107 protein-coding genes, 2 pseudogenes and 1 riboswitch (1 of these 110 only partly in view) are annotated in these 111,423 nt (G+C 67.5%); of the genes and pseudogenes, 62 read left to right on the top strand and 47 right to left on the bottom strand.

All coding sequences use genetic code 11. The features are described 5' to 3' along the window. Positions 1 to 42, bottom strand: partial view of an SPL family radical SAM protein gene (locus tag RI03_RS00550; RefSeq protein ID WP_026046336.1) — the 5' portion only. The gene continues 1,032 nt to the left of window position 1, outside the view; the window shows 42 of its 1,074 coding nt (coding positions 1–42); the start codon lies at positions 40 to 42; the stop codon falls past the left edge of the window. A gap of 115 nt (positions 43 to 157) precedes the next feature. Between RI03_RS00550 and RI03_RS00545 the strand changes: the two genes are divergently transcribed. From RI03_RS00545 to RI03_RS00535, 3 genes are read left to right on the top strand one after another with little or no spacing between them, the layout of a single operon-like run. Continuing rightward, the gene (locus RI03_RS00545; RefSeq protein WP_010214476.1) at positions 158 to 466 is read left to right on the top strand and encodes a hypothetical protein; all 309 of its coding nucleotides are present in this window, start codon (positions 158 to 160) and stop codon (positions 464 to 466) included. Positions 467 to 473: 7 nt separating this feature from the next. After that, entirely contained in the window at positions 474 to 968 is a 495-nt protein-coding gene (locus RI03_RS00540) for a DUF427 domain-containing protein (protein ID WP_010214475.1), read from the top strand. 33 nt (positions 969 to 1,001) lie between these two features. Next, positions 1,002 to 1,799: a DUF72 domain-containing protein gene (locus RI03_RS00535; protein ID WP_010214472.1), complete on the top strand. Its 798-nt coding sequence runs from the start codon at positions 1,002 to 1,004 to the stop codon at positions 1,797 to 1,799. A 34-nt stretch (positions 1,800 to 1,833) separates the two neighbouring features. On the opposite strand, the gene RI03_RS00530 is transcribed toward RI03_RS00535, so the two are convergent. From RI03_RS00530 to hemC, 3 genes are read right to left on the bottom strand one after another with little or no spacing between them, the layout of a single operon-like run. Continuing rightward, positions 1,834 to 2,862 carry a hypothetical protein gene (locus RI03_RS00530; protein ID WP_238542180.1) on the bottom strand — a complete coding sequence of 343 codons (1,029 nt, stop codon included), beginning with the start codon at positions 2,860 to 2,862 and terminating at the stop codon, positions 1,834 to 1,836. Between the two features lie 33 nt (positions 2,863 to 2,895). After that, entirely contained in the window at positions 2,896 to 3,576 is a 681-nt protein-coding gene (locus tag RI03_RS00525) for a uroporphyrinogen-III synthase (protein WP_010214470.1), read from the bottom strand. Further along, positions 3,573 to 4,502 carry a hydroxymethylbilane synthase gene (gene hemC / locus RI03_RS00520; protein ID WP_026046335.1) on the bottom strand — a complete coding sequence of 310 codons (930 nt, stop codon included), beginning with the start codon at positions 4,500 to 4,502 and terminating at the stop codon, positions 3,573 to 3,575. Before hemC ends, RI03_RS00525 begins: the two co-directional genes overlap by 4 nt. Positions 4,503 to 4,579: 77 nt before the next feature. On the opposite strand from hemC, the gene tsaD reads away from it, so the two are divergent. After that, complete coding sequence (tsaD, locus tag RI03_RS00515) at positions 4,580 to 5,611, top strand: tRNA (adenosine(37)-N6)-threonylcarbamoyltransferase complex transferase subunit TsaD (protein ID WP_010214466.1); 1,032 nt, start codon at positions 4,580 to 4,582, stop codon at positions 5,609 to 5,611. After that, a complete protein-coding gene (locus tag RI03_RS00510) occupies positions 5,608 to 6,585 on the top strand; it encodes an NAD(P)H-dependent glycerol-3-phosphate dehydrogenase (RefSeq protein WP_010161585.1) in 978 nt (325 codons plus the stop codon). Before tsaD ends, RI03_RS00510 begins: the two co-directional genes overlap by 4 nt. A 117-nt stretch (positions 6,586 to 6,702) precedes the next feature. Here the strand turns inward: RI03_RS00510 and RI03_RS22490 are convergent, their stop codons facing one another. Then, entirely contained in the window at positions 6,703 to 6,870 is a 168-nt protein-coding gene (locus RI03_RS22490; RefSeq protein ID WP_010161587.1) for a DUF1674 domain-containing protein, read from the bottom strand. 102 nt (positions 6,871 to 6,972) lie between these two features. On the opposite strand from RI03_RS22490, the gene RI03_RS00505 reads away from it, so the two are divergent. The 4 genes from RI03_RS00505 (at position 6,973) to purH (ending at position 12,358) form a co-directional block, all read left to right on the top strand. Further along, on the top strand, positions 6,973 to 8,247 hold the full coding sequence (locus RI03_RS00505; protein WP_026046334.1) for an RsmB/NOP family class I SAM-dependent RNA methyltransferase: 1,275 nt from the start codon (positions 6,973 to 6,975) through the stop codon (positions 8,245 to 8,247). 65 nt (positions 8,248 to 8,312) lie between these two features. Next, on the top strand, positions 8,313 to 8,975 hold the full coding sequence (rpe, locus tag RI03_RS00500; RefSeq protein ID WP_010214462.1) for a ribulose-phosphate 3-epimerase: 663 nt from the start codon (positions 8,313 to 8,315) through the stop codon (positions 8,973 to 8,975). Further along, positions 8,976 to 10,727, top strand: coding sequence for a heparinase II/III family protein (locus RI03_RS00495; protein ID WP_010214461.1), 1,752 nt, complete (start codon positions 8,976 to 8,978; stop codon positions 10,725 to 10,727). It abuts the gene before it with no gap. A gap of 65 nt (positions 10,728 to 10,792) precedes the next feature. Continuing rightward, entirely contained in the window at positions 10,793 to 12,358 is a 1,566-nt protein-coding gene (gene purH, locus RI03_RS00490; protein ID WP_010214459.1) for a bifunctional phosphoribosylaminoimidazolecarboxamide formyltransferase/IMP cyclohydrolase, read from the top strand. A 92-nt stretch (positions 12,359 to 12,450) separates the two neighbouring features. Here purH and RI03_RS00485 read toward each other — a convergent pair whose 3' ends face one another. From RI03_RS00485 to nadB, 4 genes are all read right to left on the bottom strand, one after another. Then, a complete protein-coding gene (locus RI03_RS00485; RefSeq protein WP_051007216.1) occupies positions 12,451 to 13,968 on the bottom strand; it encodes a lipopolysaccharide biosynthesis protein in 1,518 nt (505 codons plus the stop codon). Next, positions 13,965 to 16,721, bottom strand: a complete 2,757-nt coding sequence (gene polA / locus RI03_RS00480; RefSeq protein ID WP_010214457.1) for a DNA polymerase I — start codon at positions 16,719 to 16,721, stop codon at positions 13,965 to 13,967. The genes RI03_RS00485 and polA overlap by 4 nt, the downstream gene beginning before the upstream one ends. A 48-nt stretch (positions 16,722 to 16,769) precedes the next feature. After that, positions 16,770 to 17,903 (bottom strand): serine hydrolase, encoded by a 1,134-nt coding sequence (locus RI03_RS00475; protein WP_010161595.1) that lies wholly within the window; start codon positions 17,901 to 17,903, stop codon positions 16,770 to 16,772. Positions 17,904 to 18,091: 188 nt separating this feature from the next. Then, positions 18,092 to 19,678 (bottom strand): L-aspartate oxidase, encoded by a 1,587-nt coding sequence (nadB, locus tag RI03_RS00470; RefSeq protein ID WP_010214456.1) that lies wholly within the window; start codon positions 19,676 to 19,678, stop codon positions 18,092 to 18,094. 175 nt (positions 19,679 to 19,853) lie between these two features. Between nadB and RI03_RS00465 the strand changes: the two genes are divergently transcribed. Further along, entirely contained in the window at positions 19,854 to 20,483 is a 630-nt protein-coding gene (locus RI03_RS00465; protein WP_010214455.1) for a LysE family translocator, read from the top strand. 165 nt (positions 20,484 to 20,648) lie between these two features. Here the strand turns inward: RI03_RS00465 and RI03_RS00460 are convergent, their stop codons facing one another. Next, positions 20,649 to 21,572 (bottom strand): ABC transporter ATP-binding protein, encoded by a 924-nt coding sequence (locus RI03_RS00460; protein WP_010214452.1) that lies wholly within the window; start codon positions 21,570 to 21,572, stop codon positions 20,649 to 20,651. A 286-nt stretch (positions 21,573 to 21,858) separates the two neighbouring features. On the opposite strand from RI03_RS00460, the gene RI03_RS00455 reads away from it, so the two are divergent. From RI03_RS00455 to RI03_RS00425, 7 genes are all read left to right on the top strand, one after another. After that, complete coding sequence (locus RI03_RS00455) at positions 21,859 to 22,092, top strand: zinc-finger domain-containing protein (RefSeq protein WP_010214450.1); 234 nt, start codon at positions 21,859 to 21,861, stop codon at positions 22,090 to 22,092. 19 nt (positions 22,093 to 22,111) lie between these two features. Further along, on the top strand, positions 22,112 to 23,542 hold the full coding sequence (gene tldD / locus RI03_RS00450) for a metalloprotease TldD (RefSeq protein ID WP_010214447.1): 1,431 nt from the start codon (positions 22,112 to 22,114) through the stop codon (positions 23,540 to 23,542). A 133-nt stretch (positions 23,543 to 23,675) separates the two neighbouring features. Further along, the gene (locus tag RI03_RS00445) at positions 23,676 to 24,620 is read left to right on the top strand and encodes a DUF5996 family protein (protein ID WP_010214446.1); all 945 of its coding nucleotides are present in this window, start codon (positions 23,676 to 23,678) and stop codon (positions 24,618 to 24,620) included. Positions 24,621 to 24,678: 58 nt separating this feature from the next. Beyond that, on the top strand, positions 24,679 to 25,830 hold the full coding sequence (locus tag RI03_RS00440) for a M42 family metallopeptidase (protein WP_010214445.1): 1,152 nt from the start codon (positions 24,679 to 24,681) through the stop codon (positions 25,828 to 25,830). A gap of 4 nt (positions 25,831 to 25,834) precedes the next feature. Continuing rightward, positions 25,835 to 26,041, top strand: coding sequence for a putative signal transducing protein (locus RI03_RS00435; RefSeq protein WP_010214444.1), 207 nt, complete (start codon positions 25,835 to 25,837; stop codon positions 26,039 to 26,041). Positions 26,042 to 26,400: 359 nt separating this feature from the next. Then, the gene (locus RI03_RS00430; protein WP_010214443.1) at positions 26,401 to 26,739 is read left to right on the top strand and encodes a P-II family nitrogen regulator; all 339 of its coding nucleotides are present in this window, start codon (positions 26,401 to 26,403) and stop codon (positions 26,737 to 26,739) included. Between the two features lie 11 nt (positions 26,740 to 26,750). Next, positions 26,751 to 28,184 carry an ammonium transporter gene (locus RI03_RS00425; RefSeq protein WP_010214441.1) on the top strand — a complete coding sequence of 478 codons (1,434 nt, stop codon included), beginning with the start codon at positions 26,751 to 26,753 and terminating at the stop codon, positions 28,182 to 28,184. A 254-nt stretch (positions 28,185 to 28,438) separates the two neighbouring features. Here the strand turns inward: RI03_RS00425 and RI03_RS23975 are convergent, their stop codons facing one another. The 4 genes from RI03_RS23975 to RI03_RS00410 form a co-directional block, all read right to left on the bottom strand. Further along, positions 28,439 to 28,600 carry a hypothetical protein gene (locus tag RI03_RS23975; protein WP_170318326.1) on the bottom strand — a complete coding sequence of 54 codons (162 nt, stop codon included), beginning with the start codon at positions 28,598 to 28,600 and terminating at the stop codon, positions 28,439 to 28,441. 17 nt (positions 28,601 to 28,617) lie between these two features. Then, entirely contained in the window at positions 28,618 to 30,204 is a 1,587-nt protein-coding gene (locus RI03_RS00420; RefSeq protein ID WP_010214439.1) for a GMC family oxidoreductase, read from the bottom strand. Between the two features lie 115 nt (positions 30,205 to 30,319). Further along, complete coding sequence (locus RI03_RS00415; protein ID WP_010161607.1) at positions 30,320 to 30,709, bottom strand: hypothetical protein; 390 nt, start codon at positions 30,707 to 30,709, stop codon at positions 30,320 to 30,322. Positions 30,710 to 30,719: 10 nt separating this feature from the next. Continuing rightward, a complete protein-coding gene (locus RI03_RS00410) occupies positions 30,720 to 31,154 on the bottom strand; it encodes a TIGR01244 family sulfur transferase (RefSeq protein ID WP_010214437.1) in 435 nt (144 codons plus the stop codon). 128 nt (positions 31,155 to 31,282) lie between these two features. Here RI03_RS00410 and RI03_RS00405 point away from each other — a divergent pair, with 128 nt between their 5' ends. Next, complete coding sequence (locus tag RI03_RS00405) at positions 31,283 to 32,389, top strand: mechanosensitive ion channel family protein (protein WP_010214436.1); 1,107 nt, start codon at positions 31,283 to 31,285, stop codon at positions 32,387 to 32,389. Positions 32,390 to 32,558: 169 nt separating this feature from the next. Here RI03_RS00405 and recQ read toward each other — a convergent pair whose 3' ends face one another. The 3 genes from recQ to RI03_RS00390 are packed head-to-tail and all read right to left on the bottom strand — an operon-like array spanning position 32,559 to position 34,883. After that, on the bottom strand, positions 32,559 to 34,325 hold the full coding sequence (gene recQ, locus RI03_RS00400) for a DNA helicase RecQ (protein WP_010214435.1): 1,767 nt from the start codon (positions 34,323 to 34,325) through the stop codon (positions 32,559 to 32,561). Continuing rightward, on the bottom strand, positions 34,318 to 34,653 hold the full coding sequence (locus tag RI03_RS00395) for a type II toxin-antitoxin system PemK/MazF family toxin (RefSeq protein WP_010214434.1): 336 nt from the start codon (positions 34,651 to 34,653) through the stop codon (positions 34,318 to 34,320). Before RI03_RS00395 ends, recQ begins: the two co-directional genes overlap by 8 nt. Further along, on the bottom strand, positions 34,650 to 34,883 hold the full coding sequence (locus RI03_RS00390; protein ID WP_157136862.1) for an antitoxin MazE-like protein: 234 nt from the start codon (positions 34,881 to 34,883) through the stop codon (positions 34,650 to 34,652). The genes RI03_RS00395 and RI03_RS00390 overlap by 4 nt, the downstream gene beginning before the upstream one ends. Positions 34,884 to 35,011: 128 nt before the next feature. Between RI03_RS00390 and RI03_RS00385 the strand changes: the two genes are divergently transcribed. After that, on the top strand, positions 35,012 to 35,281 hold the full coding sequence (locus RI03_RS00385) for a GNAT family N-acetyltransferase (RefSeq protein ID WP_010214432.1): 270 nt from the start codon (positions 35,012 to 35,014) through the stop codon (positions 35,279 to 35,281). Between the two features lie 54 nt (positions 35,282 to 35,335). Here the strand turns inward: RI03_RS00385 and RI03_RS00380 are convergent, their stop codons facing one another. Beyond that, positions 35,336 to 37,165 carry an ABCB family ABC transporter ATP-binding protein/permease gene (locus RI03_RS00380; protein ID WP_026046332.1) on the bottom strand — a complete coding sequence of 610 codons (1,830 nt, stop codon included), beginning with the start codon at positions 37,163 to 37,165 and terminating at the stop codon, positions 35,336 to 35,338. A 94-nt stretch (positions 37,166 to 37,259) separates the two neighbouring features. Here RI03_RS00380 and RI03_RS00375 point away from each other — a divergent pair, with 94 nt between their 5' ends. Next, on the top strand, positions 37,260 to 37,490 hold the full coding sequence (locus RI03_RS00375; RefSeq protein ID WP_010214429.1) for a hypothetical protein: 231 nt from the start codon (positions 37,260 to 37,262) through the stop codon (positions 37,488 to 37,490). Positions 37,491 to 37,638: 148 nt separating this feature from the next. Here the strand turns inward: RI03_RS00375 and RI03_RS00370 are convergent, their stop codons facing one another. The 5 genes and pseudogenes from RI03_RS00370 to RI03_RS25220 all read right to left on the bottom strand — a co-directional run. Beyond that, on the bottom strand, positions 37,639 to 38,583 hold the full coding sequence (locus RI03_RS00370) for a phytoene/squalene synthase family protein (RefSeq protein ID WP_010214426.1): 945 nt from the start codon (positions 38,581 to 38,583) through the stop codon (positions 37,639 to 37,641). Further along, positions 38,580 to 39,161 carry a TIGR00730 family Rossman fold protein gene (locus RI03_RS00365; protein WP_010214424.1) on the bottom strand — a complete coding sequence of 194 codons (582 nt, stop codon included), beginning with the start codon at positions 39,159 to 39,161 and terminating at the stop codon, positions 38,580 to 38,582. Before RI03_RS00365 ends, RI03_RS00370 begins: the two co-directional genes overlap by 4 nt. A gap of 117 nt (positions 39,162 to 39,278) precedes the next feature. After that, the gene (locus tag RI03_RS00360; RefSeq protein ID WP_010161618.1) at positions 39,279 to 40,763 is read right to left on the bottom strand and encodes a phytoene desaturase; all 1,485 of its coding nucleotides are present in this window, start codon (positions 40,761 to 40,763) and stop codon (positions 39,279 to 39,281) included. Then, complete coding sequence (crtY, locus tag RI03_RS25225; protein WP_010214422.1) at positions 40,760 to 41,374, bottom strand: lycopene beta-cyclase CrtY; 615 nt, start codon at positions 41,372 to 41,374, stop codon at positions 40,760 to 40,762. Before crtY ends, RI03_RS00360 begins: the two co-directional genes overlap by 4 nt. A gap of 61 nt (positions 41,375 to 41,435) precedes the next feature. Then, positions 41,436 to 41,942, bottom strand: a pseudogene (locus RI03_RS25220) (lycopene cyclase family protein); the annotation flags it as partial. A gap of 155 nt (positions 41,943 to 42,097) precedes the next feature. Here RI03_RS25220 and RI03_RS00350 point away from each other — a divergent pair. The 6 genes from RI03_RS00350 to thiC all read left to right on the top strand — a co-directional run bounded on the left by RI03_RS00350 (position 42,098) and on the right by thiC (position 48,540). Continuing rightward, entirely contained in the window at positions 42,098 to 42,901 is an 804-nt protein-coding gene (locus RI03_RS00350; RefSeq protein ID WP_010214421.1) for a sterol desaturase family protein, read from the top strand. After that, entirely contained in the window at positions 42,858 to 43,262 is a 405-nt protein-coding gene (locus RI03_RS00345; RefSeq protein ID WP_010161621.1) for a DUF2141 domain-containing protein, read from the top strand. Before RI03_RS00350 ends, RI03_RS00345 begins: the two co-directional genes overlap by 44 nt. Before the next feature lie 74 nt (positions 43,263 to 43,336). Continuing rightward, entirely contained in the window at positions 43,337 to 44,212 is an 876-nt protein-coding gene (locus tag RI03_RS00340; RefSeq protein WP_010214419.1) for a MipA/OmpV family protein, read from the top strand. A 144-nt stretch (positions 44,213 to 44,356) separates the two neighbouring features. Then, positions 44,357 to 45,364, top strand: coding sequence for a ferritin-like domain-containing protein (locus RI03_RS00335; protein WP_026046331.1), 1,008 nt, complete (start codon positions 44,357 to 44,359; stop codon positions 45,362 to 45,364). 51 nt (positions 45,365 to 45,415) lie between these two features. Beyond that, positions 45,416 to 46,432 carry a ferritin-like domain-containing protein gene (locus tag RI03_RS00330; protein WP_010161624.1) on the top strand — a complete coding sequence of 339 codons (1,017 nt, stop codon included), beginning with the start codon at positions 45,416 to 45,418 and terminating at the stop codon, positions 46,430 to 46,432. Between the two features lie 37 nt (positions 46,433 to 46,469). After that, positions 46,470 to 46,578: riboswitch (TPP riboswitch) on the top strand. A gap of 42 nt (positions 46,579 to 46,620) precedes the next feature. Continuing rightward, entirely contained in the window at positions 46,621 to 48,540 is a 1,920-nt protein-coding gene (gene thiC / locus RI03_RS00325; protein ID WP_010214416.1) for a phosphomethylpyrimidine synthase ThiC, read from the top strand. A 108-nt stretch (positions 48,541 to 48,648) separates the two neighbouring features. Here the strand turns inward: thiC and RI03_RS00320 are convergent, their stop codons facing one another. The 3 genes from RI03_RS00320 to RI03_RS00310 are packed head-to-tail and all read right to left on the bottom strand — an operon-like array spanning position 48,649 to position 50,024. Then, positions 48,649 to 48,936, bottom strand: a complete 288-nt coding sequence (locus RI03_RS00320) for a type II toxin-antitoxin system RelE/ParE family toxin (RefSeq protein ID WP_010214415.1) — start codon at positions 48,934 to 48,936, stop codon at positions 48,649 to 48,651. Then, a complete protein-coding gene (locus RI03_RS00315; protein WP_026046330.1) occupies positions 48,926 to 49,177 on the bottom strand; it encodes a type II toxin-antitoxin system ParD family antitoxin in 252 nt (83 codons plus the stop codon). Before RI03_RS00315 ends, RI03_RS00320 begins: the two co-directional genes overlap by 11 nt. Positions 49,178 to 49,229: 52 nt before the next feature. After that, on the bottom strand, positions 49,230 to 50,024 hold the full coding sequence (locus tag RI03_RS00310; protein WP_010214412.1) for an SDR family oxidoreductase: 795 nt from the start codon (positions 50,022 to 50,024) through the stop codon (positions 49,230 to 49,232). Between the two features lie 239 nt (positions 50,025 to 50,263). On the opposite strand from RI03_RS00310, the gene RI03_RS00305 reads away from it, so the two are divergent. Both RI03_RS00305 and RI03_RS00300 read left to right on the top strand, forming a co-directional pair. After that, on the top strand, positions 50,264 to 51,052 hold the full coding sequence (locus RI03_RS00305) for an ATP-binding cassette domain-containing protein (RefSeq protein WP_010214411.1): 789 nt from the start codon (positions 50,264 to 50,266) through the stop codon (positions 51,050 to 51,052). Then, on the top strand, positions 51,049 to 52,593 hold the full coding sequence (locus RI03_RS00300) for an ABC transporter permease/substrate-binding protein (RefSeq protein WP_010214410.1): 1,545 nt from the start codon (positions 51,049 to 51,051) through the stop codon (positions 52,591 to 52,593). The genes RI03_RS00305 and RI03_RS00300 overlap by 4 nt, the downstream gene beginning before the upstream one ends. A gap of 163 nt (positions 52,594 to 52,756) precedes the next feature. On the opposite strand, the gene RI03_RS00295 is transcribed toward RI03_RS00300, so the two are convergent. The 6 genes from RI03_RS00295 to lgt form a co-directional block, all read right to left on the bottom strand. Continuing rightward, entirely contained in the window at positions 52,757 to 53,155 is a 399-nt protein-coding gene (locus tag RI03_RS00295) for a DUF2147 domain-containing protein (RefSeq protein WP_232283412.1), read from the bottom strand. Positions 53,156 to 53,224: 69 nt separating this feature from the next. Then, entirely contained in the window at positions 53,225 to 54,574 is a 1,350-nt protein-coding gene (locus tag RI03_RS00290; RefSeq protein ID WP_010214409.1) for a cystathionine gamma-synthase family protein, read from the bottom strand. 364 nt (positions 54,575 to 54,938) lie between these two features. Continuing rightward, entirely contained in the window at positions 54,939 to 55,715 is a 777-nt protein-coding gene (gene pgeF / locus RI03_RS00285; protein ID WP_010214408.1) for a peptidoglycan editing factor PgeF, read from the bottom strand. Beyond that, complete coding sequence (locus RI03_RS00280; RefSeq protein ID WP_010161634.1) at positions 55,712 to 56,221, bottom strand: GNAT family N-acetyltransferase; 510 nt, start codon at positions 56,219 to 56,221, stop codon at positions 55,712 to 55,714. The genes pgeF and RI03_RS00280 overlap by 4 nt, the downstream gene beginning before the upstream one ends. Then, positions 56,218 to 57,282, bottom strand: a complete 1,065-nt coding sequence (locus RI03_RS00275; protein ID WP_010214406.1) for a class I SAM-dependent methyltransferase — start codon at positions 57,280 to 57,282, stop codon at positions 56,218 to 56,220. Before RI03_RS00275 ends, RI03_RS00280 begins: the two co-directional genes overlap by 4 nt. A gap of 193 nt (positions 57,283 to 57,475) precedes the next feature. Further along, positions 57,476 to 58,384: a prolipoprotein diacylglyceryl transferase gene (gene lgt / locus RI03_RS00270; protein ID WP_010214405.1), complete on the bottom strand. Its 909-nt coding sequence runs from the start codon at positions 58,382 to 58,384 to the stop codon at positions 57,476 to 57,478. A gap of 102 nt (positions 58,385 to 58,486) precedes the next feature. On the opposite strand from lgt, the gene RI03_RS00265 reads away from it, so the two are divergent. The 6 genes from RI03_RS00265 to RI03_RS00240 all read left to right on the top strand — a co-directional run bounded on the left by RI03_RS00265 (position 58,487) and on the right by RI03_RS00240 (position 66,670). Beyond that, positions 58,487 to 60,169, top strand: a complete 1,683-nt coding sequence (locus RI03_RS00265; RefSeq protein WP_010214404.1) for a class I adenylate-forming enzyme family protein — start codon at positions 58,487 to 58,489, stop codon at positions 60,167 to 60,169. Positions 60,170 to 60,508: 339 nt separating this feature from the next. Further along, positions 60,509 to 62,089 (top strand): lysine--tRNA ligase, encoded by a 1,581-nt coding sequence (locus RI03_RS00260; protein WP_010214402.1) that lies wholly within the window; start codon positions 60,509 to 60,511, stop codon positions 62,087 to 62,089. A 12-nt stretch (positions 62,090 to 62,101) separates the two neighbouring features. Beyond that, positions 62,102 to 62,923 (top strand): shikimate 5-dehydrogenase, encoded by an 822-nt coding sequence (locus RI03_RS00255; protein ID WP_010214401.1) that lies wholly within the window; start codon positions 62,102 to 62,104, stop codon positions 62,921 to 62,923. Between the two features lie 294 nt (positions 62,924 to 63,217). Beyond that, positions 63,218 to 64,447: a Na+/H+ antiporter NhaA gene (nhaA, locus tag RI03_RS00250; RefSeq protein WP_010214400.1), complete on the top strand. Its 1,230-nt coding sequence runs from the start codon at positions 63,218 to 63,220 to the stop codon at positions 64,445 to 64,447. After that, a complete protein-coding gene (locus RI03_RS00245) occupies positions 64,440 to 65,444 on the top strand; it encodes a histone deacetylase family protein (protein ID WP_010214399.1) in 1,005 nt (334 codons plus the stop codon). The genes nhaA and RI03_RS00245 overlap by 8 nt, the downstream gene beginning before the upstream one ends. Further along, positions 65,444 to 66,670 (top strand): MFS transporter, encoded by a 1,227-nt coding sequence (locus tag RI03_RS00240; RefSeq protein ID WP_010214398.1) that lies wholly within the window; start codon positions 65,444 to 65,446, stop codon positions 66,668 to 66,670. The genes RI03_RS00245 and RI03_RS00240 overlap by 1 nt, the downstream gene beginning before the upstream one ends. 288 nt (positions 66,671 to 66,958) lie before the next feature. Here RI03_RS00240 and RI03_RS00235 read toward each other — a convergent pair whose 3' ends face one another. The 3 genes and pseudogenes from RI03_RS00235 to sucC all read right to left on the bottom strand — a co-directional run bounded on the left by RI03_RS00235 (position 66,959) and on the right by sucC (position 70,063). Then, the gene (locus RI03_RS00235; protein WP_010214397.1) at positions 66,959 to 67,888 is read right to left on the bottom strand and encodes an electron transfer flavoprotein subunit alpha/FixB family protein; all 930 of its coding nucleotides are present in this window, start codon (positions 67,886 to 67,888) and stop codon (positions 66,959 to 66,961) included. After that, positions 67,885 to 68,643, bottom strand: a complete 759-nt coding sequence (locus RI03_RS00230) for an electron transfer flavoprotein subunit beta/FixA family protein (RefSeq protein WP_010214396.1) — start codon at positions 68,641 to 68,643, stop codon at positions 67,885 to 67,887. Before RI03_RS00230 ends, RI03_RS00235 begins: the two co-directional genes overlap by 4 nt. 221 nt (positions 68,644 to 68,864) lie before the next feature. Continuing rightward, positions 68,865 to 70,063 (bottom strand): annotated as a pseudogene (gene sucC, locus RI03_RS00225) (ADP-forming succinate--CoA ligase subunit beta). A gap of 112 nt (positions 70,064 to 70,175) precedes the next feature. Here sucC and RI03_RS00220 point away from each other — a divergent pair. Beyond that, on the top strand, positions 70,176 to 70,691 hold the full coding sequence (locus tag RI03_RS00220; RefSeq protein ID WP_026046327.1) for a sterol desaturase family protein: 516 nt from the start codon (positions 70,176 to 70,178) through the stop codon (positions 70,689 to 70,691). 186 nt (positions 70,692 to 70,877) lie between these two features. On the opposite strand, the gene RI03_RS00215 is transcribed toward RI03_RS00220, so the two are convergent. Continuing rightward, complete coding sequence (locus tag RI03_RS00215) at positions 70,878 to 71,813, bottom strand: ribose-phosphate pyrophosphokinase (protein WP_010161649.1); 936 nt, start codon at positions 71,811 to 71,813, stop codon at positions 70,878 to 70,880. 128 nt (positions 71,814 to 71,941) lie between these two features. On the opposite strand from RI03_RS00215, the gene RI03_RS00210 reads away from it, so the two are divergent. From RI03_RS00210 to RI03_RS00150, 13 genes are all read left to right on the top strand, one after another. Further along, a complete protein-coding gene (locus tag RI03_RS00210; RefSeq protein WP_010214395.1) occupies positions 71,942 to 73,270 on the top strand; it encodes a glutamate--tRNA ligase in 1,329 nt (442 codons plus the stop codon). An 88-nt stretch (positions 73,271 to 73,358) separates the two neighbouring features. Continuing rightward, on the top strand, positions 73,359 to 74,036 hold the full coding sequence (locus tag RI03_RS00205) for a TonB family protein (protein ID WP_010214394.1): 678 nt from the start codon (positions 73,359 to 73,361) through the stop codon (positions 74,034 to 74,036). 156 nt (positions 74,037 to 74,192) lie between these two features. Then, positions 74,193 to 75,203 (top strand): glycosyltransferase, encoded by a 1,011-nt coding sequence (locus tag RI03_RS00200; RefSeq protein ID WP_051007218.1) that lies wholly within the window; start codon positions 74,193 to 74,195, stop codon positions 75,201 to 75,203. Further along, positions 75,200 to 75,835, top strand: coding sequence for a class I SAM-dependent methyltransferase (locus RI03_RS00195; protein ID WP_010214391.1), 636 nt, complete (start codon positions 75,200 to 75,202; stop codon positions 75,833 to 75,835). Before RI03_RS00200 ends, RI03_RS00195 begins: the two co-directional genes overlap by 4 nt. Further along, on the top strand, positions 75,832 to 77,352 hold the full coding sequence (locus tag RI03_RS00190; RefSeq protein ID WP_010214390.1) for a hypothetical protein: 1,521 nt from the start codon (positions 75,832 to 75,834) through the stop codon (positions 77,350 to 77,352). The genes RI03_RS00195 and RI03_RS00190 overlap by 4 nt, the downstream gene beginning before the upstream one ends. Positions 77,353 to 77,623: 271 nt before the next feature. Further along, complete coding sequence (locus tag RI03_RS24425) at positions 77,624 to 77,788, top strand: hypothetical protein (RefSeq protein WP_238542178.1); 165 nt, start codon at positions 77,624 to 77,626, stop codon at positions 77,786 to 77,788. Between the two features lie 4 nt (positions 77,789 to 77,792). Continuing rightward, on the top strand, positions 77,793 to 78,836 hold the full coding sequence (gene ribD / locus RI03_RS00180; protein WP_010214389.1) for a bifunctional diaminohydroxyphosphoribosylaminopyrimidine deaminase/5-amino-6-(5-phosphoribosylamino)uracil reductase RibD: 1,044 nt from the start codon (positions 77,793 to 77,795) through the stop codon (positions 78,834 to 78,836). 4 nt (positions 78,837 to 78,840) lie between these two features. Then, positions 78,841 to 79,470: a riboflavin synthase gene (locus tag RI03_RS00175; RefSeq protein ID WP_010214387.1), complete on the top strand. Its 630-nt coding sequence runs from the start codon at positions 78,841 to 78,843 to the stop codon at positions 79,468 to 79,470. After that, positions 79,460 to 80,623, top strand: a complete 1,164-nt coding sequence (ribB, locus tag RI03_RS00170; protein WP_010214386.1) for a 3,4-dihydroxy-2-butanone-4-phosphate synthase — start codon at positions 79,460 to 79,462, stop codon at positions 80,621 to 80,623. Before RI03_RS00175 ends, ribB begins: the two co-directional genes overlap by 11 nt. Then, complete coding sequence (gene ribH, locus RI03_RS00165) at positions 80,623 to 81,042, top strand: 6,7-dimethyl-8-ribityllumazine synthase (RefSeq protein ID WP_010161659.1); 420 nt, start codon at positions 80,623 to 80,625, stop codon at positions 81,040 to 81,042. The genes ribB and ribH overlap by 1 nt, the downstream gene beginning before the upstream one ends. A 284-nt stretch (positions 81,043 to 81,326) precedes the next feature. Then, entirely contained in the window at positions 81,327 to 82,721 is a 1,395-nt protein-coding gene (locus RI03_RS00160; protein WP_010214384.1) for a cytochrome P450, read from the top strand. A gap of 9 nt (positions 82,722 to 82,730) precedes the next feature. After that, positions 82,731 to 83,738, top strand: coding sequence for a sugar kinase (locus RI03_RS00155; RefSeq protein ID WP_010214383.1), 1,008 nt, complete (start codon positions 82,731 to 82,733; stop codon positions 83,736 to 83,738). After that, on the top strand, positions 83,735 to 84,784 hold the full coding sequence (locus RI03_RS00150) for an oxidoreductase (RefSeq protein WP_010214382.1): 1,050 nt from the start codon (positions 83,735 to 83,737) through the stop codon (positions 84,782 to 84,784). The genes RI03_RS00155 and RI03_RS00150 overlap by 4 nt, the downstream gene beginning before the upstream one ends. A 387-nt stretch (positions 84,785 to 85,171) precedes the next feature. Here the strand turns inward: RI03_RS00150 and RI03_RS00140 are convergent, their stop codons facing one another. Together RI03_RS00140 and RI03_RS00135 are read right to left on the bottom strand one after the other, a co-directional pair. Continuing rightward, on the bottom strand, positions 85,172 to 86,245 hold the full coding sequence (locus RI03_RS00140; RefSeq protein WP_010214380.1) for an LLM class flavin-dependent oxidoreductase: 1,074 nt from the start codon (positions 86,243 to 86,245) through the stop codon (positions 85,172 to 85,174). Further along, on the bottom strand, positions 86,242 to 87,150 hold the full coding sequence (locus RI03_RS00135) for an aldo/keto reductase (protein WP_081504178.1): 909 nt from the start codon (positions 87,148 to 87,150) through the stop codon (positions 86,242 to 86,244). The genes RI03_RS00140 and RI03_RS00135 overlap by 4 nt, the downstream gene beginning before the upstream one ends. Before the next feature lie 36 nt (positions 87,151 to 87,186). Here RI03_RS00135 and RI03_RS00130 point away from each other — a divergent pair, with 36 nt between their 5' ends. Both RI03_RS00130 and RI03_RS00125 read left to right on the top strand, forming a co-directional pair. Beyond that, on the top strand, positions 87,187 to 88,263 hold the full coding sequence (locus tag RI03_RS00130; protein WP_010214377.1) for a Gfo/Idh/MocA family protein: 1,077 nt from the start codon (positions 87,187 to 87,189) through the stop codon (positions 88,261 to 88,263). Positions 88,264 to 88,478: 215 nt separating this feature from the next. Beyond that, on the top strand, positions 88,479 to 90,875 hold the full coding sequence (locus RI03_RS00125) for a TonB-dependent receptor domain-containing protein (RefSeq protein WP_010214375.1): 2,397 nt from the start codon (positions 88,479 to 88,481) through the stop codon (positions 90,873 to 90,875). 435 nt (positions 90,876 to 91,310) lie between these two features. On the opposite strand, the gene RI03_RS00120 is transcribed toward RI03_RS00125, so the two are convergent. Beyond that, on the bottom strand, positions 91,311 to 92,552 hold the full coding sequence (locus RI03_RS00120) for an MFS transporter (RefSeq protein WP_010214372.1): 1,242 nt from the start codon (positions 92,550 to 92,552) through the stop codon (positions 91,311 to 91,313). Between the two features lie 224 nt (positions 92,553 to 92,776). Here RI03_RS00120 and RI03_RS00115 point away from each other — a divergent pair, with 224 nt between their 5' ends. Beyond that, a complete protein-coding gene (locus RI03_RS00115) occupies positions 92,777 to 93,820 on the top strand; it encodes a YeiH family protein (RefSeq protein ID WP_010214370.1) in 1,044 nt (347 codons plus the stop codon). A gap of 12 nt (positions 93,821 to 93,832) precedes the next feature. Here the strand turns inward: RI03_RS00115 and RI03_RS00110 are convergent, their stop codons facing one another. Both RI03_RS00110 and RI03_RS00105 read right to left on the bottom strand, forming a co-directional pair. Beyond that, on the bottom strand, positions 93,833 to 94,759 hold the full coding sequence (locus RI03_RS00110; RefSeq protein WP_010214369.1) for an isoaspartyl peptidase/L-asparaginase family protein: 927 nt from the start codon (positions 94,757 to 94,759) through the stop codon (positions 93,833 to 93,835). Further along, positions 94,756 to 95,898: an acyltransferase family protein gene (locus tag RI03_RS00105; RefSeq protein ID WP_010214367.1), complete on the bottom strand. Its 1,143-nt coding sequence runs from the start codon at positions 95,896 to 95,898 to the stop codon at positions 94,756 to 94,758. Before RI03_RS00105 ends, RI03_RS00110 begins: the two co-directional genes overlap by 4 nt. Positions 95,899 to 96,030: 132 nt before the next feature. On the opposite strand from RI03_RS00105, the gene ispG reads away from it, so the two are divergent. The 6 genes from ispG (at position 96,031) to RI03_RS00075 (ending at position 99,611) form a co-directional block, all read left to right on the top strand. After that, positions 96,031 to 97,173: a flavodoxin-dependent (E)-4-hydroxy-3-methylbut-2-enyl-diphosphate synthase gene (gene ispG, locus RI03_RS00100; protein ID WP_026046324.1), complete on the top strand. Its 1,143-nt coding sequence runs from the start codon at positions 96,031 to 96,033 to the stop codon at positions 97,171 to 97,173. Between the two features lie 36 nt (positions 97,174 to 97,209). After that, positions 97,210 to 97,500: an AbrB/MazE/SpoVT family DNA-binding domain-containing protein gene (locus RI03_RS00095; RefSeq protein WP_010214365.1), complete on the top strand. Its 291-nt coding sequence runs from the start codon at positions 97,210 to 97,212 to the stop codon at positions 97,498 to 97,500. Then, positions 97,497 to 97,877, top strand: a complete 381-nt coding sequence (locus RI03_RS00090) for a type II toxin-antitoxin system VapC family toxin (protein WP_010214364.1) — start codon at positions 97,497 to 97,499, stop codon at positions 97,875 to 97,877. Before RI03_RS00095 ends, RI03_RS00090 begins: the two co-directional genes overlap by 4 nt. Positions 97,878 to 97,939: 62 nt before the next feature. Then, entirely contained in the window at positions 97,940 to 98,767 is an 828-nt protein-coding gene (locus RI03_RS00085; protein WP_010161678.1) for an EamA family transporter, read from the top strand. Then, positions 98,764 to 99,243 carry a GNAT family N-acetyltransferase gene (locus RI03_RS00080; protein ID WP_010214362.1) on the top strand — a complete coding sequence of 160 codons (480 nt, stop codon included), beginning with the start codon at positions 98,764 to 98,766 and terminating at the stop codon, positions 99,241 to 99,243. Before RI03_RS00085 ends, RI03_RS00080 begins: the two co-directional genes overlap by 4 nt. Beyond that, on the top strand, positions 99,243 to 99,611 hold the full coding sequence (locus RI03_RS00075) for a TfoX/Sxy family protein (RefSeq protein WP_010214361.1): 369 nt from the start codon (positions 99,243 to 99,245) through the stop codon (positions 99,609 to 99,611). Before RI03_RS00080 ends, RI03_RS00075 begins: the two co-directional genes overlap by 1 nt. Before the next feature lie 64 nt (positions 99,612 to 99,675). On the opposite strand, the gene ppa is transcribed toward RI03_RS00075, so the two are convergent. The 4 genes from ppa to RI03_RS00055 all read right to left on the bottom strand — a co-directional run bounded on the left by ppa (position 99,676) and on the right by RI03_RS00055 (position 103,824). After that, positions 99,676 to 100,248, bottom strand: coding sequence for an inorganic diphosphatase (ppa, locus tag RI03_RS00070; RefSeq protein WP_010161681.1), 573 nt, complete (start codon positions 100,246 to 100,248; stop codon positions 99,676 to 99,678). 60 nt (positions 100,249 to 100,308) lie between these two features. After that, positions 100,309 to 102,216 (bottom strand): M61 family metallopeptidase, encoded by a 1,908-nt coding sequence (locus RI03_RS00065; protein WP_010214359.1) that lies wholly within the window; start codon positions 102,214 to 102,216, stop codon positions 100,309 to 100,311. Between the two features lie 82 nt (positions 102,217 to 102,298). Further along, complete coding sequence (locus tag RI03_RS00060) at positions 102,299 to 102,952, bottom strand: DUF1345 domain-containing protein (protein WP_010214358.1); 654 nt, start codon at positions 102,950 to 102,952, stop codon at positions 102,299 to 102,301. A 44-nt stretch (positions 102,953 to 102,996) separates the two neighbouring features. Next, on the bottom strand, positions 102,997 to 103,824 hold the full coding sequence (locus RI03_RS00055) for a sulfite exporter TauE/SafE family protein (RefSeq protein ID WP_010214356.1): 828 nt from the start codon (positions 103,822 to 103,824) through the stop codon (positions 102,997 to 102,999). A gap of 233 nt (positions 103,825 to 104,057) precedes the next feature. Between RI03_RS00055 and hisS the strand changes: the two genes are divergently transcribed. From hisS to RI03_RS00035, 4 genes are all read left to right on the top strand, one after another. Then, positions 104,058 to 105,302 carry a histidine--tRNA ligase gene (hisS, locus tag RI03_RS00050; RefSeq protein WP_010214354.1) on the top strand — a complete coding sequence of 415 codons (1,245 nt, stop codon included), beginning with the start codon at positions 104,058 to 104,060 and terminating at the stop codon, positions 105,300 to 105,302. A 166-nt stretch (positions 105,303 to 105,468) separates the two neighbouring features. Continuing rightward, positions 105,469 to 106,542: a peptide chain release factor 1 gene (gene prfA, locus RI03_RS00045; RefSeq protein WP_010214353.1), complete on the top strand. Its 1,074-nt coding sequence runs from the start codon at positions 105,469 to 105,471 to the stop codon at positions 106,540 to 106,542. 124 nt (positions 106,543 to 106,666) lie between these two features. Beyond that, a complete protein-coding gene (gene prmC, locus RI03_RS00040; protein WP_026046323.1) occupies positions 106,667 to 107,485 on the top strand; it encodes a peptide chain release factor N(5)-glutamine methyltransferase in 819 nt (272 codons plus the stop codon). 256 nt (positions 107,486 to 107,741) lie between these two features. After that, positions 107,742 to 108,842, top strand: a complete 1,101-nt coding sequence (locus RI03_RS00035; RefSeq protein WP_037514545.1) for a DUF4167 domain-containing protein — start codon at positions 107,742 to 107,744, stop codon at positions 108,840 to 108,842. A gap of 62 nt (positions 108,843 to 108,904) precedes the next feature. On the opposite strand, the gene RI03_RS00030 is transcribed toward RI03_RS00035, so the two are convergent. Next, positions 108,905 to 109,180 (bottom strand): hypothetical protein, encoded by a 276-nt coding sequence (locus tag RI03_RS00030; RefSeq protein ID WP_026046322.1) that lies wholly within the window; start codon positions 109,178 to 109,180, stop codon positions 108,905 to 108,907. A gap of 77 nt (positions 109,181 to 109,257) precedes the next feature. Between RI03_RS00030 and RI03_RS00025 the strand changes: the two genes are divergently transcribed. Continuing rightward, entirely contained in the window at positions 109,258 to 109,686 is a 429-nt protein-coding gene (locus RI03_RS00025; RefSeq protein ID WP_026046321.1) for a CBS domain-containing protein, read from the top strand. 61 nt (positions 109,687 to 109,747) lie between these two features. Here the strand turns inward: RI03_RS00025 and RI03_RS00020 are convergent, their stop codons facing one another. Further along, positions 109,748 to 111,256 (bottom strand): lipopolysaccharide biosynthesis protein, encoded by a 1,509-nt coding sequence (locus tag RI03_RS00020; RefSeq protein ID WP_026046320.1) that lies wholly within the window; start codon positions 111,254 to 111,256, stop codon positions 109,748 to 109,750. Positions 111,257 to 111,423 lie beyond the last annotated feature (167 nt).

Below are 111,423 nucleotides of genomic sequence, written 5' to 3'. Positions count from 1 at the left end.
CGGACGCCAGGTTCGGGGGGCGGGATCAATGAACGAAGTCACGAGCGCCAAACGCGCGGTCCGTCGCCTGCGTTCATTTTGCCGGGAGCGATCATTTGGCAAAGGCGTTTAAGCGGGGAGGGCGCGCACGAAGCGCGCCGAGAGAGGATTCATCGCCATGGCAACCACGCTCACCGCAACCTTCGCCACCCGTCGCGAAGCCGAGATGACGGTCGAACGGCTCGTCCAGGAACAGGGCATCGAGCGGACCGACATCTTCATTGCTGCCGCGGGCGACGAGAACACGGCAGGCGAGGAAACCGCCGGGTCGGACGCCGAAGCTGGCGAGCCCAGCCCCGAATCGCGCGACGATGCCGCGCTGAATGGCCGGGTGATCGTTTCGGTCGATGTCGCGGACGAGGCGCGCGCCGGTGAAATCCGCAGCGCGTTCGCCGAGTTCGACGCCGCCGACGTCGCGACCGACTGACCGGACCATGTGGCCCAAACCCGATCCCGTGCTGCCCGGGCAGGAAAGCGTCTGGGCGTTCCCGCGCCCCGCAATCGCTCAAGCGACCACCGCGCATGTCGTGATCGAGCATCTCGGGATCGTGGTCGCGGACAGTCGCGCGACGGTGCGGACGCTCGAGACGAGCCATCCGCCGAGCTACTACATCCCGCGCGCGGATATTCGCGACGGCGTGCTGCGGCGTGCGCCCGGCGCGTCGTTCTGCGAGTGGAAGGGGAATGCGGCCTATTGGGACGTGGTGGTGGAGGATGACGTGCTGCCGCGGGTCGGGTGGAGCTACGCCAACCCGACCCCCGGTTTCGCGATGCTGCGCGACCATGTCGCCTTCTACGCTGCGCCGTTCGACCGGTGCAGCGTGGACGGCGAGACGGTGACGCCGCAACCCGGCGACTTCTACGGCGGCTGGATCACCAGCGCCTTCGCCGGGCCGTTCAAGGGCATTCCCGGCAGCCGGTTGTGGTAGGCCGCGCCAACCGGGTCGGCTAGCATCGCCGGCATGACACACGGCGATATCCGAATCGGCATTGGCGGCTGGACCTACGAGCCCTGGCGGGGGACGTTCTTCCCCGAGAAATGGGCGCAGAAGCGCGAGCTCGACTATGCCGCGTCCAAGCTGACCGCGATCGAGGTCAACGGCACCTATTATTCGTCGCAGAAGCCCGCGACCTTCGCGTCCTGGGCAAAGGCGGTGCCCGACGGGTTCGTCTTCACCCTCAAGGCGTCGCGCTATTGCACCAACCGCAAGGTACTCGCCGAGGCGGGCGAATCAATCGCCAGATTCACCGGGCAGGGGATCACCGAGCTTGGCGACCGGCTCGGGCCGATCCTGTGGCAGTTCATGGCGACCAAGAAGTTCGATCCCGACGATTTCGGCGCGTTCCTCAAGCTGCTGCCCGCCAGCCAGGATGGTATCGCGCTGCGCCACGCGGTGCAGGTGCGGCACGACAGTTTCCTCGTACCCGAATTCGTCGCACTGGCGCGCGCGGCGGGAGTCGCGATCGTCTATGCCGATTCGACCGACTATCTCGCGATTGCGGACGTGAGCGGGGACTTCGTCTATGCGCGGCTCGAGGCGGCGGTCGAGGAGGAGCCAGCGGGTTACGCCCCGGCAGCGCTCGATCGCTGGGCCGCGGCGGCGCGGGACTGGGCGGCGGGCGGATCGCCCGAGGGATTGCCCTATGTCGCGGACGCGGCACCCACGCAGCCACGCGATACGTTCGTCTTCTTCATCAACGGCGCCAAGGTGCGTGCACCGCATGGGGCGATGGCGTTGATCGAGCGCTGTTCGGGGTAAGGGGCGGTAGGGGGCGGTTGACTCGCGACGTTCGCTAGACTGCGGGGGACGTCCCCGCTTCCGCGGCATCGGGTTGCGCCGGAGCTGGCGCCACTGGCGCTGCCGGTGGCGCCTGCACGCTCGCCTTCGGCTCGACGCCCGGGGCATTGATCGCGGCGCTTTCGATCGTGTCGAGCGCATGGCGCGCACCGATGTAGCGGCGCGCCGCTTCGGTCCAGCGGGTCGCCTGGCTCGCCCCTGGCATGCGGGACACCTCGGCGAGCGCCGCCTCTACCTGTCCCGCTTCGAGCAGCCGCCGGGCGCGTGCGATCCGGTCGATCGGGAGCGGCGAGGGCGTGCCCGCGCGACGCAGCACGACCAGGTTGCGGATTTCGCGCCCAAGGCTCTGGAGCCAGCCGCTGCTGCCGACGCCGGTCATCAATTCGGGGGTGACCCCGTCGAGCCCGGCGCGCAGGTCCTCGAGCGTCACCGGGTTGCGCGCCGCCTGGGTGATCGACGCCACCGCTGCCGCCTGGGACGTGCCGAAGCGCTTGCGCAATTGCTGTTCGAGGAAACCGAGGTTGAGCCCGCGATCGAGCGCGCGTCGTGCGGCGAACGCGACCATCAGCCCCTCGCTGCGGGTCGCATAAGCCGCAGACTGCTGCGCATCCTGGTCGATTCCCGTCTCGCGCGCTTCCAGTTCGGCAAGCTTTGCGGCGAGCTGCTCCTCGCGACCGGTCAAGGCGGCGAGATCGATCGCGGGGACCGGCGCACCCGGCTTGCCCGGCAGGATGACGACCGGGGGTTGGCCGTTCGAGACGGGCAGCGTCATCGTCGCGACCTGCTTGCCGTCACCGTCCTTGCCGAAGCGCGTTACGAAGAAAGCGGTCGCGCCGACCCCGATCAGGAATGCGATCAGCCCGAGCGCGACCCCCATGCGCCATCCCATGCCGCGCCGGCCCGCTGGGACCGACGGCGTGTACGGGGGTGGTGTGAAGGGGGGCACTGTCGGAGCGGTGGCGGTCTCGACACGCGAGCGTGCAGCGAAATCGGTCTCGGGGACGGTTGGCGCGGTTTCGTCCATAGGCTTGCCTTATCATCGTCCTGACGCAAACGGTCAACGCTTCGTCGGCGCAAGCGGTGCGAGGGCTGCGAACAGTGCCGCGTCATCGGGGGTCGCAGCGGTGACGATCGCACGCCAGCCGACGCCTGCCGCCGCCGCGATCGCCGGGCTGAACGCGGCCAGCGCGATCGTCGCACGAGTCTCGGCGGCGTCGACCAGCGCCGCGATCCGTTTCGCCGCGCGCGCCGAGTGGAGCAGCGCGACGCCGTGGTCGAGCACCGCCAGCGCGAACGGTTCGACCGGCACGGCGGCGCTGCGATAGACCGGGATCAACGTCGCGATCACGCCGCCCGCCTCGAGCGTTCGATCATGCCCGGTCAGGTGCAGCGCGCGCGCGATGCCGTGATGTGCCGCGAGCGCAAGGATGTCGGCGGCATTGCCGCTCCCCGTCGCCATGACGTCAAACCCGTAGTCGCGCGCGGCCGCCGCGGTATGCGCGCCGACCGCGATCACTGGCAGGCTTCGCAATGCCGCGAGCCCATCGCCGCCGAAGCGCAGGCTGTTTGCGCTGGTCAGGATCAGCGCGTCGTGCCGGGCGGGGTCGGGTACGGTCCAGTCGAGCGGCTCGACCGCGAACAGGGGGAGCGCCATCGCTTCGAACCCGGCTGCTTCTGCGCGCGCGCAGGTCGCGGCGTTGCCGGGTTCGGGCCGGAGCACGACCAGCCGCAGCGTCATCCCGCAAACAGCGCGCGGACCGGCGGCGGCGCGCGGTCGAGCAGGTCCTGCGCCAGTCGCGTGGCGAGCGTCGGATCATCGAGCGTGCCGGTCAGGCTGCCCGCGACATGCGCGCTGCCATCCTCGGCGAACAGTTCGCCGCGCAGCGTTACCGTCTCGCCGTCGAGCGTCGCAAGCGCTGCGACCGGCGAGTGGCAATCCGCCTGCAACACCGCGAGCAACGCGCGCTCGATCAGCACGCAGCGATGCGTCGGCGGGTGGTCGATCGCGGACAGCCATCCACGGACCCGATCGTCGGCGCTGCGCGCCTCGATTCCGACAGCGCCCTGCGCGGGGGCGGGGAGCATCACCTCGGTCGGAATGCAGGTGCCGACCTCGACTCGCCCGAGCCGTTCGAGCCCGGCGGCGGCGAGCAGCGTCGCATCGACCTCGCCCGCGGTCACCTTGGCGAGCCGCGTATCGACGTTGCCGCGCAGCAGGATCGTGACGAGATCGGGGCGCAACCGCTTGACCTGCGCGACCCGGCGCGGCGAACTCGTGCCGACGATAGCGCCCTCGCGCAACGCGACGACGCTGTCCGCGCCGATGATCCGGTCGCGCACGTCGGCGCGCGGCAGCATCGCCGCGATGCTGATCGCCTCGGGCCGGACGGTCTCGACATCCTTCATCGAATGGACCGCGAAATCGATCTCGCCCGCCAGCAGCGCGCGGTCGAGTTCCTTGGTCCACAGCGCCTTGCCGCCGATCTCGGCGAGCGCGACGTCCTGTCGCCGGTCGCCGGTGGTGCGGATCGGGACGATCTCGACCCTGTCGCGGTCCCAGCCGTGCGCGGCGCACAACGCCTCGCGCACCATATTGGCCTGGACGAGCGCGAGCGGCGAGCCGCGGGTTCCCAGCTTGAGCGCCAACTTGAGCGATTGTGTCACGCATGCTCCCTTCGTCGCCAGTCATGACGAACCGGCTCGCCTTCGACAAGTGGCGGGCGGCGCGGTAGGGATGGCGCATGGCACTCATTCTCGGTCTCGAATCCAGCTGCGACGAAACCGCCGCCGCGCTCGTCACGTCGGATCGTCAGGTCCTGGCGCATCGGCTCGCGGGGCAGGAGGCGGCGCATCGCCCGTATGGCGGCGTCGTTCCCGAAATTGCGGCGCGCGCGCATGTCGAGGTGCTCGCCCCGCTGATCGAGGCGGCGCTGGCGGACGCGGGCGTCACGCTCGCCGAGGTCGACGCGATCGCCGCGACTGCGGGGCCGGGGCTGATCGGCGGCGTGATGGTCGGGCTGGTAACGGGCAAGGCGCTCGCGCATGCCGCAGGCAAGCCGTTGATCGCGGTCAATCATCTCGAAGGCCATGCGCTCAGCCCGCGCCTGTCCGATCCGGATCTCGATTTTCCGTATCTGCTGCTGCTGGTGTCCGGCGGGCATTGCCAGTTGCTGCTGGTCGAGGGCGTGAACCGCTATCGGCGGCTCGCGACGACGATCGACGATGCCGCGGGCGAGGCGTTCGACAAGACCGCCAAAGTTTTGGGGCTCGGCTTCCCGGGTGGCCCGGCGGTCGAGGTCGCCGCGCGCGCCGGTCGTCCGATCGTCCCGCTGCCGCGGCCGCTGAAGGGGTCGCCCGAGCCGCACTTCTCGTTCGCCGGGCTGAAAAGCGCGGTCGTGCGCGCGCAGGCGGCCGCAATCTGGTCGGTCGAGGATATCGCCGCGTCGTTCCAGCAGGCGGTGGTCGATTGCCTGCTCGACCGGACGGTGCGCGCGCTGGGGCAGGCGCATCATGCGACCGCGCTGGTCGTCGCGGGCGGGGTCGCCGCGAATGGTGCGGTGCGGACCGCGCTGTCCGATCTGGCGGGGGCGAACGGGTTGCGCTTCGTGGCACCCCCCTTGTGGCTGTGTACCGACAACGCCGCGATGATCGGCTGGGCCGGGGCGGAACGCTTTGCCGCCGGGCTGACCGACCCGCTCGATGTCGCCGCGCGGCCGCGCTGGCCGCTCGATCCGGGCGCGGAAGCGGTGCGTGGCGCGGGAGTGAAGGCATGAAGATCGGGGTCATCGGCGGCGGCGCCTGGGGCACCGCGCTCGCGCAGGTCGCGGCGCGCGGCGGCGAAGAGGTCCTGCTGTGGGCGCGCGAGGCGGATGTCGTCGCGGGGGTGAACGCAACTCACCAGAATGCGCGCTTCCTGCCCGGGATCACGCTCCCCGAGACGATCGTCGCGACCGGGTCGCTCGGCGCCTTGTCGGTCTGCGATGCGCTGCTCGTCGTCGTGCCCGCGCAGCATGTCCGCGCGGTGCTCGCCGAGACGGCGGTGGGGGCGACCCCGCTGGTGCTGTGCGCCAAGGGGATCGAGGCGGGAACGCAAATGCTGGTCGGCGAGGTCGCGCAGCAGGTCCATCCCGCCGCGCCGATCGCGGTGCTTTCGGGACCGACTTTCGCGCATGAAGTTGCCGCCGGGCAACCGACTGCGGTCACGCTGGCATGCGCCGACGAGGCGCTCGGGGCGGCGCTGGCGGACCGGCTCGCGGGACCGGCGCTGCGGCCCTATGCGACCACCGACGTGACGGGTGCGGAGATCGGTGGCGCGGTCAAGAACGTGCTCGCGATCGCGTGTGGCGTGGTCGAAGGCGCAGGGCTCGGGCAGAATGCGCGCGCCGCGCTGATCGCGCGCGGCTTTGCAGAGATGGTCCGGTTCGGGCTGGCGCGCGGCGCGCAGGCGGAGACGTTGAGCGGCCTGTCGGGGCTGGGTGATCTGGTGCTGACCTGTTCGTCGACCGCATCGCGCAATTTTTCGCTCGGGGTCGGGCTTGGGCAGGGGCGGCGCGCGCAGGATTTGCTCGCCGATCGCGTGACGGTGGCGGAAGGCGCGGCGACCGCGCCGGTGCTGCGCGCGGCGGCGGCGGCGATTGGGGTCGAGATGCCGGTGGTCGCAGCGGTCTGTGCTTTGCTGGAAGGCGCGGAAGTGGGCGCGGTGATCGAGGCACTGCTCGCGCGGCCATTGCGGCGCGAGGCGCGCTAGGTAGGCCAACGCTCCGGCGAACGTCGCCGGGAGCACCCTTGCTACGTCACCCCGGGACGAGCCCGGGGTGACGGGGCGTTTCGTACAGGGCTCGCGCGCCGGCGTGACGTCCGCCCCTCAAAAATCGATCGCGATGCCCTTCAGCTCCCAGTCGCCATAACGCGTCGGATCGAGCCCGAGATGGTCGCGCGCGTCGCGGTCAGCGGGCTTGGGGTCGGGCGCTGGGACCGGCGTATTCTTGCTGAGATAGGCAGGTGGCTTCACATGCGGCGGACGAGCGGCCATGAGGGACTTCCTTGCAGACGCATGAGATAAGGCGTCCCCCGCCAATTGGCGGTCCTTTGCGTAGAGTTCAAGCCCGTGACCTTGCCACCCCCTCGCCGTTACATGCCCCGTCCAGAGCCCGTAGAGGCCCCCGGCGTGCCTGCGCGCCGCGCTGCGCTCCGGATGCTCGACGCGGTGCTGCGCCAGGGTCTGCCGCTCGAAGCCGCGATCGGTCGCGCCACCGCGGGGATCGACCGCGCCGATGACCGCGCGCTCGCGCATGCGATCGCGGCGGAAGTGCTGCGGCGGCTGCCCGATCTGGATGCGCTGATCGACTCGGCGACCAAGACGCGGCTGCCCGATGATTCGAAGGCGCGCTTTGCGCTCCGCATCGCGCTGGTGCAGGCGCTGTCGCTTGGCACGCCGTCGCATGCCGCGATCGCGACCGTGCTGCCGCTGGTCGACGGCGGCCCGCGCAAGCTCGTCCACGGCGTGTTCGGGACGCTCTCGCGGAATGGCGACCAGCTCCCCGAATTGCCGACGCTGCCCGATGCGGTCGCGCTACGCTGGCATGCTGCGTGGGGCGACGACGGCATCCACGCTGCCGAGGAAGCGATGGCAGCCCCCCCGCCGCTCGACCTGACGCTCGCCGACTGGGACGAGACCGCGCGGTTCGTCGAGGAACTGGGCGGCGTCTCGCTGCTGCCCGGGCATGTCCGGATCGATTCGGCGCATGTCCCCGAGCTTCCCGGGTTCGAGGAAGGTCGTTGGTGGGTGCAGGATATCGCCGCGTCGCTGCCCGCGCGCCTGCTGGGCAAGGGGACCGGCACCGCGCTCGACCTGTGCGCCGCGCCGGGCGGCAAGACGATGCAGCTCGCGAGCGCGGGCTGGCAGGTGACGTCGGTCGATGCGTCCGAAAGTCGTCTGGCGCGACTTCGCGACAACCTCGCGCGGACCGGCCTGTCGGCGGAGATCGTCGAGGCGGACGTGCTTGAATGGGCACCACCCGCGCCGGTCGATGCGGTGCTGCTCGATGCGCCGTGCAGCGCGACCGGGATCTTCCGCCGGCACCCCGACGTGCTCCACCGCGTACGGCCGTCGCAGATCACCGATCTCGCGGCGTTGCAGACCAGTTTGCTGACGCGTGCGGCGGAATGGGTCAAGCCGGGCGGGACGCTCGTCTTCGCGACCTGCTCGCTCGAACCCGCCGAGGGCGAGAAGCAGCGCGAACGCTTCGCCGCGGCGCGGCCCGACTTTGCGCTGGTGCCGGTCGGGGTGGACGAACTCCCCGCGGGGATCGTGCCAGACGCCAAGGGGTGCGTGCGGACCTTGCCCGGGATGGTCAAGCCCGGCGGCAACGACGGCTTCTTCATCGCGCGCTGGCAACGGCAGGGCTGAGCATCTTGCCGGGGAGCGTTGAGCGCTTGTCCCGTATCCCCGGCGTGCTACAGGCTTGGCGCATCATGTCCCAGCGCCCCGTCCGCATCGCCCCTTCCATCCTCTCGGCCGATTTCGCCAAGCTTGGCGAGGAGGTCCGCGCGATCGACGCCGCCGGCGCGGACTGGATCCATGTCGACGTAATGGACGGCCATTTCGTCCCCAACATCTCGATCGGGCCGGGCGTGGTGAAGGCGATCCGCCCGCACACCGCCAAGCCGCTCGACGTCCACCTGATGATCGCGCCGGTCGACTCGTATCTCGATGCGTTCGCGGAAGCTGGCGCCGACACGATCAGCATCCATGTCGAGGCGGGGCCGCACACGCATCGCAGCCTTCAGCACATCCGAAGCCTCGGCAAGCGCGCGGGCGTCGTGCTAACGCCGCAGACCCCGGCGAAGGCGCTCGATTATCTCCTCGATATGGTCGACCTGGTGCTGGTGATGAGCGTCAATCCCGGCTTCGGCGGGCAGGCGTTCATCGAAAGCTCGCTCCGCAAGATCGAGAGCATCCGCAAGATGATCGACCACGGCGGCTATGATATCGATCTCGAGGTCGATGGCGGGATCGACCATGGCACCGCGCCGCGCGCGATTGCGGCGGGCGCGGATGCGCTGGTCGCCGGCACCGCGACCTTCCGCGGCGGGCCCGATGCCTATGCCGCCAACATCGCCGGCCTCCGCCGCTAAATGCGCGATCGCTCGACCCCCGAGCTCGACGTGCCGTCAGGGCCGAAGGACGGGATCGACGAGGGCAAGCGGCTGATCCGGCTCGGTGGGGACAAGGGCCTGTCGCTCGCCGAACGCCTCTCGGAGCATTTCCACCGTTTGACGTGGCGCACCCCGATCCACGGGCTGCGGCTCAAGGGGCGGCATCCGCTCAAGCTGATCGCGGTGCCCGATGATCCGTTCCTCGGCGACGTCAAGCGGGGGCATGCGCTGCTCGAGGGGATGCTGACGTTTCGCGGCGAAGCGCACGACATCGAGACGCTCGATCTCGCCAAACCCGTCTTCTCGAAGGGGTTTGCGGACTATTTCCACAGCTTCGCGTGGTTGCGCGACCTGTCGACCGTCGCGACGCGTGCGCAGGCGACGCCGATCGCCGAACATCTGATGCGGCTGTGGCTCGCGCAGCATGCCGACACCGTCAGCGAACCCGCATGGCGCGCGGATCTGTGGGGCCGGCGCATCCTCGCGTGGACCGCGCATGCGCCGCTGATCCTGTCGTCGGCGGACCTGGTCTATCGCAGCCGTGTCCTCAACACGCTCGCGCGCGGTGCGCGGCATATCGACCGGAATGCGGAAAAGGCACCCCAGGGCGCGCCGCGCGTCGCCGCGCTGTGCGGGGTGGTCGCGGCGACCTTGCTGATTCCCGGCGGTGACCCGCGCCAGTCCGCGGTCGAGGCGGCGCTGCTGCGTGGGCTCGAGGCGTCGATCTACGAGGATGGCGGCAACGTCGCGCGCTCGCCGGGCGCGCAGGTCGACTTCATCATGCTGCTGACCTGCCTGCGCGACGTCTACGACGCGCGCCGGCTGGAACCGCCCGCGTTCCTCGCCGAGACGCTCGGCAAGCTGATGCCCGCGTTGCTTGGGATCTGCCATACCGATCGTGACCTCAGCAGCTGGCAGGGCTGCGCGCCTTATGGCGTCGCCGCGCTCTCGCAGGTGATCGAGGCGAGCGGGGTGCGCACGCGGCCGCTGCGCCAGGCGCGCGACTGGGGGTATCAGCGGCTGGCGGCGGGGTCGGCGGTGCTGATCCTCGACGGCGCGCCGCCGCCGGTCGCGCGGCTGGTCGAAGGCGGCTGCGCGTCGACGCTCGCGTTCGAGCTGTCCGACGGGCGCAACCGGATCATCGTCAATTGTGGTGGCGCGCGCGCCGGAATCGCGCAGCTTCCCGCCGATCTGGCGGAAGGCCTGCGGACCACCGCCGCGCATTCGACGCTGGTCGTCGGGGACAGCAATTCGACCGCGATCCATGCCGATGGCACGCTTGGGCGCGGCGTCGCCGAGGTCGAGCTGGTGCGGCAAGAGAGCGAAGCATCGAGCCGGATCGAGGCAAGCCACGATGGCTATGCCCGCCGCTTCGGGCTGATCCACCGCCGGCAACTGGTGATGACCAACGATGGCAAGGAACTGCGCGGAGAGGACGTGCTGCTGCCTGCACCAAAGCGCCGCAAGGTCCAGCCGTCGACGTTCGCGATCCGCTTCCACCTCGGGCTTGGTATACAGCTCTCGCCGACAGCTGATGGCATGGCCGCGCTGTTGCGGTTGCCCGGCGGGGGGCTGTGGCAATTCCGCTGCCGTGGCGGGGCGCTCGCGTTCGAGGACAGCCTGTGGATCGACGCCGAGGGGCGTCCACATGCGACGATGCAGCTCGTCGTGACGGGCGAGGCGCCGGCGGGCGGCGCGAATGTCGGCTGGGTGCTCAAGCGCGCGCATTGAATTTCACGGCCCGAGCGGGCAGGGGTGCGCGACATTTCGCCCCTCTTTCCCGCTGGAGCCTCCCCATGACCACCATCCCGATCCGCCGCGCGTTGCTGTCGGTGTCCGACAAGACGGGTATCGTCGATCTCGCGAAGGGGCTGACGGAGCATGGCGTCGAGCTCGTCTCGACCGGGGGCACCGCCAAGGCGCTTCGCGATGCCGGGCTCGCGGTGCGCGACATTTCGGACCTGACCGGTTTCCCCGAGATGATGGACGGCCGCGTCAAGACGCTGCACCCGGTGGTCCACGGCGGTCTGCTCGCCGTGCGCGACGATGCGGCGCACGTCGCCTCGATGGAGGAGCACGGGATCGGCGCGATCGATCTGGTCGTGGTCAACCTCTATCCGTTCGAGGCGACCGTCGCCAAGGGCGCGGAGCGCGACGAGATCATCGAGAATATCGACATCGGCGGCCCGTCGATGGTGCGCTCGGCGGCCAAGAACCATGCGTTCGTCGCGATCGTCACCGATCCGGCGGATTATGCACTGGTTGCGGGCGGCAGCACGACGCTGGTGGATCGTCGCAAGTTCGCTGCCAAGGCCTATGCCGCGACCGCGGCGTATGACGGGATGATCGCGACGTGGTTCGGCCAGGTCGACCAGGGCGAAGCCTTCCCCGAGACGCTCGCGATCACGCTCCAGCGCGGGCAGGCGCTGCGTTATGGCGAGAATCCGCACCAGTCGGCGGCGTTCTACACCGCGGGTGGCACCGCACCCCGCGGGATCGGCCAGGCGCGGCAGGTGCAGGGCAAGGACCTCAGCTACAATAACCTCAACGATGCGGACGCCGCGCTCGACCTGATCAGCGAATATCGGAATGCCGCGCCGACCTGCGTCATCGTCAAGCACGCCAACCCGTGCGGCGTCGCGACCGGCGAGACGCTCGAAGCCGCTTACGCCGCCGCCTTCGCGTGCGACACGGTGTCGGCGTTCGGCGGGATCATCGCGCTCAACCGCACGCTCGACGGCGCGACCGCGCGCGCGATCGCCGGGATCTTCACGGAGGTCGTGGTCGCGCCCGATGCGGATGAAGAGGCGCTCGCGATTTTCGCCGCGAAGAAGAACCTGCGCCTGCTGCTGACCGGCGAACTCCCCGATCCGGCGCGGGTGGGTCTGCTCGCCAAGGCGATCACCGGCGGCTGGCTGGTGCAGAGCCGCGACGGCGAATCCAACCCCGAGATGACGGTCGTCACCAAGCGCGCACCGACCGAGCAGGAGCTCGCCGACTGCCGCTTCGCTTGGACCGTCGCTAAGCACGTCAAGTCGAACGCGATCGTCTATGCCAAGGGCGGCAGCACCGCCGGGATCGGCGCGGGCCAGATGAACCGGCTCGAATCCGCACGGATCGCGGCGTGGAAGGCGAAGGACGCCGCCGACAAGGCGGGCTGGGGCGAGCCGCGCACGATCGGCTCGGCGGTCGCGTCGGATGCGTTCTTCCCGTTCGCCGACGGCTTGCTGGCGGCGGTCGAGGCGGGCGCGACCGCGGTGATCCAGCCGGGCGGCTCGATCCGCGACGACGAGGTGATCGCGGCGGCGGATGCGGCTGGCCTCGCGATGGTGTTCACCGGGGTGCGCCACTTCCGGCATTGATCGAGCGGGGTTCCCCTCCCGTTAACCCGTCATCTCCGCGCAGGCGGGGATGACGGGCTTGGGCGGCGATGCGCGCCCACTCCATCCGTAGCCTATCCCGCCACCGCCGGTTTCCGCCGGATCAACGCGCGGTCCTCGTCGCGGAACGCCCAGCGGTACAGCACGTACAGATAGGCCGCCGCCATCAGCGGTTCGCCGATCGCGAGTTCGGCCCATTCGAACCGCTTGGGCAAGGCGGTGAACGCGCCCCCCACGACGCAGGTCGCGAGCACTGCCCACGCCATCGCCCAACGCCATCCAGCCACGGGGGCCTTGAGCAACCGCGACAGATAGGTCGATTTGATGATCGAGGTGATCGTCACCGACACGAACAACGCGACCGCCGGCCCCGCCGCCTGGAACGCGACCGGCCAGCCGACCGACTGCATCGCGAAGATCAGACCGAAGCTGAGCGCCACCTGGAACAGCAGCATGCCGATCGAGATCGCCATGTTCTGCAACCGCGCGATATAGACGAGCGCGGATTCGCACACCGCGCCGGTCGATGCGGCCGCCTCGGCGAACAGCAGGAACGCGAGCGCCGCGGTGCCCGAGACGAATTGCGGGCCGACCGTCCCCATCACCGCCTCGCCCGGGATCGACCCCATCAGCGCGAGCCCCGTCTGCGCGGCGAGGATCCAGAAGCCGACCTGCCGCACCTGCGCCGCGATCGCGCCCATGTCGCCGCGCGCGAGGCTGGTGGTGATGACCGGGCCGAGGATCGGGTCGAAGCTCGTCTTGAGCTTGCCCGGGATCGACGCGACCTGTTGCGCCATCCAGTAGATGCCGACGATCCGCGGTTCGAACATCACGAACAGGATCGAACGGTCGACGTTGCGCGTCCCCCATTCGAGCGCGTCCGCGCCGGCGAGCGGCGCGTTGCGGCGGATCAGCGCGATCGTCCGCCCCGGATGCAGCCGCCACCCGACCGGCGCGCCATAACTCCGCCAGAACGGCACCAGCGACGCGACCAGCGCGGCGATCATCGACAGCATATAGGCGATCACCAGCCCGTCATGCGGCGCGATCGGATACAGCACGCCCGCGGCGATCGAGATCGTCCACGGCTCGATCACCGCGCGCGCGGTGACGGTCGCTTTCACGTTGCGGCGATAGGCAAGCGCGGCGAGCGTGATGTCCGACCAGGCGGTGAAGACGATGATGCACGGCAACAGCCGTTCGAGCCCGGTCGGCGCGCTGCCGTGATACATCAGGTCGGGGACGAGCAGCAGGAACCCGCTCGCGAGGAAGGACGCGAGCGCCGCGACGACGAGGCAGTCCCACACGATGTCGACATGCGGGCGATCCGAATCGCTGATCGCGAGCGCGAGGCCCCGCTTCAACCCGAAGGTCGCGAGCAGGGCCGCCACCTCGACGAACAACACCGCGCGCGCGAAGGTGCCGAGCGTGTCAGGCCCGTACAGCCGCCCTGCGATGAACAGGAACGGGATCCGCGCGACAAGGCGCATCAGGAAACCGAGGATATTGGTCCGGCCACCCTTGGCCAATGCGTTGATCTCGTCGTCCGTGCCCCCACGGTCGGTCGGTACGCCCCCCGTTACTGTCGTCAATGCGCGGCCCCCCAGCTCAGGCCGGTGCCGATCTCGATGCCGAGCGGCACGCTGAGCTGGACTGCGGGTTCGGCGGCGGTCGCCATCACGCGTTCGATCACGGGTTTCGCCGCGGCGACGTCGCCTTCGGGGAGTTCGAACACGAGTTCGTCATGCACCTGCAGCAGCATCCGCACATTGGGCAGCCCCGCCTCGAGCAACGCCGGCCCCATCCGCACCATCGCGCGCTTGATGATGTCGGCGGAGGTGCCCTGGATCGGCGCGTTGATCGCGGCGCGCTCGGCCCCCTGCCGTTCGTGCTGGATCTTGGAGGAAATGCGCGGGAAGTGCGTCTTCCGCCCGAACAGCGTGGTGGTGTAGCCGTTCGCGCGGACCGTCTCGGTGGTCTGCGCGATATAATTGCGGATGCCGGGGAAGCGATCGAAATAACGGTCGATCATCGCCTGCGCCTCGTCCGCGGTGACGTCGAGCCGGCCGGCGAGACCCCAGCGGCTGATCCCGTAGAGGATCGCGAAGTTGATCGTCTTGGCACGCCCGCGCGTGTCGCGGTTGACCTCGCCGAACAGCTCCTGCGCGGTCAGGCTGTGGATGTCGGCCCCGCTTGCGAACGCGTCGCGGAGTTGCGGCACGTCCGCCATGTGCGCCGCGAGCCGCAGTTCAATCTGCGAGTAATCGGCGGCGAGCAGGACGTTGCCGGGTTCCGCCACGAACGCGTCGCGGATCTGGCGGCCGATCTCGGTGCGGATCGGGATGTTCTGCAAATTCGGGTCGGTCGAGGACAGCCGCCCGGTCTGCGCGCCGGTCAGCGAGTAGGATGTGTGGACACGGCCGGTTGCGGGGTTGATCTGCGCCTGGAGCGCATCGGTATAGGTCGACTTGAGCTTGGACAATTGGCGCCACTCGAGCACTTTCGTGGCCATGTCCTCACCGGGCGAGTCCTTGTCAGCGGCGATCCGCTCGAGTTCGGTGACGTCGGTCGAATAGACCCCGGATTTGCCCTTGCGCCCGCCCTTGATCCCCATCCGCTCGAACAGCACGTCGCCCAGTTGCTTGGGGCTCCCGATCGTGAAGGGACCGCCCGCGAGCGCGTGGATGTCGACTTCGAGCGCGCCGATCTGGGTGGAAAACTCCCCCGACAATTGCGCGAGCCGTTCGCGATCGACCTTGATCCCGTGTCGCTCCATCTGTGCGATGACCGGCGCGAGCGGGCGATCGACCATTTCGTACACGCGCGTCGCACCCTCGGCGGCGAGGCGCGGCTTGAACCGCCGCCACAGCCGCAGCGTCACGTCGGCATCCTCCGCGGCGTAGCGGGTGGCGGCGACCAGATCAATTTCGTTGAACGTCCGCTGCGACTTGCCGACGCCGACCACGTCCTTGAACGCGATGCAGCTGTGCGACAGGTGCGTCGCGGCGAGCTCGTCCATGCTGTGGCCGTGGAGCCCCGCGTCGAGATCGAAGCTCATCAGGATCGTGTCGTCGAACGGCGTGACGCCGACGCCCAGCCGCCCGAGCACGATCATGTCATACTTCAGGTTATGTCCGATCTTGAGGACGGAAGGATCCTCGAACAGCGGCTTCAGTTTCGCCAGCGCGACCTCGACGCTCAGCTGCTCGGGCTTTTCCGCGAACAGCCCGCTCCCGCCATGCGCGAGCGGGACGTAGCAGGCGAGGTTGGGATGCAGCGCCATGCTGATCCCGACGAGGTCGGCGCGAGTCGCGTCGATCCCGGTCGTCTCGGTGTCGATCGCGATCCAGCCCTGATGCCGCGCGAGCGTGATCCAGCGGTCGAGCGCGGCCTCGTCGACCACGGTCTCGTAGGAATCGACCTCGCACGGCGGGTCCTGCTCGGTCGGGACCGACTTGGGCGCGGGGACGGGGGCATCCGCCACCGCCGACAGCTTGGCGAGCAGCGAGCGGAACCCGTGATGTTCGAGGAACACGCGCAGCGGCGCATCGGGGATGCCCTTGAGTTCGAGATCCTCGAGCGGCTCGGGCAAGGCGACGTCGCATTTGAGCGTCACCAGTTCCTTCGACAGCCGCGCCATGTCGGCATGTTCGATCAGATTGTCGCGCAGCTTGCCCTTCTTCATCCCCTCGGCGGCGGCGAGCACCGATTCGAGATCGCCATGCTCGAGGATCAATTTCGCGGCGGTCTTCGGGCCGACGCCGGGGACGCCCGGCACGTTGTCGACGCTGTCGCCCATCAGCGCGAGCACGTCGCCGAGTTGCGCGGGCGTGATGCCGTGGAATTTCTCCGCGACATGCTCCGCGCCCAGGCGACGGTTGTTCATCGTGTCGTACATGTCGAGCCCGGGCTCGATCAGCTGCATCAGATCCTTGTCCGACGACACGATCGTGACTTCCCACCCCTGCGCCAAGGCCGCGCGCGAATAGCAGGCGATGATGTCGTCGGCTTCCAATCCCTCGGTCTCGATGCACGGCAGCGAGAAGGCGCGCGTCGCATCGCGGATCATCGGGAACTGGGGTACGAGATCCTCGGGCGGCGGCGGGCGGTGCGCCTTGTATTGATCGTACAGGTCGTTGCGGAAGGTCTTGCTCGACTTGTCGAGGATGACGGCCATGTGCGTCGGGCCGTCCGCGGCGTGCACCTCGTCCGCGAGCTTCCACAGCATCGTGGTATAGCCATAGACCGCGCCGACCGGCTCACCATGCTTGTTGGTGAGCGGGGGGAGGCGGTGATAGGCGCGGAAGATATATCCCGAGCCATCGACAAGATAGAGATGCGGCATCGTGCGGCGATAGCAGCGCCCGCGCCTTAGCAGAAGCCCGCTTTGCGCTCAGCCGTTCGGGCGGCTGGCGCTCCGGCGATTGGTATCGGCGGAGACCGTGCTGGCATGCGTCGCGACGACGCTCGAGACGACCGCCTGCATCAATTGCTGCCGCGCCGGGATCGGGCGGAGCGTGTCGCCGATCATCACCGCGATCGCATAGGTGCGGCCATCGGGCGCGATCAGCAGGCCGACGTCGTTATAGCCAGCGGTCCGCCCCGCGTAGTCCTGTCCGGTCCCGGTCTTGTGGCCGAACGTCCAGCCCGGCGGCACCGCGCCGCGCAGCCGCATCTTGCCGGTGTGCGAGGATTGCATCGTGCCGATCAGATAGGAGGTGGACGGGGCCGACAGGATTTCGCCACGCTTGAGCCGCGCGAGCGCGGTCGCGATCGCGGCGGGCGCGGCACCGTCGAGCGGAGCGGCGACATAGCGGTTGAACGCGGCAAGGCGCTCGGCGCGGGTCAGCGCGTTGCGCGCGCGGTTGAAGCCGTCGTTGAACGCGTAGGACGGCTGCCACGTCAGCCCGGCGGTGGTCGCCTGCAACATCCGCTCGCCCGGGCCGAAGCCGATCGCGCCCAATCCCTTGCGCGCGATGAAGCCGCGCACCGCGGTCGGCCCGCCGACGAGGCGGAGCAGGCGGTCGTTGGCGGTATTGTCGCTCATCGTCAGCGCGCGCTGGAGCAGCTCGCCGACGGTCGTGCGATAGCCGGTGTCGCCACGGATCAGCCCGGCGATCGGCTGGTGGAACAGCGTGATGTCGTCGCGGGTCAGCGTGATCGGATCGTCGAGCCGGAGCTTGCCGGCATCGCGCGCGGCGAGCACCGTCATCGCGACCCACAATTTGCTGACGCTTTGCTGCGGCAGGCGCTGGCTCCCGCCCGCATTGATCATCCAGCCATCGTCGACGCTGCGCACCGCGACCCCGACCTTGCCGTTGAAGCTGCGCACCAGCTGCGTGATCGTTGCGGTCAGCATCGGCGGCTGCGGCAGGACGCGGTGACCGACCGGTGCCGGCCCCGACCGCGGCGGGATCGCGACGACCAGCGGCGCCTGCGTCTGCGCGCCACGCGCGCCCTGGAGCCGCGCGCCATAACCGCAGGCGCACAGCGCGGAGACGAGCAGCAGGGTGGCTGCGGGCTTCATGAGGTGCAGAGGTAGAATATGCGCAACCACCGAATTTGTTTCCCGCCCGGCATCATGCCCTGAACCCTCGCGATAGGGCCAGATCTGGTTTGAGAAATGGGTACGATCGCAAGCTGCGACCAGACGCCTTCGCTGTACGACCAGACGGCACGGTACGCCCCGCCGTTACCTTTCCTCCGTCATCCGCGTTACGGCACCAGGATCGTGTCGCGCGCCTCGGGCAGCATGTCCGGATAATCGAGCGTGTAATGCAACCCGCGCGATTCCTTGCGCGCGAGCGCCGAGCGGACGATCAGTTCCGCGGTCTGGAGCAGGTTGCGCAGCTCGATCAGGTCGGGCGTGACGCGGAAATGGCCGTAATAATCGTTCACTTCCTCGGTCAGCATCCGGATGCGGTGCTGCGCGCGCTCGAGCCGCTTGGTCGTCCGCACGATCCCGACGTAATTCCACATGAACCGGCGAATTTCGGTCCAGTTCTGCTTGATCACGACTTCCTCGTCCGAATCCTCGACCCGGCTTTCGTCCCACGCGCGGATCGGCGGCGGGGCGGGGAGCGCGTCCCAATGGTCGCTGATATGCTGGGCGCATGCCTCGCCGAAGACGAAGCATTCAAGCAGCGAGTTGGACGCGAGCCGGTTCGCGCCGTGCAATCCGCTCTCGCTGCATTCGCCCGCCGCATAGAGGCCGGGCAAGTCGGTACGACCATCCAGATCCACGACGATCCCGCCGCAGGTGTAATGCTGCGCGGGGACGACCGGGATCGGATCGGTGGTCATGTCGATCCCGAGCGTCAGCAACTTCTCGTAGATGTTGGGGAAATGCTCGCGGATGAAGTCCGGCCCCTTGTGGCTGATGTCGAGGTGAACGTAATCGAGCCCGAGCCGCTTGATCTCATGGTCGATCGCGCGCGCGACGATGTCGCGTGGCGCGAGCTCGGCGCGCGGGTCGACCTCGGGCATGAAGCGATACCCGTTTTCCGGCAGCAGCAGGTGCCCGCCCTCGCCGCGCACCGCCTCGGTGATCAGGAAATTCTTGACGTCGAGATTGTAGAGGCAGGTCGGGTGGAACTGCATCATCTCCATGTTGGAGACGCGGCACCCCGCGCGCCACGCCATCGCGATCCCGTCCCCGGTCGCGCCGCGCGGTGCGGTCGAGAACAGATAGGTCCGCCCCGCGCCGCCGGTCGCGAGGATCGTCGCGCGCGCGGTGTGAAGCTCGACCCGGCCGGTCGTGCGGTTGACCGCATAGACGCCCCAGACATGCCCTGCGCCCGAATAGCGCTCCTCGTGACGGCCGGTGGCGAGGTCGATCGCGACCATGTCGGGGATGAGCGTGATGTTGGGATGATCGGTCGCAGCGCGTTGCAACGCCTCCTGGACGGCCCAGCCGGTCGCGTCGGCGACATGGACGATCCGGCGATGCGAATGCCCGCCCTCGCGCGTCAGATGCAGCCCGCCGCCGTTGTCGGCGGTTTCGGTCGCGAACGGCACGCCCAGCTCGACCAGCCGCGCGATCGCGGCGGGCGCGCGTTCGACGACCATCTCGACGGTCGCGCGATCGTTGAGCCCTGCGCCCGCGATCATCGTGTCCTCGACATGGCTCTCGAACGTGTCGCCTTCCTCGAGCACCGCGGCGATTCCGCCCTGCGCCCAGGCGGTCGAGCCCTCGTTGAGCTGCCCCTTGGCGAGCACGGTGACCTTGAAGCGATCCGCCAGGTTGAGCGCGGCGGTCAGTCCGGCCGCGCCGGAGCCGATGATGAGGACGTCGGACTGCATCGCTTCTCCACTTCCCGCTCTGGCCGGGTGCCGCGGCGGACCGACGTCACACGTCTGTCACAGCGGCTGGTATCGTGGATTGGCGGGCTTGCCTAGCAGGACGCGGGATGGTGTTGCCTGGGGCTGCGCCGCCGTATAGCGACGCGGCTCATCCCAGCCCCGGCGGACCCCAACGATGACCCTGCACATTTGGTGGCTGTTTACCGGCGCGGTGTTCCTGCTGTGCGGGACGCCCGGGCCCAACATGCTCCACATTCTGTCGCGCAGCGTCGAGATGGGGCTGAAGCGCAGCGTCGCAGCGATGGCGGGGTGCCTGCTCGCGCTTGTGCTAGTGCTCACCGCCTCTGCGGCGGGGGTGACCACGCTGCTGCTCGCAGTGCCGGGCGCTTTCGACGTGCTGCGCTATGTGGGGGTCGCTTATCTTATCTACCTCGGAATCAAGGCGTGGCGCAGCAACGGGGCGCCGATCGACGTGGCCGAGGGGGAGCTGCCGCGCACGCTGTCGCTGCGCGCGCTGTTCCGCGGCGGGTTCGCGATCGGGATCAGCAACCCGAAGCTGATTTTGTTCGCAGCCGCCTTCTTCCCGCAATTCGTCGATCCGGCGTTCCCCAAGCCGCCGCAATTCGCGCTGCTGGTGGTGACGTTCGCGGTGCTGGAGAGCTTCTGGTACGGAGTCTATGCGCTGGGCGGGCGGTCGCTGGCAGGGTATCTCGAGCGGCCCGCGGTCAAGCGGCTGTTCAACCGGGTGACGGGGGTGATCTTCATCGGCTTCGGACTGGCACTGCTGCGGACACGGCATTCTTGAGATTACTGGCTGTCGGGGCGAGGTGACCTCACCCGATGTCCGTCATTCCCGCGCAGTCGGGAATCCATAGTCACTGTCCGTCATATTCTGCGCGGTCAGCCCGGATGGATCCGCGCGTCCGCGAGGATGACGGTAAGGGGCGGGCGCAAGTGCGAGCAGCCGTCCTTACGCGTTCGCCGCGCGCGTCAGGTTGAGGAACACGTCCTCCAGATCCGCCTCGCGCGTCGATACGTCGACGATGCCGTAGCCGTCCGCCTGCACCGCCGCGAGCACTTCGCCTGCGTTAACCTTGTCCTTGGCGTAGGTGATCGCGAGCGTCCGCGTGCCCTTCAGCTCGATCTTCTGGAAACAAACGTTGGCGGGCGGGACCGCGACGTCGCGGTCGACCGTCACCTCGACCATCTTCTCGGTCGCCTTCGCCAGCAGATCGCGCGTCGGTTCGTTGGCGATCACCTTGCCGTGATTGATGATCGCGATCCGGTCGCACAATTCCTCGGCTTCCTCGAGGTAATGCGTCGTCAGCACCACCGTGACGCCCGCATCGTTGAGCGAGCGGACATAGGCCCAGAGTTGCTGGCGCAGTTCGATGTCGACGCCCGCGGTCGGCTCGTCGAGCACCAGCACGGGGGGCGAGTGGACCATCGCCTTCGCGACCATCAGGCGGCGTTTCATGCCCCCCGACAGCGTGCGGGCATAGGCGTTGGCCTTGTCCTCCAGGTGCACCGCGCGGAGCAATTCCATCGAGCGGCGCTTCGCCTTGGGGACGCCGTACAGCCCACCCTGGATCTCGAGCGTCTCGAACGGCGAGAAGAACGGGTCGAACAGGATCTCCTGGTTGACGATCCCGATCGACACCTTGGCGTTGCGCGGGTGCTGATCGATGTCGAAGCCCCAGATCGACGCGGTCCCGCCGGTCTTGTTGACGAGGCCTGCGAGGATGTTGATCAGCGTGGATTTTCCCGCGCCGTTCGGGCCGAGCAACCCGAAGATCGTGCCGCGCGGAACGTCGAACGACACGTCGTCGAGGGCCTGCTTGCCGCCTTTGTAGGTCTTGCTCAGGTTGGCGATGGAGATGGCCGCTTCCGTCATGCTGGTTGCTGTACGGGGGCGGGCGGCTGGCGGAAAGGGTAAACCGTATGTCGGGGGCGCGTTTCCCCTTCTCCGTTCGTGCTGAGTAGCGACCGAGTAGCCCCCGCTTGGGGGCGTATCGAGGGCGCGTATCGAAGCACGGTTGCGCGCGATGTCCTTCGATACGCGCCCTCGATACGGCTTCGCCTACTCGGTCGCTACTCAGAACGAACGGGTGATGGGGAAGATCATCCTCCCCCACCCAAACACCGTTGATGCTTCCCCCCCGGCTTGCTATCGCGACCCCATGATCGCCCCGCCCGAAATCCTCCGCGTCACCCACGCCCGCAACATCTGCGACGGCGCGACCGACATTCCTGGCGGCGCGAGCCTTGGGCATCCGCGCGTCTTTCTCGAGATCGACGAGACCGGTTACGTCGATTGCGGCTATTGCGACCGCCGCTTCATCCTGATCGGCGGACCCGCCGACGGGGTCGATCAGGCGGGCTTGCACGATCATGGGGATGGCGCAGGCCGCTGAGCCTCCTATATTCGGGGGTATGACGAGTCCCGCAGACCCCCGCGCTTTCCTCTATCATGACGGACAGCTGTCCCCCGACGAGGCTCAGGCCCTAACCGCAGCCGCGCTCGGCAAGGCGGATGATGGCGAGCTTTACCTGCAATATCGCAAGTCTGAGGCGTTCGGCTTCGACGATGGCCGGCTGAAGACCGCGAGCTACGACACGCATTCGGGCTTCGGCCTGCGCGCGGTGTCGGGCGAGATGACCGCCTTCGCGCACGCCAACGAACTGAGCGCCGCCGCGATCAAGCGCGCGTCCAAGACGATGGCGTTGATCGATCCGTCGGCCAGCCCCAAGGCCGCGCCGCCGCGCGCCACCAATCGGCATCTCTATACCGACGCCGATCCGCTCGACCTCATCCCCTTCGCCGACAAGGTGAATTTGTGCCAAACGATCGACGCCGCCGCCCGCGCGCGCGATCCGCGCGTGGCGCAGGTGTCGGTGTCGCTGATGGGCAATTGGAACGTAGTCGAGATCGTCCGCGCCGACGGCTTCATGGCAACCGACATCCGGCCGCTGGTGCGGCTCAACGTGTCGATCGTGGTCGAGCAGAATGGCCGCCGCGAAACCGGCAGCTTCGGGATCGGCGGGCGCTATCTCTATACCGACCTGATGGAGCCCGCGACGTGGAACCGCGCGATCGACGAGGCGCTCGCGCAAGCCGTCGTCAATCTCGATTCGGTCGCTGCCCCTGCGGGTGAGATGACCGTGCTGCTCGGGCCGGGCTGGCCGGGGATTTTGCTGCACGAGGCGATCGGCCACGGGCTCGAGGGCGATTTCAACCGCAAGGGCACCAGCGCCTTCTCCGGGCGGATCGGCGAGCGCGTTGCGGCCCCTGGCGTGACGGTGGTCGACGACGGGTCGATCGCGGATCGCCGCGGGTCGCTGTCGATCGACGACGAGGGCACGCCGACGCAGGAGAACGTGCTGATCGAGGACGGAATTCTCAAGGGCTATATCCAGGACCGGCTCAACGCGCGGTTGATGGGCGTCGCGCCGACCGGAAACGGGCGTCGCGAGAGCTTCGCACATGCGCCGATGCCGCGGATGACCAACACCTTCATGCGCGGCGGGAATGACGATCCGGCCGAGCTGCTGTCGCGCGTCAAGTCGGGCATCTTCGCCAAGGCGTTCGGTGGCGGGCAGGTCGACATCGTGTCGGGCAAGTTCGTCTTCTCGTGCACCGAGGCGTATCGCATCGAGAACGGCAGGATCGGCGCGCCGATTAAGGGCGCGACGTTGATCGGCGACGGGCCGTCGTGCCTGACCAAGGTCGAGGGAATCGGCAACGATTTCGCGCTGGACGAGGGCATCGGCATGTGCGGCAAGGGCGGGCAGAGCGTGCCCGCCGGCGTCGGGCAGCCGACGTTGCTGGTCGGCGGGCTGACCGTCGGCGGGACGGCGATGTAACCCTAATGGTTTGATTTTGCGTCACCCCGGCCACCGTGCCGGGGTCCACCGGCGTTCTTTCCTAAACATCGGCGGATGCGGTGGACGGTGGATGCCGGGACGAGCCCGGCATGACGGAGCGGAGAGGCGAGACATGACGGACCAATCCCCGCACTGGCCCGAGCTCGACTGGCCCGCCTGGCGCGACACCGCGATCGCGCTCCAGTTGCGGACCCAGATCATTGGCAAGGTCCGGCTCGCGCTGACGCCGTGGCTCAACCATAGCTGGCATGTGCCGCTCTATGTGTCCGCGCGGGGCCTCACCACGTCGGCGATCCCGATCGGCGACCGGATTCTCGAGATCGAGTTCGACCTGCTCCACGATCGTTTGGTGTTCATGACCAGCGACGGGCGCAGCCGCGGGATCGGCCTCAATCCGGGCAGCATCGCGCATTTCCACGAGACGGTGATCGCCTGCCTAACCGAGCTCGACCTTCCCGCCACCTTCGATGGCACCCCGAGCGAAATGGCCGACGTGCCCCCCTTCGCCGAAGACACCGCCGACCGGCCCTATGACGCCGACGCCGTCCGCGCCTTCTGGCGCGCGCTGATCCAGGTTTCGCGCGTTTTCGGGCAGTTCCGTACCGGTTTCCTCGGCAAGGCGAGCCCGGTGCATTTCTTCTGGGGCAGCTTCGATCTTGCGGTCACGCGCTTCTCGGGCCGCGCCGCGCCGACCCATCCCGGCGGTTTCCCCGGCCTGCCCGATGCGGTGACGCGCGACGCGTATAGCCACGAGGAAGCCAGCGTCGGCTTCTGGCCGGGCAGCGACGCCTGGCCGCACGCCGCCTTCTATGCCTACGCCTATCCCGCACCTGACCATTATGCCGAGGCGCATGTCAGCCCGGCAGCGGCGTCGTGGAACGCCGGGCTCGGCGAGTTCCTGCTGCCTTATGACGCGGTCCGCACCGCGCCCGATCCGGATGCGGCGCTGCTCGGTTTCTGCCAGTCGACCTATGATGCCGCTGCCGATCTCGGACAGTGGGATCGGTCTGCGCTCGAATGTGCGCCGGGTCGCGCAGGAATCCCACGCCACGTCTGACCGCTTGCGTCGGCGGGCGCCGCCTGCGACCATGCGGTTCGACCAGAGGGTGTGCGCGATGAAGAAAATCCTGTCCGTTTTCATGAGCATGGCGATCATCGCCGGCCCCGCCGGGGCGCAATCGGGCGACCGCACGGAGCGTCTGCTGGGTGAACTCGCCGACGCACCCGGCCCGCCCGGGTTCGAGGAAGCGGTCCGCGCGGTAATGGTGCGCGAGCTCGAGCCGCTGGCAGACAAGGTCAGTTACGACGGCGTCGGCTCGGTGATCGCGCAGCACGGGTCGAGCGGGCCCAAGGTGATGCTCGACGCGCATATGGACGAGCTCGGTGGGGTGGTGCGGCGGGTGACGCCGACCGGCTATCTCTCGATGCAGATGCTCGGCGGCTGGCTTGACCAGGCGCTGCCCGACCAGCGATGGATCATCATCGGCAAGAAGGGGCCGGTCCATGCCGTGACCGGAATCCGCGATATCCACGTCGTGCCCGCCGACGAACGCACCAAGGTCTATCCGCGCGACACGCTGTACCTCGACGTCGGCGCGAAGAGTCCCGCCGAAGTCGCGGCACTGGGGTTGTCGGCGGGCGACCCGGTCGTGCCGGATTCGCCCTTCACGGTGATGGGCAAGGGCGACCGCTATCTCGGCAAGGCGTGGGACGACCGGGTCGGGCTCGCGGTGATCATCGAGGCGATGCGGCGGCTGCGCAGCACCGGGCACCCCAACCAGCTGTTCGTCGTCGCGACGGTGCAGGAGGAAGTGGGCCTGCGCGGTGCGCGGACTTCGGCGGACCTGATCAAGCCCGATGTCGGCATCGCGATCGAGGGCGGGATCACCGGCGACAGTCCCGGGCGCAACCCGGAGGAGACGCAGGCGGTCTTGGGCGGCGGGCCAGGCATCTTCCTGTACGATTCGAGCACCTTGCCCAACCGCAAGTTCGTCCGGCTGGTCGACGAAGCCGCGCAGGGCGCGCGGATCCCGCTCCAGCACGATCTGGTCCAGGGCTATGGCGACGACAGCGCGGCGATCCAGGCGACCAACGGCGGCGTGCCGACGGTCAACCTCGTCGTCCCGGCGCGCTATACCCATGCGCATAACGGCATCATCGATCGCGCTGATTTCGACCGGATGGTCGACCTCGTCGTCGCGCTGATCGGCAAGCTCGATGCGAAGACGGTCGCGGATCTGCGCGACTTCACGCCGGGGAAGGAGTGACCGGATGAGTCTCGTCGAAGTCGGGCGTTTTGGTCGCAACGAGGCGTATATCGTGATCGGGCGGCTCGATAGCGAAGGGATCATGGCGATCGCGCTCGATGGCAACGCCAGCATCGCGGACGGGAGCCAGTTCTTCATTCCGGTCCGCGTGATGGTCGATGACGAGGATGCGGAAGCCGCGCGGGTGATCCTGGGGGTGGACGCGGGTTAGGGTAGGGGCGTTTGATACCGTCCGTTCGCCTTGGGCGGGGCTCTGCGAGGCTCCCCCCACCCCCTACCCCTCCCCTGAAGGGGAGGGGCAAGAAGACTAAGCAGGCCGCTAGCCCCTCCCCTTCAGGGGAGGGGTTGGGGTGGGGGCGTGCAGCGCGCAATTCTTACCATGGACCGAATGGGCGGGGGAAACCGCAGCGTTCGACCTGCCTCATTTTCAGGCAATCGTTCGCACCTGCACATAAAATTTACGCAATCGTAACCCTGCTGACACGCGCCGGCGACGGTTTCGCGTCCCGACGCAATTGGCACGGCGTTTGCAAAGTATTCCCCAGGACCAATAACCAGGGGGGTCTTTGCGTGAAGCTCGTCATAGCGATCATCAAACCGTTCAAGCTCGACGAGGTGCGCGAGGCGCTGACCGAGATCGGTGTTGCAGGCATGACCGTCACCGAGGTCAAGGGTTTCGGCCGCCAGAAGGGCCAGACCGAGATTTATCGCGGCGCCGAGTACAGCACCAACATGGTCCCCAAGATCAAGATCGAGGTCGTCTGCGGCAGCGATGTCACCCTCCGTGTGGTCGAGGCGATCCAGGCGTCCGCCAACACCGGCGCGATCGGCGACGGCAAGATTTTCGTGCTCGATGTCGGGCAGGCGGTGCGGATCCGCACCGGCGAAACCGATGAGACCGCGCTGTGAGGGGGGTAGAGATGAAGCCAGCACTAAAGACGGGTTTTGCGATGCTGGCGGGGGCGTCGGTCGTTGCGGCGCTGCCCGCCTGGGCGCAGGCCCCCGCGCTGATCAAGGCGCCAGCTGCCGCGCAGATGGCGACGATGGTCAACAAGGGTGACACCAGCTGGATGCTGATCTCGGCGGCGCTCGTGCTGATGATGTCGGTTCCTGGGCTCGCGCTGTTCTACGGCGGGCTGGTGCGCACCAAGAACATGCTGTCGGTGCTGATGCAGGTGATGATGATCGTCTGCATCGCCTCGCTGCTGTGGGTGTCCTACGGCTATTCGATAGCGTTCACCTCGGGCGGTGAGAACCATTTCTTCGGCGGGCTGTCCAAGGCGTTCCTGCGCGGCGTCGACGGCACGACGCTCGCGGCGACCTTCTCGAACAACGTCTACATTCCCGAGCTTGCCTATGTCTGTTTCCAGATGACCTTCGCGTGCATCACGCCCGCGCTGATCGTCGGGGCGTTCGCGGAACGGGTGAAGTTCACGCCCTTGATGATCTTCGTCGTCGCGTGGCTGACCTTGGTCTATTTTCCGATCGCGCACATGGTGTGGTATTGGGCCGGCCCGGATTTCCTTCCGAACGCGCCGACCGACGGCGGCTGGCTGTTCAACCTCGGCGCGCTTGATTTCGCGGGCGGCACCGTCGTCCACATCAACGCGGGCATCGCCGGTCTGGTCGGCTGCCTCGTGATCGGCCCGCGGCTCGGCTATGGCCGCGAGCCGATGCCACCGCACTCGCTGACGATGACGATGATCGGCGCGAGCCTGCTGTGGGTCGGCTGGTTCGGGTTCAACGCGGGGTCCAACCTCGAGGCGAACGGCGTCACCGCGGTCGCGTTCATCAACACCTTCGTCGCCACCGCCGCCGCTGCGGTCTCCTGGGCAGTGATCGACCAGATCGTCCACAAGAAGCCGTCGCTGCTCGGCGCGGTGACGGGTGCGGTCGCCGGACTGGTCGCGATCACGCCGGCGTCGGGCTATGCCGCGCCAATGACGTCGATCGTGCTCGGGCTGATCGTGTCGCCGATCTGCTTCATCTTCGTCACCTATGTGAAGGCGTGGCTGAAGTATGACGACTCGCTCGACGTGTTCGGGGTCCATTGCGTCGGCGGGATCGTCGGGGCGCTGGCCACCGCGATCGTCGCGGCGCCGTCGCTCGGCGGGCAGGGCTATTTCGATTACACCAAGTTCCCCGCGGTCGTGGTGACGGCGGCGGAGTACAGCATGTCGGCGCAGCTGATGAAGCAGCTCACCGCGGTCGGGATCACCTTGGTGTGGTCGGGCGGCGTCTCCGCCGTGCTGTTCCTCGCGCTCAAGTACACGATCGGCCTGCGCCCGACCGAAGAGGTCGAGCACAACGGGCTCGACATCACCGAACACGGCGAGCGCGCCTATAATTACTGAAGAGTTTGGTTGCCGGGTCGAGTGACCCGGCGGCCCCACGATGTTCCTCCTGCGGACGACCTAAGGCCGGTGTGGCAACACACCGGCCCTTTTTTGTGTGTCGGGGGAGGGCGCGTTATCGAAAGGCGGTGCACTTCCCCGGCGAAGGCCGGGGCCCAAGAGCGGAGCGATCGAGAGAGAGTGCAGCGCTTAATTACCTCGGCCAGCGCTATTGGGCCCCGGCCTTCGCCGGGGGGGCGCAACAGGGGGGAAGCTTAGTCTTCGGGCAGATCCTTTGGCGGGGCGCTTACGTCCGCCGCCGCCACGCGCGCCTGCTGCAACCGGCGTGCCGCCAGCACCGCGCCGAGCATGAAGCCGCCCGGCACGAGCACCACCGCCGCCGCGACTCCGATCCTCGTCCAGTCCTTGCGATCCATTCCGACCGCCTAGCGGCTCACCCAAGGTCGGTCGTCACGAAATCGGCACAGCGTTCCCCGATCATGATCGACGGCGCATTGGTGTTGCCCGAGACGAGCTTGGGCATGACCGAGGCGTCGGCAACGTACAGCCCCTCGACCCCGCGTACCCGCAGCCGCGGATCGCACACCGCGTCCGCGTCCGACCCCATCCGCGCGGTGCCGACCGGGTGATAGACCGTGTCCGCGCGCGACCGGATCAGCGCCTCGAGCGCAGCATCGTCCGACAGGTCGACCGGGTGGCGGTCGCGGCCCATGTGGCCGGTCAGCGGGGGCTGCTCGAGGATCCGGTACATCGCGCGCACCCCCGCCTTCATCACCGCCATGTCGCGCGGATCGGTGAGGAATGCGGGGTCGATCAGCGGGGCGTCGTGCGGGTCGGTCGAGGCGAGCCGGACCGTCCCGTGGCTCTCGGGGCGGAGCACGCAGACGTGACACGAATAGCCATGCCCCTTCACCTTGGTCCGCCCGTGATCCTCGAGCGCGGCGACGACGAAATGGAGCTGGACGTCGGGGGCAGGGGCATCGGGCATGACCTTGAGGAACGCGCCCGCCTCGGCGAACGGCGTGGTCATCAGCCCCTCGCGCTTGCGGAGCCACTGGAGCATGCCGCCTGCCATCGCGAGCGTGCCTTTGAGCGAACTCCCGACGAACTGCGTCCCCGGCGTCTCGAACGATGCGACATAATCGATATGATCCTGCAGGTTCGCGCCGACGGCGGGCCGGTCGACCCGTACCGCGATCCCGTGGTCGCGCAGATGCGCCGCCGGACCGATCCCTGACAATTGCAGCAGTTGCGCGGTCCCGAACACGCCGCCTGCGAGGATCACCGCGCGCCGCGCGCGGATCTGGCGGGTTTGCCCGTCCTGGAGATAGGCGACGCCGTTCGCACGCTGGCCGTCGAACAGCACGCGCTCGACCGTCACGCCGGTCAGCACCGAGAGGTTGCGATGCGGCGGGCCATCGCCGAGATACGCGCGCGCCGAGGTCCAGCGTTCGCCGTTCTTCTGCGTCACCTGGTACAGGCCGATGCCTTCCTGCCGCTGCCCGTTGAAATCGTCGTTGTGCGGGATCTGCAGGCTTTCCCCCGCCGCGACGAAATCGCGGCTGCCCGCATTGGCGTGATGCTGCTCGCTGACCCACAAGGGGCCGTCGCCGCCGTGGAAGGCGTCGTCGCCGCGTTCGTTGTGTTCGCTGCGCTTGAACCACGGGAGGACGTCGTCATACGCCCAGCCGGGGCAGCCCATCGCCGCCCAATTGTCGTAATCCCAGCGATTGCCGCGAATATAGATCATCGCGTTGATCGCGCTCGACCCGCCGAGCCCCTTGCCACGCGGCTGGTGCCCGCGGCGGCCATTGAGGCCGGGCTGGGGGACGGTTTCGTAATTCCAGTTGGTCTTGGGAGTCTGGAACGCGAGCATCGCGGGCATCCGCGTCCGCAGGCCGGTGTTGCGGCCGCCCGCCTCGAGCAGCGCGACCGAATAGCGGCCGCCTTCGCTTAGCCGGCCCGCCGCGGCGGCCCCGCCCGATCCTCCGCCGATGACGACGATGTCGACCTCTTCCACAGGCTATCCTCTCGCGCTCCACGGCCGTGGCTATGCTGCCGACGTGCCTTGAGCGGAGAACTTGGCACGATCCCAGCGCCGCCGCCAGCGGTGTTGCGCGCGGATATGTGCAGAATCAGGGGTAGGTCAGCGTTGCCTCGAGCGCGCGGACCTCGTCCGCGGTGATCCCGAACAGCAGGACGCTCCCGAGCGCGCGCTCACCCGACTCGATTCGCACCCCCTCGACGTCCTGCGCCAGCGCAACCGGGGGGAGCAGGCGACGGACTGCGACCTTCGTCCCGTTGCGGCGGAGCAGCGCGAGTGCGCCATTGCCCACGACCAGCGCGGCGTGGCCGTCGGTCCCGACCACCGCACCATGCGCGACGAACCCGGCGAGCTGGTTCTCCGCCATCTCGCGTGCCTTGGCGGGGCTGCCGATCCGGCTTTCGTCGAGCCGCAGCCAGCGCGCGACCAGCGCCAGCGCGACGAGGCCCGCGACGCTGTAGCCGAGCAGGTCCCAGCTCATTCCTTTGGAATCACTGCGGGGTGGAGAGCGCGTCGAGCAACGGGCGCAGGCCGGTGAGATCGTATCCCGCCGCCGCTGCCTTAGACATCACGGTGTCGGGGTGTGCCCCCGCCTTGACCGCGGCGAGCGCCCACAGGTTGCACGAGCGTGTGCCCGAGCGGCAATAGGCGAGCACCGCGCCGTCCGCCTCGGCGATCACCGCCGCCATCGCGTCGATCTGCGGGTGCGAGAAACCGGCGTGCGTCACGGGAATCGCGCTATACTGCATTCCGGCGGCGGCGGCGGCGGCGGCGACCTCTTCGCCGCTCGGCTGGCCGAAATCCTCGCCGTCGGGGCGGTTGTTGACGATATGCGAGAAGCCTGCGGCCTTGAGCTCGGCGATCGCGTCGGGATCGATCTGCGGGGCGACGGCGATGCTCGGGTCGATGGTGCGGAGGATGGTCATGCCGCCCTTATACCGCGCGGGCCTCGCCGCGAAAGGCCTGCCGTCGTGCGCTCGCCGGGCCGGAACGTCGCGCTGCGCTGATGTGTTGGGGGCGCACGGACACTTTGGCCCGATCGGCGGCCGGAAGGATGGCGATGATCGACCTGGGACTGTCGCGATTGTGGGAAAAGCGGCTCGAGGCGGGGGTGACCTTCGTGATCGCGATCGTTCTCGCGCTGGTCGCGTACCGGCTCACGATGCTCGCGCTGCGCCGGTTCGTCGATCGCACGCCGAGCCGCGCGGACAATGTCGTGGTCGAGCGGATCGCCGCGCCGATGCGGTGGATCTTCCTCGCGGTGGCGCTGAGCATGGCGGCGCGCGGGGTGGATCTGAAGCCGCACACGGCCGCCTTGTGGCAGCAGATCGCGGGGTTCGTCGTTCCCGCGCTGGTCGGCTGGATGGTGATCGCGACGATCCGCGCGGTCAACGACGTGGTCGATTTGCGTTATGACGTCACGGTCGCGGACAACCTCAAGGCGCGGCGCAAGCGCACCCGCTATACGATCCTGACGCGGATCGCGGTGATCTGCGTCGTCTTCATCACCTTGTGCATGATGTTGCTGAGCATCCCCGCGATCCGCACGGTTGGTGTGACGCTGATGGCGTCGGCGGGTCTGGCGGGGCTTGCGGTCGGCGCGGCGGCACAGCCCGCGCTCAAGAATTTGATCGCGGGGATCCAGCTTGCCTTTACCGAGCCGATCCGGCTCGACGACGTCGTCATCATCGAGGGCGAATGGGGGCGGATCGAGGAGATCCGGCTGACCTATGTCGTGGTGCGGATCTGGGACGACCGGCGGCTGGTGGTGCCGGTAAGCAAGTTTCTCGAGGACAGTTTCCAGAACTGGACGCGGTCGAACGCGCAGTTGCTGGGGTCGGTGTTCGTCTATGTCGATCCCGCCGCCGACGTTGCGCGGCTGCGCGCGCGGGCGGAGCTGATCGTTCGGGACAATCCGCGCTGGGACAAGCGGTTCTGGAACCTGCAGGTGACTGACGCGACTCCCGATGCAATCCAGTTGCGGGTGCTTGCCACCGCGCAGGACGCGTCGATCGCGTTCGACCTGCGCTGCGACGTTCGCGAGGGGCTGATGCGCTATATCGCGACCGAGATGCCCGAGGCGATCGTCCGGCGGCGGCTGGTGGCGGAGGGGTTCGCGCATGCGAACGATGCGACGCCGACGGGGGGCGTGCCCCGGTAGGGTTAGGTTGCCTCGGCGTTGCGAAGCACCTCATCCCCCCATTCCTCCGTCACCCTGAACTCGTTTCAGGGTCCACCGTGCCACAATGGCGGACCGGGACCGTTGCGCGGTGGATGCTGAAACGAGTTCAGCATGACGGCCGGGGGGGGGAGGACGATCCGTCGCGACCTCAGAACCGCCGCACTACCGCCAGGAACGCTTCGCCATACGCTTCCAGCTTGCGTGCCCCGACCCCGGTGATCCGCCCCATCGCCGCCAGCGACGCGGGGCGCAGGTTCGCCATCTCGCGCAGCACCGAATCGTGGAAGATGACGTAAGGCGGCACGCTCGCCTCGAGCGCGAGTTCGCGGCGGCGGGTGCGCAGCGCCTCGAACAACGGATCGCCGCTCGGGTTCGCGGCAGCGCCCGTACCCCCGCGCGTGCGGCGCGTACGCTTGGGCGGGACGATCAGGTCGACGCGGTCGTTTTCCTTGAGGATCCCGCGCGCGCCGGGGCCGAACTCGAGCCCGCCGAAATCGTTCGCGCGGAGTGCATCGCGCAGCAGCAACGCGCGCCCGACCGGCTTGATCAACGCGGCTTCCTCCGGGCTCGACGCGATCCCGAACACGCCGAGCGCCTCATGCCCGTTCATCAGGCTGCGCTCGCTCGACTGGCCCATCAGGACCTGTTCGATATAGCCCGCACCAAAGCTCTGCCCCGTGCGAAAGACCGCGGAGAGGAACTTCCTCGCCACCTCCGTCGCGTCGACGCTGGCGGGGGGGGAGATGCAATTGTCGCAATTCCCGCAATTCTCGGGGCTGTCGTCGCCGAAATGCTTGAGCAGGATGCGGCGGCGGCACCCCGCGGTCTCAGCCAGGGCGCCGAGCGCCGCGAGCCGCTGCCGCTCGCCCGGCTGACGCGCGGGTTCGACCTCGCCAATCCGCTGGCGTGCGCGCGCAAAATCCTCGGCACCCCAGAAGAGATGCGCGACCGCGGGGTCGCCGTCACGTCCGGCGCGGCCGGTTTCCTGATAATAGGCCTCGATCGACTTGGGCAGGCCGGCATGGGCGACGAAGCGGACGTCAGGCTTGTCGATCCCCATCCCGAACGCGACCGTCGCGCACATCACCATGTCCTCGGAGGCGACGAAATCGGCCTGGTTGCGCGCGCGCACCGACGGGTCGAGCCCGGCATGATAGGCGCGCGTCGGGCGCCCGGTCTTGGCGAGCGCCTCGGCCATCTTCTCGGTGCCAGCGCGGCTCTGGACATAGACGATGCCAGCGCCGGGGGTCTCCGCGATCAGGTCGGCGATCTGGCGGGTGGCATTGTCCTTGGGGCTGATGCGATACTGGATGTTGGGCCGGTCGAAGCCGGCGACGATCATCCCGTCGTGCGGGATGCCGAGCTGGTCGAGGATGTCCGCGCGGGTATGCGCGTCCGCGGTCGCGGTGAGCGCGAGCCGAGGCACGCCGGGGAAGGCATCGAGCAGCGGGCGCAGCAGGCGGTAATCGGGCCGGAAATCATGCCCCCATTCGGAGACGCAATGCGCCTCGTCGATCGCGAACAGCGCGAGCGGGGCTTGCCCCAACAGATCGCGGAAGCTTTGGCTCGAGGCGCGTTCGGGCGCGACGTAGAGCAGGTCGAGGTCGCCGCGGCGGAAGCGCGCGATCGTTTCCATCTGGTCGGTATCGACCGAGGTCAGCGTCGCCGCGCTGATCCCGATCGCGGTCGCCGCGCGGAGCTGGTCGTGCATCAGCGCGATCAGCGGCGAGACGACGACGCAGGTGCCGTTGAGCGCGACCGCGGGGAGCTGGTAGCACAGCGACTTGCCCGCGCCGGTCGGCATCACCGCAAGCGTGTTCTCGCCCGTTAGGACGCGCTCGACCACCGACCCCTGGACGCCGCGAAACGCCGGGAAGCCGAAGGTGGATTGCAGGATGGGGAGGGGGTCAACCACGATCTAGGCCAAGAAAAAGGATGATGGCGTGATCGACACGGCGCATCAGGGGCTCTTCGAGCTTGCCGACGTGCTTGTCCAGCTTTTCGCGGCGAACCGTCACGAGTTCGTGGACGGTGACATAGGATTGCACGCGCAGACCGTTCACCACGCTGGGGGTGACGGGGACGCTGATCGACAGCTGGCCTGCGCGCTCGTCGCTGGTGATCAGCGCGAGGACCACGGTCGAAATCCCGAGATACGCCGTGTCCTGGACGATCAGCGCCGGGCGCGGCTTTCCCGCGAAACCCGATCCGGCGGCAACGGTGACGATGTCACCACGGTTCACGGTGCGCCGCCTGGACCCCAGTCATAGTCCGCATCGGGCCAGTGCTGGACCGCCTCGATGAAGGCGAGCGTATCGGTCCCGTTCTGCATGGCGTTGATGACGGCGGTATCTTGGGCAACGCTCGCCTGGAACGCCGCGCTGGCGCGATCGGGCAGCCACAGTGTCCGCGCCCGCAACCCCTGCGCACGGAGCGCCGCGCGCCGCTTGGCGACGCGTTCGGCGCTGGTCATCGGTCGTTCCATGCCCATCGCGGCACTCCTCGGACAGTGTCGTTACATGTAACGCTCGCAGGGTGGGCTAACAAGGTTTTCCCGAAACGTTCTTGCGCTAGGCTGGGCGGCGCAGCACATGCGTGGCTATGGAACGCGTTACCGACAACAAGGCCGAGGCCGAATTCGAACTGATCGTCAGCGGGCAACGCGCGGTCGCGGCGTATCAGCGGGAAGGCGGCACGATCGTCTTCACGCACACGATCGTGCCGCGCGCGATCGAGGGGCGGGGGGTGGCGTCGAAGCTGATCCGCGCCGCGCTCGATTCGGCGCGGGATCGGGGATTGAAGGTGATTTCGCAATGTCCGTTCGTGACGGCGTATATCGAGAAGCACCCGGAGTATCGCGCGTTGCTGTAACGCGGCGACGAGGCTTGAGACGAACAGGGGAGGGGGCTCCCCAGCCCCAGCCCCTTATTCCGCCGCGAGCGTTTCCTCGGCGCGCTCCTGTGCCTGGCGGTTCCACATCTCGGCATAGAGCCCGTTCTTGCGGAGCAGCACCGCATGGCTCCCGCGCTCGACCACGCGCCCCGCTTCGAGCACGACGATCTCGTCGGCATGGACCACCGTCGATAGCCGGTGCGCGATCACGATCGTCGTGCGTCCGCGCTCGATCGCTTGCAGCGTATCGAGGATCTCGCCTTCGGTGCGGCTGTCGAGCGCGCTGGTCGCTTCGTCGAGGATCAGGATCGGCGGATTCTTGAGCAGGGTTCGCGCGATCGCGACGCGCTGCTTCTCCCCGCCCGACAGCTTCAGCCCGCGTTCGCCGACGCGGGTGGCATAGCCCTCGGGCTGGCGTTCGATGAACCCTGCAATCGCCGCCCCGCGCGCTGCATTCTCGATCTCGGCCTTGCCCGCACCTTCGCGGCCATAAGCGATGTTGTAGCCGATCGTGTCGTTGAACAGCACCGTGTCCTGCGGGACGATCCCGATCGACGAGCGCAGGCTCGCCTGCGTGACCTGCGCGATGTCCTGTCCGTCGACCGTGATCCGCCCGCCGGTCAGATCGTAGAAGCGGTATAGCAGCCGCGCGAGCGTCGACTTGCCCGCCCCCGATGGCCCGACCACCGCGAGCGTCTTGCCCGCCGGAATGTCGAGGTCGATCCCCTTGAGGATCGGCATCCCGTCGTCATAGCCGAAGCGCACGTCCTCGAACCGGACATGCCCGCGCTCGATGCTGAGCGGCTTGGCGCCGGGCACGTCGACCACTTCGGACGGCGTATCGATCAGGTCGAACATCGCGCCCATGTCGATCACCCCCTGGCGAATCGTACGATACACCATGCCGAGCAGGTCGAGCGGACGGAACAGCTGCGCCAGCAGCGTCGAGACGAGCACAACGTTACCCGCGGTGAAGCGGCCTTCGCTCCAGCCATAGACGACCAGCGCCATCCCGCCCGCCATCATCAAATTGGTGATCAGCGCCTGCCCGATGTTGAGCCAAGCGAGCGAATTCTCGGAGGTGACGGCGGCGCTGGCATAGGCCGCCATCGCCGCGTCGTAGCGTTTCCCCTCGCGCTCCTCCGCGCCGAAATATTTGACCGTCTCGAAATTGAGCAGCGAATCCACCGCGTGACTGACCGCGCCGGTGTCGAGGTCGTTCATGCGTGTGCGCAGCGCGGCGCGCCAGTCGGTCACCCAGCGGGTGAAGACGATGTACACCGCCACCATCACCAGCGTGCCCGCGACCAGCCCGAAGCCGAACTTGGTCCAGAAGATCCCAAGCACCAGTGCGAGCTCGAGCACCGTTGGCGCGATGTTGAACAGCAGGAAATAGAGCATCGTGTCGATGCTCTTGGTCCCGCGCTCGACCACCTTGGTGACCGCACCGGTGCGGCGTTCGAGATGGAAGCGCAGCGACAATTGGTGGAGGTGGCGGAACACGCCGGCGGCAAGACGCCGCGTCGCATCCTGCCCGACGCGCTCGAACACCGCGTTGCGGAGGTTGTCGAACACGACCGAGCCGAACCGCGCGGCGGCATAGCCGATCACCAGCAGGAAGATCAGCGACGCCACCGAGGGGGTTCGCGGTCCGCCCGCCATCCCGTCGATCGCGCCCTGCAGCGCGAACGGCGCGCCATAGACCTGCACCAGCTTGGACGCGACGACGAGCAGCATCGCGCCGACGATCCGCAGCCGCAGCGCAGGCGCGTCGGCGGGCCAGAGATACGGCAGGAAGCGCCGCAGCGTCGGGAGCATCGGGCGCTCGGGCGCAGTCGAAGTGGTTGCAAGATCAGGTGGCATCGGAAACGCATGTAGTCCTAGTCAAGCCGGATCAAAAGCGGCTGGTGGAACAAGCAGTGCATCTCATCTGTTTTATTGGCGAACGGAGACGATCATGGACTCGCTTTTCTACGTCATGGCGATCATGGGGTGCGGCGATGGCAGCATGGGTTGCCAGCAGGCGCGCGTCGAACAGGTTCAGTACCGCTCGATCGCACAGTGCCAGGCTGCCATGCCCGCGGCATTAGCGCGAAACTCGGATATCGATTTTCCTGTGGTGAGCGCTTCGTGTCGGGCGACCGGGATGCCGATGGCTTCGACCAAGGCGCGGGCGCAACATGGGTAACAGCGTTATCCCGTTCTGCGCATCCCCGGCGTAGGTCGGGGCCCAGTAGCGGAAGCAGAGGTTAACGCGGGCAGTCCTCAATGATTAGACGCGCGCTACTGGACCCCGGCCTACGCCGGGGAAGAAGGAGAAAACTCCTTGAAAAAGCCTAGCGCGGTCGGGTCCACAGCGCGGCATCTCGAACCGACGGCGGATACAGCGCCCTGCGCCGCCTCGCTTCCCCAAACGCGCGCCGCATGAACCCGAGCTTCGCCGACCCCGACGTCCCGACACGAACATCCCAGGCACGCGGCCCTAGCGCGGCAACCTTGCGCCCGATCGCACCGTAGATTCCCGCCGCCGCCAGCACCGCCCAGGCCGAACGGAACGCCAGCGCTGGCGTCCCGAACCGCGCGCTTTCCTCGTAGCGCGCCGCCAGCAACCCCAGCCGCTCGCCGAGCAACCCGAGCCGGTCGCGATACTCGGGCGCGAGCATGGCATCCGCCGGGATGCCGAATTCGTCGAGCCAGTCCTGCGGCAGGTAACAGCGCCCGGCGCGCGCATCCTCGGCCACGTCGCGCGCGATGTTGGCGAGCTGGAAGGCGAGGCCGAGGTCGCACGCGCGGTCGAGCGTGGCAGCGTCGTCGGGCGACACCCCCATCGCGATCGCCATCATGCTGCCGACCACGCCCGCAACATGATAGCAATAGCGGTACAGATCCTGCTCGGTCTGCGGCCGCCAGCCTTCCGCATCGAGCGCAAAACCCGCGATCAGGTCGCGCGGGAGCGCGGGCGGCAGGGCGGTCTCGGCGGCAAACAGCCGGAGCGCGTCGAACGCGGGTTCGCCGACCGATACGCCCGCGAGCGCCGCCTCGGTCTTGGCGGACATCGCCGCCAGTCGGGCGGGCCCGTCCGTGACGCCGGTCATGCCGTGGCCGTGATCCTGCCCGTCCGCGATGTCGTCGCATGCGCGGCACCACGCGTAGAGCAGCCACGCACGCTCGCGCACCTTGGGGGCGAACAGCTTGCTCGCCGCCGCGAAACTCTTGGAACCCCGCGCGATCGACTCCTGCGCGGAGGCCACGATGACGTCACGCGAAGGCTGGTCGCTCACAGGTCGCTGGCGCGCATCTTGGTGATCGTCTCGACCGGCTCGTGCGCCGCCATCTGCGCAAGCAATCCGTCGAGCGCGGTGTCGATCAGCAGGATCCCCTGATGCTGCGGATGAAGGAATCCGACCGCGCCCATCTTGCGATAGAAAGCGACGAGATCATCATAATAGCCCGCGACGTTGAGCAGCCCGACCGGCTTGGCGTGATACCCGATCTGCGCCCAGCTCAGCGCTTCCCACAGTTCGTCCATCGTGCCGGTGCCGCCGGGCAGGTTGACGAACCCGTCTGACAGGTCGGTGAACGCCTGCTTGCGCTGGTGCATCGTGGCGACGACCTGCAGATCGGTGAGGCCACGGTGCGCGACCTCGGCGTTTACGAGCGCTTCGGGGATGATGCCGATCACTTCGCCGCCCGCTTCGAGTGCGGCGTCGGCGACTGCGCCCATCAGCCCGAGACGCCCGCCGCCGTAGACGACGCCGATGCCGCGTTCGGCCAGCGTGCGACCGACCTGGCGGGCGGATTCGATGAAGACGGGATCGCTGGGGGAGGCCGACCCGCAGTAAACAGCAAGCCGCTTCATTTGCCCCTCCCCTTCAGGGGAGGGGTCGGGGGTGGGGCTGTGTCTCGTAGAGAGGTGGGCGTGCTGTACTGCCCCACCCCAACCCCTCCCCTAAAGGGGAGGGCTTTTTAAACATCGTCATCGTTCACTCTCCAGCATCAACGCGGCGGTGGCCTTGGCACTGCCCACCACGCCGGGAATCCCCGCACCCGGATGCGTGCCGGCCCCCACGAAATACAGGTTCGGAATATGGTCGTCGCGATTGTGGACGCGGAACCATGCGCTTTGCGTCAGCAACGGCTCGAGCGAGAAGGCGCTCCCCAAATGCGCGTTCAGGTCTGCCGCGAAGTCGTTCGGCGCGTAATGGAACTTGGTCACGATCCGCTCGTGGATATCCGGGATCAACCGCCGCCCGACTTCGTCGAGGATGCGCTTCTCGAGGATCGGGCCGATCTCCTTCCAGTCGACCGGGAACTTGCCGAGGTGCGGCACCGGGGCCAGCACATAGAAAGTCGAATGCCCCTCCGGCGCGAGCGACGGGTCGGTGACGGTCGGATGGTGGAGGTAGAGCGAGAAATCCTCGGGCAGCACGCCATGATCGTAAATGTCGGCGAGCAGCCCCTGATAGCGCGGCCCGAACAGGATCATGTGGTGCGGGATGCCCGGCCACGTGCCCTTGATCCCGAAATGCACGACGAACAGCGACGGCGAGTATTTCTTGCGTGCGAGCCCGTTCTTGGTCCGCTGCGCGCTGCGCGACGATTTGAGCAGGTCGCGGTAGCTGTGCATCACGTCGCTGTTGCACGCGACCATGTCCGCATCGGCATGCCAGCCGCTCGCGGTGGTGACGCCGGTGGCGCGGTCGCCCATCGTCGCGATGTCGACCGCGGGGTCGTTCAGCCGCAGCACGCCGCCCAGCCGCTCGAAATGGCGGACCATCCCGGCGATCAACTGGTTGGTCCCGCCCATTGCGAACCAGACGCCGCCGTCCTTCTCGAGCTTGTGGATCAGCGCGTAGATCGCGCTGGTGTTCATCGGGTTGCCGCCGACCAGCAGCGTGTGGAACGACAGCGCCTGGCGAAGATGCTCGTCCTTCACGTAACTTGATACGATCGAATAGACCGACCGCCATGCCTGGTATTTGGCGAGCGCGGGGGCGGCCTTGATCATCGACGCGAAGTCGAGGAACGCGACATGACCGAGTTTGCGATAGCCTTCCTCGTACACGCCCGCGGCATAGTCGAGGAACTTGGCGTAGCCCGCGACGTCTTCGGGGTTGAGCTTGGCGATCTCGGCATTGAGCGACGGTTCGTCGTTCGAATAATCGAAACTGACGCCATCGGGCCAGTTGAGCCGGTAGAAGGGGGTCACCGGCGCGAGCGTGACGTCCTCTGCCATGTCGCGCCCGGTCAGCGCCCACAGCTCCTGCAGGCAAGGCGGATCAGTGATGACGGTCGGCCCCGCGTCGAAGGTGAAGCCGTCCTTCTCCCAGACGTATGCCCGCCCACCGGCCTTGTCGCGCGCCTCTACGATGGTCGTCTCGACCCCCGCGGACTGCAGCCGGATCGCGAGCGCGAGCCCGCCGAACCCGGCACCGATGACGATCGCGGTCCGCGCCGTCATGACGTCTGCTCCACCCGGGAAGTGGGCAGCAACCCGATCGCGCGGAGCGCGCGGCCGACCGGCACCGGCGGCTTGCCGGTGAGGATCCGGGCCTTGTCCATTATCGTCGATCGTCCTGCATAGAAGCGCCGCACCAGTTGCGGATCGAGCCGGTAGAAGCGTTCGAGCACGCGGTAGCGTTCCTCGGGGTCGGCGGCGCGGAACAGCATCTTGTCGAGCATGCGATAGAAACCGCGGTCCTGCCACGTCGTTCTGGCAAAACCGTGGGTGAGTGTGTGGAGCGCAGGCCCCGACAGATCGGTCGCGCGGACGATCAGCGCGGCGGTGCGGACCGCATCGGGGAGCGAATAGCCGGTGGTCGGGTGGAACAGCCCCGCGCGCATCCCCGCCTTTGCGATGCCGAGCCCGCTCGATCCCCAATAGCCTTCGAAATCGCCCCCCATCGCGACCGGCAGAACACCGCTTTCCTCGCGCAGCACGCGCTCGACCTGCCAGCCGCGCGCGGCGACATAGGCGTCGATTCGCTCGCCGATCGCCGCATGGTCGAGCGTCGGGGTATCGCTGTAATAGGTGTCCTCGACGACATCCGGGTGGCGGCGAAGGGCAGGCAATAGACAAGCGATAGCCGTCGATCTGCGACACGGTCGCGTCCATCACCATCGGGCGCGGATCGTCATGCGGATCGGCAAGGCTGAGCTCGCGCCCGAGGAACTTCTGCCAGCCGAGATCGAGCCGCGACAGATTGCCCGGCCCGCGTGCATCGATGACGCCATCGGCCGCGATCTGTGTCCCGTCCGCGAGCACTACCGAGGTCGGCGTCAGCTCGACCACCTTGTGGCCGGTCATTACCGCCTTCGCGGGAAGCGCGGCGCGCACGACGGTGTCGAGCCGCTCCGATTCGATCGAATAATAGATACTTTCGAGCGTCCGGCGGTGGGCCGGAAACGCGATGTCATACCGCGTCCAGCCATAACTGATCAGCGGCGCGAGGATCCAGCGGTCCGCCTCGGCGATGTCGCTGACGAAGAACGACCACAGATGGTTGCCACCGATCGTGTCGCCCGCATCGATCAGTCGGATGTCGAGCCCGGGACGGCGCTTTGCGAGCGCGAGCGCGATGAGGCCGCCCGCCAGGCCGCCGCCGACGATCGCCAGGTCGCAGGATAGGGGTGTTGGCATCGCCACGGCGATAGCCGAATGCGCCCGCCATGCAACCGTCCGGCGCGGACTCGCCGCGCAAAAAGGGCGTTCTGCACCGGGAGGGGCCTGCATGGGTGCGCGGGGCGTCACCGCGTCGTGGCGTTTGCGCGCATAACGCTCTACAGACTGGGGGAATGACCGTCGCCCTCGCCATCTTTGCCTCCGCGCTCGTCATGTCGGTGATCGTCGCGGTCCGCTATCTCGTCGTGTCGGGCGCGTTTGCTGCGGCAACGCAGGCGCGTTACCCCGGCCTGTATCGCGGCCTGTCCGCACAGATCCGCCGAGAGATCTCGTGGAGCGTCGCGTCCGCAGCAATCTATGGCGTGCCCGCTGGGGTCATCGCCTGGGGCTGGAAGAATCGCGGCTGGACGGAGATCTATTCCGACGTCCACGCGTTTTCCTTATGGTATCTGCCGGTATCGGTGGTGCTGTATCTGGTCGCGCACGACACGTGGTTCTACTGGACCCACCGCTGGATGCATGAACCGCGCGCGTTCAAGCTCGCGCATGCGGTCCATCACCAGAGCCGCCCGCCCACCGCATGGGCCGCGATGGCGTTCCATCCGATCGAGGCGATCTCGGGGGCCGTGATAATTCCGCTACTCGTCTTCATCATTCCGATCCATCCCGGCGCACTCGGGTTGGTGCTTGGCATCATGACGGTTATGGGGGTCACCAATCACATGGGGTGGGAGATTTTTCCTGCGTTCATGTGGCGGGGGGCATTGGGCAACTGGCTCATCACCGCGAGTCACCATCAGCGTCATCACGAGCTGTATCGAGGAAATTATGGCCTCTACTTCCGATTCTGGGACCGGCTGTGCGGGACCGACCGAGGCGTTGGCGATTTCGCGCGCGACCATGCGAAGGCTGGCGTCGGTCAGCGTGGCGGGCATGGTGTTGCTGGCAACGCTGCCGGGGGCGGTGCCAACCGCTGAGCTTGCGGTCGACGTCTCCAACCTGCGCTCGACCAAGGGCATGGTCCGTGTCTGCCTGACCGCCGATCCGGACAACTTTCCTGCCTGTATCGACGATGCGAATGCGACCACGCGCTCGATCCCCGCAACCACGACCAGCATCCGTTTCGGCGGCCTCCCGCACGGGACATATGCTGTTGCGGTGATCCATGACGAGAATAACAACCACAAACTCGACACCTTCGCCGGAATTCCACGCGAAGGCTTTGGTTTCTCTCGTAATCCCACCGTAAGGTTCGGCCCGCCACGCTTTGCGGCGGCGCGGTTCACCCTGCAAAGTGATGCAGATCGGCAACAGGTTCGGATGCGATACTTGCTCTGACCACGGAAGATGGGAGCCAAAATGGTGACATCGCGTTACGCGCCCGACATCATCTGTTTCCGCTGGAGCTGCCCGTGACCTATCGCCCTCTCTTTGCCGCCGCCACTGTCTTGTTGCTCGGTGCCGCCGCCCCCGCCTTCGCGCAGGACGCCGCGCCGGTCCCGGCGGACAACAACCAGATCGCGGCCGATTTCGACAAGGACACCGTCACCGTCGGCGTCGGTGCTGCCTATCTGCCGGACTATGACGGTTCGAACGATTACCGCGTCGTTCCCGCACCCGTCGTGATCGGATCGATCAAGGGCTTCAACTTCAACGTCATCGGCAACCGCGCGAGCCTGGATCTTGCGCGCAACAACCCGGGTCAGCGCTGGGACATCCAGTTCGGCCCGATCGGCGTGGTCAATTTCGATCGCCAGAGCCCGAAGAACATCGACGACCTGCGCGTCCGCGCGCTCGGCAAGATCGGCACCGCGATCGAGCTTGGCGGTTATGTCGGCCTGGGCAAGACCGGCGTCATCACCAGCCCGTACGACAAGCTCTCGGTCTCGGTCAGCCTGCGCCATGACGTCAACGGCGCACACCGGTCGAGCATCCTCCAGCCGTCGATCAACTATCTGACCCCGCTCAGCCGCAAGGCGGCAATCGCCGTGTTCGGCACCGCGCAGCGTGTCGAGAGCGGCTACGGCCAGACCTATTTCTCGATCACGCCGGCCCAGAGCCTCGCCAGCGGCCTGCCGCAGTATAGCGTCGGCAAGGGCTGGAAGAACTATTCGGTCGGTGGTCTGGCGACCTATTCGCTGACCGGGGATCTGCTGCACGGGTTCAAGCTCGTCGCGGGCGGCACCTATTCGCGCATGCTCGGCAATTTCGGCGACAGCCCGATCGTGAGCATCGCGGGTTCGCGCAACCAGTGGGTCGGTGCAGCCGGCGTCGCTTACACCTTCTGATGTAGCGTACCCGTATTGGGGCAAACCTTTCGGCGCGGCATAAGCTCTGCGCCGGGCCGCCATTTCCCGGCTTGCGTCCCGCCTCGCGCGGTGCCACGCAAGCCGGGCCGCAAGGCGCGTTTCAAGGATGAAGGCTTCGCCCCGATGAACGATACCGACCAGCAGCTGATCGAACGGCTCGAATCCCGTGCCGAACGTCGCAGCGAACGCCGCGAATTCTTCCGTACCGCGCTCGGCGCCGGCGCGGTCGCCGCATTCGGCGCAACCGCAGTCACGATCGGAAGCCGGGCGACCGCGCAGGCGACCGACAACGACGCCGCGATCCTCAATTTCGCGCTCAACCTCGAATATCTCGAGGCGCAATTCTATTCCTTCGCTGCGTTCGGCACCGGCCTGCCTAACGCGTTGCTGACGCCTGGCAGCGCGAGCACGACGACGCAGGGCACCGTCACCGGAGGCCGCGCAGTCAACTTCACCGATCCGCTGGTTGCCCAATATGCGCGCGAGATCGCGCAGGATGAGGTCAACCACGTCACCTTCCTGCGCGCGCAGCTGTCGACCGCAGCGGTCGCGCAACCCGCGATCGACATCGGCTCGAGCGCGACCAGCGCGTTTAGCGTGGCGGCGCAGGCGGCCAAGATCGTCGCGGCGGGGGCGGCGTTCGATCCTTATGCAAGCGACGAGAATTTCCTCCAGGCGGCGTTCCTGTTCGAGGACGTCGGCGTCACCGCCTATCGCGGTGCCTCCTCGCTGCTTTCCAGCAAGGTCTATCTCGAGGCTGCCGCAGGCATCCTTGCCGCGGAGGCGTATCACGCGTCGATCATCCGGACCGTGCTGTACAGCAAGGGGCTGCAGACCCCGAGCCTGCGCACGAACACCGATGCGATCTCGAACGTCCGCGACGCGTTCGACGGCAGCAGCGACGATGACCAGGGCATTTCGGCGACGACGATCGCCAACAGCCAGTTGCCCGCGCTCAACGGTCTCAGCGCATCGAACATCGTGCCGACCGGGCAGGACGGTCTTGCCTATGGCCGCGCGACCGGCCCCGTGCTCAACATCGTCTATCTCAGCACGCTCGCCGTGGCGAAGGGGGGCTTCTTCCCCAATGGCGTCAACGGCAGCATCAATACCAGCACCGCAGCGGCCTGAGCCTCGCGTCTGTGCTTCCCTTGTCTTCGCGCCCGTACCGGAGTGTTTCCAGTGATCGATAGCGACCTCCTTCTCACCGTCCTCGATGCAGGCGAACGCCGCCGCGCGGCGCGGCGCAGCTTTCTGCGCACCGCCGGGGCCGCCTCGGTCGTCGCGGGCGGCAGCGCGCTCCTTTCGGCCTGCGGAGCAAACAACGGCGACAGCGCCATCACCCCGACCCCCACGCCGACTGATACCGCCAGCGCGACGCCGAGCCCGGCCTCGACCGACGTGCTGAAGGACCAGGACACGTTCAACTTCGCGCTCAACCTCGAATATCTCGAAGCGCAATTCTACAGCTTTGCCGTCACTGGCGCAGGTCTTCCCGCCGCGCTGTTGACCGGCACGGGCACGCCCGGCGGCGTGACCGGCGGGCGGCAGGTCGCGTTCACCGATCCGATCGTCCAGCAATATGCGCGCGAGATCGCGGCAGACGAGGTCGCGCACGTCGCGTTCCTGCGCTCGGTGCTTGGCACGTCGACGGTCGCGCAGCCTGCGATCAACATCGACGGTGGCGCGACCGGCGCGTTCACCGCGGCGGCGCGTGCGGCGGGAATCGTCCCGGCGACCGGCACCTTCGATCCTTATGCCAGCGATGAGAACTTCCTGCTCGCGGCGTTCATCTTCGAGGACGTGGGCGTCACGGCGTATAAGGGTGCCGCGCCGCTGATCGCGCAAAGCCTGCTGATCGACGCAGCGGCCGGGATCCTCGCGACCGAGGCCTATCACGCCGGGCTGATCCGCACGGTGCTCTACGCCAAGGGCATCGCGACCCCGTCGCTGCGTACTAACGCCAATCTGATCAGCGACGCGCGCGACAGCCTCGATGGCACGGCGAGCGACCTCGACCAGGGGATCGGCGACGGCACCACCGCCAATCTCGTCCCGACCGACGCAAACGGCATCACGTTCAGCCGGACGCCGGGGCAGGTGCTCAACGTCGTCTATCTCAACCGCAATGCGGTGGTTGGCGGTGGGTTCTTCCCCAACGGCATCAACGGCAACATCAAGACCAGCGCGGCGAGCTGACCTACCTTTCCTTCGTCGCTTGAAGCACGTACAAGACTGAAATTCCCCGGGGGGCTGCGCCAGAGCAGCTGAGAGGTGGCTGAAGCCACGACCCGTTTGAACCTGATCCCGTTAGCACGGGCGGAGGGAGGGAGCGGTGTCCACGCCCGGGTTCCGTTGTCGCTCGTCCGATTTTGAGGAGCGAGACAATGGCCGACATTCCTGCCCGCACTGAAATTGGCGTTACCACCGGCGCGATCCGCGGATCGCGCAAGATTCACGTGCCGTGCGCGAACATCCCCGGCTCGGGGGTCGCCATGCGCGAGATCCTGCTTGAACCCTCCGCGAACGAACCCCCGCTGCGCGTCTACGACACGTCCGGGCCGTATACCGACCCCAAGGCGCAGATCGACATCAACATGGGGCTCCCGCAGCTCCGCCGCGACTGGATCCTCGCGCGTGGCGACGTCGAATTCTACGACGCGCGCGAAATTCGCCCCGAGGACAATGGCCTGACCGGGCCGGATCGCTCGGCGGGCGTCCCGCAATATCCCAACGTCGTGAAGCGCCCGTTGCGCGCCAAGGCGGGGGCGAACGTCAGCCAGATGCATTATGCGCAGCGCGGGATCATCACCCCCGAGATGGAATATGTCGCGATCCGTGAGAACCTCGGTCGCGCCGCCGCCAAGGAAAAGCTGATCCGCGACGGGGAGTCGTTCGGCGCTTCGATCCCCGACTATGTCACCCCCGAGTTCGTTCGCGACGAGATCGCGCGGGGCCGGGCGATCATCCCCAACAACATCAACCACCCCGAATCCGAGCCGATGGCGATCGGGCGCAACTTCCTGGTCAAGATCAACGCCAACATCGGCAATTCGGCAGTCGCGAGCAACGTCGCGGCGGAAGTCGACAAGATGGTCTGGTCGATCCGCTGGGGCGCGGACACGGTGATGGACCTGTCGACCGGCCGCAACATCCACGACACGCGCGAATGGATCCTGCGCAATTCGCCCGTCCCGATCGGCACCGTTCCGATCTACCAGGCGCTCGAAAAGGTCGGCGGCGTCGCCGAGGACCTGACGTGGGAGATCTTCCGCGACACGCTGATCGAACAGGCCGAGCAGGGCGTCGATTACTTCACGATCCACGCCGGCGTGCGGCTCGCCTACATCCCGATGACCGCGAAGCGCGTGACCGGGATCGTCTCGCGCGGCGGGTCGATCATGGCGAAATGGTGCCTCGCGCACCACAAGGAGAGCTTCCTCTACGAACGCTTCGACGAGATCACCGAGATCATGCAGGCGTATGACATCGCGTATTCGCTCGGCGACGGCCTGCGCCCCGGCTCGATCGCCGACGCAAACGACGAGGCGCAGTTCAGCGAGCTCTATACATTGGGCGAGCTCACCCACCGCGCTTGGAAGTCGGACGTCCAGGTGATGATCGAAGGCCCCGGCCATGTGCCGATGCACAAGATCAAGGAGAACATGGAAAAGCAGCTCGAAGTGTGCGGCGAGGCCCCGTTCTACACGCTCGGGCCGCTCACCACCGATATCGCGCCGGGCTATGACCATATCACCAGCGGGATCGGTGCCGCGATGATCGGCTGGTATGGCACCGCGATGCTTTGCTACGTCACGCCCAAGGAGCATCTCGGCCTGCCCGACCGCGACGACGTCAAGGTCGGCGTGGTGACGTACAAGCTCGCCGCGCATGCGGCCGATCTGGCGAAGGGGCACCCGGCTGCGCAGATGCGCGACGACGCGCTGTCGCGCGCGCGGTTCGATTTCCGCTGGCGCGACCAGTTCAACCTGTCGCTCGATCCGGATACCGCCGAGCAGTACCACGACCAGACGCTTCCTGCGGAAGGCGCCAAGACAGCGCACTTCTGCTCGATGTGCGGGCCCAAGTTCTGTTCGATGAAAATCACGCAGGAAGTCCGCGACTTCGCGGCGAAGCAGAACGGCCCGGCGGACGGGTTCCTCGCGGCGGGCGCGGGGCAGGCGGCGGATGCCGACCGCGCGGCTTTTGCCAAGGGCACGACGCATGTCGATGCGGAGGCCGGGATGGCGGCCATGAGCGAAACGTTCAAGGAGAAGGGCGGGGAGATTTACCTGCCGGCGGAGTAGGCAACGCAATCGGCTGAATCTATGCCAACAGAAGCCTGCCCGCAGGGTGCTGGATCAGTTATGATGTCAGCACCCTGCCACCTCAGTTGAACGACCGATCTGCGACCCTTACAGATGCCGCGCAGGGTCCATCGCTTTGTGCAGAACGCGCAAAATCACGATCTCTTCGGACTCGACGCGATACCATAAGCGATGTTCGCCAGCGGAAAGGCTCTGGAGCCCCGTCTTCACCTCCGGCTGCGCCGCACCGATTTGCGGATAGGCCAGGATACGGCGGAATCCTTGTTCGATCACATCCAGATACAGGATCGCACGGGCAGTTCCGTAATGCTCGACGGTATAATCGCGGACGCCATCGAGGTCGCCTTGCGCTCGGCGGCTCAGCCTAAGCCGCATCGGCGGTGCGCAACTCGGCGCGGAGCGTCTCCAGATAGTCGAACGGATCGCGCTCGCTGAGCCCCGAGGCCAGCCCGTCGTCGATCGCCGCCCGCAAGGCGTTCAGCTTCAGCGCGTCATCCTGATCGCGGCGCACCAGATCACGCACATAGTCGCTTGTGCTGCTGTAGCGTCCCTCGGCAACACGTGCCTCGGCCCAGCTTTTGAGACCTTCAGGCAGGGAAACATTCATTTGCGCCATGGGCCACATATACAGAATTGCGCTAAAACAGACAATCGCGAAATGGCCCCTCTCACCGCTCTCCCGGTGCGATCTCGCGCCGCATCATCTTGCGCAGACGCCCGGGCAGCCAGCGCGCGGCGAAGGCCATGCGGTCCGCGGTCTTGCCGACGAAGGTGTGGACGCGGTCGCCGTGCACCGCGTCCCACGCCGCCTGCGCGACCTGATCGACCCCGGTCAGCTCGAGCCCCGCGCCCGTCACCACTTCGCGGATCGACTGGTTGCTGTTGCCTGCGGGGGCCTGCAGCAACGGCGTGTCGATGAAGCTCGGGACGATGTCGCGCACCTTGATCCCCGCGCCATACCATTCGCCGTCGAGCGCCTCGGTCAGCGCGCGGACGCCGAACTTGGTGGCGGAATAGACCGGCAGCCCGGACGAGCCGTAGATCGCCGAGGCGGACGCGGTGTTGAGCAGGCACGATCCGGGCGTCCGCGCGAGATAGGCGTAGCCGATCTTCGCGCCGTTGAGCACGCCGACGAGGTTGATCGCGACGACCCGGTCGAGATCCTCGAAGCTCATCTCGGCGATCGGGCCGCCGGTGCCGATCCCGGCGTTGTTGAACAGCACGTCGAGCCGGCCCCCGGTGGTGGCTACGAACGCGTCGAGGCTCGCGACCCAGGCGTCGCGGTCGCGGACGTCCATGACATAGGTTTCGGCGATGCCGGGCGGGAGCTCCGCGGCGGTCTCCGACAGGCCCTGCCGGTTGACGTCGGCGAGTCCGACTCGCCAGCCCTTGGCGGCAAACAGTTTTGCGGTGGCGCGCCCGATGCCCGAGCCGCCGCCGGTGATGAAGATCGCCTTTTGCATATATCCCCTCCGTCATGCCGAGCTTGTCCCGGCATCAACCGGGCAGCACAGGCTTTGGCAGAGGGTTTGCGGTACGGGAGCCTTCGCGACAAGCCCGCCATGGTTTGGAGGGGCGGGAACCGACACGCGAAAAACCCCCGGCCACCCGGAGCCTGCTTCGGACCGGGGGCGGCACGCGGGCAACGCAACGCGCGCATCCGCGTTTGACGGCTGCGGGACCCTCCCGCACAAGGATCCCGATGGCGCAATCCCCCCCTTCCGGCCCGACCGTCGCGTTCGAGGCCGTTTCCAAACGCTATCCCGGCGGGACCGTCGCGGTCGATCGGGTCTCGGTCGAGATCGCGGGCGGCAGCTTCGTCGCGCTGGTCGGGAGCTCGGGGTCGGGCAAATCGACGCTGCTCAAGATGATCAACCGGCTGATCGAACCAAGCGAAGGTTGCACACGCATCGCCGGGGCGGACGTCGCGGACGAGCCCGCGCCGATGCTGCGCCGAAAGATCGGCTATGTGTTTCAAAACATAGGACTATTTCCACATATGACGGTCGCCGAGAACATCGCGATCGGGTTGCGGCTGGCGGGCGGCGACAGCGACGGTGCGGACCGGGTCGGCGAACTGCTCGACCTGGTCGATCTGCCGCGCGCGGTCGCCACGCGGTTGCCCGATGCGCTGTCGGGCGGGCAGCGCCAGCGGGTCGGCGTCGCGCGCGCGCTCGCGACCGCGCCGGGGCTGATGCTGATGGACGAGCCGTTCGGCGCGCTCGATCCGGTCACGCGCGACCAGTTAGGGCATGCGATCCGCGCGCTGCACGACCGGCTCGGGCTCACCACGATCATGGTGACGCACGACATGGCGGAGGCGCTGATCCTCGCCGATCGCGTGCTGGTGATGGACGCAGGCCGGATCGTCGCGGACGAAACGCCGCGCGCGTTGCTCGAAGGCGCGGGCGGGCCGGTCGCGCAGGCGCTGGTCGCGGTGCCGCGCGATCAGGCGGAGCGGATGCGCGCGCTGGCGGGCGAAGCGGCATGACCGGCCCGTTCCTCGAGGCGATGACGCGCGTGCCCGATCTGCTCGCGGCGCATCTGCTGCTGTCCGCCGCCGCGCTGATCCTCGGGCTCGCGATCAGCCTGCCGCTTGCGATCTGGTCGGCGCGGTCGCCAGGCGTCGCGCGCTGGACGCTCGGCATCGCGAGCCTGATCCAGACGATCCCGAGTCTCGCGCTGCTCGCGTTGTTCTACCCGCTGCTGCTGTTCCTGTCGGGGCTCGTCGGCGGCGGCATCCCCGCGCTGGGGTTCCTGCCGTCGCTGCTCGCGCTGTCGCTGTATGCGGTGCTGCCGATCCTGCGCAATGGCGTCACCGGGCTCGCGGGGATCGACCCCGCGGTGATCGAGGCGGCGGATGGCGTCGGGATGACGTCGTGGCAGAAGTTGCGGATGGTCGAGGCGCCGCTCGTCGCACCCGTGCTGATGGCGGGAATCCGGACCGCCGCGGTGTGGACGATCGGCGCGGCGACGCTGTCGACCACGGTGGGGCAGCCGAGCCTCGGCGACATGATCTTCGCCGGACTCCAGACGCAGAACTGGGCGCTGGTGCTCGCCGGGTGTTTCAGCGCGGCGGCGCTGGCGCTCGCGGTCGATGCGCTGCTCGGGGTGATCGAGCGGTCGATCGCGCGGCGGCGGCGTGGCGTCGCGCTGGGGGCGGGGGGCGTGCTGATCGCGGCCGTCCTGCTCGCGCTGGCACCACTGTGGCCGACCGGCGGAAGCGTCATCACGATCGGCGCGAAGAACTTTTCGGAACAGTACATCCTCGCGCGGCTGATCGGCGATCGGCTCGAGCAGGCGGGCTACAAGGTCCGGTATCGCGACGGGCTCGGTTCGGCGGTGATCTATGGCGCGGTCAGCTCGGGCGCGATCGACATTTACGTCGATTACGCGGGGACGATCTGGACCAACGAGATGAAGCGCCGCGACACGCCGAAGCGCGCGGCGATGGTGTCGGCAATCGGCGCGTGGAGCGCGAAGACGTCGGGGGTGAAGGTGCTCGGGTCATTGGGGTTCGAAAACGCCTATGCCTTTGCGATGCGGGGGGATGCGGCGCGGGACCGCGGACTCGTGTCGCTCGACGATCTGGTGCGTGCGGCGCCGGGGCTGAAGTTCGGGGCGGACCTCGAATTCCTCGAGCGGCCGGAATGGGCGGCGATCCAGCGCGCCTATCCGATCCGCTTCGGCAGCGCCCGCGCGTATAACCCGACCTTCATGTACCGCGCGCTCGAGAGCGGGCAGGCGGATGTGATCTCGGCCTTTTCGTCCGACGGGCGGATCGCCGCGCAGCATCTCACCGTGCTGAGCGACCCGCGCGGGGCGATTCCCGGCTATGACGCGATCGTACTGGTCGCCAAGGCGCATGCGAGCGACGCGAAGTTCCTCGCCGCGGTGCAGCCGTTGATCGGGCGGGTGTCGGTCGAGGCGATGCGTGCGGCGAACTATCAGGTCGACCGCGACGATGCCAAGGCGTCGCCCGAGGCGGCTGCGCGGTGGCTCGGGCGGAAGATCGGCGTGCCGATGCGCTGAGCGGCGCTGTTCTCCCGCGAAAGCGGGAGTCCAGAGGTGAGACCATCCTACGGCGTTGTCTTGCCTGGCTCTGGGTTCCTGCTTCCGCAGGACCGTTTGCGGGAGAACCACCGTTGCCGAGCGACCCGCCCGCGCGGGACTGACGGTCCTTGCAGACGCGCGCCTATTTGACCCGCGTCCACGTCTGCGTGCGGCACCCGATGTTGGGGAACACGCAGCCTTCGCCGACCAAGGTGTTCGCATCCACCTGCCGGATCGTGCCGGAAATGGTCTGGCCCAGATCGGGCACTAGCACCGAACCGCTCCACAGGCCCGATTCGCCCTGGCGGAAATCCTGGAACAGCATTGCGCCGACCAGCGGCGCGCCGCCGCCACGCTGCGCATCCGCCTCAGCCTGCGGCGTGGCAGCGATCACCTTGCCGCAAATCGCGTCGCCGCACGGCTGGAACACCACGCGGACGCTTTTCCTGGGGTTGGTCCAGACCCCCTTGGGGATCGCGGCCGTGGCCGCCACCGGGAGCAGCGCGGCCACTGCCGCCGCTGCCATTACAAATGCTCGCATGCTGATCGCCTTCCACGAAGAACCGACGGATGCGCCTAAGCGCACCCGCCTGATCCATAAATGAACGCGTCAGATCGAATCGAGTGCCTGCGCGAAGTCGGCGATCAGATCGTCCGGATCCTCGACACCGATCGAGATGCGCACGAGGTTGTCGGTGATCCCCAGCGCCTGCTTGCGCTCGTCCGACACCGAGAGATGCGTCATCGCCGCCGGGTGCGACGCGAGCGTCTCGGTCCCGCCGAGGCTGACCGCGAGCTTGGCGATCTTGAGCGCGTCGAGGAAGGCGAACGCCTCGGTCTCGCCGCCCTTCACGATCAGCGAGAAAGTCGAGCCCGCACCGCTGCAATGCCGCGCGTAGATGTCGGCCTGGCGCTCCATCCCCGGCGTATCGGCGAGGAAGCCGAGATAGCCGACTCGCTCGACCTTGGGATGATCGCGCAGGAAGGCGCAGACCTTGACCGCATTCTCGCCCGCGCGGCTCATCCGCAGTTCGAGCGTCTCGAGGCTGCGCATCAGCATCCACGCGGTGTTGGGGTCGCAGATCGTGCCGATCGTGTTGCGCATCAGCCGGATCGTGTTGATGTGCGCCTTCGACCCGAGCACCCCGCCCGCGACCAGATCGCTATGCCCGCCGGCATATTTGGTGAGCGAATAGACGACGATCTCGGCGCCATGTTCGAGCGGCTTGAGCCAGAGCGGCCCGAGGAACGTATTGTCGATCGCAATCGGCGGCTTGTTCTCGCCGGTGAAGATCGCGTCGCGGCTCGCGCGGACGGCCTGGATGTCGACCAGCGCGTTGGTCGGGTTGGCGGGGCTTTCGAGGTAGATCAGCGCGACGTTGCCGGTCGCCGCCTTGGTCATCACCGCGTCGATCTCCTCGCGAGTCGCGCCCGCCGGGAAATCGAGCCACTGGACCCCAAAGCGCCCGAGGATGCGCGCGATCAGCGTCTCGGTCGCCGCGTAGAGCGGGCCCGAATGGACGATCGTGTCGCCGGGCTTGACCATCGACAGCATCAGGGTGGCGATTGCGGACATGCCGCTCGAGAAGACCAAAGCGTCCTCGGCTTCTTCCCACACGCCGAGGCGATCCTCGAGGATCTCCTGGTTGGGGCCGTTGAAGCGCGAATAGACCAGACCCTGCGACCCGCCGGGACGCTTGCCGGTTACGCCCTCGAAATGGCGCTTGCCCGCGGCGGCGTTGGGGAAGACGTAGGTTGAGGTCGCGAAGATCGGGGGCTTGAGCGAGCCTTCCGACAGCATCGGATCATAGCCGTGGCCCATCATCAGCGTGGAGGGCTTGAGCTTGCGATCGCCGATCTTCTCGACCGAGGGCTTTGCCTTGGTGCGCGGCGCGACGCCGGTCAGGTCGGCTTCGTCCGCGCCGGTCGTGTCGAGCGGGGGGGTGGGGGTCTGCGCCATGAGATTAGGTCCTGCCTTGCTGAAGGATATGCCCCTCCGTAACGCGGGATAGTGTCATTTGATACCATGCCGTGTCGGGCGGTTGCCTTCATCGGGCCACCCGTTCGGTGAGAGCAAAGTCGAGAACCTGCACCGTGCCGGGTTTCTTGCAGGCGGCTGCGCTTCGGTACCTCCACCTTCGCTGCTGGGCCCCGGCCTTCGCCGGGGAAGAAAGTTTTTGGACAACGGGCGCCTGCCACGTTTCCGCTTCCCCGGCGCAGGCCGGGGCCCAGTAGCGAGACAGACGAGTGCGGGCGACTGTGCTTCGTTACCTTGACCGTCGCTCGACTGAGCCCGAAACGAACGGAGGGAGAAACGCGCCCCTTCAGGGGCGGCCCGTCTCCGCGCCGAGACCGATCAGCGCGATCTGGCGCCCATAGCCGGGCTCCCCGCGATGCGTCGCGCGGCGGTAGCTGTAGAAGCGCGCTTCGTCGGCATAGGTGTCGAGCCCGAGCGCGGCGATCCGGGTCACGCCCGCGCTGGCGATCCGGTGGACGACGTAGGATTCGAGGTCGAACTGGTGATGCCCCGCGCGGGCGGGCGCGAAGAAGCGTTCGTTGGCGGGGTCGTGCGCTTCGAAGCGCTGCGCGAAGGCATCGTCGACTTCGTAGCTCGCGCGCGCGATGCACGGGCCGATCGCCGCGGTGATGCGGTCGCGGCGCGCACCGAGCGCTTCCATCGCGGCGATCGTCGAATCGGTCAGCCCGCCGATCGCGCCCTTCCACCCGGCGTGCGCTGCGCCGACCACGCCTGCCGCGACATCCGCGAACAGGACGGGCGCGCAATCGGCGGTCAGGATGCCGAGCGCGAGGCCGGGGCGATCCGTGACGAGCGCGTCGGCGCGCGGGCGTTCACCGTCCGCGAACGGCGCGGTGACGCAGTCGCCCGAATGGACCTGGTAGAGCGTGACGAGCGTCGCGCCCGCCAGGACCGCGTCGGTCGCGCGTGCGCGGTTCTCGGCGATGGCGGCTGCATCGTCGTCCGACCCGAGTCCGACGTTGAGCCCGGCATGGACTCCGATCGAAACGCCGCCCTCGCGCCCGAGGAAACCGTGCGCGACGCCTTCGAGCGTGCGGGCGCGGATCACGGGGATGTCGCTCACAACACCAGCCGCATCAGATTGTCGTCGTCGACCGTCGTGCCGACGCGAAACGCGATCCGCCCGATGTCGCGGAAGCCATAGCGTTCGTAGAAACGGTGCGCGCGGTGGTTGTCGACATAGACGCTGAGGATCACCTCGCGCGCGCCGTGGCTGCGCGCATGGTCGAGCGCCCAGGCCATCATCTCCTGCGCGACGCCGCTGCCATGCCACGGGCTGAGCACGTAGAATTGATAGAGCTCGATCGCATCGGGGCGCCATTCGCCGGGGAAGGTGACCGGCCCCATCTTGACGAAGCCGATGATCTTGCCGTCGTCGAGCGCGAGGCGGATCGCGAAATCGGGGTCGGAGAGTTGCGACGGGAGACCGTTGGGGCCGAACGCCTCGTCGAGGAACGCGCCCAGATCCTTCGGATCGTAGAGCGTGCCGAATGTCTCGGTGAACGATTCGCGCGCCATCGCGGCGAGCGCGGGGCCGTCGATCGTTCGTGCGTCGCGATACTGGATCATTCGAACCCCGCAGGTTGCGGCCAGCCGGGTGCCGACACCGCAAGGACCTGGAATAACGTGCCCATTGCCTCGGTCAGGCGGGCCTTGTCGGCGGCGATCCCGTCCGCGCGGTCGGGCGCGGCCTTCGACAGCGCGGCGGCGCGCGCGTCGATGCCGAGCGCGGTGAGGAACGCGCCCTGGTCGACCGGGCCCTCGACGCGCGCGCCCTCGACCAGCGCGGCCGCGCCGAGCGTGCCGAAGTCGACATGCGCTGTGAGGTCCTGCTCGCCGGGGCCGTCGAACGGGTTGGCGAAGGCGTGGCCGCGCACCGCCTGCAACGTGTCGCCGATCGCGGGGCCGTTATAACCGTAATCGACGATCAGCAGCGCGCCGCCCTGCGCGACGATCCGCTGCGCGAGGCCGCGCAGGATCGCGACGCTCGCGGGCGAGGTTTCGATCACCGCGCCGTTGGCGGTGTCGCGCAAGGCTTCGGGGATGACGCCGTCGGGGACTTGCGTGCCCGCGATCGGGAGGAACAGCGTGTCCTGGCACGCGACCAGCCGCTCGAACCAGCCCGCCTCGCCTTTCACGAGCTGGCGGATCGGGAGCGCGTCGAAGAATTCGTTCGCGACGACGATCAGCGGGCGATCGGTCGGGAGCGTGTCGATCGAATCGTGGAAGGTCGCGTCCGCGAGGCGCTCCTTCTGCGCGGCACGCAGCACCGGGCTGGTCTCGACGCAGTGGACCGGCGGTGCGAACCCGGCCTTGCGCCCAGCACGCAGCGCGTCGGCGGAGAGCGTGCCGCGGCCCGGGCCGAGCTCGACCCAGGCGGCCTCGGGGCGGCCGGCGCGGTCCCACAGGTCGGCGGCCCACAGCCCGATCAGCTCGCCGAACATCTGGCTGATTTCGGGCGCCGTCGTGAAGTCGCCGCCCGTGCCCAAGGGATCGCGGGTCGCGTAGTAGTGCTGGTTCGCCGCCGCCATGAACTGCGCGATCGAGACCGGCCCGGCGAGCGTGATCGCGCGCGCGAGGCGGTCGGCGAGGGGAGCAGGCGGGGGTGGGGAGGGGGTGTCGTCCGTCATTGTCGGCGCGCAATGCCCCGCGACGGCGCGGTCCGCAAGCGTGGTGGCGGGGGCTGGGTCGCTTCCGCAATCCAAGTCCCGCCCGTCACCCCGGGCTTGTCCCGGGGTCCACCGTGGTTCTCGACCGGACAGCGTCGGTAGCGCGGCCCGGTGGATCCCGGCACAAGGCCGATATGACGCCGCTCCGAGGGCGTCAGGCGACGCTCGCGTCCCCCGCGATCGGCACGACGCGCTGGCGGCGGCCCTTGGCGGTCGCGACCAGATACAGGCCGCCGAGGATCATCGGCAGCGTCAGCACCTGCCCCATGTGGATCGTTGTCGCGAAGAAGGTGCCGCTGAACTGCGAATCGGGTTCGCGGAAGAATTCGACCGTGAAGCGCGCGAGCCCGTAACCGACCAGGAACAGCCCGACGAGCCGCCCCGGCTCATAGCGGGCCTTGGTGCGCCAGAAGGCGAACCACAGGATCGCGAACAGCGCGATCCCCTCGAGCCCCGCCTCGTACAACTGGCTCGGGTGGCGGGGCACGTCGGTGCCGGTGCGCGGGAAGATGATCGCCCAGGCGACGTTGGAGGGCTTGCCCCACAGCTCGCCGTTGATGAAGTTCGCGATCCGCCCGAAGAACAGCCCGAACGGCACCGCGCACGCGAGATAATCGTGGATCCGCAGCCAATCGAGCTTTTCCTTGCGCGCGAACAGGATGATCCCGATCGACGTGCCGATCATCCCGCCGTGGAACGACATGCCGCCGTCCCACAGCCGGATCAGCCGCCACGGGCTGAGCAGCATGTCGGGCGCATAGAAGATCGCGTATCCGAGCCGCCCGCCGAGGATGATCCCGAGCGTCGCATAGAACACCAGATCGTCGACATGCCGCCGCGCCATCGGGCTGCCGGGCTGCGCGATCAGCTTGAGCAGATACCACCAGCCGACCAGGATCCCGGTGATATAGGCGAGCGAATACCATTTGATCTGGAAGAACCCGAGGTCGAGCGCGACCGGGTTGAGGTGTAGGTCCTCGAACCGCAGATGGCCCGCTGCACCGGGAGCGGCAGCAGCGGTCGTCGCATCGGCGAGCAGGGGCAGGACGGCAGTCAGGATCAAGGCTTTTCCCCGGGGATTTGCGCCTCCATAAAGGCGACTGGCGACAAGACCAAGCGACAAGACGAAACGGAGGATGAGATGCCGAGCATATTGGACGGCCGCATGGATGCGACCCTTGCCGCACTGACCGGACCAGACGGTCCGCTCGCGCTCGGGAGCGTGTCGGTGGACGGGCGCGACCTGCCGGTCATCACCGGCGTGCCGCAGACGCTGCCGCCGTATTTCGCGCATTATTGCGCCGAACATGCCGACAAGACCTTCCTCGTCGCGGGCGACGAGCGGCTGACCTTCGCGCAGGTCCACGCCGTTGCGGCCTGTGTCGCGCAGGCGCTGGTCGGGCAGTATCGGATCCAGCCGGGCGATCGCGTCGGGATCGCGATGCGCAATTCGCCGTCGTGGATCGTGCTCTACATGGGGATCGTGATCGCGGGCGGGGTCGCCACGTTGCTCAACGGCTGGTGGCAGGCCGAGGAACTCGGCGCGGCGATGACCGACGTCGAATGCAGCCTCGTCTTCGCGGACCCGCCGCGCGCGCGCCGGATCGCGGCGATCGACGGGCTCGGTGTCCCGATCGTGACGATCGACGACACGCTTCCGCTCAAGCAGGCGCTGGCCGGGCTCGATCCGTCCGAGGTCGCGCTCCCCGTCGTCGCCCCGACCGACCCTGCGACGATCCTGTTCACCTCGGGTTCGACCGGCCAGTCGAAAGGCGCGATCAGCGATCATCGCGCGGTGACGCAGGGCGTGTACAACTATCTGGCGCAGGCGCTGATGATGCTGAGCATCGCGACGCAGGACGGCAGCCCGCCCGAGGGCCAGCCCGCGACATTGCTCAACGTGCCGCTGTTCCACGTCACCGCCGAAGTGCCGGTATTCCTCCAGAGCTTCGCGATGGGGCGAAAACTGGTCCTCATGCCCAAATGGGATGCCGAGGAAGCGATGCGGCTGATCCAGGCGGAGCATGTCAGCTATTTCGTCGGCGTGCCGCTGATGAGCTTCGAGATCCTGACTCACCCCAATCGCGCCGCCTACGACCTGTCGAGCGTCACCGATTTCGCGGCGGGCGGCGCGCCGCGCCCGGTCGAGCATGTCCGCCGGATCGCGGACGAGATGGGCGGGCCCAAGCCGTTGCTCGGCTATGGCCTGACCGAGACCAACGGGATCGGCTGCGGCAATTTCCGCGACAATTACCTCGACAAGCCCAATTCGACCGGGCGTGCTTCCGCGCCTCTGGTCGATCTCGCGATCCTCGACGATCATGGGCGCCCGGTCGCGCAGGGGGAGCGCGGCGAGGTCGGGATTCGCTCGATCTGCAATTTCCGCAAATATTACGGCCGCCCCGATGCGACCGCCGCCGCCTTTACCGCGGATCGCTATTTCCTGACCGGCGACATCGGCTATCTCGATGCGGACAGCTATCTGTTCATCGTCGACCGCAAGAAGGACATCATCATCCGCGGTGGCGAGAACATCTCGTGCCAGGAAGTCGAGGCGACGATCTACCAGCATCCCGGCGTCGCCGAGGCGGCGGTGTTCGGCTTGCCCGACGAGCGATATGGCGAGGTGCCCGGCGCGGTCGTGCTGCTCCATCCGGACGAACGCCTGAGCGTCGATGAGCTGTCCGCCTTCCTGTTCGCGCATGTCGCGGCGTTCAAGGTCCCGCAGCGGATCTGGTTCGTCGACACGCCGCTGCCGCGGCTCGGGACCGAGAAGATCGACAAGGTGACGCTGCGCCGGACGTACCGCGCGCTGGTGGAAGCGGAACGGGCGGGGGAGACGGTTTGAGGTGAGGGGGGCGTTGTTGGGGATGGGCATACCGCCTTTTCCCCTTCGCTCCGTCATGCTGAACTTGTTTCAGCATCCACCGCTCCGCAGGCTCGGCCAGCCGTCGTGGCACGGTGGACCCTGAAACGCGTTCAGGGTGACTCCGGGGGGGGGGGCGTCGTTCCCCCGCCCCAAACGGGCCGTCATGCTGAACGCGTTTCAGCATCCACCCCTCCGCAGGGTCGACCAGCCGTCGTGGCGCGGTGGACCCTGAAACCAGTTCAGGGTGACGGCGTGAGGGGGGCTCAAACAGCATAGCGTTTGCGCTTGCCCCCCTAAAGCGGCAAACGCGGATGCATCATGACCGACACACCTTTCCGCATCGCCGCCCAAGAGTCCAAAGCCTGGCCGTATGAGGAGGCGCGCAAGCTCCTCAAGCGCTATCCCGACGGCAAGCCGGCAAACGCGCCGATCATCTTCGAGACCGGCTACGGCCCCTCGGGGCTCCCGCATATCGGCACGTTCAACGAAGTGCTGCGCACGACGATGGTGCGCCACGCGTTCCAGACGCTGTCGGACGCGCCAACCCGGCTGATCGAGTTCAGCGACGATATGGACGGCCTGCGTAAGGTTCCCGACAACGTCCCCAACCAGGCGATGCTGACCGAGCATCTCGGCAAGCCGCTCAGCCGCATTCCCGATCCGTTCGAGAAGTTCGAGAGTTTCGCCGCGCACAACAATGCGATGCTGCGCGATTTTCTCGATCGCTTCGGCTTCGAATACGAATTCATCTCCTCCGCCTCGCAATATGAAGCCGGCGTGTTCGACGATGCGCTCAAGGGCGTGTTGCGCAACTACGCCGCGATCATGGGCGTGATGCTGCCCACGCTGCGCAAGGAACGCGCCGCGACCTATTCGCCGATCCTGCCGATCAGCCCCAAGACCGGGGTCGTGCTCCAGGTCCCGGTCGAGGTCGTCAATATTGAGGAGGGGACGATCCGCTTCACCGACAGCGACGGCGAAGTGCTGGTGCAATCGATCCTCGGCGGCCACGCCAAGCTGCAGTGGAAGGTCGACTGGGCGATGCGTTGGGTCGCATTGGGCGTCGATTACGAGATGTACGGCAAGGACCTGATCGACAGCGGCGTCCAGTCGGGCAAGATTGCGCGCGTGCTCGGTGGGCGTCCGCCCGAGGGGCTGATCTACGAGATGTTCCTCGACGAAAAGGGGGAGAAGATCTCCAAGTCCAAGGGCAATGGGCTGACGCTCGAGCAGTGGCTCGATTACGGGACGCAGGAGAGCCTGTCGTTCTTCGCGTATCGCGAACCCAAGAAGGCCAAGCAGCTCCACGTCGGCGTCATCCCGCGCGCGGTGGACGACTATTTCGACTTCCGCGGGAAATATGCAGCGCTTCCGGTCGAGCAGAAGCTCGGCAATCCAGTGCATCACATCCATGACGGCGAAGTGCCGGGGACGACTCCGCCGGTGACCTTCGGGCTGCTGCTCAACCTCGTCGGCGTGCTCGGCGCAGGCGCGACCGCGGAGCAGGTGCGTGGGTATCTCAGCAACTACGTGGCCAGTGACGTTGGGGGCGAGATCACGCCCGAACTCGACGCGCTGATCGGCCATGCGCTCGCGTACAACCGCGATTTCGTCGCGCCGACGCTTCAGCGGCGCAAGCCGGTGGGGATCGAGGTCGCAGCACTCGAACGGCTCGATCGCGATCTTGCCGCCGCACCCGCCGATGCCTCGGCGGTCGACTTGCAGAACATCGTCTATGCGATCGGCAACGAAGGCGGGTTCGATCCGCTGCGCAGCTGGTTCGGCGCCTTGTACGAGACGCTGCTCGGGTCGCCGCAAGGGCCGCGGATGGGCAGCTTCATCGCGCTCTACGGGATTGGCAACACCCGCACGCTGATCGCCGAGGCGCTCGCGGACTGACGGAGGACGGACATGCCGACCAAACCGCTGATCGGCCCGACCACGCGGCTGTGCATGTCGCTGGCGGCGCGCCCGGGCACTTTCGGGACGCGCTTCCACAACCGGCTGTACGAGACGCTGGGGCTGGATTTCGTCTACAAGGCGTTCTCGACGCGCGACCTGGAAGGCGCGGTGCGCGGAATCCGCGCGCTCGATATTCGCGGCTGCGCGGTCTCGATGCCGTTCAAGGAAGCGGTGATCCCGCTGCTCGACGGGCTTGCTCCGTCGGCGGCGGCGATCGACAGCGTCAACACGATCGTCAACGATGCGGGTACGCTGACCGGGCACAATACCGATTACGCCGCGGTCGCGCGGCTGATCGCCGACATCGACCCGGCGACGCGCTTCGTGTTGCGCGGGTCGGGCGGGATGGCGAAGGCGGTGGCGGCGGCACTCCGCGACGCGGGGTTTCGCGACGGGACGATCGTCGCGCGCAACGCGGCGGCGGGGCAGGAGCTGGCGGCGCTGTACGGCTTTGGCTGGTCGGCGGAACTGGGCGATGCCGCGGCGGGGCTGCTGCTCAACGTGACCCCGCTCGGGATGACCGGGGGCGATGCCGATGCGCTCGCCTTCCCGCAGGCGATGATCGCGGCGAGCGACGTGGTGGTGGACGTGGTGCAATATCCGCCCGAGACCCCGCTGCTGCGCGCGGCGCGGGCGGCGGGCAAACGCGTGATCACGGGCGCGGAGGTGGCGACCCTGCAGGCGCTCGACCAGTTCGTGCTGTATACGGGCCTGACGCCCGAGCGGGATCAGGTCGCGGAGGCCGCCGCGTTCGCCCGCGCGAACGGGTAGGCGGCGCGAGGAACGGGGAACGGGGGAGTGGGGGAGGATTACCGCCACCCCATTCCGTCTTCCCGCCTCCGCGAGAGTTCTGCAAAACCGTCCGTCATCCTGAACTTGTTTCAGGATCCAGCCCTCCACGAGTCCGGACTATGCCTGTTGCGCGGTGGATGCTGAAACACGTTCAGCATGACGGCAGCTTTTGGGGCCGGGGGCGACCGAAGTGGCGACCGGGAAAAGACGTTTCCCCAAACCCGCCGCTCGCTTCCGGTTCCCCCCGCGTCTCCCACGCGTTAGGCCAGACGCATGGTCCACTTTCCCACCCCGCCCCGCACCGTCCGGAAGATCCGCTCCGCGTTGCGCACCTTTCTCGCGCAGGAGGCGACGAGCGGGATCGTGTTGATGGCAGCCGCGGCGCTCGCGCTGGTCATCGCCAACTCGCCGCTCGCCGACGCATATTTCCACACGCTCCACCGCGAGACCGGCCCGGTGCTTGCCCCGGCGATCGGGCCGATGACGGTGCATCTGTGGATCAACGATGGGTTGATGGCGGTCTTCTTCCTGTTCGTCGGGCTCGAGATCAAGCGCGAGCTGGTCGACGGGCAACTTGCCTCGCCCGCGCGGCGGCGGTTGCCGGTGATTGCGGCGGCGGCGGGGATGATCGTCCCGGCGCTGGTGTTCCTCGCGATCGCGGGGGGTAACCCGCCATTGCGCGCCGGCTGGGCGATCCCCGCCGCGACCGACATCGCGTTTGCGATCGGGGTGCTCGCGCTGCTCGGCCCGCGCGCCAGTCCGGCGCTCAAGCTGTTCCTGACGACGGTCGCGATCGTCGACGATTGCGGCGCGGTCGCGATCATCGCGCTGGCGTATAGCAGCGGGATCGATCTGGTCGCGCTGGCGGGCGCGGGCGGCTTGGTGCTGCTGCTGCTCGTCCTGAAACAACGCAGGGTGATGCAGGTGTGGCCATATCTGGTCGGGTTCGCCGCCTTGTGGTGGCTGGTGCTGCTCTCGGGCGTGCATGCGACCGTCGCCGGGGTCGTGACGGCTGCGCTGATCCCCGTGACCAAGTCGCCCGGCATGCCCGATTCCGCCGAATCGCCGCTCCACCGGCTCGAACATGCGCTGTCGCCGTGGGTCGCGTTCGGGATCGTGCCGCTGTTCGCCTTTGCCAATGCCGGGGTTTCGTTCGCGGGGATCACGCCTGCGGTCGCGCTCGACCCGCTGGTGCTCGGGATCGCGGGCGGGCTGTTCCTCGGCAAGCAGGCGGGGATCTTCGGGGGCGTCGCGCTCGCCGAACGGTTCGGGATCGCGAAGCGCCCCGCGGGTATGTCGTGGCTCCAGCTGTACGGAGTCGCGCTGCTCGCGGGGATCGGGTTCACGATGAGCCTGTTTATCGGGGGACTGGCGTTTCCGGGCAACGATGCGTTGCAGGACGAGGTCAAGATCGGGGTGCTCGCCGGATCGACGCTCGCGGCGGTCGCGGGCTGGCTGGTGCTGCGGTTCGCGCCCACGACACGAAAGGGACCCAATGCGTAGTTTCTTCTCGCCCAGCCAGCTGGCGCATGCGCCCGCGCAGGAACTCCACAACGGCGGGTTCACCGCCTACGCCGAGACGCCGTCGCGCGCGGAGACGATCCTCGCCGCGATCGGTGGCGCGGAGACGCCGGAAGATCGTGGCGACGCGGCGATCCGGGCGGTCCACACCGACGACTATCTCGCGTTCCTGCGCGAGGGGCCTGCGCGCTGGGCGGCGGCGGGGCGGCCGGGGGATGCGATGGGCTATGTCTGGCCGGTGGTCGGGCGGCGGTCGCTCAGGATCGACCGGATCGACGGGCAGATCGGGCGCTACAGCTTCGACGCCTCGACCCCGCTGACCGCGCAAAGCTGGGGTTCGGCCTATGGCAGCGCGCAAAGTGCGCTCGCCGCGACTCACGCGGTGCTCGGGGGCGAGCGTGCCGCGTTCGCGCTGTGCCGCCCGCCCGGGCATCATGCGGGCGCGGATTATTACGGCGGCTATTGCTACCTCAACACCGCCGCGATCGCCGCGCAAGCCGCACGCGACGCGGGGCGGCAGCGGGTCGCGATCCTCGATATCGACTATCACCACGGCAACGGCACGCAGGACATCTTCTGGGATCGCGGCGACGTGTTCTACGCGAGCATCCACGCCGATCCGGTAAGCGACTACCCGTTCTACTGGGGCCATGCCGACGAGACCGGGGACGGCGAGGGAGCAGGCGCGACGCTCAACCTGCCGCTACCGCAGGGCGCTGGGCTCGCCCCGTTCCGTCGCGCGCAGGACCAGGCGCTCGAGGCGATCGCACGGTTCGCGCCTGACCTGCTCGTCGTCAGCTTCGGCGCGGATACGTGGGAGAGCGACCCAATCGCGCATTTCAAGCTCACCACCGACGATTATGCGGTGCTCGCGCGCGACATCGCGGCGTGCGGCTGGCCGAGCGTGATCGCGATGGAGGGCGGCTATGCGGTCGACGCCTTGGGCCGGAACGTCGTCAGCCTGTTGTCCGGCTTCTGATGGCGGCGCATGCCAAGGGAAGTGCTGGCTACCGGCGGCTGACGCTCGCGATGCTGTTCGCGGGGTTCTCGACCTTTTCGCTGCTCTATTCGGTCCAGCCGCTGCTCCCGATCTTTGCGCAGCGCTTCGGGGTGAATGCGGAGGGTGCGAGCCTCGCGGTGTCGCTGGCGACCGGCCCGCTCGCGATCGGGATCCTGTTCGCCGGCGCGCTGTCGGATCGGTGGGGACGCCGCCCTATGATGGTCGCGGCGATGTTCCTCGCCGGGCTGTTCACCCTCGCCACCGCGGTCGCGCCCGACTGGACGACGCTGCTCGCGTTGCGCTTCGCGACGGGCGTTGCGCTCGCGGGCGTGCCGGCGGTCGCGATGGCCTATGTCGCCGAGGAGGTCGACGCGGGGTCGGTCGGGTCGGCGATGGGGCTCTATATCGCGGGGAGCGCGATCGGCGGGATGGCGGGGCGGCTCGGCGTCAGCCTGATCGCGGATGTCGCGGACTGGCGCTGGGCAATCGGGATCGTCGGGCTGGCGGGGCTGGCGATGGCGGAAGCGTTCCGGCGGCTCGCGCCCGAATCGCGGGGTTTTACCCGGCGCACGCACAAGCGCGGATCGGTCTGGCGCGCGACCGCGACGCTGTTTGCGGACCGCGCGCTGCCGCTGCTGTATGCCGAGGCGTTCCTGCTGATGGGCGTGTTCGTCACGATCTACAATTATGCGGGGTTCCGGCTGCTCGCCCCGCCGTACAGTCTTGGCCATGCGGCGGTCGGCGCGATCTTCCTGCTGTATCTGCTGGGGTCGGCGAGTTCGGCATGGTTTGGCGGGCTGTCGGGACGGCTCGGGCGGCGGCTGGTGTTCTGGACGCCGGTGGTGCTGCTGATCGTCGGTATCCTGCTGACCGCGACCGCGCCCTTGTGGAGCGTGATCCTGGGCATCGCGGCGGTGACGGTCGGCTTCTTCGGCGCGCATTCGATCGCAAGCGCGTGGGTCGGCCGGCGCGCGCGTGAGAATCGCGGGCAGGGGGCGGCGCTGTACCTGTTCTTCTACTATGCCGGGTCGAGCGTGCTCGGGTCGGCGGGGGGCGTCGCCTGGACGCGCGCGGGCTGGCCGGGGGTGACGGTGTTCTGCCTGATGCTTGGGGTGGCCGCGCTAGTGATCGCGCTGTTGCTGCGGCGGGTGGCGCCCTTGCCGATACCGGTCGAGACGCCGGTCAAGCCGATCGGGAGCGACTGACGGCGATGGTTGCTTCCCATTCGCTCGAAACGAACGGGGGGATGATGCCGGTATAAGGGACCGCGCAGTGACGAGGTTCAGCGAAACGGTGCGCGGCGCGACCGCAGGCCCCCATGCAGGGCGCGCAAACGATTCGCTGAACCTGTCGACGCGGACACGCTGCCCCCCCGAGCAACGCGGTGGTTCATGACGCGTATTTCTGCGGGGGACAATACTGAATGTTACGTTACCATAATAAAACGGGCGACCAACTGGCCGCCCGTTCGATCCGTCAGCACTGTGTAACGCTCAGAGCTTGCCGGTCAGCTCCGGCAGGATCTTGAACAAGTCCCCGACGAGGCCAATGTCCGCGACCTGGAAGATCGGCGCGTCCTCGTCCTTGTTGATCGCGATGATCGTCTTCGAGTCCTTCATCCCCGCAAGATGCTGGATCGCGCCGGAGATGCCGACCGCGACATAGACTTCCGGGGCGACGATCTTGCCGGTCTGGCCGACCTGATAGTCGTTCGGCGCATAGCCCGCGTCAACCGCGGCCCGGCTCGCACCCACGCCCGCACCGAGCTTGTCGGCGAGCGGATCGATCAGTTCATGGAACTTGTCGCCCGAACCCAGCGCACGCCCGCCCGAGACGATGATCTTGGCAGACGTCAGCTCGGGCCGCTCCGACTTGGCGATCTCGCTGCCGACATAGGTCGACACGCCGAGGTCGCCGGTCGTCGCGACCGCCTCGATCGTCCCGGTGCCGCCCTCGGTCGCCGCCTTGGCAAAGGCGGTGCCGCGCACGGTGATAATCTTCTTGGCGTCCTTCGACTGGACGGTGGCGATCGCATTGCCCGCATAGATCGGGCGCGTGAACGTGTCCTCGCTCTCGACCGACAGGATGTCGCTGATCTGCATCACGTCGAGCAGCGCGGCGACGCGCGGCGCGATGTTCTTGCCGTTGGTCGTGGCGGGCGCGAGGAACGCGTCGTGATCGCCCATCAACTGGACGATCAGCGGCGCGACGTTCTCCGCGAGTGCATGCGCATAGGCCGCGTCGTCCGCGACATGCACCTTGCCGACGCCTGCGATCTTGGCGGCTTCGGCGGCGACCGCGTCGACGCCCTGGCCGGCGACGAGCAGATGCACTTCGCCGAGCTGCGATGCGGCGGTGACCACGGCGAGCGTGGCGTCCTTGACGGTGGCGCCGTCATGTTCGACCCAAACGAGCGTCTTCACTTGGAAACTCCCATCGTCTTGAGCTTGGCAACGAGTTCATCAACGTCCGCGACCTTGACGCCGGCCGAGCGCTTGGCGGGTTCGACCACCTTGAGCGTGGCGAGCCGCGGGCTGACGTCGACACCGAAATCAGCGGGCGTCTTGTTCGCCATCGGCTTCGACTTGGCCTTCATGATGTTGGGGAGCGACGCATAGCGCGGCTCGTTGAGGCGCAGGTCGACCGTGATGATCGCTGGGAGCTTGAGCGTCTCGGTCTCCGACCCGCCATCGACTTCGCGCGTCACGGTGACGCTGTCGCCGGCGAGCTCGACCTTCGACGCGAACGTCGCCTGGCCGACGCCGAGCAACCCGGCGAGCATCTGCCCGGTCTGGTTGTTGTCGTCGTCGATCGCCTGCTTGCCGAGGATCACCAGATCGGGCTTTTCCTCGTCGACGATCGCTTTCAGCAGCTTGGCGACGCCGAGCGGCTCGACCTTGTCCTCGCTGACGACGAGGATGGCGCGGTCCGCGCCCATGGCGAGCGCGGTGCGGAGCGTTTCCTGCGACTTCTGCTCGCCGATCGAGACGACGACGATCTCGGTGACGCCCCCCCCGTTCTTGCCTTCCTTGAGGCGGATCGCTTCTTCGACCGCAATCTCGTCGAACGGGTTCATGCTCATCTTGACGTTGGCGAGGTCGACGCCGCTGCCATCCGCCTTGATGCGGGGTTTCACATTGTAATCAAGCACCCGCTTGACCGGTACCAGCACCTTCATCGGCTATCCCTTCCAAGGTCGATCACGTTTTCCGCCACGCGTAAAGGCGGTGCATCTGGCGGTCAGATGGCTATTTTCCGCGCTTTTCGCAAGTCCGGTATGGAAAAAGCGCGATGCCGTAGCGGCATTTGCGGGACGGAACGTGCCGATTCGGCCGCCGAACAGAAAAGGGGCCCGGACGTTGCCGTCCGAGCCCCCGTTTCATTGGTACCGTGGGTGGCTTACGCCGCCTTCTGGACCTCGGCGACGATCTTCTTGGCGGCATCGCCAAGGTCGTTCGCGGGAACGATCGCGAGACCCGAGGTGGCGAGGATTTCCTTGCCCTTCTCGACGTTGGTGCCCTCGAGGCGGACGACCAGCGGCACCGAGAGGTTCACTTCCTTCGCCGCGGCGACGATGCCCTCAGCGATGATGTCGCAGCGCATGATCCCGCCGAAGATGTTGACGAGAATCCCCTTCACCGCGGGATCGCTCAGGATGATCTTGAACGCCGCGGTGACCTTCTCCTTGTTCGCGCCGCCGCCGACGTCGAGGAAGTTGGCCGGGAACATGCCGTTCAGCTTGATGATGTCCATCGTCGCCATCGCGAGGCCGGCGCCGTTGACCATGCAGCCGATGTCGCCGTCGAGCTTGATGTAGGCGAGGTCGTACTTCGACGCCTCGAGCTCGGCGGGATCTTCCTCGGTCTCGTCGCGCAGTTCCAGCAGGTCTTGTGACGGAACATCGCATTGCCATCGAAGGCGACCTTGGCGTCGAGCACCATCAGCTTGTTGTCTTCGGTGACGGCGAGCGGGTTGATCTCGATCTGCTCGGCATCGGTGCCCATGAAGGCGTCATACAGCTTGGACGCGACGTTTGCGGCCTGCTTGGCGAGATCGCCCTTGAGCTCGAGCGCGGCGGCGACGGCGCGGCCATGATGCGGCTGGAAACCGGTTGCCTGGTCGATGTCGATCGCGTGGATCTTCTCGGGCGTGTCGTGCGCGACGGTCTCGATGTCCATCCCGCCCTCGGTCGAGGCGACCATCGACACGCGGCCGGTGGCGCGGTTGACGAGCAGCGCGAGGTAGAATTCCTTGGCGATGTCGACGCCGTCGGTGACGTACAGGCGGTTGACCTGCTTGCCGTGCTCGCCGGTCTGGATCGTCACCAGCGTGTTGCCGAGCATGTCGGTTGCCGCCGCGCGAACGTCGTCAGCGGTCTTGGCGAGGCGAACACCGCCCTTTGCATCGGGGCCGAGTTCCTTGAACTTGCCCTTGCCGCGGCCGCCCGCATGGATCTGCGCCTTGACGACGTAGAGCGGCCCGGGGAGCTTCTCGCAGGCTGCAACCGCTTCCTCGACCGACATGGCGGAGAAGCCCGCCGGAACCGGCACGCCGAATTTCGCCAGGAGTTCCTTGGCCTGATATTCGTGGATGTTCATGGGTTCGTGCCTTTCACGGGTCGAGTTTGCCTGTGCCTTAAGCACAGCGGGCGCGGTGAATCCACCCCTTGCAAGGCTCGCCTTCGCCGCGCGGGTCGCCTATGGGACGGTCATGTCGTGGATCCTCGGCCTCGCGCTGTGTCTGGTAACCGTCGTCGGGATGGAGGCGTTCGCCTATGCGGCGCACCGCTGGATCATGCACGGGGTCGGCTGGTTCCTCCACGCGAGCCACCATGCGCCGCGGACCGGCGCGTTCGAGCTCAACGACTGGTATGCCGCGATCTTTGCGGTGCCCTCGTTCCTGCTGATCTTCGGCGGGTTGCAGCTTGGCTGGTGGCCGGGCTGTGTGTGGATCGGGGCCGGGGTCGCGGCCTATGGCGCGATCTATTTCGGGTTTCACGACATCATCGTGCATCGCCGGCTGCCGACGCGCTATCTGCCCAAGTCCACCTATATGAAGCGGATCGTCCAGGCGCACCGGCTGCATCACGTGGTCGAGACGAAGGAGGGGAGCGTCAGCTTCGGGTTCCTCGTCGCGCAGCGGCCCGAGGCGTTGAAGGCGGAGCTGAAGCGGCGCCAGCGGGCGGGCGTGCGGGCGCCGGGGCGGCAGCGCGATCCGATTCACTGAGCGTTTTCGGGGCCGCGCACTCTCTCCTTCCGGCATCCGCAGGGAGGCAAGACCTCTGCAAAACCGTCCGTCATCCTGAACTTGTTTCAGGATCCAGCCCTCCGCGAGTCCGGGCTATGCCTGTTGCACGGTGGATGCTGAAACAAGTTCAGCATGACGGAAGTGGGGACGGGGTCACCCCGACCCTCAGTCGAACAGCGACGACACCGAGCTTTCGTCCGCGATCCGGCGGATCGCCTCGGCGAGCAGCGGCGCGATCGTCAGGTTGCGGATTCGCTTGGCGTCCTTGATCACCTCGTGCGTCCCGATCGAGTCGGTGATCACCAGTTCCTCGAGCGCAGATCCTTCGACCCGTGCCACCGCGCCGCCCGACAGCACGCCGTGCGTCACGTAAGCCGCGACCCCCTCGGCGCCCGCCTGCTTCAGCGCGGCGGCGGCGTTGCACAGCGTGCCCGCCGAGTCCACGATATCGTCGATCAGGATGCAGAAGCGGCCCTCGACCTCGCCGATGATGTTCATCACCTCGGACTCGCCCGCGCGCTCGCGCCGCTTGTCGACGATCGCAAGCGGGGCATTGTCGAGCCGCTTGGCGAGCGCGCGCGCACGGACCACGCCGCCGACGTCGGGCGAGACGACCATCAGGTTGCGGTCGCCATAGCGCGTCAGGATATCCGCCGACATCACGGGGGCGGCGAACAGATTGTCGGTCGGGATGTCGAAGAACCCCTGAATCTGCCCGGCATGAAGATCGACCGACAGCACGCGGTCCGCGCCCGCGACGGTGATGAGGTTGGCGACGAGCTTGGCCGAGATCGGCGTGCGCGGGCCGGGCTTCCGGTCCTGGCGGGCATAGCCGAAATACGGCACCACCGCGGTGATCCGCTTCGCCGACGCGCGCTTGAGCGCATCGATGCAGATCAGCAATTCCATCAGATTGTCGTTCGCGGGATAGCCGGTCGACTGGAGCACGAAGACATCCTCGCCACGGACGTTCTCGTGGATCTCGACGAACACTTCCTCGTCGGCGAAGCGGCGGACGCTCGCCTGGGTCAGCGGAATCTCGAGATAGGCGGAGATGTCGCGCGCCAAGGGCAGATTGGCGTTCCCGGTCAGAAGTTTCATGTGCGGTCGCCCTTTACTGCGTGACAAAATCGCGACTCCCTTAGAAGCGCGGGGCGGATCGCGAAAGGGGGCGGGGGACAAAGCGTCGCGCGCTTGCCCCGGCGCGCGGGGCTGCGTAGGCCGGAGGGATGACCGTCCGCACCCGTTTCGCCCCGTCGCCCACCGGGCACCTCCACGTCGGCAACATCCGCGCCGCGCTCCACAACTGGCTGTGGGCGCGTGCGCAGGGCGGGGAATTCTGGTTGCGGATCGACGATACCGATGCGGAGCGCAGCGAGGAACGCTTCGTCGACGCGATCCGCGCGGACCTGGCGTGGCTCGGGCTCGTGCCCGATGGCGAGGAACGGCAGTCGGCGCGGTTCGCGCTCTATGAGGCGCGGTTCGAGGCGTTGCGCGCGGCGGGTCGGGTCTATCCCGCCTATGAGACGGCGCAGGAGCTCGACCTCAAGCGCAAGATCGCGGCGGGGCGCGGGCTGCCGCCGATCTACGATCGCGCCGCGCTCGCGCTGAGCGACGCGGATCGCGCGGCGCTCGCGGCCGGGGGCGTCCAGCCGCACTGGCGCTTCAAGCTCGACCACGACACGCCGATCGTGTGGGACGACCTGATCCGCGGGGCCCAGAAGTTCGATGCCGCGACGATGAGCGACCCGGTGATCCGCCGCGCCGACGGATCGTGGCTCTACATGCTCCCCTCCGCGATCGACGATGCCGAGATGGGGATCACGCACGTCGTCCGTGGCGAGGACCATGTCTCGAACACCGCGCTCCAGTTGCAGATGTTCACGGCGATGGGGGTGACGGCACCCGCCTTCGCGCACGAGGCGCTGCTGACGGGGGCGGAAGGCAAATTGTCCAAGCGGCTCGGCTCGCTCGGCGTCGCGCATTTCCGCGAGATCGGGATCGAACCCGAAGCGGTGCGCGCGCTGCTCGCGCGGATCGGGACGAGCCTGCCGGTCGAGCCGCTGGTCGAGACGCAAGCGCTGGTCGAGAGCTTCGACTTCGCCAGGTTTGGCCGCGCGCCCGCGCGCTTCGACGAGGCGGAACTTGCCGGACTCAACGCCAAGATCGTCCATCAGCTCGATTTCGCGCATGTCGCCGAGCGGCTTCCGGCGGGGATGGGCGAAGCGGAATGGGCGGCGGTGCGGCCCAATCTGGCGACCGTCGCGGAAGCCGCCGACTGGTGGCGCGTGATCGAGGGCCCGATCACCGCGGAGCGCGACCCTGCCGATGCCGATTTCCTCGAGTCGGCGGCGCGCATGACCAACGTCATCGCCTGGGATGCCGACCCGTGGCACGCGCTGACCGCCGCGCTCAAGGCCGAGACCGGGCGGAGCGGCAAGGCGCTGTTCCTTCCGCTGCGCCGCGCGCTGACCGGGCGCGATCACGGGCCGGACATGAAGACGCTGCTGCCGCTGATCGGACAGGATCGTGCGCGGGAACGCTTGGTTGCGACATGAGACAATGTCTCTTGCGCCGTAAAGGTTATGATGTAACATCCTCCACAGCCCCGGCAGAGACCGGGCGGTCTTAGGTGGAGATGAGCGCATGTATGCAGAACGCTATTCCCGGCCCGGCGGACTCAATCCGGGCGGCGTCGCCTTCGCGCTTGGCGCAAGCGGCGTGCTGCTGTTCGGGCTTTCGCTGACCGCACCGCATTTCGTGCAGCACATCGTCCCGACGATCGAGGCGACCAACATCCCGCTCCCGACCGATCCGCCCCCGCCCGAACATCCCAAACCGCAACCGCCCGCCGCGCTGCACAGGACGATGACGCCGAAACCGATCGATCACGTCGAGGTCACCGATCCGCCGATCCCGATGACCACCAGCGGCCTCACCGGGGTCAATATCGATCTTCCGCCGATGGGCGGTACGGCGTCAAACACGGGCGAGACCGGGACCACCGGTACGATCCCGCTGCCGCCTCCGCCGGTCCTGACCGCAGCCCGGATCGACTCGCGCTATCGCGACTCGTTCCAGCCCGCCTATCCCGCCGACGAACGCCTCGCCGAGCATGAGGGCCGCGTCGTCGTCCGCGTGCTGGTCGGCACCGACGGGCGGGTGAAGCAGGTCGAGGCAATCATCGCCGCGTCGCCCGCGTTTCTGGAAGCGACCCGCCGCCAGGCGCTGACCAGATGGCGCTTCACGCCCGCAACGCGCGACGGCGTCGCGGTCGAGGCGTGGCAACAGATGGCAGTGCGCTTCCAGCTCGGGCAGGAATAAGGTCGGCGGCAGCGTCGGCGCCGCCACGCGATATCGGTCCGCATCCGGCGCCGGAAAGCGCCGGTGCGGCCTGGCGCCAAGGCCATATCGTTAACCATTGCTTCCTAGACCATGGGTGCCACCGGTTCGACCAGTGGCGCGACCAGGAAGCGCGAAATGACAGGTTTTCCCCCGAACCGAGCCGTGAGTCATCCGCTCGACACGCCGTTCCTGCTGTACGGCGTGCTGTGTTTCGTCGCCGGAATGGCGATGTACGTGACGGGCGTGCTACTCGTTTTCCCGCGCTATCTGCTCAACCTCCACGCGCTGCTCGATCCGGTCGCGGGATGGCTGGTGTGGTATAGCGGCGTACCGATCATGATCGGCATCGTGCTGGCGTTGTTCGATCTGCTCTACATGCACCAGCACAAGAAGCCCGATGTCCCGGTGCGCTATATTCCGGTGAAGCGACGGCGCGTCACCGTCGCGCTGACGGCGTATAACGACGAGGACAGCATCGCCGGCGCGGTCGAGGATTTCCTCGCGCATCCGCTGGTCGAGCGCGTCATCGTCGTCAGCAACAACAGCCACGACGCGACGTTCGAGCGGGCCGAGGCGGCTGGCGCGCTGACGTTCAACGAGGCGGCACCGGGCTATGGGCGCTGCGTGTATCGCTGCCTCAGCGAGGCGGTGAAGTTCGACGACACCGAATTCGTCGTCTTGTGCGAGGGCGACAGCACTTTCCGCGCGTATGACGTCGAAAAGCTGCTGGCCTATGCCCCGCATGCCGATGTCGTGAACGGCTCGCGGATCGTCGAGCCGTTGCGGCAGTATCTCACCCAGCTGACCGTCTTCATGTATTACGGCAATCTGTTCGTGGGGAAGCTGCTGGAAGCCAAGCATCTGGGGCGTGGCACGATCACCGATGTCGGCACGACCTATAAGCTGTGCCGTCGCGACGCGCTGATCGCGCTGCTGCCGCATCTCAACCCCGCGGTGAACCTCGAGTTCAACGCGCATTTCCTCGATACCGTGCTCCGCCGTGGCTTGCTGCTGCTCGAATGCCCGATCACCTTCCATGCGCGGATCGGACTCAGCAAGGGCGGCAACGTCAACAACTGGCGCGGCTTTGCGGTGGGGACGCGGATGATCTACGGCCTGCTGTCGGACTGGAAGCGCTTCGCATGAGCGGCGACTATCACGCATCCCGGCTGACCGAGGACCACCGCCGCGGGGCGGTGTGGCGGGCGTTGTGGCGCTATGTCTTCCGCCACCGCATCGCCGCCGACGCGTGCGTGCTCGATCTCGGCGCGGGCTATGGCGACTTCATCAACAGCGTCACCGCGCGCCGCCGGATCGCGGTCGACACCTGGGCCGGGCTGGCCGACCATGTCGCGCCCGGGGTCGAGGCAATCGTCTCCCCCGTGACCGAGCTCGGCGCGATTGCCGGTGGGACGGTCGATTTCGCCTTTGCCTCCAACCTGTTCGAGCATCTGCCGCAGGATGCGTTCGTCATCGCCTTGCGCGAAATCCGGCGCACCCTGTCGCCGCGTGGCACGCTGACGATCCTGCAGCCGAATTACCGCTACGCGTACCGCGAGTATTTCGACGATTACACGCATGTCGCGGTCTATTCGCACATCAGCCTGGCCGACCTGCTGACCGCGCATGGCTGGGAAGTAACCGAGGTGCGCCCGCGTTTCCTGCCGCTGACGGTCAAGTCGCGGCTTCCCGTGTGGCCGTGGCTGATCGGCGCCTATCTCGCCTCGCCGGTGAAGCCGATGGGCAAGCAGATGCTCGTCGTGGCACGCCCCCGGTGATCGCGGCGACGTCGCGGCGGGATTGGCGGCTGTGGGCGCTGCGGTTCGGGGTCGCGGTAGCAGTCACGCTACTCGCACTCGACCTCGTCCGGCTGATCGCTACCGGGTTGCGCGCGGTCCATTATGCGTATGATCTCGATTATGGCGAGGGGATCGTCTGGCAACAGATGATCAATATCGTCGCGGGCGCGGGCTATGCGCCGCTCGGCGTGTTCCCCGCGATCGTCTATCATTATCCGCCGGTCTATCACGTCGTCGTCGGCGCGGTCGCGCAGGCGTTCGGCAGCGACGGGCTCGCGACCGGCCGGATCGTTTCGTTGCTCTCGACGCTCGTCTCGATCGGGCTGGTGGGGCGTCTCGCCTTTGCGATGATCCCGGCGCAGGAACCGCGTCGCGTGCGGTTGCTGGCGGCGGCGATCGCGGGGGGATGCCTCGCATTGTCCCCGCCGATCCTCCACTGGTCGAGCCTGATGCGAGTCGACATGCTGGCGGGCGCGTTTTCGCTCGCCGGTCTCGCGCTGACGCCGGGGGCCGCGACCCGTCCGCTTCGGCTTGCGCTGGCGGCGCTGTGCTTCGTGCTGGCGATCTATACCAAGCAGACGTCGATTGCGGCCCCCGCCGTGGCGTTCGTCGCTTTGTGGCTTGCCCGGCCGCGTGCGGCGTGGACGCTGCTGGGATGGTGCGCAGCGCTCGGGCTTGGCATCCTGGCGGCGTTGAGCGTGATGAGCCACGGCGGTTTCCTGCGGCATACGCTGCTCTACAATCTGAACCGGCCCGATCTGTCGCGCGCGCAGATCGTGGCGTTCGCGATTCTGGTCCACATCAGCATCCTGACGATTGCCGCTCTGGGAGTCGTAGCGGTCTGTCGGAACCTGCGGTCCCCGACCGTCGCGGCGCTGCGCCTGAAACTGGCGGCCGACCCGGGTGCGTTCGCGGCGTTGCTGATGCTCGCCTTCCTTGTTCTCAAGACCGCGATGCTGCCGACGATCCTCAAGTCCGGCAGCAACGACAATTACCTGATCGAATGGCTCTACGCCGCCGTCGCCTTCGTCGGGATCGGCGTCGTGCCGCTGGTGGAGGCGGTATTCACCGGCAGTCGGCGACCATCGTTGCTGCTCGTCGCGATGATGGCGGTCGGGGTACCGATCCAGGCGTATCACATCCTGGTCGCCGGCACGCCGAACGACCTGTCGCGCTCCTACGCGCCGGTGGTCGAGCGGATCGCGCGGTCGACGCGTCCGGTCGTGTCGGATGACATGGTGCTGCTGATCCGCGGCGGCCAGCCGGTGCGGTGGGAGCCTGCGATCGCCGCGGAGCTCGGCCACGCGGGCCTTTACGACGAAGCCGGTTTCGCCCGGCTCGTCCGCGCGGGGAAGTTCGGGTTCTTCGCGACCGTCGGGGATCGCGGAGACCGGCTTTACGACGAACGCTACAATCCGGTGGTCGCGGATGCGATCGATGCGGCCTATCCCCGCCGCGAACGGTATCACGACCTGGTGCTGCACCTCCCGCGCTAGGGAAAAGGCAGCATCGGCGGGCGGGATGACGGTCACGGTCCCGCGCGGGACTGGCGCCGCCCCCCGGGCGCGCCTATCTTCGGGTCATGAAGCTCCTGCAATATTTCTCGCCCCGGCAGGCGTGGCGCGATGTCCGCTCCTTCGTGACGACGCGGCGACCGCACCAGCTTGGTTTCATGGGGGTCGCGCTCGCGCTGACGTACGTGATGATCATGGGCGTGATCTATGAATCGCGGATCCCGCCAAGCCGTATCACCGTGACATCATCTACGTGCAGAACTGGCGGCTCGACCGGACCAACGCGCAGATCATCGCGCAGCAGAAGATCGACAGCGTGGAGAAGGCCAAGCAGGACGCCGAACTCGAGCGGCTCAAGGCGGAACGCCGCGCGCAGTTCAAGAAGGTGAACGACGGGCTGAAGGCCTGGGGCATCTGATCGCATGGACGATTCCCGCTGGATCGACGCGGCGCTCGCGCTCGCGTCGCGCGGTCGCGGGCGGACCGCGCCCAACCCCAATGTCGGCTGCATCATCGTTGCGCCGGGAAGCGGGGGCGGAAAGGTCGTCGGGCGCGGCTGGACGCAACCCGGCGGGCGCCCGCATGCCGAGGCGATGGCGCTCGCGCAGGCCGGTGAAAAGTCGCGCGGCGCGACTGTCTATGTCACGCTCGAACCGTGCGCGCATGTTTCGCCGCGCGGTCCGGCCTGCGCCGATCTGCTGATCCTGTCGAACGTCGCGCGCGTCGTCGTCGCGCTGGAAGATCCCGACGCACGGACCAATGGCGCGGGGATCGCGCGGTTGCGCGACGCGGGAATCATCGTCGACGTCGGCACGGGCGAGACGGCGGCGCGCGCGCAGATCGCCGGTTTCCTTACCCGCCTGTCCGAACAGCGCCCGCACGTCACGCTCAAGCTCGCGCTGTCGCTCGACGGGGCGATGGCGCTCGACTCGGGCGCGAGCAAATGGATCACCGGCGCGGCTGCGCGCGGGCATGCGCATCTCGAACGCGCGCGGCACGAGGCGATTCTCGTCGGACGCGCGACGATCGACGCGGATTCGCCGACGCTCGACGTCCGGCTGGAGGGATTGGCCGAGCGGTCGCCCCGCCGCGTCATCCTGTCGCGCACGCCTGCGTTCGCGCCCGCCGACGGCGATTCGGCCGGCTGGGAAAACCTTGGCGCGCCCGAGGCGATCGGCGCGCTGGACGCGGTCGATCACCTGCTGGTCGAGGGTGGTCCGGCAACCGCCGCCGCGTTCCTCGCCGCCGATCTGGTCGACCGCCTGTTGCTGTATCGCGCGCCGATCCTGGTGGGCGGCGGGCGTACGTTGCCCGACATCGGATTGACCGACCTGGCCGACGCGCATGGCCGTTGGGCCTTGACCGATGCGCGTACCCTTGGCAGCGACCGGCTCGAGGTTTACGAACGCGTAAGGGGGCGCGTAAGGACCCGCACCGCCGCGGCAACGCCGGGCGCAAGAGGATAGAGCGATGTTCACCGGGATCATTACCGACATCGGCACGATCGACCGGATCGAGCAACGCGGCGACCTTCGCGTGATCGTGGCGACCGGCTATGACATGAGCGGGGTCGATCTCGGCGCGTCGATCGCGTGCTCGGGCGTGTGCCTGACGGTGGTCGACAAGGGCGTCAATGCAGACGCGGACTCGCCCGGCGGGTGGTTCGCCGCCGACGTCTCGGGCGAAACGCTGTCGCGCACCGCCGCGGGGCAATGGACCGAGGGCGCGACGCTCAATCTCGAACGTGCGCTGAAACTGGGCGAGGAGCTCGGCGGGCATATCGTGACGGGCCATGTCGACGGGATCGGCGAGATCGTCTCGATGACCACAGAGGGCGGGTCGCTCCGGGTGGTCGTGGCGGCGGGTCCCGAAATCGCGCCGTTCGTCGCGCCCAAGGGGTCGATCACGCTCGACGGCGTGTCGCTCACCGTCAACAGCGTCGAGGACGAAGAGGATCGCGTGCTCGTCGGGATCAACCTGATCCCGCACACCGCCGCGGTCACCACGCTCGGCAGTCTTCATGCCGGTTCGCCGATCAACATCGAGATCGACGTGCTGGCGCGGTATCTCAAGCGTATGGAGCATTATCGTGGCCGTTAACCCGACGTCCGGTCCCGAAGTCGCGCGGTTGCGCCATGGCTTCCTGTCTTCGCCGGAAGAACTGATCGACGAGGCCAAGAACGGTCGGATGTTCATCCTGGTCGACGACGAGGACCGTGAGAACGAGGGCGACCTCGTCATCCCCGCGCAGATGGCGACGCCCGAAAAGATCAACTTCATGGCCAAGCATGGCCGTGGCCTGATCTGCCTTGCGATGACCAAGAAGCGCGTCGAGGAACTCGGCCTCGGGCTGATGAGCCGCCACAATGGCACGCGGCACGAAACCGCCTTCACCACCTCGATCGAGGCGCGCGACGGCGTGACCACCGGCATCTCCGCCGCCGACCGCGCGCGGACCATCTCGGTCGCGATCGATTCGTCCAAGGGCAAGGACGAGATCGTCACGCCGGGCCACGTCTTCCCGCTGGTCGCGCGCGACGGCGGCGTGCTGGTCCGCGCGGGGCATACCGAGGCGGCGGTCGACGTGTCGCGGCTCGCGGGGCTCAATCCGTCGGGCGTGATCTGCGAGATCATGAACGAGGATGGCACGATGAGCCGGCTCGACGACCTGGTCGGCTTCGCGCAGCTCCACAACCTCAAGATCGGCACGATCCGTGACCTGATCGCCTATCGCCGCCGCCACGACCATCTCGTCGAGAAGCGCGCCGAAATGGCGTTCGAGTCGAAATGGGGCGGGCAGTGGAAGGCGATGACCTTCCACAACAAGGCGACCGGCGACGAGACGATCGCGCTGGTCAAGGGCCGGATCGACCCGACCAAGCCGACGCTGGTCCGCATGCACACCGCCTCCTATTTCGTCGACATGTTTGGCGAGCAGTCGCAGCGCTCGGGCCTGTTGTCGGGCGCGATGGAGGCGATCGCGGCAGAGGGGACCGGCGTGATCGTCGTGATCAACCGCCCGATGAAGGATTCGGTCACGCGCTTCATCAAGCTGCGCAGCGAAGGCAAGGGCGCGGGCGCGCCCGAGGTCGAGGAACTGCGCGATTACGGCGTCGGCGCGCAGATCCTCGCCGAGCTCGGGGTCGAGGAAATGGTCCTGCTGACCAACACGCATCACGCGCTCGTCGGGCTCGAGGGCTATGGCCTGTCGATCGTCGACGAACGTCCCATCCCCGGCACGGGCGGAGAATAATGGCCAAGATCCTCATCGTCGAAGCGCGCTTCTACGAGCATCTCAACGACCTGCTGCTCGAGGGCGCGCGCGCCGCGATCGAGCAGGCGGGGCACAGCCACGAGACGATCACCGTCCCCGGCGCGCTCGAGATCCCCGGCGCGGTCGCGCTGGCGGCGGACAGCGACCAGTATGACGGCTTCGTCGCGCTGGGCGTCGTGATCCGCGGCGAGACCTATCATTTCGAGATCGTCGCGGGCGAAAGCGCGCGCGGTCTGATGGCACTGTCGATGGACGGGCTCGCGATCGGCAACGGCATCCTGACCACCGAGAACGAAGCGCAGGCGCTGACGCGCGCGCGCAAGGACGAAAAGGACAAGGGCGGGGAAGCTGCCAAGGCCGCGCTTGCGATGATCGCGCTCAAGGAGCGGTTCGGCTGAGCCGAGCGTGGTTTCTACAGCACTCTGTATTCTGCACCCCTTACTCCGCTTCCCCACTCCCCCCACACTATGCTTCCCCGGCGAAGGCCGGGGCCCAGTCGCACAGGCTCTGGTAACGGGGCACAGTGTATGAACTTCTCAAGTTGCGCTCCTGGGCCCCGGCCTTCGCCGGGGGAGTGAATCAAGGGGAGAACAGTCTTCGCTTGGGAAGCGTATCAGAGGAGGCCTTCCCACCATCCCCCCGCTTACTTATACCGGTGTCAATAAGCGGGGAGAGCGACACGATGGCATACGCCCACACGTTCAAGGCCAATCCGCACTGGCTGCCCCGCCAGAAGCAATCCGCGATCCGTGCCATTCCCGGCGAGGATGGGCTTCCTTTCATCGGCAACACCTTCCGGATGCTGCGCGATCCCGGCGCGTTCGGGCGGCGGATGATCGCGACCTATGGCCCGGTGTTCCGCAACAATGCGTTCGGCGGCCCGACCGTGACGCTGGTCGGCGCGGAAGCGAACGAACTCGTGCTGTTCGACCGCGACCGCGTGTTCTCGTCCGAACAGGGGTGGGGGCCGCTGCTCAACCTGCTGTTCCCGCGCGGGTTGATGCTGATGGATTTCGAGAAGCACCGCGCCGACCGCAAGGTCATGGCGGTCGCGTTCAAGCCTGAGCCGATGCGGCATTATGCCGAGACGCTCAACGCCGGGATCGCGCGCGAAGTCGCGACCTGGGGCGATCGGCCGCTGCGCTTCTACGATGCGATCAAGGAACTGACGCTCGATCTCGCCGCCGAGAGTTTCCTCGGGATGCCGCTTGGGGAAGAGGCGAACCGGATCAACCAGGCGTTCGTCGACGAGGTGCAAGCGTCGATCACGCCGATCCGGATACCCTTGCCGGGATCGCAGATGCGCAAGGGCGTCAAGGCGCGTGCCTATCTGATCGACCTGTTCAAGCGCGAGATTCCGGCGCGGCGGGCGGGGCAAGGGCAGGACTTCTTCTCGCAATTCTGCCGCGCGACCGGGGATGACGGGGAACCGCTGTCGGCGGATGCGATCGCGGACCATATGAACTTCCTGATGATGGCGGCGCACGACACGATCACCTCGTCCGCGACCAGCCTTGTCATGCTGCTCGGGCGCAACCCCGAATGGCAGGAGAAGCTGCGCGCGGAGATCGCCGGGCTCGGTCTCAACGACGAGGGTGCGCTGCCCTATGGCCAGCTGGACCGGCTGGAGCTGACCGACATGGCGTTCAAGGAAGCGCTGCGAATGATTCCGCCGGTCCCGTCGTTGCCGCGGCGCGCGGTCAAGGACTTCGAATTCGGCGGCTATCACATTCCCGCCGGAAGCACGGTGAGCGTGAGCGTCGCCTATACGCACATGATGCCCGAGCTATGGCCCGAGCCGACGCGGTTCGACCCGCTGCGCTTCACGTCCGAGGCGGTCCGCGCGCGGCACAAATATGCGTGGGTGCCGTTCGGCGGGGGCGCGCATATGTGCCTGGGGCTCCATTTCGCAACGATGCAGATCCGAATTTTGCTGACGCACTTGCTAAGTCGGTACCGAATCGCGTTGGAGGAGGATGCGGGGGCGGAATGGCAAGCCTGGCCAATCCCGCGACCCAAGGACGGGTTGCCCTTGCGCTTCGTGCCGCTGGCACCCGGTCGCCCCGCGGACACGTAAAAGGACGACATGATGAAGCTCCTGGCCTTCGGCGAGATCCTGTTGCGGCTGTCCCCGCCCGGGCGCGAACTCCTGATGCAGACGCCCAAGCTCGACGTGTGGGTCGCCGGGGCCGAGGCGAATGTCGCGGGGGCGCTTGCGCGGCTCGGGCACGCCGTCGCCTTCGCCAGTGCGGTGCCGGACAATGACCTCGGGCGCGCGGCGATCGCCAATTTGCGCGGCGCGGGGGTCGATACGCGCGACATCCAGCTGCGCGGGGACCGGATGGGGCTGTATTTCGCGACCTCGGGTGCAGGGCTGCGCGCGACCGAAGTGATCTACGACCGCGCCGGGTCGTCCTTCGCCGAAATGCCGACCGAAGCGTGGGACTGGGACCGGTTGCTCGACGGGGTCGATCGGCTGCTCTTGTCGGGGATCACGCCCGCGCTCGGGCCGGTGCCTGCCGCGAGCGCGATCGCGGCGGTGGAGGCAGCGTCGGCGCGGGGCATCCCGATCGCGTTCGACGGCAACTGGCGCGGCAAATTGTGGGAGCGGTGGGATAGCGACCCACGCGGTATCCTGATGCAACTGGTTGACAAGGCGGACCTGTTGTTCGGCAACCACCGCGACATTGCGCTGCTGCTCGGCCGCGAATTCTCCTCTGATGGCGAGGAACGGCGGCGCGAAGCGGTCGAGGCGGCGTTTGCGGCGTTCCCGCGGCTCACGACGATCGCGTCGACCGCGCGGCATGTCGAGCATGTCGACCTCAACCGCCTGTCCGCGCGGGTCGATACCCGCGAGGCAAGCGCACAGACCGAGGAAGTGGTGATCGCGGGGATCGTCGACCGGATCGGCGGCGGGGATGCGTTCGCGGCGGGCGTGCTCCACGCGCTCCGCGGCGGTGGCGATCCGGCGGCGGCGGCGCGGACCGGGCTCGCGCTCGCCGCACTCAAGCATTCGTTGCCGGGGGATGCGTGTCTGTTCCGCCAGGCCGATATCGACGCCTATCTCGCGGGCGGGCTGGACGTACGGCGATGAGCGCGGAGTCGCCGATCCGGGTCGGGCTGATCGGCTACGGGCTGGCGGGGGCGTCGTTCCATGCGCCGCTGATCACCGCGCTCGATGCTTTCGCGCTGACGACCGTGGTGACGTCGCGCGCCGATTCGGTCGCGCAGGCGATGCCGGACGCGCGGGTCGAAAGCGACGTCGCGGCGGTGCTGGCCGATCCCGCGATCGACCTGATCGTGATCGCCGCGCCCGACGCGCAGCATGCGCCGCTCGCGCGCGCCGCGCTCGCGGCGGGGAAGCATGTCGTGATCGACAAGCCGTTCGTGACCGATCCCGCCGATGGCGCGGCGCTGGTCGCGCTGGCGGAAGCGCAGCGGCTGATGCTCTCGGTGTTCCACAACCGGCGCTGGGACGGCGATTTCCTGACGGTGCGCCGCCTGCTCGACGAAGGTGTGCTGGGCGAAGTCGCGCTCGCGGAATTCCGCTGGGATCGGTTCCGCCCGGCGATCAAGACCGGATGGCGCGAGACGCCGGGGGCGGGGTTGCTCAACGATCTCGGCCCGCATCTGATCGACCAGGCGGTCGAGCTGTTCGGGATGCCGGAGGCGGTGACGGGGGATCTCGCGAGTCAGCGTGGCGGTGCCGCGGTCGAGGATTATGTCGAGGCGACGCTGCACTATGGCGCGCGGCGCGTGATCGTGTCGGCGGCGACGCTGGTCGCCGCACCGCGCGCGCGGTTCGCGCTGCACGGGACAAGCGGCAGCTTCGTCAAATACGGGATCGACCCGCAGGAGGCGGTGCTGCGCGGCGGAGGCTCGCCGCGCGATCCGGGATATGGCGTCGATGCCGTTGCGGACCATGGCGTGCTGACGCTCGGCGACGGCAGCACGCGCACGGTGCCGAGCGAGCCGGGCGACTGGCGGGCCTATTATGCGGGCGTCGCTGCCGCGATCCGCGAGCAAGCGGCACCACCGGTCAGCGCTGGCGCGGCGCTCGACGTGATGCGCCTGATCGCGCTCGTGCGGCAGAGCGCGAGGGAAGGGCGGACGATTCCCTGTCCCCCAGGCGACGTATAGCGCTGGAACGCCTCGGCTTTCCCGCATCGCCCGGCAGAAATGACCGGACTGTAGTCGCTGGTGGCCTGACGACCGTCACCTCCACCTTAAGGCGGAGCGCGGAACTCTTGCCTACCCCCTCCGTTTAACGCTGGTGGAGGGCACCTCGTCGCTGTACCATAGGATGTCCCCCGTTGGAGGAGCGTCGTGATGAACGGAACCATCTTTTTCCGGGCCGACCACGAACTGATCGGCCGTGTGCTTGCAGAGAAATTGCGGCGTCGCATGGAACGATCCGATTTCCAGGATTGCGTCCGGATCGTGCCGTCGCGCCCCTTGGCATCATCGGACGCAGCGCCCGGCTTCGGTGAATGCCCGCCCTTCGGCCGATAATCGCCCGGCGACGCGTTACGCTGCGGTCAACCGCTGGTGATCGATGTGTGGCAACACGTGCCGCGCGAACAGATCGGCTTCGGCGGCATGCGGATAGCCCGAGAGGATGAACGCCGCGATCCCCATGTCGCGATACGCGTTGATCTTAGCGAGCACCTGATCGGGATCGCCGACGATCGCCGCGCCGCAGCCCGACCGCGCCCGGCCGACTCCGGTCCACAGGTTCGCCTCGGCATAGCCGTCGTCCGCGGCATTCTCCCGGAGCGCAGCCTGCGCGGCGACCCCGGCGGAGGTCGAGTCGAGCGATTTTGCGCGGATCGCGGCGCCTTCGGCGGCGTCGAGCTTGGACAACAACCGGTCGGCGGCGGTGCGTGCCTCCGCCTCGGTATCGCGGACGATGACGTGCGCGCGATAGCCGAACTGGAGCGTGCGGCCATAAGCGCCGGCCCGCGCGGTCATGTCGGCGATAATCGCGGCGACGGTTTCCTGCTTGTCGGGCCACATCAGGAACACGTCCGCTTCGCGCGCAGCGGCATCGCGCGCGTCGGGCGACAGGCCGCCGAAGTACAGCAAGGGTGCCTTGCCCGAGACGGTGCCGATCCGCGCCGGATCGAGCTCGAGCTTCCAGAATTCGCCGTCATGGTCGAGCGATTCGCCGTTGAGCAGCGTCTTGAGAATCCGCATCAACTCGACCGTGCGCGCATAGCGGGGGCCTGAGCCGAGCGTCTCGCCGGGCATATCTGACGAGATGATGTTGACCGTCAGCCGTCCGCCGAGCAGCCGGTCGATCGTCGCGATCTGGCGCGCGAGTTGCGGCGGCCAGCTTTCGCCGACGCGGACCGCCATCAGCAGCGCCATCCGCTTGAGCATCGGTGCGATCGCGGCGGCGAAGGCGGTCGTGTCGATCCCGAGCGCATAGCCCGAGGGAAGCAGGATATTGTCGAATCCGCCGGTTTCGGCCTGGAGGACGATGTCGCGGCAATGCTCCCAGCTCGACTTGAGCCTGGCATCGGGGACGCCGAGAAACTCGTAATCGTCGTCGCACAGCGCCGAGAACCAGCTGACCTCGCACGGGCTGCGGTCGGTCATGGCAGGCGTTCCCCGCGCGCGGCGATCAGCACGTCATACCAACTCTGCCGCGTGAAGCGGACCTTGTAGACGTCGGCGATCTCGCCGATTCGGGCGACATTCTGCGTGCCGACGATCGGGATCGCGCGCGCGGGGTGCGCCATGATCCAGGCATAAGCGGCCGCGGCGCGCGATACGCCGGCCTGCTCGGCGACCACGTCGAGCGCAGCAGCGACCGCCTTCGAGCGATCATCCTCGGGCGCCCCGATCCGCCCGCCGCCCAGCGGCGACCAGGCGAGCACCGCATGGTCGCGTTCCATCGCGAGATCGAGCAGGCCGGTCTCGATCGGCCCCAGTTCGAGCGGCGAGAGTTCGGGCTGGAGGCTCGCGAGCGGGATTGTGAGGAACGCCTCGAGCGCGCGGATCTGCGGGATCGTGAAGTTCGAAACGCCGATCGCGCGGACCTTGCCCGACGACACCATCTGCTCGAGCGAACGCGCCAGTTCCTGCGGGTGCGTGAGAATATCGGGGCGGTGGATCTGGTAGAGATCGACCTGGCCGACCCCGAGTCGCGTCAGCGAGTCCTCGAGCGCCTTGGTCAGATAGGCGGCACTCTGGTCGTAGGGGACCGGCGGAAGGATCCCGCCCTTGGTCGCGAGCACCATCCGGTCCCGCAGGGCGGAGTCGTCGGCGAAGACCTTGCCGAGCAGCGACTCGGCATCGCCGAACCCGTCGGTGCCGTTGAAGCCGTAGATGTCCGCGGTGTCGAACAGCGTCACGCCCGCCGCGAACGCCGCGTCGATCAGCGCGCGCCCTTCCGCCACGGTGGACTGGCCGAAGCGCCACATCCCCCAGGCTACCGGGCTGACCATCAATCCGCTCTTGCCGAGCGGACGCAATTCGGGTGTAAGAATGATCTCAGACATCGTTGTCATATAGAGGCGAAGACCTTGGCAGAGCAAGTGCGTTACGGGCTGGTCGGCACCGGCATGATGGGGGTGGAGCATATCACCAACCTCGCGATCACGCCGGGCGCGGTGGTGACTGCGCTGGCCGATCCGGCGGAAGGCTCGCTAAGCTGGGCGCGCGACGCGCTGGGCGACCGTGCGGGCGAGGCGACCGCGTTCGACTCGGTCGAGGCGCTTGCCAGCAGCGGCCTGTGCGATGCGGTGATCGTCTCCAGCCCGAACTATACGCATCGCAGCGTGCTCGAACCGTTGTTCGACGCCGGTCTCCACATCCTGTGCGAAAAGCCGCTCGCGACGACGCTGGACGACTGTCGCTGGATCGTGGAGCGCGCAGACCGCAGCGACCGCGTGTTCTGGACCGCGATGGAATATCGCTACATGCCGCCCGCCGCCGCGTTCATCGACGAGATCCGCAAGGGATCGATCGGCCGGCTGCAGATGCTGTCAATCCGCGAGCACCGCTTCCCGTTTCTCGTCAAGGTCGCCGACTGGAACCGCTTCAACCGCAACACCGGCGGGACGATGGTCGAAAAATGCTGCCATTTCTTCGACCTGATGCGGCTGATCACGCAGAGCGAGGCGGTGCGCGTCTATTGCTCGGGTGCGATGGACGTGAACCATGTCGACGAAACCTACGGCGGCGAGCGGCCCGACATCATCGACAACAGCTACACCACCGTCGATTTCGCCAACGGTGTCCGCGCGATGCTCGACCTGTCGATGTTCGCGGATGGCGCGGAGAATCAGGAGGAGATCACCGCGGTCGGCGACACGGCGCGGCTCGACGTGTTGATTCCGGAAGGCGCGCTGGTCCATTCGCCGCGCGTCGGGTTCCGTAATCCCAAACAGGCGACGCGGCGCGTGGTCGAGGTCGATCAGGCCGCGCTCGATGCGGGGAGCCATCACGGCTCGACCTTCTACGAGCATCAGCGGTTCAACGCAGCGGTGCGCGGCGCGGGGCCGGTCGAAGTGACCGCGCGCGACGGGATGCTCGCGGTCGCGATCGGAACGGCGGCGGAGATCAGCGCGCGCGAGAAGCGCGTGGTGGAGATGAAGGAGCTGGGGTTCTGAGGAACGAAGTGATTGCCTCTTCCCGTTCGTTTCGAGCGAAGTCGAGAAACCTGTGCTGTGCCGGGTTTCTCGACTTCGCTCGAAACGAACGGGTGGGGTAAGGTGCCACTACGGCGACAAGCGCAGCTTTACGCCGGGCAAGACTGACAGCGGTGTCCGGGACCGCAAAAGATCAATACCCACCAAAGAAGTGGGAATATCGCACACGGGAGGGAATGATGATGACCAAGGGACGTTATCTCGCGGGGGCCGCCGGCTTCGCGCTGTTCGCCGCGACCCCGCTCTGGGCGCAGACCGCCGCCCCCGCGCCGGACCAGAAGCCCGCGCCGGTCGCCGAATCGACCGCGCCCGTTCCGAATGCCCCCGACGAAGCGCCCCCCGGCGACATCATCGTGACCGCGCAGAAGCGCTCCGAACGGCTGCAGGACGTGCCGGTCGCGGTCAGCGTCATTTCGGGCGACGCGCTCGCGAGCCAGGGGAAGGTCAGCCTCGAGGGCGCGCAATATCTCGTTCCCACGCTCAATTTCCTCAAGTCGGGGACGACGCTCAACCAGTCGCTGTTCCTGCGCGGGGTGGGGACGTCGACCTTCTCGATCGCGGGTGAACCGTCGATTTCGACCGTCGTCGACGGCGTTGTCTTCGCGCGCGCGGGCGAGGCGTTCGGCGATCTGGTCGACGTCGACCAGATCGAGGTGCTGCGCGGACCGCAGGGCACGCTGTTCGGCAAGAACGCGAGCGCGGGCGTGATCAACATCATCTCCAAGAAGCCGACCCGGACCTTCGGCGGCTATGTCGAGGCGGGGTTCTTCACCGACAGCGAATATCGTGGGCGCGCGGCGATCAACGTGCCGCTGGGCGACAGCGTGCGGTCGCGCTTGACCGGCTTCTACACCAATTACGACGGCAACATCCGCAACACTGCCGTGAACAAGATCGTCAACGGCTTCGAACATTATGGCGGGCGTCTGCAGGTCGATGCGGATGCCGGGCCGAACGTGAAGCTCGCGTTCATCGCGGATTATCACCACAACAACGACGATTGCTGCGCCGAGGTGATCGCCACCGGGCCGATCAACACCGCGACCGGTGCTGTCGTCACCAACCCGTCGTCGGGCGTGCTGCCGACCCCGCGTGGCGCCGATACGCGCTCCATCGCGCAGGATCTGGTGACGCGGACCAAGGAGACCGGCTACGGCTTCTCGCTTCAGGCGGACATCAGCGCAGGGACGCAGACCGTCACCTCGATCACCGCCTATCGCAACTACAAGAATACCGAGATCCGCGACGGCGATTTCCTGCCGGGGGCCTATGTCGGGTTCAACCAGCTTCACGATTTCGGGCCGCAGACCGGCGATACGTTCAGCCAGGAACTGCGACTGACCTCGCCGGGCCACCAGTTCCTGACCTATGTGCTGGGCGCCTATTATTCGCGCGCGGCGAGCGAGCGGATCTTCACGCGCAACGACGTGGTCTGCAACACGACGCCGGGGACGACCCCCAACCCGCTGGTGCCGTGCGGCAGCGCCGGTGCGCCGCGCACGACCTCGCCCACCGGCACCGCCGATTTCGGGTCGGTGTTCAAGAACATGGCGCTGTTCGGCCAGGGCACGCTCAATCTTGCGGAGCGATTCCGGCTGATCGGGGGCCTGCGCTACACGGTCGACCAGCTCGACGTGTTCCATTCGCGCGTGACCGCGCTGGCCGGACCGGGGATCAACCCGAACTTCGACCAGGGCGTGTACAACAATGGTCTCGGCGGCGGCGTCTCGAACGGCATCCCGTTCCGGGCCAAGGCGACCAACGAGAACCTGTCGGGCAAGGCGGGCGTGCAATATGACATCAGCCACGGGTCGACCGCATATGCGACCTTTGCGCGCGGCTATAAGGGGCCGGCGTTCAACGTCTTCTACAATCTGACCGCTACGGGCACGAACACGATCGCGCCCGAGACGTCCGATTCGTATGAGGTCGGGCTCAAGAACACCTTCTTCGACGGCAAGCTGACGCTTAACCTCGCGGCCTATTATGCGAAGTACCGCAACTTCCAGGCGAACAACCCGGATCTTGTCGCGGGCGTGGTGGTCACGCGCTTCACCAATGCGGGCGACGTGTCGACGCGGGGTGGCGAACTCGACGCGACGTTCCGGCCGATCCGCGACCTGAACTTCACCGGCGGCGTCGCCTATACCGATGCGCATGTCGACCGGTTCAGCGCGCCGCTTGGCGCGGCGGTGGTGCCTGCGGGGACGCCGCTCGGCTTCGCGCCCAAGTGGAAGGGCAATCTCAGCGCGGACTATCGGGTGCGGACCGGCGGGGTCGCGGATATCTTCCTCGGCGCACAAGGGTCGTATCAGAGCAGCGAGCTCGGGCTGTTCTCGGCGGATGCGGTGCAGCGGCGGCTGGGGACGATCGGGGCGTACGGGTTGGTCAATCTGAGCGTCGGGCTGGCCACGCCGGACGATCATTACAAGCTGACCTTCCAGGTGCGGAACCTGTTCGACCAGAGCTTCGCCGCGTCGATCATCAACGGCGGGGCGGGGCAGGCGTATCGCTACCAGATCCCGCGCGATGCGGACCGGTATTTCGGCGTGACCGGGCGGGTGACGTTCTGAATGCTAGATCCTCCCCGGGACGGGGAGGGGGACCGCCAACCTCCTTCAGGCTGGTGGTGGAGGGGGGCTCTCCGCGAGCGGAACGCGTGTGGCGAGAACCCCTCCACCATTCGCTAAATGCTCATGGTCCCCCTCCCCGCGCGGGGAGGATTAGCGGTTCTGCGCCTTGTTCTAACGCGCAGGCGGGAGTCCGGGTTACAGCCGTGGCCCCGGTTACACGGCGGCCTGCCACCTCCCACCGTTCGTCCTGAGTAGTGACCGAGTAGGCGAAGCCGTAGCGAGGGCGCGTATCGAAGGACAGGTTACCGCGCGTGACGGTCCTTCGATACGCGCCCTCGATACGCCCCCAAGAGGGGCTACTCGGTCGCCACTCAGGACGAACGGGTGGGGGTGAGGTTGGGATGGTGGGGGCGAAACATGCAACCAGCCTCCCCCTCAATGCGCGACCACCAGCCCGTCCCCGCGTTCGCTTTCGTCGATCGGCACGATCCGCGGGATCAGCAGATGAATCGCGAGCAACGCGGTCAGATACGACCCCGCGCAGATCGCCAGCGCCGGCCCGTACCCCCAGCCGTGCGCGAGCGCATAAGCCTGGAACTGGATCATTCCGATCGAGCACAGGTTCCCGCAGAACGCCGCGATCCCGATCCGGCTGCCGACCGAGCGCGCCGGGGTGATGTCGGTCACCACCCCGAAGACGTTGGTCGAGAACCCCTGGTGCGCGAACAGCACGAGGCCCAGCAGCAACGCCGCCGACCACGGGCTGGACACGCTCTGGACGAACACCACCGGCAGCACGAGCAGCGCGTACCCCAGCATCGTCACCTTGCGCGCGCGGTTCACGCTCCACCCCGCCGCCATCAGCCGCGAGGGGAGGAACCCGCCGGTCAGCGCGCCGCACGCCGCGAGCACATAGACCAGCGCTACCGGCAAGCCGAGCTTGCCCTGTTCCATCCCGAACAGCCGGTGGAACAGATCGGGCAGCCACAGCAGCATGAAGAACCACACCTGATCCGACAGCACCTTCGCGATCGCGATCGCGAGCGTACCGCGCGTCCACAGCACCTTGAGCCACGGCACGGGCGCTGGCGCGACCGCATCGAGCGCGACCGGCTGGACGCGAATCGAGAACCACACGACGACCCAGATCAGCCCGAGCCCGCCCGCGACGAGGAACGCCGCCTGCCACCCGAACGCGAGCGCCAATGCCGGAATGAACAAGGGCGTGACGATCGCGCCGATATTGGGCGCGGTATTGCCGATCCCGAGCGCGATCTGGCGGTCCTTGTGGTTGAAATAGGTCGCCGCCGACTTGACCGCGGCGGGCGTTCCGACCGATTCCGCGATCCCGAGCAGGATCCGCGCGGCGAAGAAGGCGGGGACGGTAGTGGCGAAGGCGTGCGCCATCCCCGCGAGGCTCCACACCAGCACCCCGAGCGCGAACCCGATCCGCAGGCCGACGCGGTCGAGGAACCAGCCGGTGCCAAGGAACGCGAACGCGGTCGCGATCTGGAAGGCGGTGCCCATGTTGGCATAGTCCTGGTCCGACCAGCGGAACTGCGCCTCGAGCGTGGGTTTCAGCAGCGCGAGGATCTGCCGGTCGACATAGTTGAGCATGACCGCGACGAACACCATCGCGACGATGATCCACCGGGCTGCGCCGCCTCGCATTGCCATATGCGCTCCACTCCTGTCTTTTTCTTGAGACAGCGTTGTCAGATATCGCTGCGTTCGGCTAGACCCGATCGCATTCCGTCGTCCGGTCTTGTCCCGGGGTCTGCCGCGCTCCAAGACATGAAGGTGCGGTGTGCGGCACGGTGAACCCCGGGACAAGCCCGGGGTGACGCAAAAAGGGTCGGTGAAGCGCGATGGCATCCAGGCAACCGAACCGTCCGCTGCCGATGGCGGCCGATCTCTACGGCGACCTGTACGGTGACGTCTCCGCAACGCCGAAACGCGACTGGCGGGGGTATGCGCCGGGACTGGTGGTGGTCGTGATGGGGACGCTCGCCGCGGGGTTCCTGTCGGATCATTACGGCGTGCCGCTGACGCTGATGGCGTTGCTGATCGGCCTTGCGCTCAACTTCCTCAGCGCGGATTCGCGGCTGACCCCGGGGCTGGCGTTCGCGTCGCGCTCGCTGCTGCGCTGGGGGATCGTGCTGGTCGGCGTGCGGATTACGTTCGGGCAGATCGTCGCGCTCGGGCCGGTCGCGTTGCTGAGCGTCGTCGGGATCGTCGCCCTTACGATGGCGGCAGGGGTGTTCGCGGCGCGGCGGTTCGGCTTCGATACCGCGTTCGGGTTGCTCGCGGGCGGGTCGGTCGCGATCTGCGGTGCGAGCGCCGCAATGGCGCTGGCGACGACGCTTGGCGAGAAGCGCACGACGCAGGCGCAACTGACGCTGGTGCTGGTCGGCATCTCCGCGATGAGCGCCTCGGCGATGATGCTCTACCCGCTGGTCGCGCATGCGCTCCACATGAGCGACCTCAAGGCGGGGTTCTTGCTCGGTGCGGCGATCCATGACGTCGCGCAGGCGCTGGGCGCGGGCTATTCCTACAGCGACGGCGCTGGCGGGATCGCCGCGATCGTCAAGCTGACGCGCGTCGCGCTGCTCGCCCCCGTGCTGGCGGTGGTCGCGGTGGGGCTGTCGCGGTTCGACCCGAACGGCGGGGCGGGCAAGGCGAAGGGGCCGGGGGTTCCGTGGTTCGTGGTCGGATTCTTCGTGCTCGCTGGGATCAATTCGTTTGGGGTGATTCCGCCGATCGTTGCGACCGGCGCGGAAAAGGCGGCGGCGGCGATGCTTGCCGCCGCAGTGACCGCGACCGCGATCCGCTCGCCGCTCGCGCAATTGCTCGAGGCCGGGCCCAAGCCGTTGCTGGTGATCCTGATCGCGACGCTGGCGGCGTTTGCGCTCGCGCTCGGGGCGGCGGTGTTCCTGATCGGGTAGGGAGCGGGCGGCTTACGCGGCCCCTGGCGACTCGCCGAACACCCCGATCTCGCGCCCGCCCTCCGACGACAGCCGCGCGCGGTACAGGCCGGGGGTGGTGAAATGCCATGCCGCGGTGCCATCGGGCGCCGCGACGATCACCCCGCCGGTCCCGCCCATCGCGCGCACTTCGTCGAGCACGGCCTTGGCGGCTTCGGTCATCGGCATGCCGCCGATCCGCGCGCGCGCGCAGATTTCGTGCGCGACGCCGACGCGGATGAAGAATTCGCCCGACCCCGTGCACGACACCGCGCCCGCGCGATCATCGGCATAGGTGCCCGCGCCGATCAGCGGCGAATCGCCGATCCGGCCCCAGCGCTTGCCCGTGACGCCCCCGGTCGAAGTCGCGGCGGCGACATGGCCATGCGAATCGCACGCGACCGCACCGACCGTGCCGTATTTCATGTCGACGTCGAACGCGCCGCCGCCCGCGAGCATTTCCGCCAGTTGCGCGCGGCGTTCGGGGAGGACGAGCCAGTCCTGCGTCGCCGCCTCGCAACCCTGTTCGCGCGCGAACATGTCTGCGCCCGCGCCACTCAGCAGCACATGCGGGCTGTGCGCCATCACCGCGCGCGCCAAGGACACGGGATGCCGCGTCGCGGTGACGCCGGCGACCGACCCGGCGTTGCGGTCGCGCCCGTCCATGATCGCGGCGTCGAGCTCGGCGACTCCGTCGTGCGTCAGCGCGGCACCGCGGCCGGAATTAAAGTGCGGATCGTCTTCCAGCACGCGCACCGCCGCCTCGACCGCGTCGAGCGCGCTGCCATCGCCTGCCAGCACCGCCGCGCCTGCATCGAGCGCGCGGCCGAGCGCTTCGGTCGCCCCCTCGACCTGCGCGGGGGTGAGCGTCGCGGGCGTCATTTGCCCGGCACCGCCGTGGAGCATCAGGGTCCAGCTCATGTCGTGTGTTCCTTGTGCGGGAAGGGACGCAGCCCGATCAGCGGCCGCAGCCAGCCGATCTCGCGCCCGATCAGGTAAAACAGCCAGCAGCCACCGATCGTCGCGACGACGAGCACCGCGAATTCGGCGAGCGGCGACAAGGCGAATGGCAGCAACGCGCCCTCGACCCCGACGATGATCGTCTGGTGGATGATGTAGAAGGGAAACACCGCCTCGGTCAGCGTCCGCCGCCAGCGCCGGTCGAAATTGAGGAAGCGGTCGGCCAGCGCGATCAGCGCGACGACCATGCTCCACCCCTGGACCGCGCGCGACGCCGCGAACAGCGTGCCATAGGGCCAGCCGGGCATGCTCCCGCCCGGCCAGCGCAGCTCGATCGCGGCGGCGGTCGCGTAGCTTGCGACCGCGACGATCAGGGCCGCGGGCCACCAGCGATGGATCGCCGCAAGTGCCGCGGGCGAGCCGGCAAGCGCGAAGCCGAACAGGAAGCCGGGGAGATATTGCGCGTGCGACACGCTGTCGCGGACGAGGTCGTTGGTCGGCCCGATCCCGGGGAACAGCCACGCGCTGACCAGCACCAGCCACGCCATCGGCAGCAGCCACACCAGCACCGTGCCGAACACCCGGTCGAACAGCGGCTGCAGGCTCCGCCGCCCGACCAGCGCGACGCCTACCACCAGCAGCATCGTGTACAGCCAGAGATAGCCGACGAACCACAGATGCTGCCACGTCGGCAGCGGCAGCCCACGCACGCGCGCGAAGCGGAAATAGTCGTGGAGCAGGAAATAGCCGAAGTCGTGGGCGTAGCCGCGCTGCGTCGTCAGCTCGATCCACGGCTGGATCGGCACGACGACCAGCACCCCGAACAGCAATGGGAGCAGCAGCCGCCACGTCCGGTTGCGCGCGAACCGGCCCGCGCCGTGCCCGCGCGCCAGCAACGCGCGGCTGGCATAGCCCGAGACGACGAACAGCAGCAGCAACCGCCAGCTGTTGAGTGCGAGCATCGGCACCACCACCCAGGGGATCGGGTGCGCGGTCTTGGCGTGATAGCCCCAAGGGACGAACACCATGCCGATATGGTAGAAGATGAGCAGGCCGAACGCGCCGATTCGCAGCCAGTCCAGACCATAATGCCGTTCCATCGCGCTTCCCTTAGCCGATGATCGCGCTTTGGCCAGCGCGACCGGGCGAGTGCCCACGCTTTCGCGCGGCAAAAGGTTCCCGTTCGGCGATCGAGACGCTATATCGGCCCCGCAGCGAAGGAAATTCTCCCCATGTCCCTACGTCCGTGGCGCGATATCATGCGCCGTCAGTCCCGCCAGATCATGGTCGGCAACGTGCCGGTCGGCGGCGACGCGCCCGTCACCGTCCAGACAATGACCAACACGCCGACCAGCGACCCGCGCGCGACGATCGACCAGATCCGCCGCTGCGAGGACGCTGGCGTCGACCTGATCCGCGTCTCCTGCCCCGACGTCGAGAGCACCGCCGCGCTGAAGCAGATCGTCCGCGCGAGCCGCGTGCCGATCATCGCGGACATCCATTTCCACTACAAGCGCGCGCTCGAAGCCGCAGACGCGGGCGCGGCGTGCCTGCGGATCAACCCGGGCAATATCGGCTCGGCGTCTCGCGTGCGCGAAGTGATCGACGCCGCCAAGTCGAACGGCTGTGCGATCCGGATCGGCGTCAACGGCGGCAGCCTCGAGAAGCATCTGCTCGAAAAATACGGCGAGCCGTGCCCGGATGCTTTGGTCGAATCCGCGATGGATCACATCAAGATCCTGCAGGACCATGATTTCCACGAGTTCAAGGTCGCGGTGAAGGCGTCCGACTTCTTCCTCGCGGTCGCCGCCTATCATCAGCTGGCGGAGCAGGTCGATTGCCCGCTGCACTTGGGCATTACCGAGGCCGGTGGATTCGTCGGCGGGACGGTCAAGTCGTCGATCGGGATCGGCTCGCTGTTGTGGGCCGGGATCGGCGACACGATCCGCGTCTCGCTTTCGGCTGAGCCCGAGGACGAAGTCCGCGTCGGGTTCGAGATCCTCAAGTCACTCGGCATCCGCAACCGCGGCGTGCGAGTCGTGTCGTGCCCGTCGTGCGCGCGGCAGGGGTTCGACGTGATCCGCACCGTGCAGGCTTTGGAAGAGCGGCTCCAGCATATCCGCACGCCGATGTCGCTGTCGGTGCTCGGCTGCGTCGTCAACGGCCCCGGCGAGGCGCGCGAGACCGACATCGGGCTGACCGGTGGCGGCAACGGCAAGCACATGGTGTATCTGTCGGGCGTGACCGACCACACGGTCAACAGCGAGGACATGCTCGAACACATCGTCAAGCTGGTCGAGGACAAGGCCGCGTCGATCGAGGCGCATGAGGCGGCGCTGGCCGCGGCTGCACCGGTGCCCGTGGCGGCGGAATAGGTCCTGTGCTATCTGGTGGGTCCTGGAGGACCCACCATGACCTATCATGCCAAAGTCATCGCAGGCGGCAAGCTCGTGATTCCCGCCGATCTTCGGCGCGAGTTGGGAATCGAACCGGGCGACTCGCTGACCGTTGATCGGGACGAGGCGGGTCATATCGTTCTCAAGACCCGCGCCCAGGTTGTGCAGGAAGTGCAATCGACGTTCCGGGCTTTGCGCGGCCCCGCAGTGAAGGGCAGCATCGTCGATGAGCTGCTTGCAGAGCGGCAGGAACAGGCGCGGCTGGAACAGCAGAAGATGGACGACTGGCTGGCGGGTAAACGGTGACTCCCGTTCTCGATGCGTCGTCGATCCTCGCTGTCATCTTCGAAGAACCCGGCGCCGATATCGTGATCGCGCATAGCGATGGCGCATTGCTGTCCGCGGTTAATCTCGATGAAGTGCTGCATAAGAGCGCGCGGCGCGATATCGCGGGTTCCGACGTGGAACGGCAACTGACGAAGCTGGGCATCGTGATCGCCCCATTCGCTTTGACGGACGCCCGTATCGCCGCTGCGTTGCATCCGCGAGTCGATCGTACCGGAACATCCTTCGCGGATCGGGCCTGTCTGGCGCTCGGCATCGCGACGGGCGGGCCGATCTTCACGTGCGACGGCAAATGGCTGAAGCTCGGTCTCGACCTCGATATACGGCTGATTCGGTGACCGTTCGCAGCGCGAGGCACGCCTTCTCGGTCGCCGCGATCGGTATCGGCACCTATTCGGCGATGGACGTCTTGATGAAGGGCCTCAGCATCACCAGCGGCGCGTATAGCGCGGTGCTGTGGCGCTCCTTCGTCGGGGTCATGCTGCTCGGCACGGTGTTCCTGCTCAGGCGGCGGGCCTTCCCGGGGCGGGCGGCGTTGAAGCTCCATGCGCTGCGCGGGGCGACCGGGGGGATTTCGGTCCTGCTGTTCTTCTGGGGGCTCGTCCGTGTGCCGATGGCGCAGGGGGTCGCGCTGACTTTTCTCGCCCCGCTGATCGCGCTGTTCTTCGCCGCCGTCCTGCTCGGCGAGACGATCCGGCGCGCGGCGATCCTCGGCTCGGTGATCGCGAGCCTCGGCGTGCTCGCGATCGCGGCGGGGGAGGTGCAGGGGCATGCCTCGACCGCCCATGTGCTCGGCTCGGTCGCAATCTTCGCGGCGTCGATCTTCTACGCCTATTCGCTGATCCTGCTGCGGCAACAGGCGCAGGTCGCAGATCCGCTCGAGGTCGCACTTTTCACGAGCATCGTGCTCACCGCCCTGTTGCTCGTGGGAGCCTGGTGGTTCGCCGAGGTCCCGAACGTGGCGCAACTCCCCGCGATCGGTGGCGCAGCGGTGCTCGGGTCGATTTCGGCGATGGCGCTGGCCTGGGCATACAGCCATGCCGAGGCGCAGGTGCTCGCCCCGGTCGAATATACCGCGTTCCTATGGGCGGGGCTGTTCGGCTGGTGGGTGTTCGACGAGCGCGTCTCGCTCTACACCCTTGCCGGCGCGGCCCTCATCATTGCGGGCTGTGTCTTCGCCATTCGCGGCCCCGCCGCACCCGCCCCCCAGACCGAGGCCGCCGCATGATCGAAATTCGCCCCGCCACCGCCGACGACGTCGCGCTGATCCTGCATTTCGTCCGCGAACTGGCCGAATTCGAGCGTGCCGCCGACAAGGTCGTCGCGACCGAGCCGTTGCTCCACAACGCCCTGTTCGGCGCGCATCCGGCGGCGGAAGCGGCAATCGCGTCGCTCGACGGGACGCCGGTCGGGATGGCGCTGTTCTTTCACAATTTCTCGACCTGGACCGGGTGGCGCGGGCTGTATCTCGAGGATCTCTACGTCACGCCGGAAGCGCGCGGCAGCGGCGTCGGCAAGGCGTTGCTCAAGCATCTCGCCGCGCTTGCGGTCGAGCGCGGGTGCACGCGGTTCGAATGGTCGGTGCTCGACTGGAACGAGAAGGCGATCGCCTTCTACCGTTCGGTCGGCGCGCTGCCGATGGAGGAATGGACCGTCTACCGCGTCACCGGCGACGCGCTTGCGACGCTCGCGGACACGGCCTGATGGCGGTCGACCCGGGACTGATCGCCTGGGTCGAGGAGGCGCTCGCGCCGGTCGGCGGGGTGACGAAGCGCGCGATGATGGGCGGGGCGACGCTCTATCTTGACGGGACGATTTTCGGGATCGTCGCGGGCGATCTGCTGTGGTTCAAGGCGGATGCGGAAAGCGATGGAGCCTGGGATGCCGCCGGGTGCGCGCGCTTCAGCTACGACATGGGGGAAGGGCGGACGGGCACGATGAACTACCGTCGCGCGCCGGATGACGTGTATGACGATGCCGATGCGTTGCGCGACTGGGCGCTGCTCGGGGTTGCGGCGGGAATGCGGGCACCGGTGAAGCGGAAGAAGCCGGCGAAGTCACCGGGCCCATAACCGTCACCCCGGCTTTTCCGGGGTGACGGGGGATCGCCCGTGCGCTGAGGCATGGGCGTTTGCTTCAGGCGTCGACGTCCATGCCCGGGGCCGGATCGCCTGCCTTCTTGGCCTCTTCATACCGCTCGATCGCCTCGATCACGACCTTGCGCGCTTCCTCGCGGTCGCCCCACTTGCCGACGCGGACCCACTTCTTCTTTTCCAGGTCTTTATAGTGGGTGAAGAAATGCTCGATCTGCTCGAACACGATCTCGGGCATGTCGCCGCGCTCGTTGACGTTCGAATAATAGGGGAAGGTCGAGTCGACCGGCACGCACACGAGCTTCTCGTCGCCGCCGGCTTCGTCTTCCAGGTTGAGCACCGCGATCGGCCGCGCACGGACGACGCAGCCCGGGATGAACGGCGAGCGCGCGACGACGAGCGCGTCGAGCGGATCGCCATCGGGCGACAGCGTGTGCGGCACGAAACCGTAGTTCGCCGGATAGCGCATCGGCGTGTGGAGGATGCGGTCGACGAACAGCGCGCCGCTCGCCTTGTCGAACTCATATTTCACCGGCTCGCCACCGGTCGGGACTTCGATGATGACGTTAAGGTCGTCCGGCGGGCTCTTCCCGACCGGGATCATGTCGATGCGCATTGAGTCGTCCTGTCTTGACTTGATTTGGGTTAATGCAAAAGTAAGCCTGCTATCCTGCCTTTAGCGGGGCATCAGCAGACGATCCAGACCGCCTTCGCCCGTCCCGCTCTTCTCGAGCCGTGGATAGCGCAGCCCACCGTGATACTCGAGAGCGACCGGCGCGATCGTATCGTTCGCCTTGATGAGCAGCGTGATCGGCGCCTTGCCGGTCTTGGCGGCGGTGATCGCGGCTTTCAGCGCGGTGTCCGAATAGCTCGTGCCGTTGACCGCGACGATGCTGTCGCCGACCGTGATCCCCGCCTTGAACGCCGCGCTGTCCCAGCCGACGCCGGTCACGCCGCCCTCCTTGTTGAGCGAAACGCCGATCGAATAGGTAAGGTCTGTCGTCTTGCGGGTCGACTCGGCGTTCTTGAACGTAAGCGTCGGCTCCTCGCTGTAGACGAGCTTGTAGCCGTTGTTCTCGAACCCGGTAATCGGCGCACGCGCGCCGGTTTCGGTGAGGCGCTTGGTCAGCAGGCCCGCCCAGTCATAGGGCTGGATCGCCTGGAGCGTCTTGACGACGTCGTCGAACGTGTAGGTGACTTCGCCATAATCGCCATCGGTCAGCCCGAAGAAGGCGCGGCCGAAATCGTCGATCGACTTCTTGCCACCCGACTGGCGGCGCAGGATCGAGTCGACCTCCATCCACACCAGCAGCCCCTCGTTATAATAGTCTTCCGAGCGCTGGTAGCTGGTCCAGCCCTTCGGACGGCGCTGCGAGATGACCGGATCGTTCGTGGTGTCGACCATGTCGCGCCAGTTGCGCGCCGGGCGGTTGTCGAGGCTCGCGAGGATCATCGCATAGCCGTCGAGCGTGTCCTGTTTCGAGACGATTCCCGACCGCGCCTGGAGCACATAGCCCCAGAATTGCGTCTGCCCTTCATAGACCCACAGCAGGCTGCCGCGCATCGGCATGCGGAAATCGGGGGTCCACAGGTCCGCGCCGCGGCGGAACTTGCCGTCCCAGCTGTGATTATATTCGTGCGGCAGCAGGTTGCGCGGCCCCGGGCCGTCGTTCCACTTGGTGAAATAGCCGAGCTTGACGCCGTCTTCCGACGAGCGGTGATGCTCGAGCCCGATCCCGCCCATCAGGTCCGAGATCGACAGCAGGAATTCATAGGTGTCGTAATGCTGCGACCCGTAGAGCTTGACCGCCTGGTCGACGAGCCGCTTGTGCGCGGCGATCTGCTCCGGCGTCGCGGCGAGCTCGGCGGCGGTGTCGGCATAGACGTCGAGGTTGACGCGCGGGCTCAGCGCCCACTGCTTGTAATAGCGCCCCGCGAGGACGGGGGAATCGACCAGCACTTCGTAATTGGTCTTCTCGTACGAATAGGTCGCGCCGCTCGCCTTCGACGGCAGGCCCGACGAGGCGGTGAACCCAGCCGGATATTTGACCGTCGCCTTCACCGGGATCTGCCGGGTGAAATAGCCCGCCGGGTACAGGCTCATCGAGTTCCACTGGAGCCGCAGCATGTTGGGGGTCATCACGATCGAGCCCTGGTCTTCCTTCGTCGCCGACAGGAATTGCAGGTCGATGTCGAGCTTGCTCACGCCCGCGGGCACGTCGATGTGATAGGCGTAGACGTCGACCGGATCGCGCGTCCATGCGAGCTCCTTGCCGCCCGCACGGATGTGCAGCGCGGCGAGCTTGTCGAGCTGGCCGGTCGGCGAGTGGTTGCCGGGCAGCCACTTGGGGAACAGCAACGTCATCGCCCCCGCCTGCACCCCGGTCAGCGTCTCGCGCGTGGTGAAGATCCCGCGGGTCGTGTCGGTCGCGTCGATGTCGAGCGTCATCGTGCCGGGGAAGGGCACGTCCTGCGCGGCCGGGATCGTGTCGACGATCGGCACCGGCTGCGGCTTGGAATTTTCCGCCAGCACCGGCGCGGCGGTGGACAGCAGGACGGCGGTGAGCGCGACGCGACGGATCATGCAGGGGACTTTCGCATTGGGAGGAAAGGAAATTACGCTGTTACGGTGACTTAAGCGGGCAAGGCGGCGCGCGTCCAGCCCATCAGCCGCCGCCGCCGCTGCTGCTGCCGAGCACGTTGATCGAGAAGGCGAGCACGCCGATGTTGAAGACGAACGCGGCAAGGCATTGCCCGAGCACGGTCCGCCGCACCCGCCGCGAGGAGATTTCGACGTCCGAGGTCTGGAAGGTCATCCCCAGCGTGAAGCTGAAATAGAGGAAGTCCCAGTAATCGGGCTCGTCGCATTTGGGGAAATCGATCCCGCCCTGATCCTTGCCGTCGTCTTCGTCGTCGGAATAGAAGAGATGCGCATAATGCATCGCGTAGATGGTGTTCGAGAACAGCCACGCCACCACCAGCGTCCCGATGATCAGCAGTGTGCCGACCAGGTTGGTCTTGCCCTGCGTCTCCTTGAACACCGACGTCAGGATGACGAGCATCGTCAGCCCGGTCAGCACGAGCAGGCCGGCGCGGTTCGCATCGTTCGCAGCCGCCTGCTTGCGCATCGCCCCGGCCTCGCCCCGGCGCAACAGCGGCAGGATCGCGACCAGGAAGAAGACGCCCGCGACATCGAACGACGCCATCGTCCCACGACCCCAGCCGAGCGGCGGGATCGCGACGAACAGCCCGGCAACGAACAGCAGCGTGAAGAGGATGAAGCGGGGCGGAGCAACCTTGTTGCCGATGTCGAAAGCCATGACGCGGGTGTTGCAGAGCTTTCGCGCCGCCGCAATCCCGCGTGTTACAGGTGCAGCGCACGCCGCGCCATGACGCCGGCGATGAACAGCAGATACACGCCGAACACGCGCTTGAGCGGTTCGGCGGGGAGCGCGTGCGCGGCGGCGACGCCGAGCGGCGCGGTCAGGATCGACATCGACGTGATCACCACCGCGCCGAGCACGTTGACATAGCCCAGCGATCCGACCGGCAACCCGGGCTTGCCGAGCCCGATCAGCACCCAGCCGATCGTCCCCGGCACCGCGATGATGAAGCCGAACCCCGCCGCGGTCGCGATCGCCTTGTGGATCGTGCGGCCGCACAGCGTCATCACGATCACCGCCACCGTCCCCCCTCCGATCCCGAGCAGCGACGAGAACAGCCCGAGCGACCCCGCGATCGCGGCGCGGACGCCCCCGCTCGGCATCGTGTCGCTGACCTGTCGCCGCGCGAGTTTCGGGACGAGGAAGTTGATCGACATCAGCGCGATCCCGCCCGCGAAGATCAGTGCGAGCGTCTGGCCGGTCATGCGCTGCGCGAGCACCACGCCGACCCCGACGCCGAGCACGATCCACGGTGCCCAGCTTCGCAGGATGGTGAAGTCGACCGCGCCGCGCCGCGCGTGCGCGAGCGTCGAGCGAAGCGCGGTGACGACGATCGTCGCGAAGGAGGTGCCGATCGCGACATGCGTATATTCGGCGGGATCGCCCCCGAGCAGCGGCAGCAGTGCGATCATCGCGGGGACCACGACGAACCCGCCGCCGATGCCGAACAGCCCCGCCGCGAACCCGGCGAACAGCCCGGCGGCGAGCAACGCGAGGATGACCGGCGCCCAGCCAAGCATCGCGCTCATGCGGCGCGACCGTCGGGGTGTGGTGGCGGCGACGAAGGGCGGGGGGACAGGAGGCGCATCGAACCCTTTCCGAAAAGATCGGTGTGGCCCTGCGGATGCTGAAAAGGCGCTGTGACCGCGCCCGTTGCGAAGGATGCTGCGGCGCAGCGCGGAACGTGTCAAGCACCCCGGGTCACTGCAGCGCGACAAGCATCTGGCGCAACGCGCGGGGCTCGCCTAGAGAATCGCAGGCTATGGCCCGTATCGAAACCCCCAAGCGTATCCGTGGAACGCAGGACATCTTTGGCGACGAGCAACGCCGCTTCACCCGCGTGGTCGAGGCGTTTGATCGCGTCCGCAAATTATATTGCTTCCAGCGCGTCGACATCCCCGTGTTCGAGAGCACCGCAGTCTTCGCGCGCTCGCTCGGCGAGACGACCGACGTCGTGTCGAAGGAAATGTACACGTTCGAGGATCGCGGCGGTGATTCGCTGACGCTGCGGCCCGAATTCACCGCGGGCCTGGCGCGCGCCTATCTGACCGAGGGGTGGCAGCAATATGCGCCTTTGAAACTCGCGACGCACGGGCCCGTGTTCCGCTACGAACGCCCGCAAAAGGGGCGCTTCCGCCAGTTCCACCAGATCGACGCCGAGGTGATTGGCGCGGCCGAGCCCGCCGCCGACGTCGAGCTGCTCGTGCTCGCGGACCAGTTGCTCCACGACCTCGGGATCGCGGACGGCGTGACGTTGCAGCTCAACACGCTCGGCGATGCCGAGACGCGCGATGCGTGGCGGGATGCGCTGGTCGCGCATTTCGAGGCGCACAAGGATTCGCTATCCGAGGACAGTGTCGCGCGTCTGGAGCGCAACCCTTTGCGTATCTTGGACTCCAAGGATCCGCGAGACCGACCGATTGCCGACGCTGCGCCCGATATCGATGCCTATCTGACGGTGGAAGCGCGTGGCTTTTTCGATGCGGTGACCGCGGGGCTGGATGCGGCCGGCGTCGCGTGGACGCGCAATGCACGGTTGGTGCGCGGGCTCGATTATTACCGGCACACCGCGTTCGAATTCGTCACCGACCGGCTCGGCGCACAAGGCACCGTGCTCGCTGGCGGGCGCTATGACGGGCTGATCGGGTCGCTCGGCGGGTCGGAGACGCCGGGCGTCGGCTGGGCGGCGGGGATCGAGCGGCTGGCGATGTTGCTCGAGGAGCCTGCGGTCGACACGATCGATGTCGTGATTGCGGTCGAGGACGATGGCGCGATGTCCACGGCGTTTCGCGCGCTGAAGCTGTTCCGCGAGAACGGTCTCTCCGCCGAGATGGTCGCGACGGGCTCGCCACGCAAACGCTTCGACAAGGCGGCGAAGATGGGGGCGAAGGTCGTCGTCGGGCTGCGGCTCGACGGGGATGCACCCGTGTTCAGCACGCGCGCGGCGGCGGACGTTGTGGAACATGAAACGGTGAAGACGCTGACGCAGCGACTGGTCGCGGCATGATGACGTTTGTCTCACTCGCTTCCCCGGCGAAGGCCGGGGCCCAGTCGTGGAACGGCAATTGTTCTCGGGCAGTCCGCGCTTCCGTCGGCCATCCCGACTGGGCCCCGGCCTTCGCCGGGGAAGTGCCGAAGGTCGCTGGGGAAGTGTTGAAGGGTATGCGCACCGCATGAGCTCCATCTCCCCCGAACGGATCGCGCAGATCGAGGCGCGGCGTGACGAACTGTCCGCGTTGATGGCGACCGGCGACCTCCCGTCCGACCGCTTCGTCGCGGTGTCGAAGGAATATGCCGAGCTCGAACCGGTCGCGCGCGCGGCGGGCGAGGTGCGGCGGTTGCGCGCCGAGCTTGGCGTGCTCGCGGGCATGGAAGCCGACGACGACCCCGAGATCAAGACGATGGCGCGCGAGGAGATCGAGGCGATCCGCGGCACGCTGCCCGTGGCCGAGCGTGCGCTGTCGCTCGCGTTGCTGCCGCGCGACGCCGCGGACGAACGCGCCGCGATGCTCGAGATCCGCGCCGGCACCGGCGGCGACGAGGCCGCGCTGTTCGCCGCCGACCTGTTCCGCATGTACCAGCGCTATGCCGAGGGGCAGGGGTGGAAGGTCGAGCTGATCTCCGCCTCGAGTTCCGAAAGCGGCGGGTTCAAGGAAGCGATCGCGTCGGTCGAGGGCAAGGGCGTGTTCGCCAAATTGAAGTTCGAAAGCGGCGTCCACCGCGTCCAGCGCGTCCCCGCGACCGAAGCGCAGGGGCGGATCCACACGTCGGCGGCGACCGTCGCGGTGCTGCCCGAGGCGGAGGAGGTCGACGTCAAGATCGACGACAAGGATCTGCGGATCGACGTCTATCGCTCGTCGGGGCCGGGCGGGCAGTCGGTCAACACGACCGATTCCGCGGTCCGGATCGTCCACATCCCGACCGGTCTGACGGTGATCCAGCAGGACGAGAAGTCGCAGCACAAGAACCGCGCCAAGGCGATGAAGGTTTTACGCACCCGGCTCTACGAGGCCGAACGCGAGCGGCTCCACAGCGAACGCGCGGGTGCACGCAAGTCGATGGTCGGGTCCGGCGACCGGTCGGAGCGGATTCGCACCTATAATTTCCCGCAGGGGCGCGTCACCGATCACCGGATCAACCTGACGCTGCACCGGTTGCCGGAGATCTTGCAGGGTGAGATGGAAGAATTGCTCGGGGCGTTGATCGCGCAGGACGAAGCGGAGCGGCTGGCGTCGCTGGATGGCTGACGCGGCGGATACGTCTAAGCCCCTCCCCCTCGGGGGAGAGGTTGGGGTGGGGCTGTGCAGCGCGCCCGACTTCAGTGGTCTCTGCGAGGCCTCTCCCGACCCCTCCCCTGAAGAGGAGGGGCGGATTAGGGCGGCGCTTGCTTCTGCAACCGCCGTGCTCGCCACATTCAGCCATACCCCGCGGCTCGATGCCGAACTGCTGATGGCGCACGCGCTCGCCATCCCGCGCGAGACGCTGCTGCTCTCCCGGCTCGACGCCGTCGTGCCCGACACCTTCGCCCCGCTGCTCGCGCGCCGGCTCGCGCAGGAGCCGATCGCCTATATCACCGGGACGCGCGCCTTCTGGACGATCGAGCTGGCGGTCGGCCCCGGCGTCCTCGTCCCGCGCGCGGACAGCGAGACGCTGCTCGACGCGGCGGTCGACCATTTCGCGAAGCGGCCACCCGCGCGCATCCTCGACCTCGGGACCGGCCCGGGCACCTTGCTGCTTGCGGCGCTGGCGGAATGGCCGGCCGCGACGGGGGTGGGCGTCGACCAGTCGGACGTCGCGCTCGGCTTCGCCCGGCGCAACGCCGCAACGCTCGGCATCGCGGATCGGGCGAGCTTCGTGCCGGGCGACTGGGCGGACGGGATCGACGAGACATTCGACCTGATCCTCGCCAACCCGCCCTACATCGGGACAATCGAAAGCCTCCCGCGCGAGGTTGCGGAGCATGAACCCGGTGTAGCGCTGTTCGCCGGGGTGGATGGGTTGGCGGACTATTACCGGCTTGTCCCGCAGCTCCGTACGGTGCTCGCGCCCGGCGGCGCGGCGATCCTCGAGATCGGCGCGACCCAGGCGGACTCGGTTAGCGCGTTGCTTCGAAAGCAGGGTTTCGATGTCGACCTGCGGCACGATCTGGGCGGCAACCCGCGTGCGCTGATCGCCACGAAAGCGGCTTGACGGATCGCATGGCTTTTCCAATATTCCGCTTGGAGAATGCGCAGCAAACCGCTATTGCAACCCCTAGGGGCACGCATTTTCATCGTAACGTGTTGAAAATGGGCTGTTGCCCGCTCCCTTCGTCATGCAGTTGCCCGGTCCGGCGACGCTGGCAAGCGCGCTTCGCCGATGGTCGGCGGTCGGTGCGCAAGGGGCATTTGCATTCATATTTCTGGAGCACGACCCGGTTGGTTTCCAAGGACAGGACAACAAGAACTTGATCAACAATCGTCAGGCCGGTCGCCGTCGCGGCCGTGGCGGGCAGCAACAGCGCTCGCAAGGTGGTGGCAATCCGGGCCGTCTCGATACCGGAAACCGGATCGACAATCGCGCCCGCGGCAATGCGGCGCAACTGCTCGAGAAATACAAGACGCTCGCGCGCGACGCCCAGATGCAGGGCGACCGCGTCAACGTCGAATATTACCTCCAGTTCGCAGACCATTACTTCCGCGTGCTGGCCGAAACGCGCGCGCGGATCGAAGAGAATGGCGGCCCGGTCCAGCGTCGCATCCAGGGTGCGACGCTCGACGAGGACGATACCGAATTCGAGGACGAAGGCGAGCGCATCGCCCCCGTGGAGCAGCAGCGCGGCAACCCGAACGGCCAGAACGGCCAGAACGGGTATCGTCAGGAGGGTCGCCAGGACACGCGTTCCGACGGCAACCGCTCGGACGGCAACCGCTCCGACAGCAACCGTCAGGAACCGCGCGCGGAGTCCGGACGCAATGACGGCAACCGCAACGACACCCGGAACGACCAGCGCGGCGACGGTGATCGCGGGTATCAGCGCGGCGGCAATCGCGCCAACGGCGACCAGCAGAATGGCGCGGTCGAAGCACGCGGCGACGATTCGTCCGAGCGCCCACGGCGGTCGCACAACGGCGCGAGCCAGGACGACGGCGGGTACGAGCGCCAGCGGGACCAGCAGCGCGATGCGCCGCGGGGCACGGACGATCGCTACGCCCGGACCGATAGCCGCCCCGACAGTCGTGACGAGGAGTCCCGTCAGGACGCCGCCGCGTCCGAGGCCGTGCCGGTGACGACGGAACAGGCCGCGCCGGTCCAGTCCGACGCCGCCGAGCCGCCGCGTCGCGGTCGCGGGCGTCCGCGCCGCGATGCCGCGACCGCGCCGGTTGCTACCGCATCCGAGCTCAAGGATGACTCTGCCGACGACAACAGCTTCTCGGCGGATCTCCTGCCGCCGTCGCTCAATGTCTCGGCGGTCGTGTCCGACGACCCCGAAGCCGATGCCGCCGAAAAGCCTCGGCGGCGTCGCGGTCGCCCGCCGATCGTGCGCGAGACCGATCCGGTCGCCTGAACCCGTTTGCCGACCGCCCGGGCCCCGCGCTCGGACGGTCGGCCCGGGCGGTCGGTCAGCCTTTATTCCGGATCGTCGATGGATTCGTCATGGCCGCTTCCCGAACTGAGGAAGACGAGCCCCATCAGCGCCGCGGCGAGCATGATTGATCCGCCCGCGCCGCCGATCACCGCCAGGATCGCGACCCAGCCCAGCGGTCCGTAGACCTGTTCCAGCACTAGGATCGCGCCCGCGATAAACACGACCGCGACGATCGCCATCCAGCCGAGCACCCGGCGGTAGCGCGCCCACGCGAACGCAGCATAGTCGGGGTCATCGAGGCCTGATCGCTTCGGCATGCTTCCCATTGCCGCGCAAACGTGAAATCCTCAAGCGCCTGGAGACTCGGATAGCGAGCGCAGACAGGAGAGCGATGATGACGATCGGAGCCATTTTGGGCGGCAAGGGACGCGAGGTCGTCTCGGTCACCGCGGATCAGAGCGTGCGCGCGGCGGTCGCGCTGCTTGCGGAACGCCGGATCGGCGCGGTGCCCGTGCTCGACGGAACGCGGATCGTCGGCATCTTCTCGGAACGCGACGTGATCTACGCGGTCGCCAGCCAGGGCAATGACGCGCTCGGCCAGACCGTCGCCGACATCATGACCGCGCCTGCGATCACCGTCGGTCCCGACGAAGCGGTGATCGGCGCGCTGTCGCTGATGACGCGGCGCCGGATCCGCCATCTGCCCGTGGTGGACGGCGATCGGATCGTCGGGATGGTGTCGATCGGCGATCTCGTCAAATATCGCATCGACCGGATCGAGGCGGATGCCGAGGCGATGCGCAGCTACATCCAGTCCGCCTGAGCAAGGTCTGACTGTGGGCGGCGCGAGACCCCTGCGCCGCCTGCGCGATCGAATCGACGCCCTAAACCGCTGGTTCGATTACCGGGCGCGCGTCCGCTGGCGTCCGCCGGATCGTCTGGCGCACCTCGCGCACCACGCTCCGGGCGAACAGCCCGAGCCACCCGGCATAGAGCGTCACCCCGCTCGCCACCAGGATCAGCAGCCGCGGGAAAGGCCCCATCGCGGGGAGCAGCCGGTCGACCAGCATCACCCCCAGCGCCATCGCCACCGCGGCGATCAACCCGGGGGCGATCGCCACGATCACCGCGCGGAGCGTGGTGCCGATCACCGGGAGCGACCGCCACAGGCTGAAGCCGAGATAGACCGGATACGCACAGATCCACGCCGCGGCGAGTCCGGTCGGCCCATAGGGCACCGCAACCAGGAACCCGGTCGCGAGCACGACAGCACCGAATGCGCCGTTGCGGACGCCGATCCCGGGCCGATTGCGCGCGTCGCACGCGGGTTGCAGCAAGACCTGCAGCGTCATGAACGGCATGGCGAGCGCGAGGAGATGCACGACCGGGGCGGCCCCGCGCCATTTGTCGCCCAGGACCGTCAGCACCAGCGGCTCGGCCACGACTGCCAGACCGAAGTAGAACGGCAGCGCCGCCAGCATGATGATCCGCACGCTGCGGTTGAACGCGGTGGCCACCGCCGCCCGATCGTGCTGGATCCGCGCATAGGCCGAGAAGGCGACTTCGTTGAGTGGGGGGACGATCTTCGACACGAAGATCTGCGTCAGGAACAGCGCCTCGCTGTAGAGGCCGAGCGTATAGGGGCTGAAGTTGCGCCCTGCGATGAAAACGTCCGCCTGGCTTTGCGCGAACCAGAAGAACTGGCCGACCGCCATCACCCCGCCATACCGCGCCATCGCCCCTGCACCGCGAAAGTCGAAGCTCGGCCAGACGAGCGAGCGCGCCGCGATCGTCATGCCGATCGCGCGGACCCCGAACAGCACGATCGGCGCAAGCACCAGCGTCCAGACGCCAAGCCCGGCCAGCGCGCCGCCGAGCGCTGCACCGGCGCCTGCGACCGACGCGATGATATTGGCGCGCGCCTGCATCCGGAAATCGAGGCTGCGCGAGAGGAGGGCATAAGGGAGCGCGATAAAGGGGGTGGTGAGATACAGCAGCGCCTGGACGCGCAGCATGTCCGCAATGATCGGCTGGCGATAATAGGCGGCGGCGGCCGGCGCGAGCAGCAGCGCCTGGATTGCCGCCAGGATGAGGTTGAGCAGCAGCAGCATCCCGAACAGCTGGCGGATGTCACGCTGCGTGATCTCCGCTTTCTGGATCAGCCCGCTCGCCAGGCCATAGCCGTTGAGCATGTTGAGGAACACCAGCACCACCCCGGTCATCGCGAACAGACCGTAATCGTGCGGGTCGAGCAGGCGAATCACGAGGAAGGTCGCTGCCCATTGCACCAGCTGCGCGAGGATCTGGCTCCCGGACCGCCAGATCACGGCGCTGCGCACCTGATCGGCGAGCGATTCAGCGCGGGCAGGGGGGGATTCGGATTGGGACGCCATCCGTTCAGCCGTAGCGCGCAAGGCTTTAAGGAGGCCTGAATCCGCGGAGTTCCGCGGGTTTGACGCGCAATTGAAAGAAAAGTGCAAAAAAGCGTTTGACCGAATCGTGTGCCGGCCATAGAGGGGTGTCACCGCAGCGACGGACCGAACGGTTCGCTTCTGCAGTT

It is taken from the genome of Sphingomonas sp. PAMC 26621 (assembly GCF_000251145.1).
Lineage (GTDB): Bacteria > Pseudomonadota > Alphaproteobacteria > Sphingomonadales > Sphingomonadaceae > Sphingomonas.
This window is presented reverse-complemented; position numbering and strand designations above follow the sequence as displayed.

What these genes read in the sequence shown, in the direction of transcription:
- RI03_RS00545 (WP_010214476.1), top strand. Translation starts at nt 158, where the DNA reads ATGGCAACCACGCTCACCGCAACCTTCGCCACCCGTCGCGAAGCCGAG.
- RI03_RS00540 (WP_010214475.1), top strand. Translation starts at nt 474, where the DNA reads ATGTGGCCCAAACCCGATCCCGTGCTGCCCGGGCAGGAAAGCGTCTGG.
- RI03_RS00535 (WP_010214472.1), top strand. Translation starts at nt 1,002, where the DNA reads ATGACACACGGCGATATCCGAATCGGCATTGGCGGCTGGACCTACGAG.
- RI03_RS00530 (WP_238542180.1), bottom strand. Translation starts at nt 2,862, where the DNA reads ATGGACGAAACCGCGCCAACCGTCCCCGAGACCGATTTCGCTGCACGC.
- RI03_RS00525 (WP_010214470.1), bottom strand. Translation starts at nt 3,576, where the DNA reads ATGACGCTGCGGCTGGTCGTGCTCCGGCCCGAACCCGGCAACGCCGCG.
- tsaD (WP_010214466.1), top strand. Translation starts at nt 4,580, where the DNA reads ATGGCACTCATTCTCGGTCTCGAATCCAGCTGCGACGAAACCGCCGCC.
- RI03_RS00510 (WP_010161585.1), top strand. Translation starts at nt 5,608, where the DNA reads ATGAAGATCGGGGTCATCGGCGGCGGCGCCTGGGGCACCGCGCTCGCG.
- RI03_RS22490 (WP_010161587.1), bottom strand. Translation starts at nt 6,870, where the DNA reads ATGGCCGCTCGTCCGCCGCATGTGAAGCCACCTGCCTATCTCAGCAAG.
- RI03_RS00505 (WP_026046334.1), top strand. Translation starts at nt 6,973, where the DNA reads ATGCCCCGTCCAGAGCCCGTAGAGGCCCCCGGCGTGCCTGCGCGCCGC.
- rpe (WP_010214462.1), top strand. Translation starts at nt 8,313, where the DNA reads ATGTCCCAGCGCCCCGTCCGCATCGCCCCTTCCATCCTCTCGGCCGAT.
- RI03_RS00495 (WP_010214461.1), top strand. Translation starts at nt 8,976, where the DNA reads ATGCGCGATCGCTCGACCCCCGAGCTCGACGTGCCGTCAGGGCCGAAG.
- purH (WP_010214459.1), top strand. Translation starts at nt 10,793, where the DNA reads ATGACCACCATCCCGATCCGCCGCGCGTTGCTGTCGGTGTCCGACAAG.
- polA (WP_010214457.1), bottom strand. Translation starts at nt 16,721, where the DNA reads ATGCCGCATCTCTATCTTGTCGATGGCTCGGGATATATCTTCCGCGCC.
- RI03_RS00475 (WP_010161595.1), bottom strand. Translation starts at nt 17,903, where the DNA reads ATGAAGCCCGCAGCCACCCTGCTGCTCGTCTCCGCGCTGTGCGCCTGC.
- nadB (WP_010214456.1), bottom strand. Translation starts at nt 19,678, where the DNA reads ATGCAGTCCGACGTCCTCATCATCGGCTCCGGCGCGGCCGGACTGACC.
- RI03_RS00465 (WP_010214455.1), top strand. Translation starts at nt 19,854, where the DNA reads ATGACCCTGCACATTTGGTGGCTGTTTACCGGCGCGGTGTTCCTGCTG.
- RI03_RS00460 (WP_010214452.1), bottom strand. Translation starts at nt 21,572, where the DNA reads ATGACGGAAGCGGCCATCTCCATCGCCAACCTGAGCAAGACCTACAAA.
- RI03_RS00455 (WP_010214450.1), top strand. Translation starts at nt 21,859, where the DNA reads ATGATCGCCCCGCCCGAAATCCTCCGCGTCACCCACGCCCGCAACATC.
- tldD (WP_010214447.1), top strand. Translation starts at nt 22,112, where the DNA reads ATGACGAGTCCCGCAGACCCCCGCGCTTTCCTCTATCATGACGGACAG.
- RI03_RS00445 (WP_010214446.1), top strand. Translation starts at nt 23,676, where the DNA reads ATGACGGACCAATCCCCGCACTGGCCCGAGCTCGACTGGCCCGCCTGG.
- RI03_RS00440 (WP_010214445.1), top strand. Translation starts at nt 24,679, where the DNA reads ATGAAGAAAATCCTGTCCGTTTTCATGAGCATGGCGATCATCGCCGGC.
- RI03_RS00435 (WP_010214444.1), top strand. Translation starts at nt 25,835, where the DNA reads ATGAGTCTCGTCGAAGTCGGGCGTTTTGGTCGCAACGAGGCGTATATC.
- RI03_RS00425 (WP_010214441.1), top strand. Translation starts at nt 26,751, where the DNA reads ATGAAGCCAGCACTAAAGACGGGTTTTGCGATGCTGGCGGGGGCGTCG.
- RI03_RS23975 (WP_170318326.1), bottom strand. Translation starts at nt 28,600, where the DNA reads ATGGATCGCAAGGACTGGACGAGGATCGGAGTCGCGGCGGCGGTGGTG.
- RI03_RS00415 (WP_010161607.1), bottom strand. Translation starts at nt 30,709, where the DNA reads ATGAGCTGGGACCTGCTCGGCTACAGCGTCGCGGGCCTCGTCGCGCTG.
- RI03_RS00410 (WP_010214437.1), bottom strand. Translation starts at nt 31,154, where the DNA reads ATGACCATCCTCCGCACCATCGACCCGAGCATCGCCGTCGCCCCGCAG.
- RI03_RS00405 (WP_010214436.1), top strand. Translation starts at nt 31,283, where the DNA reads ATGGCGATGATCGACCTGGGACTGTCGCGATTGTGGGAAAAGCGGCTC.
- RI03_RS00390 (WP_157136862.1), bottom strand. Translation starts at nt 34,883, where the DNA reads ATGACCAGCGCCGAACGCGTCGCCAAGCGGCGCGCGGCGCTCCGTGCG.
- RI03_RS00385 (WP_010214432.1), top strand. Translation starts at nt 35,012, where the DNA reads ATGGAACGCGTTACCGACAACAAGGCCGAGGCCGAATTCGAACTGATC.
- RI03_RS00380 (WP_026046332.1), bottom strand. Translation starts at nt 37,165, where the DNA reads ATGCCACCTGATCTTGCAACCACTTCGACTGCGCCCGAGCGCCCGATG.
- RI03_RS00375 (WP_010214429.1), top strand. Translation starts at nt 37,260, where the DNA reads ATGGACTCGCTTTTCTACGTCATGGCGATCATGGGGTGCGGCGATGGC.
- RI03_RS00365 (WP_010214424.1), bottom strand. Translation starts at nt 39,161, where the DNA reads ATGAAGCGGCTTGCTGTTTACTGCGGGTCGGCCTCCCCCAGCGATCCC.
- RI03_RS00360 (WP_010161618.1), bottom strand. Translation starts at nt 40,763, where the DNA reads ATGACGGCGCGGACCGCGATCGTCATCGGTGCCGGGTTCGGCGGGCTC.
- RI03_RS00350 (WP_010214421.1), top strand. Translation starts at nt 42,098, where the DNA reads ATGACCGTCGCCCTCGCCATCTTTGCCTCCGCGCTCGTCATGTCGGTG.
- RI03_RS00345 (WP_010161621.1), top strand. Translation starts at nt 42,858, where the DNA reads ATGGTGTTGCTGGCAACGCTGCCGGGGGCGGTGCCAACCGCTGAGCTT.
- RI03_RS00335 (WP_026046331.1), top strand. Translation starts at nt 44,357, where the DNA reads ATGAACGATACCGACCAGCAGCTGATCGAACGGCTCGAATCCCGTGCC.
- thiC (WP_010214416.1), top strand. Translation starts at nt 46,621, where the DNA reads ATGGCCGACATTCCTGCCCGCACTGAAATTGGCGTTACCACCGGCGCG.
- RI03_RS00320 (WP_010214415.1), bottom strand. Translation starts at nt 48,936, where the DNA reads ATGCGGCTTAGGCTGAGCCGCCGAGCGCAAGGCGACCTCGATGGCGTC.
- RI03_RS00315 (WP_026046330.1), bottom strand. Translation starts at nt 49,177, where the DNA reads ATGGCGCAAATGAATGTTTCCCTGCCTGAAGGTCTCAAAAGCTGGGCC.
- RI03_RS00310 (WP_010214412.1), bottom strand. Translation starts at nt 50,024, where the DNA reads ATGCAAAAGGCGATCTTCATCACCGGCGGCGGCTCGGGCATCGGGCGC.
- RI03_RS00305 (WP_010214411.1), top strand. Translation starts at nt 50,264, where the DNA reads ATGGCGCAATCCCCCCCTTCCGGCCCGACCGTCGCGTTCGAGGCCGTT.
- RI03_RS00300 (WP_010214410.1), top strand. Translation starts at nt 51,049, where the DNA reads ATGACCGGCCCGTTCCTCGAGGCGATGACGCGCGTGCCCGATCTGCTC.
- RI03_RS00295 (WP_232283412.1), bottom strand. Translation starts at nt 53,155, where the DNA reads ATGCGAGCATTTGTAATGGCAGCGGCGGCAGTGGCCGCGCTGCTCCCG.
- RI03_RS00290 (WP_010214409.1), bottom strand. Translation starts at nt 54,574, where the DNA reads ATGGCGCAGACCCCCACCCCCCCGCTCGACACGACCGGCGCGGACGAA.
- RI03_RS00280 (WP_010161634.1), bottom strand. Translation starts at nt 56,221, where the DNA reads ATGATCCAGTATCGCGACGCACGAACGATCGACGGCCCCGCGCTCGCC.
- RI03_RS00275 (WP_010214406.1), bottom strand. Translation starts at nt 57,282, where the DNA reads ATGACGGACGACACCCCCTCCCCACCCCCGCCTGCTCCCCTCGCCGAC.
- RI03_RS00265 (WP_010214404.1), top strand. Translation starts at nt 58,487, where the DNA reads ATGGATGCGACCCTTGCCGCACTGACCGGACCAGACGGTCCGCTCGCG.
- RI03_RS00260 (WP_010214402.1), top strand. Translation starts at nt 60,509, where the DNA reads ATGACCGACACACCTTTCCGCATCGCCGCCCAAGAGTCCAAAGCCTGG.
- RI03_RS00255 (WP_010214401.1), top strand. Translation starts at nt 62,102, where the DNA reads ATGCCGACCAAACCGCTGATCGGCCCGACCACGCGGCTGTGCATGTCG.
- nhaA (WP_010214400.1), top strand. Translation starts at nt 63,218, where the DNA reads ATGGTCCACTTTCCCACCCCGCCCCGCACCGTCCGGAAGATCCGCTCC.
- RI03_RS00245 (WP_010214399.1), top strand. Translation starts at nt 64,440, where the DNA reads ATGCGTAGTTTCTTCTCGCCCAGCCAGCTGGCGCATGCGCCCGCGCAG.
- RI03_RS00240 (WP_010214398.1), top strand. Translation starts at nt 65,444, where the DNA reads ATGGCGGCGCATGCCAAGGGAAGTGCTGGCTACCGGCGGCTGACGCTC.
- RI03_RS00230 (WP_010214396.1), bottom strand. Translation starts at nt 68,643, where the DNA reads ATGAAGGTGCTGGTACCGGTCAAGCGGGTGCTTGATTACAATGTGAAA.
- RI03_RS00220 (WP_026046327.1), top strand. Translation starts at nt 70,176, where the DNA reads ATGTCGTGGATCCTCGGCCTCGCGCTGTGTCTGGTAACCGTCGTCGGG.
- RI03_RS00215 (WP_010161649.1), bottom strand. Translation starts at nt 71,813, where the DNA reads ATGAAACTTCTGACCGGGAACGCCAATCTGCCCTTGGCGCGCGACATC.
- RI03_RS00210 (WP_010214395.1), top strand. Translation starts at nt 71,942, where the DNA reads ATGACCGTCCGCACCCGTTTCGCCCCGTCGCCCACCGGGCACCTCCAC.
- RI03_RS00205 (WP_010214394.1), top strand. Translation starts at nt 73,359, where the DNA reads ATGTATGCAGAACGCTATTCCCGGCCCGGCGGACTCAATCCGGGCGGC.
- RI03_RS00200 (WP_051007218.1), top strand. Translation starts at nt 74,193, where the DNA reads ATGACAGGTTTTCCCCCGAACCGAGCCGTGAGTCATCCGCTCGACACG.
- RI03_RS00195 (WP_010214391.1), top strand. Translation starts at nt 75,200, where the DNA reads ATGAGCGGCGACTATCACGCATCCCGGCTGACCGAGGACCACCGCCGC.
- ribD (WP_010214389.1), top strand. Translation starts at nt 77,793, where the DNA reads ATGGACGATTCCCGCTGGATCGACGCGGCGCTCGCGCTCGCGTCGCGC.
- RI03_RS00175 (WP_010214387.1), top strand. Translation starts at nt 78,841, where the DNA reads ATGTTCACCGGGATCATTACCGACATCGGCACGATCGACCGGATCGAG.
- ribH (WP_010161659.1), top strand. Translation starts at nt 80,623, where the DNA reads ATGGCCAAGATCCTCATCGTCGAAGCGCGCTTCTACGAGCATCTCAAC.
- RI03_RS00160 (WP_010214384.1), top strand. Translation starts at nt 81,327, where the DNA reads ATGGCATACGCCCACACGTTCAAGGCCAATCCGCACTGGCTGCCCCGC.
- RI03_RS00155 (WP_010214383.1), top strand. Translation starts at nt 82,731, where the DNA reads ATGATGAAGCTCCTGGCCTTCGGCGAGATCCTGTTGCGGCTGTCCCCG.
- RI03_RS00150 (WP_010214382.1), top strand. Translation starts at nt 83,735, where the DNA reads ATGAGCGCGGAGTCGCCGATCCGGGTCGGGCTGATCGGCTACGGGCTG.
- RI03_RS00140 (WP_010214380.1), bottom strand. Translation starts at nt 86,245, where the DNA reads ATGACCGACCGCAGCCCGTGCGAGGTCAGCTGGTTCTCGGCGCTGTGC.
- RI03_RS00135 (WP_081504178.1), bottom strand. Translation starts at nt 87,150, where the DNA reads ATGTCTGAGATCATTCTTACACCCGAATTGCGTCCGCTCGGCAAGAGC.
- RI03_RS00125 (WP_010214375.1), top strand. Translation starts at nt 88,479, where the DNA reads ATGATGATGACCAAGGGACGTTATCTCGCGGGGGCCGCCGGCTTCGCG.
- RI03_RS00120 (WP_010214372.1), bottom strand. Translation starts at nt 92,552, where the DNA reads ATGGCAATGCGAGGCGGCGCAGCCCGGTGGATCATCGTCGCGATGGTG.
- RI03_RS00115 (WP_010214370.1), top strand. Translation starts at nt 92,777, where the DNA reads ATGGCGGCCGATCTCTACGGCGACCTGTACGGTGACGTCTCCGCAACG.
- RI03_RS00110 (WP_010214369.1), bottom strand. Translation starts at nt 94,759, where the DNA reads ATGAGCTGGACCCTGATGCTCCACGGCGGTGCCGGGCAAATGACGCCC.
- RI03_RS00105 (WP_010214367.1), bottom strand. Translation starts at nt 95,898, where the DNA reads ATGGAACGGCATTATGGTCTGGACTGGCTGCGAATCGGCGCGTTCGGC.
- ispG (WP_026046324.1), top strand. Translation starts at nt 96,031, where the DNA reads ATGTCCCTACGTCCGTGGCGCGATATCATGCGCCGTCAGTCCCGCCAG.
- RI03_RS00095 (WP_010214365.1), top strand. Translation starts at nt 97,210, where the DNA reads ATGACCTATCATGCCAAAGTCATCGCAGGCGGCAAGCTCGTGATTCCC.
- RI03_RS00085 (WP_010161678.1), top strand. Translation starts at nt 97,940, where the DNA reads ATGGACGTCTTGATGAAGGGCCTCAGCATCACCAGCGGCGCGTATAGC.
- RI03_RS00080 (WP_010214362.1), top strand. Translation starts at nt 98,764, where the DNA reads ATGATCGAAATTCGCCCCGCCACCGCCGACGACGTCGCGCTGATCCTG.
- RI03_RS00075 (WP_010214361.1), top strand. Translation starts at nt 99,243, where the DNA reads ATGGCGGTCGACCCGGGACTGATCGCCTGGGTCGAGGAGGCGCTCGCG.
- ppa (WP_010161681.1), bottom strand. Translation starts at nt 100,248, where the DNA reads ATGCGCATCGACATGATCCCGGTCGGGAAGAGCCCGCCGGACGACCTT.
- RI03_RS00065 (WP_010214359.1), bottom strand. Translation starts at nt 102,216, where the DNA reads ATGATCCGTCGCGTCGCGCTCACCGCCGTCCTGCTGTCCACCGCCGCG.
- RI03_RS00060 (WP_010214358.1), bottom strand. Translation starts at nt 102,952, where the DNA reads ATGGCTTTCGACATCGGCAACAAGGTTGCTCCGCCCCGCTTCATCCTC.
- RI03_RS00055 (WP_010214356.1), bottom strand. Translation starts at nt 103,824, where the DNA reads ATGAGCGCGATGCTTGGCTGGGCGCCGGTCATCCTCGCGTTGCTCGCC.
- hisS (WP_010214354.1), top strand. Translation starts at nt 104,058, where the DNA reads ATGGCCCGTATCGAAACCCCCAAGCGTATCCGTGGAACGCAGGACATC.
- prfA (WP_010214353.1), top strand. Translation starts at nt 105,469, where the DNA reads ATGAGCTCCATCTCCCCCGAACGGATCGCGCAGATCGAGGCGCGGCGT.
- RI03_RS00030 (WP_026046322.1), bottom strand. Translation starts at nt 109,180, where the DNA reads ATGCCGAAGCGATCAGGCCTCGATGACCCCGACTATGCTGCGTTCGCG.
- RI03_RS00025 (WP_026046321.1), top strand. Translation starts at nt 109,258, where the DNA reads ATGACGATCGGAGCCATTTTGGGCGGCAAGGGACGCGAGGTCGTCTCG.
- RI03_RS00020 (WP_026046320.1), bottom strand. Translation starts at nt 111,256, where the DNA reads ATGGCGTCCCAATCCGAATCCCCCCCTGCCCGCGCTGAATCGCTCGCC.